Source organism: Nitrospirillum bahiense, assembly GCF_007828025.1.
Lineage (GTDB): Bacteria > Pseudomonadota > Alphaproteobacteria > Azospirillales > Azospirillaceae > Nitrospirillum > Nitrospirillum amazonense.
This window is the reverse complement of record NZ_VITO01000012.1, coordinates 1-113,119: the sequence shown is the minus strand read 5'-3', so window position 1 is coordinate 113,119 and position 113,119 is coordinate 1. Positions and strand designations below refer to the sequence as shown.

Here is a 113,119-nt window from a genome sequence, read left to right as displayed (position 1 = left end):
TCGTCTGGGTGGTGGAGATGTTCACCACCGCCGGCAGCATCTTTTCCACCAGGGGCGCGAAGCTGTGGGGCGGCGGTTCCGCCCGGGCGGGGGCGGGGTCGCCACAGGCCGTGGGCAGCAGCAGGACGCCCAGCACCATCAGCGACCGGCGCAGGGCCGGGAACCGGCGGAGCCCTTCCTTCTTGGCAGAGGAAGCCGTCGGCGAGGATGCTGTGAAGGCGGGGGACGTCACTGTGGGGCCACTCCTGGCAGGGGGACGCCCCGAGAATGGCATCCGCCCGTCATATTCCATATTCCTGTTAGGGCCCCTTTTCGGGTTCCCGTTTCAGGGCCCCACTATAGGGGGGTCATGTCGCGCCTGTTAAGGGGGATGGCTTGTGATATCGCAAGGGGATAGGGCGGGTGGCCACCGATTTGACCCCTTAGCGGCGCAACAGCCACACCAGCCCGACACCAATGCAGACCCCCGCAAGCCCCGCCCAGCGCAGACGCTCCGCCGATGTCTCGGCCATGCGCGCCGCAAGCCGCCGCATGGTCCCGGGCATCAGGGCGTAGCACACGCCCTCCAGCACCAAGGCCAGCGCCGCCCCAGTCATCAAGTCGTTCAAAACCTTAGGCTCCCCGCTCCCTGGCGCATGGCCCGCGCCTTACTTATCCGCGCGCCGGTGATCGCCCGCGCCCAAGTACTTGAAGAAGTCGGCGCCGGGCGACAGCACCAGGGTGGTGTCGTCGGGTTTCAGCGTGTCGCGGTAGGCCTGAAGGCTGCGATAGAAGCTGTAGAATTCGGGGTTGCGGCTGATCGCCTCATTCATGATGCGAATCGCCTGGTTGTCGCCCTCGCCCCGGGTGATCTGGGCTTGGCGCTGGGCCTCGGCCAGCAGCACGGTGCGGTCGCGGTCGGCGCGGCTCTTGATCTGCTGCGACAGTTCCTGGCCCTGGGCGCGGGCCTCCGCCGCCTCGCGCTCGCGTTCCGAGCGCATGCGGGCGAACACCGCCTGGCTGGTCTGTTCCGGCAGGTCGGCGCGGCGCAGGCGCACGTCCACGATCTCGATGCCCAGGCGCTGTGCCTCCTGGTTCACCTGGCCCTTGATGTCGGCCATGACCTTCTCACGCTCCTGCGACAGCACGGCCGGCAGGTTGACGTTGCCCAGGACGCGGCGCATGGCCGAGTTCACGATGACCGACAGGCGCAGGCGGGCCTGCTGCTCATTGCCCAGGGTCTGGAAGAACATCAGCGGGTCGGCGATGCGATAGCGGGCGTAGGCGTCCACCTCCAGCCGCTTCTGGTCGGCCAGGATGGCGCTCTCCACCGGCGGGTCGATGTCCAGCACCCGGCGGTCCAAGATCACCACGTTCTGCACGAAGGGGATCTTGACCCACAAGCCGGGCTCGCGGATGACGCGCTTGGGCTCGCCGAACTGCAGCACCAGGGCCTGCTGCGTCTGATTGAGGGTGAAGAAGCTGCCCTGCAGCAGGATGGCGGCCAGCACCAGCAGGCCCAGGGGAAGGATCCAGCGTTTTTCCATGATGCAGCCCTCCCTTACTTGGCCGACGTGGCCGGGGCGGCCGGCGTGGCAGGGTGCGTGGGCGTCTTCAGCATGTCGTTCAGGGGCAGGTAGGGCACGGCGCCGCCGCCGGCCTTGTCGTCCAGCAGGATCTTGTGGGTACCCTTCAGGATCTGCTCCATAGTCTCGATGTACAGGCGCCGGCTGGCGGCATCAGGGGCCTGGGCGTAGGCCTCCAGCACCTGCTGGAAGCGCTTGGCGTCGCCCTGGGCCAAGTCCACAACCTGGTCGCGGTAGGCCTGCGCTTCCTGGTTCAGGCGCTCCGCGTCGCCCCGGGCGCGGGGGATGATGTCGTTGCGGTAGGTCTCCGCCTCGTTGCGCAGGCGCTCACGGTCCTGGCGGGCGCGCTGCACGTCGTTGAACGCCTCCACCACCGCCGGTGGCGGCTCCACCCGCTGCAACTGCACCTGGGTAATCTCGATACCGGCCTGGTACTGGTCCAGGATGGTCTGCAGCAGCTGGCGGCTGTCGTTCTCGATGCGCTGGCGGGCGTCGGTCAGGGCCGGCTGGATCTCCGTGCGGCCGATGATCTCGCGCATGGCGCTTTCCGCCACCTTCTTCACCGTCTCTTCCGGTTCCCGGATGTTGAACAGGAACTTGGCCGGGTCCTTGATGACCCAGAAGACGGCGAAGTCGATGTCGACGATGTTCTCGTCGCCGGTCAGCATGGTGCTTTCGTCGGCCACGTCGCGGTCGCTGATGCTGCGCCGGCCGTCGCCCTGGCTGCGGTAGCCGATCTCGATGCGGTTCACGCGGGTGACCTGGGGCAGCAGCACCTGCTCGATGGGGGCCGGCAGGTGATAGCGCAGGCCCGGCTGTTCCACCCGCACCGGCTTGCCGAAGCGCAGGACCACGCCCTGCTCATCCGCCGCCACGCGGTAGACGCCCGTGGCCAGCCACAGGGCCGCCACTGCCGCCACACCGACGCCGATGACGCGGCCGGTACCCCAGCCATTCAGGGTGAAGGGGCTGCCGGACGGGCCGGAGGGGCGCGAACGCCCGCCATTGCCCCCGCCGTTGCCGTTCCGCCCGCCGCCGCCCAACAGGACGCGCAGGCGCTCACCGCTCTGGCGCACGGCGTCCTCCAGCCCCGGTTGGGGGCGGGAGCCGGGCTTACCTGCGGGTGATTTGCCGGCAGATGATTGGGACGACGATGAGCCGCTGGCGATGCCCTCGCTCTGGCCCCAGGGATTGTGCGGCGGCGATCCGCCCGAGGCGGGCTTGTCCGAGGGTTTGTCCTTGTCGGGGCCTTTGCCGGGACCATCCCCCGATCCGTTGTTGCCGCCGTTCGACCCTTGATTGGACCAGGGCATGTTCGCCTTTCCCGCTTCCCACAAGATCTGTTTGGAAGATCTGATTATTCGGAAACCGATACCCTATATGAAGGGCACCCTAGACAGAGGGCGCCGGCGGCCTCGCGGCCACCATGGCGGCCATCTCTCCCCCGGGCTTCCCCCCATTTCGGCGGCACCGTATATAGTCGGGCGTTCGCAGGGAAGCCCGACACGGGCGATATGACCCCCCGCCCCCCACTTTACAAGATGAAGGCGTTTGATCATGGCGGTTACCGAGTCCCAGGTGTTGGAGGCCCTCCGGCAGGTGGCGGACCCCGATCGCGGGTCTGACATCGTCAGCCTCAAGATGGTTTCCGGCGTCGCGGTGAAGGACGGCCATGTCCACTTCACCCTGGAGGTCGACCCGGCACGGGGCGCCGCGCTGGAGCCGCTGCGCCAGGCGGCGGAGAAGGCGGTGGACCGCCTGCCCGGCGTGCTGTCGGTGACGGCGGTGCTGACCGCCCACCGCCCCGCACCCAAGGCCGTTTCCGGCGGCGGCGCCCCGGGCACCGGCGCGCCCGGCGCGGGCAAGCCCGCCAAGGCCGGCGTTCCCGGCGTGGCCGCCATCATCGCCGTCGCCTCGGGCAAAGGCGGCGTGGGCAAGTCTACGACATCCACCAACCTGGCGCTGGCCATGGCCGCCAACGGCCTGAAGGTGGGCCTGCTGGACGCCGACATCTACGGCCCCTCCATGCCCCGCATGATGGGCCTCAGCGGCAAGCCGGACAGCGCCGACGGCAAGCGCCTGGACCCGCTGGTCAACTACGGCATCAAGGTCATGTCCATGGGCTTCCTGGTGGCCGAGGACACGCCCATGATCTGGCGCGGCCCCATGGTGATGAGCGCCCTGACCCAGATGTTGCGCGACGTGAACTGGGGTGAGCTGGACGTGCTGGTGGTCGATATGCCGCCGGGCACGGGCGACGCCCAGCTGACCATGGCGCAAAGCGTGCCGCTGGCCGGCGCGGTCATCGTCTCCACCCCGCAGGACATCGCCCTGCTGGACGCGCGCAAGGGCCTGAACATGTTCCGCCGCGTTGACGTGCCCGTCCTCGGCATCATCGAGAACATGAGCTATTTCTGCTGCCCCAACTGCGGCCACCGCAGCGACATCTTCAGCCACGGCGGTGCCAGGGCCGAAGCGGACAAGCTGGGCATCGATTTCCTGGGCGAGGTGCCGCTGGACATCGCCATCCGCGAGACCAGTGACGCCGGCACGCCCATCACCATCCAGCAGCCGGACGGCGTCCACGCCCAGACCTATCGCGCCATCGCCACCCGCGTGGCGGAGAAGATCAAGGCCGGCGGTGGCAGGGCGGCCCCCCGCTTTGTCATCGAATAAATCTATCACCCCATAGGTAAACCCTTGGAAAAACAGCGGGACGCGGGTGCCGCAGGGCGAACGGAATGCGAAAACGACGTTCTGTTGCGTCATTTCTGTGCCTGCTGTTTTTTCCTTTCCAATGTCACGTCCGCATGATACATAAAGTTCCGTTTTGCGAAGCCGAGTGGAAATCATGCGTCGGGTTGACACGGTTCAGGTTGCCTATGCGTTCCGGAACGGGGCCCATTCCTTCCAGGTGGAGGATCCGGCCACGGGTGCCATCGCGGTATCCCACGGCGTCCCGGAAGTGGCGTACGAGCAGGTGACCCGTACCCTGTCCGAACGCGCGACCGGTCTGTCCGGCCGCCGGGTGGTGGCGCGTCCCGCCCTGCCCTTCGATGATTTCTTCAACTGGCTGCGCCAGAACCCCATCGCCAGCGTCGCCGGCGCCCCGGTGAAGGTTGAGTTCGCCTGGGAACTGCGCTGACCGGTCTTAGAGTTCGAACGGCCCCACCGGCCGTTCCAGTGAGAGTGCCGCCTGCAAATCCGGGAAAACACCGGACGGGCGAACAGGGACAGAGGAAACACCAAGCAATGCGCGGCCCTTCGGGGCCGAGGCGAGACGCCCGGAAGGTCATCCTTCCGGGCGTTGTCGTTTTGGCGCAAGGCCTCATGGCCGGCCGATGGCGATCAGCCCAGGGCGCGGTGACCGGCCGCATCCGGCGATCTACCCCAAGGCCCCCCCTCCTGTTACCCAACCGCACCTTCGGCCTTGACGCCGGAGGGCGCAGCGGAGCCGAAACCAGGGATCCTGGACCGGTCATTGGTCGAGGTTTGGGCTTGATGGCCAATGGAACCACGCCCATTCTCCCGGCTAGATCCAGGGCCTGATGGGGAGATGGACGCCGATGTATCTGACCATGGGACTGGAACTGGAGGAAGAAAACGAACGTGCGGCCATGTCGCCGCAGCTGGCCGAGGTGATCGAGACCACGCTGGCGCACGTGACAACGGCGGCGCCAGGTTTGGGTGCTCAAGCCCCCGCGTTCCACTTGGTGGATACCGATGGCCGCGAGGTCGCTCTGGCAGATTTTCGTGGCAGACCGCTGGTGGTCAGCTTCATTCGCGGCGGCTGGTGTTCATTTTGTTCCCTGGAGCTTTCCGAACTTGAGGCGGCGCGCGCCGAGATTGAGGCGACCGGGGCGGCGCTTATCGCCATCACCCCCGAACGTTTCGCCCAGGCCTGCGCCACGCGTCGAAGTAACGGTGTCGGCTTTCCGGTTCTGGTGGACGAGGGGATGGCGGTGGCGCGGGACTGGGGCCTGGTCTTCCGCCTGCCGTCCGAATGGTATGACCTGTATCGGGCGGATGGCCTGGACTTGTCCGAGGTCACCGGGGGTGATGGGCTTGAACTGCCGGTACCCGCGACTTTCGTGCTGGATCGGAACGGGGCCGTCCGCGCGTCCTTCGTTGACGCCAACTACCGCCGGCGACTGGATCCGATGTTGGTCCTTCATACGCTGGAACAGATGCAGGAGGACCAATGACGATCAACTGGCCCGCGCTGACGGCCCTGGTCATCGACGATCAGCCGCTTATCCACCAGTTGATCCGGCCCATGCTCCGCAGCGTCGGCCCAGTCAACGTTCTGCGCGCCATGGACGCGCGGGAGGGATTGGATATCCTGTCCAGCACCAAGGTTGATCTGGCGCTGATCGACTACCTGATGCTACCCGTCGATGGCATGAAATTGGTGCGCCGTATACGGCTGGGCGAAGACATGGCCTCATCGACAATGCCCATCATCATGATGACCGGCGACGCCACCCAGAACACCCTGTCGGCGGCCTTGGCGGCGGGAATCAACGGCTTCCTGTGCAAGCCATTCTCGACCAAGAAGATGATCACTCAGATCGAGCGGCTGCTGTCCGATCCTGTGCCGTTCGTGCGCACCCCAACCTATTTCGGCCCCGACCGCGCCGAAATGGTAAGGCGGGAAAGGACGCGCCGCATGGAGGGCTGACCGAGGACCCCACCACGACGGCAGCTACCGCCGGCCGAACAGCCTCTCGATGTCCGTTAGCTTAAGCTCAACATAGGTGGGACGGCCGTGGTTGCATTGGCCGCTGTGGGGCGTGGCCTCCATCTCGCGCAGCAGGGCGTCCATCTCCCCCACCGTCAGCACCCGGCCGGCACGGACGGAGCCGTGGCAGGCCATGGAGGAGCATACCTCCTCCAGCCTTTCCTTCAGCGCGTGCTGGTCACCCAGTTCCGCCAGCTCATCGGCGATGTCGGTCACCAGGGCCTTGATATCCGCCTTGGCCCCCAGCAGGGCCGGAATCTCGCGCACCACCACGGCGCCAGTGCCGAAGGATTCCAGGCACAGGCCCAGTTCCGCCAGCTCGTCGGAGCGTTCGGCCAGGCGAGTGGCCGCGGCCTCCTCCAGCTCCACCACCTCGGGAATCAGCAGCATCTGCCGCTTCACGCCCTGGGCCACCATGGACTGCTTGATGCGCTCATAAACCAGGCGCTCATGCGCCGCGTGCTGATCGACGATGACCATGCCGTCCCGGGTCTGGGAAACGATGTAGGTCTGGTGCACCTGGGCGCGGGCGATGCCCAGCGGGAAGTCGGGCACGTCGTCGGCGCCGGTCTGTGCCATAGCCGCCACCGCGGCCGCCAGGCCGGGGGGTATCGGGCCGGGCGCGGCGTCGGTGGAAGCGGGCACTTCCGCCAGCGCCGAAGGGGCGTAGGTCAGTGCCGCTGCCGGAGCGGGGCCGTCCCAGGCGGCCACGGGGGCCTGGAAGGCGCGCGCGGCTTCCACCTGTCCGGCCGTGGGCCGGGCGAGGCCGGGCCAGCCGCCGCCCCCGCCGGAATGGGGCTGCGGCTGCCACTGGAAGGCCGTCTGGGGGATGGGCTTGGCGCCGTCAGCGCGGAAGCTGGCCAATGCCGCCTGGCCCACGGTGGTGGAGGCGCGGTGACCGGCGCCGGCGAGCGCATGCTTCAGCGCGCCCACGATCAGGCCGCGCACCAGTCCCTGGTCACGGAAGCGCACTTCGGTCTTGGCCGGGTGGACATTGACGTCCACATCCTCGCACGGGATGTCCAGGAACAGAGCCAGCAGGGGATGGCGGTCGCGGGCCAGGAAGTCGGCGTAGGCGCCGCGCACGGCGCCCAGCAGCAGCTTGTCGCGCACCGGCCGGCCGTTCACGAACAGGTACTGGCCGGCGGCGGTGTTCTTGTTCAGGGTGGGCAGGCCGATATGGCCGTAGAGCCGCACGCCCTCGCGCCGGGCGTCGATGGGCAGGGCGTTCTCCTGGAACTCCCGCCCCATGATGGCGCCCAGGCGGGCCAGCAGCGGGTCCTCACCATTAAGAGTTCCCGTCTGAGCCGGCAGGCGCAGGGGTGTGCGCCCCTCGTCCGCCACGGTGAAGGCGACGTCCGGGTGGGCCATGGCCAGGCGCTGCACCACATCGACGGCGTGGTCCGTCTCCGTCCGCGTTGTCTTCAGGAACTTCAGCCGCGCCGGGGTGGCGTAGAACAGGTCGCGCACCTCGATGCGGGTGCCCACGGGGTGGGCCGCCGGCACCGGCCGGCCCTTGGCCCCCCCCTCCACCGTCAGGGCCCAGGCGCTGTCGCTGCCCGGCTGGCGGCTGGTGATGGTCAGGCGGCTGACGGCGCCGATGGAGGGCAGCGCCTCCCCCCGGAAGCCCAGGGTGTGGATGTTCAGCAGGTCGTCGCCCGGCAGCTTGGAGGTGGCGTGGCGCTCCACCGCCAGCGACAGTTCCTCGGCCGTCATGCCGCCGCCGTCGTCCACCACCTGGATCAGGGCCTTGCCGCCGTCGCGCAGGGTGACGTCGATGCGGCGGGCACCGGCGTCCAGCGCGTTCTCCACCAGTTCCTTCACGGCGGCGGCGGGACGCTCGACCACCTCGCCGGCGGCGATGCGGTTGACCAGGGTCTCAGGGAGAAGGCGGATAGGCATGATGGTGGCATTGTAGCGGGGGGCCGGGCCGGCGGGCAATGCGCGCGGTCACTTGCTCGGTCCCTCAATCGCCGGTGCGCTCACTCATCCGCCACATAGCGCACGTGCCAGGTGCGGGGCAGGCCGCGAGCGCCGGTGAAGTCCACCGCCCGCATCTGTTCCTCCTGCACCAGGGCGCCGCTGAGGTTGGCGCCGCGCAAGTCCGCCTCGCGCAGGTCGGCGCCCCGCAGGTCGGCGTGGCTGAGGTCGGCCTGGGCCAGGCGGATGCGGCGCAGGCGGGCACCGCTGAGATCAGCGTTGCGCAGGATGGCACCGGTCAGGTTGGTGCGCACGTGCCGCTCGGCATCGATCTGCAGGTAATCCAAGGTGGCGTGGCGCAGGTTGGCGGCGTTGAAGTTGGCGCCCTGGAAGCTGCCGCCGCGCAAATCCGCCTCGGCCAGGGTGGCGGTGCGGAAGTCGGCGTTGTCGAACTGGCCCACCTGCATCTGGATGCCGGTCAGGTCCATGCCGTAGAACACGGCGCCGCGCCCCACGCCCCGGGTCAGCATGACCCGCGACAGGATGCCGGACCCGCGCAGGTCGACGCCGCTGAGGTCCAGGGCCATGCCCTCCTTGGCCGCCGTGCACACCCAGGTGGCGTGCAGGTTCAGCAGCTCGGCCATGGAGCGGCCCAGCTCCGCCGCCGGACGGCCCTGCGGCTTTTCCGTCAGCACGCCGGTCATGTCGGCGCCGCCCAGCTCCGTCAGGTTCATGACGGTGCCGATCAGCACGGCACCGCGCAGGCTGGCGCCGCGCACGTCGGCGCCCGACAGATCAGCCCCCTCCAGATTGGTCCCGTCCAGCTTGGCATGGCGCAAATTGGCGCGCACCAGCTTGGCGTTGCGCATGATGGCATCGGTGAAGTCGGTATGCATGGCGACCGAGCCCGACAGCTTGGCATTGGTCAGGTTGGACCCGCGCAGGTTGGCCTCGGCCAGGTCGGCATTGGTGGGGTCCACGCTCATGATCTGCAGGCTGCCGTCGCGGGCGCGGGCGGCCAGGGTGCCGTCGCGCAGGTCGGCATCGAACAGGTCGGCGCCCGACAGGTCGGCCCCACGCAGGCAGGCGCCGCGCAGATCGGCCTTCACCAGCCGCGCGTTGCGCAAGTTGGCGCCGCGCAGGTCGGCGACAAACAGCGTGGCGCATTCCAGCAAGGCGCCGCTGAGGTCGACATCGCGCAGGATGGCGTGGGTGAAGTCGGCATGGCTGAGGTCGCGGCCGGCCATGGTGAGGCCCGACAGGTCCATGCGGGCCAGAACGGCGCGGGCCCCACCCACCTTGGCGTTACGGAACATGGCATGGCGCTTCAGCACCAGGTCCAGCTGTTCCTGGGTCAGGCGCACCGCCCCCGGTCGTTCGGAGGCGGTTCCACCAAGGCCGCGCGTGCCGCTTTCCATGTCATCAACCTTGCCGGCGGACAATACCAGGGAGTCTGGATACGCCGCCGTTCCTCGGCAAGCTTACGCCTGTAGGAAAAAGGCCGTCACGGGAAAAGCCGGCCGCCCCCAGGACGGCCCGGGGAACGTCCGGCCTTCCCAGCGCGGCGGTCAGCGCAGGCCCTCGCGCACCACGCGGATGAGGCCGGCGGTGGAGCAGTCGTGGCCCCGGCGGGCGCCACCCTCCAGTTCCGGCAGGATGGCCTTGGCCAGCTGCTTGCCCAGCTCCACGCCCCACTGGTCGAAGGAGTTCAGATTCCACAGGATGCCCTGCACGAAGATCTTGTGCTCATAGAGGGCGATCAGCGTGCCCAGGGTGTGCGGGTCCAGCTTCTGGAACAGCAGGGTGTTGGTCGGGCGGTTGCCGGTGAACACCTTGTGCGGCACCAGGGCCTCAAGCTCCTCGCCATCCAGGCCCTGGCCGGCCAGCTCGGCCCGCGCCTCATCCTCGGTCTTGCCCAGCAGCAGGGCCTCGGTCTGGGCCAGGAAGTTGGCCAGCAGCAGGGTGTGGTGGCGGCCCACCGGGTTCTGCGTCTCGATGGGCGCCAGGAAGTCGGCCGGGATCAGCGGCGTGCCCTGGTGGATCAGCTGGTAGAAGGCGTGCTGGCCGTTGGTGCCGGGCTCCCCGAACAGCGCCGGGCCGGTGGCATAGTCCACCGGGCGGCCATCGCGGTCCACACCCTTGCCGTTGCTTTCCATGTCGGCCTGCTGCAAGTAGGCCGGCAGGCGGGCCAGGTACTGGTCATAGGGCAGCACGGCGTAGGACTGGGCGTCCCAGAAGTTCACGTACCACAGGCCGATCAGGCCCATCAGCACGGGCATGTTGGCGGCCAGGGGCGCGGTGCGGAAATGCTCGTCCATCGCATGCGCGCCGGCCAGCAGCTCGGCGAAGCGGTCGGGGCCGACCATCAGCATGATCGGCAGGCCGATGGCCGACCACAGGCTGTAGCGGCCGCCCACCCAATCCCAGAAGCCGAACATGTTGTCGGTGTCGATGCCGAAGGCCGCCACCTCCTTGGCGTTGGTCGACACGGCCACGAAATGCTTGGCCACCGCCTCGGCCGGGGCGCCCTGGGCCAGCAGCCAGTCGCGCGCCGTGTGGGCGTTGGCCAGCGTCTCCTGCGTGGTGAAGGTCTTGGAGGCGATGATGAACAGCGTCGTCTCCGCGTCTACCTTCTTCAGCACCTCCGCGATGTGGGTGCCGTCGACGTTGGAAACGAAGTGCGCCTGTAGATGCGGGTGGTGATAGGGGGTCAGCGCCTGGGTCACCATGACGGGGCCCAGGTCGGACCCGCCGATGCCGATGTTGACGATGTCGGTGATGGGCTGGCCGGTCCAGCCGCGCCATTCCCCATCCCGGACGGCGGTCGCAAAGGCGCCCATGCGGTCCAGCACGGCGTGCACGTCCGGCACCACGTTGCGGCCGTCGACCAGCACCGTGGCGCCCTTGGGCTGGCGCAGGGCCGTGTGCAGCACGGCACGGCCTTCAGTCAGGTTGATGGGCGATCCGGCGAACATGGCCTCGCGCCAGCCTTCCAGGTCGCGGGCGCGGGCGAAGTCCAGCAGCAGGGGCAGCGTCTCATCGGTCAGCCGGTTCTTGGAATAATCCAGCAGCAGCGTGCCCAGCTTCAGGGAGTATTTGTCGAACCGCTCCGGATCGGCGGCGAACAGGTCGCGCATGTGCACGCCGTCCATCGCCTGGCGATGCCGGGCCAGCGCCTGCCAGGCGGGTGTCTCAACCAGAGGCGTGTCCACGGGGGTCGCGTCCTGGGTGGGGGTCTGCGGGACGGACATCGTTCTCTCCTGACCTGTGGCCAGGGGCGCCCGGATCCCATTATCCCGCCCCTGGAAAGCCCCTGGGGTGTAACACGGCTGAGGATGGTTAAGCAGCGTTTCGGATGGGGATTTCGTCCATTTGACGCGAATTTGTCTTCGTTTTTGACGTCTGGCGCGGCGGGCCCGGCCGGACCGGATGGGGCCACTTGGCGCGCGTCGGCCGCCCGGACCGGTTCCATCGCCTGCTACGTCCTTGATCGCCACAGCCGCGCGGTGACAATGGGGACAATGCCGCAACCATAGACGAGTCCGGTCCCATGTCCCGTTCCCACCGCATCGCCCTCGCCCTGCCCCTGTCGCTCGCGGCATTCGCTGCCGCGGGCACCGCCTGGGCGGGGGAGCGCAGCTGGGCCTTGGAGGGACAGGTACTGCGGATAACCACGCCCTGCGCCCGCACTGTGGACATCACCGCGTCGTCCAGCGCGCGCGATGTGCGCATCCAGGCCACGGCGGATGATCCCAATGAACTGGACCAGCTGACGGCCAGTGGTGGCCAGACGGCCCAGTTGGGCATCAGCGGCCGCCGCTGCTACCGCGAGGGGGACGATTGGAAGCGCTGGCAGCCGACGCTGCGCATCGCCATCACCGTGCCGGCCGGCGTGCCCCTGGAGGTGCAGGAGGGTGGATCGACCGATTACCAGGCCAGCGGCGGCTTCGGCGCCCTGGCGCTGACGATCGACGGTTCCGGCAATTTCAAGGCCGACCGGGTGGCCGGCGGCGCCCAGGTCCGCATCCACGGGTCGGGCGACACCCAGCTGGACCGTCTGGAGGGTGCGCTAAAAGTGCGGGTGGCGGGCTCCGGCAATGTCGGCATCATCCAGATGGCGGGCCCCTCCACCGACTTGGAGAGCAGCGGCAGCGGCACCATCACCATCGGCGGGGGCAGCGGCGGCACCACCCAGGCCAAGCTCAGCGGGTCGGGCAACGTCACCTTGCCGGCGGTGCAGGATCTGCGCCTGTCCATCGACGGATCGGGCGACCTGGTGGCGGCCAAGGCGCAAGGGGCGCTGTCGGCCCATTTGGGCGGCTCGGGCACGCTGACCATCCACGCCGTGTCGGCCACCACCGCCCAGCTGAAGCAGTCGGGCAATGGCGACATCACCATCGATGGCGGGGAGATCGGCACCCTGTCGTCCATCATCAGCGGCAGCGGCGACCAAGTGCTGCGCGTCAAGGTCACCGACGCCACCCTCTCGCTGAGCGGCAGCGGCGACGTGAAGATCGACCAGGTGACCGGCCGGCTGGACCAGTCGCACAGCGGCAGCGGCAGCGTCCACGTGGGCGGACGCTGATCCGGGCGGACGCTGATCCGCCGGACGCTTTCCTACCGCGCCTGACGGCGGGCGGGCCGCACCATGGTGCGGGACCGGGGCAGGCGCACCGGTTCCGCCTTGGCGGCGGGCTCATCCTCATCCACGTCGAACAGGCTGTCCTTGGCCCCCACCGCCGCTATCTCGGGGGCCGGCGTGGGCGCCCGCAGGGCGTTGGGCATGACGGTCAGGGGCAGGCCGATGGCGCTGCCCAGGGCCTCCGCCATCTCCTTGGGCAGGGGGCCGCCCGCCATCTTGGTCGCCAGGGTGGGGGTGACGCCCTGGGGCAGCATGGCGTCGTCACTGAGGGCGCGGTATTCCCGCACCAGTTCCTGCAGCGTGGCCCACACGGAACGGATTTCCCCCTCCAGCACCTCGCGGCGGCGGTGCAGGGCGGCAGGATCCGCCTTGATGGCGGCGAGGATCGCTGCGATGGGAATGCCGTCGATGTGATCGGGCACATGCGCGGCGCGGGCACCGCCACGGCGCCGATCCAGGCCGTTGGGCACCGGGTTGTCCTGCAAAGCCACGGGCGCCGGGCTTTCCGAAGCGGCGCGGCCCGCCAGGGCGGCGGCCGGGAAGAAGCGTGCCTTGAAATCCTCGAACGTGAACGTCATCGGAAACCCCCAGCTGCCAAGATCGCGGACGGGGATACCTCAGCAACTCCTATGCCAAAGGTTAGCCGGGGAACCGTTGCTCAACGCAGCGGGCCGGTGGCCCCGCCAACCACCACCGTGGCCATGGCATCGGGACGCAACAGCCGCGCCGCCACCCGCCGGATATCGGCCAGCGTCACCCGGCGCAGCAGGGCGTCACGATGATCCAGGAAGCCGGCGGGGTAGCCATCGCGGCGAATATCCAGCAAAAGCGCGGCGATGGCGCGGTCGTTGGTGAATTGCAAGGGAAAGGAGCCGGTCAAATAGGTCTCGGCGTCGCGTAGTTCCCGCGCGGTCACCCCGTGGGCGGCCACCTCCGCCAGGGTGTGGCGCACCAGACCCAAAGCCTGCGCCACCGTGGCGTTGGCGGTGGAGCCGCTAACGATGAACAGGTCGGCAAGGGCATAGGATTGCAAATTGCATTGCACATCGTAAGACAACCCCCGCCGGGTCCGCACCGCCTCCGCCAAACGCGATTCCAGACCCTCACCGCCCAGGATGTGGCTCAGCAGCAGGGCTGCGGGCCAGTCGGGGTCGCCGGGGGGAATTCCCGCGCCCGCCTGCACGAACAGGCTCTGCGGCCCCGGCCAGGACACAGCGACCGGCCGGACGTCAGCAGAGGGACGGGCGTCGGGAATGGCGGCGGGCGCGGGCGCGGCCGGCAGGGCGCCGAAGATCCAGTCCACCGCCGCCCCCAGCTCCGCCGGGTCGATATCGCCCGCCGCCGTCACCAGCAGGCCGTCGCGCGCCAGGCGCCGGGCGGCGAACCCCCGCAAGTCGTCGGTGGTTATGGCGGCCAGTGTGTCGGTCGTGCCGCGCAGGGGGCGGCCATAGGGGTGGTCCGGGAACAGCTGGCGGGCCAGGGCGTGGTAGGCGACCGTGACGGGATCCGCCTCCTCCCGCCGCACCGCCACCTGCAACTGCCCCCGGATGCGGGCGACCGCGTCGGCGTCGAAGCGCGGCGCCGTCAGGGCCAGTCGGGCCAGGGTGAACGCCTCCTGGCGATTCTCCCGCAGGGTCAGCAGTGCGCCGGAGAACCAGTCGCGGCTGGCGTTGAAGGCCAGGCCGATGGAGTGGTCGGCCAAGCGATCCTGGAAGGCGGCGGAGTCCAGGTCGCCCGCCCCCTCGTCCAGCAAACCCGCCGCCATGGCGGCCAAGCCGAGCCGGTCGGCGGGATCGGTGGCGGCCCCGCCGCGAAAGGACCAGTCGAGCGCGATGATGGGGTTCTTGGCGTCGCGCACCAGCCAGACCTCGATGCCGCCGGGGCTGACCACGCGCTCCACCAAAGACGCCTGGGCCGGGGATGCCTGGGCCCCCATGGCGGCCCACACCGGCTGGCCGAGCAACATCAGCGCCAACACCAACGCCCACTGGAACGCCCATCGGAACGCCCACGGGGCCTTCATCGAACGGCCCCTTGCGCCATGCCTTGCGCCGCCGCCACGTCTTCCAACTCCTCCTCCGGCGTCGGCGCGTCGGGGTCGGGCAGCAGCAGGGCGGTGACGGAGCCGCGGCCGCCCAGCACGGTGCGCAGGGTGCGGTTCACATCCTCTACCGTTATGGCGGCGACGCGGTCGGGCCAGGCCTCGACATCCGCCACGCTTTGCCCCGTGGTCAGCGCCACGCCGAATTCCGAGGCGGGGCCCTGCAGGCTATCGCGGGCATAGATGGCGCCGACCTGCAGACGCCGGATGGCGGCCGCCACCTCCGCCGCGCTTACCCCGTCGTGCAGCAGGCGGGCCAGTTCGGCGTTCAGGCCGGCCTCGGCGTCCGCCACCGCCACCTCCGGCCCCGGCACCACGCCCAGGCTGAACTGTCCCGGCCCCAGCGCATCCGCCAGATAATCGACGCTGACCCCCGCCGCCAGGCCCTGGCGCACCACCAGCGCCTGGTAGAGGCGGCCGGTGGCGCCACCGCCCAGGATGGTTTGCAACACCTCCAGCGCGTAGACCTGCGCCGGCTCGGCGGCCCAGCCGTGGGAAGGCGCCACCCATACCCGGCTCAGGGATGGCTGGCGCACCTGGGCGTCCTTCAGTTCAATGCGACGATCCTCGCCGCTGGCCACCGCCGCCCCCCGTGCCATCACCCGGTTGGGCACCGGGCGGGCGGGGATGCGGCCGAAGGTGGCCTCCGCCAGGTGGCGCAAGGTCGCGGCGCTGATGTCGCCCGCCACCACCAGCACGGCGTTGTTGGGGGCGTACCAGGCCATATAATAGGCCCGGGCGTCGGCGGGGGTCAGGGCCGCCACCTCCTCCGGCCGGCCCACCACTGGCCGGGCATAGGGATAGGCCTGGAACAGGGCCGCCTGCACCTGTTCCCGCAGGCGGGCGGCGGGGCTGGCCTCCGTCCGCTGCCGCCGCTCGTTCAGCACCACCGCCAGTTCCGGCGCCGCCGTTGCCGGCCGGATGCGCAGGTTCGCCATGCGGTCAGCCTCCAGCCGCAGGGTCAGGGGCAGCTGGTCGCGGGCGATGGTCTGGAAATAGACCGTCTGGTCCTGGTTGGTGTAGGCGTTCTCCACCCCGCCGTGCGCCGCCACCTCGCGGGAAAAGGCACCGGAGGGGACGGTTGCCGTGCCCCGGAACATCAGGTGCTCCAGGTAATGGGCGACACCGGACTTGCCCGACGGCTCATCCGCGGCACCGGCCTTGTAGAACAGCATCTGGGTGACGACCGGGGCGCGGTGGTTGGGCACCACCACCACCTGCAGGCCATTGGCCAGCGTGAAGGTCTCGGGATCGAAGACCCGGGCCGGGGCCGCCGCCGGCGCCATGAGGGCAAGCGCCAGGGCCGCGAACCGCACCCCCCAGAAAGGCCGCCAAAAGACGCCCAAGCCCCCGCCACTCCCGCTACATGCCGCCCCGTTTCCCAAAGGAATAACATGGGTACGGCGGGGGCCCAAGGGAAGCTGGCCGTTGGGATGGGGCGCGGGCATCGCCTGGCCACCCCGCGCTCACGCCCATGATAAAAGGCCCGGGCGGGAGGGCATCCCGTCCGGGCCTTTGAACCCTGGTCCCTTAGCGGGAACCGGCGGAGCTGCTGTCGCGCTGCACGGTCGGGCCGTTCGCCGCCGGCTTGTCATCGCCCTTCCAGAACATCAGGCCGTCCAGGAAGCCGCGGTCGCCGACCACGGTGCCCGGCCATTCCTTGTCGATGATCTTGCGGATCTGGGGATCGGCCTGGTCGCCGCCGGCCTTGGCCACCAGGGCGGCCTCGCCCTTGCTCTGGTTCGCGGTGGCGGAAGCCACGGCCGTCGCCTCGGTGGTGGCGGCGCCGAACACGGTGCTGGTGGCCCGCGTCTCCTTCACGATTTCCTGCGGGCGCGGGCTGCCCGGCTGCGGCGGACGCAGGTTGAAATCGGGCGGCACCTCCAGCGGCGCGCGCGCCAGCACCCGGAACTCGTCCGGAGTCGGGCGCGACCCGCCGAACAGGTAGTCCAGGCTGTCACACCCCGTCAGGGCTGCCAAACCGGCCGCCGCGAGCATCAGCCGCGCGCTAAACACCTTAGAATTCTCGCCCATATCCTCGTCCGTCGAATGTAGGCCCCGAACCCCGGGACCCCCGTGAACCTGACCCAAAAACGGAACCAACCCCATCGCCGGGCCCCACCGCCCCCCATGGCGGTGTTCCCAATGACGGCGACACCCTACCGCGTCGCGGGCTTGACGAACAGCCCATCCACGACCAGCACCAGCATGCCGACGACGATGCCGCTATCGGCAACGTTGAATGCCGGCCAATGCCACGCCGCGATGTGGAAGTCCAGAAAATCAACGACGGCGCCCAGGCGCAGCCGGTCGATCACGTTCCCCAAAGCCCCGCCGATCACCATGCCGGCGCACACCGCCTCGATCAGGCGGGCCGCGCGGCGCATCCACACCGCCATGGCGGCGGTGATGACCAGGGCTAACACGATCAACAGGGCCGTGCCCGTCGCGCCGCCCTGATTAAACAGGCCGAAGCTGACGCCGTGGTTCCACACCAGCACCAGGTTGAAGAAGGGCAGCAGGGTCACGCCGTCGCCTGCCTCGGCGAAGCGGCCCAGGATGGCGGCCTTGCTGGCCTGGTCGGCGGCCAGGATCACGGCCACCGCCAGTAGGCCTGGAACGCCGAACCGCCCCAACACGCGGGTCAGCATGCTCATGCGTGGTGTCCTACCGCGTCATCGCAGCGATGGCACAGCTGCTCCACGCCCTCCGCCGCCGCAGGGACTTCCGGCAGGATGCGCCAGCAGCGTTCGCATTTCTCGCCCTCGGCCGGGCCGAACACCACGCCCACGCCGGCCACGTCGGCCAGGGCGAAGGCACCCTCGGGGGCCGCACCCACCGTCACGGTGATGCCGGAGGTGATGCTGATTTCCGCCAGGTCCAGGCCGGCCAGGGCCGCGTGGTGGGCCTCCTGCACGTACACCGTGGGGTGCGCCTGCAGGGAAGAGCCGATGGTCTTGTCGGCGCGCTTCAGTTCCAGGGCGCCCGTGACCGCGCGGCGCACATCGCGCACCACGGTCCAGCGGGCGGCCAGGGCATCGTCACGCCAATCCGCCGGGATATCGGGGAACTGGCGCAGGTGGACGCTTTCCGGCCAGGCGGCGCGGCGGGCGTCGTCGCCCTCCGCCAGGAAGGCCAGCCAGGCCTCTTCCGCCGTGAAGCACAGGATGGGGGCCAGCCAGGCGGTCAGCGTCACGAACAGCCGTTCCAGCACCGTGCGCACGGCGCGGCGGCGGGCGCTGGCCGGCGCGTCGCAGTACAGGCTGTCCTTGCGGACGTCGAAGTAGAAGGCCGACAGGTCCACCGCGCAGAAATTATGCAGCTCGGTGATCAGGCGGTGCAGATCGTAGTCCTTGGTGGATTGGCGCACGATGGCGTCCATCTCCGCCAGGCGGTGCAGCACCCAGCGCTCCAGGTCCGGCATGGCGGCCGGTTCCACCCGCTCCGCCTCCGTGAAATCGGCCAGGGCGCCCAGCAGGTAGCGCAGGGTATTGCGCAAGCGGCGGTAGAGATCGGCGTTGCTCTTCAGGATCTCCTTGCCGACCTTCAGGTCTTCCGAATAGTCGGAGCCCACGACCCACAGGCGCAGGATGTCGGCGCCGTATTCTTCCATCACCTGCTGCGGCGCCACCACGTTGCCCAGGGACTTGGACATCTTGCGGCCCTGCTCATCCAGCGCGAAGCCGTGGGTCAGCACCGCCTTGAAGGGCGCGCGGCCCCGGGTGCCGCAGCTTTCCAGCAGCGAGGAATGGAACCAGCCGCGATGCTGGTCCGACCCTTCCAGGTAGAGGTCGGCGGGCGAGGACAGGTCGTTGCGCCGCTCCAGCACGAAGGCGTGGGTGGAGCCCGATTCGAACCAGACATCGACGATGTCGAACACCTGGTCGAAATCGGCCGGATCATAATCCGGACCCAGGAAGTCGGCGGCGGGCCGGTTGTACCAGGCGTCCGCCCCCTCGGTCTCGAAGAAGCTGGCGATGCGGTTCAGCACGCCCTCGTCCTTCAGGGGCTGGCCGTCCGCCTTGGACAGGAACAGGGCGATGGGCACGCCCCAGGCGCGCTGGCGGCTGATGCACCAGTCGGGGCGGCTTTCCACCATGGCGTGGATGCGGTTGCGGCCCTGCGGCGGCACCCACTGCGTCTCATCGATGGCCGCCAGCGCCCGCGCCCGCAGGTCGTTGGTGTCCATGGAGATGAACCACTGCGGCGTGGTGCGGAAGATCAGCGGCGCCTTGGAGCGCCAGCTGTGCGGGTAGCTGTGCTTCAGGTTGCCCTTGGCCAGCAGTGCCCCTTGCGCGATCAGGGCGCTGATGGACTTGCCGTTGGCGTCGCCCGGCTTGCCTTCCGGCGTGTAGACGCGGGCACCGGCGAACAGCGGCACATGGGCGTAGTAGCTGCCGTCCGCGTCAACGGTCTGCGGCACCTCCAGCCCGAACTTGCGGCCCAGGTCGAAGTCCTCGGCACCGTGGCCGGGCGCGGTGTGGACGAAACCGGTGCCGGCGTCGGACGTGACATGGTCGCCCGGCAGCAACGGCACGGGGTAGTCGTAGCCTCCGTTGGCCTCCGGATGCCCACGGAAGGGATGGGCCAGGATGGCGCCGTTGAGGTCGGCGGCGGCAACGTCCGCGCCCTTGGCGAACGTCGCCTTGGCCGACGTCGCCACCCCCTCGGCCAGGGCCTGGGCCAGGATGAGCTTTTCACCCACCTTGGCGAGCGAGCCTTCCTGCGCCTCGGTCACAGTGTAGACCGCGTAGGGGATATCCTCGCCATAGGCCACGGCGCGGTTGCCCGGCATGGTCCAGGGGGTGGTGGTCCAGATGACGACCGCCGCACCATTCAGCACCGGCGTGGGCGCCGTCACCACGGGGAAGCGCACCCAGATCATGGGCGAGGTCACGTCCTGGTATTCGACCTCCGCCTCGGCCAGGGCGGTCTTTTCCACCACCGACCACATGACGGGCTTGGCGCCCTTGTACAGGCCGCCGTTCAGCAGGAACTTGTGGATCTCGCGCACGATGGCGGATTCGGCGTCGAACGCCATGGTCAGGTAGGGGTTCTGCCAGTCGCCTTCCACGCCCAGGCGGCGGAACTCGCCGGCCTGGATGCCCACCCATTCGGCGGCGAAGTTGCGGCACTCGGCCCGGAACTGCAGGACGGGCACCTCGTCCTTGTCCTTGCCGGCCTTGCGGTACTTCTCCTCGATCTTCCATTCGATGGGCAGGCCGTGGCAGTCCCAGCCGGGGACGTAGACGGCATTGCGGCCCTGCATCTGCTGGCTGCGGATGACCACGTCCTTCAGGATCTTGTTGACCGCGTGGCCAATGTGGATGTTGCCGTTGGCATAGGGCGGGCCGTCATGCAGCACGAAGGGCGCGCGCTCCGCCCCATCCTGGCGCAGCTTGCCGTACAGGTCGATGGCCGCCCAGTGGGCCAGCAGCTCCGGCTCCTTCTTCGGCAGGCCGCCGCGCATGGGGAAATCGGTGCGCGGCAGGAAAACGGTGTCTTTAAGATCGCGGGTCATGGCGGGTCAGGAAATCCGGTGTTCGGATGGCGGCCTTGCCCTTGTCCGGAGGCGGATGCGGGCGCCCCGGGGGTAAGGCCGGCGGGATAGTCGGCGGTGGTGGTACGCGGATGAGCGCGCCCTGGTCCCGGCCCCCCTCAGGAGACCGGGTCGATAATTCGCAGGTCCATGACCCTGATCTGGCGCGTTGGCAACATGGGGGCGGATGTTAGCAGCCGGCCCCGGTGGGTCAAGCGAGATGGGATGGTGTCCGGAAGCGTCAAGGCGATGGCCAACTTAAGTGCCGGGCAGAGCCGCCAGCCGGCGGCGGGACTCGTCCGCGTCCCGGGCGATCTGGTCCTTCAGTGCCTGGAAATTCTCGAACTTCATCTCCGGCCGGATGAAGTCCAGCAGCTGCACGCGGACATGGCGGCCGTAGAGGTCGTCGTCGAAGTCGAACAGATGGGCCTCCAGCCGTTCCACCGTGCCCCCCACGGTGGGCCGGCGGCCCAGATTGGCCACACCGTTGTGCCAGATGGTGCCCGCCCCTTCGTCCACGCCGGCGCGCACGGCGTAAACGCCGAAATGAGGGCGAAGATAATCGTGGATTTCGATGTTGGCGGTGGGGAAGCCGATGGTGCGGCCCCGCTTGTCGCCATGCTCCACCCGGCCCTCGATCTCGAAGGGATGCCCCAGGATGGCGGCCGCCTCTTGCGGCCGGCCCTCCTGCAGGTGACGGCGGACGGCGGTGGAGGAATAGGGCTCGCCCGCGCCATTGGCCACCGGCCGCGCTTCGGTCACGCCAAAGCCATGGCGGGCGCCCAGGGCACGCAGCAGCGCCATGTCGCCGCTGCGGTTGTGACCGAACAGGAAGTCGTAGCCGGCCACCACATGGCGCACGCCCAAACCCTGGACCAGCACCGTTTCCACGAACTCCTCCGCCGTCATGCCCGCCAGGGCGGCGTCGAAGTGCAGCACCACCATGGCGTCCATGCCCAACGCCTCGATCAGGTGGGTCTTGATGCGCAGGGGCGTCAGGCGGAAAGGCGGATCGTTGGGCCGGAAGAAGCTGCGCGGGTGCGGCTCGAACGTCACCACGGCGGCCGGGCGACCCAGGTCGTCGGCCAGCGCGCGGGCCTGGCCGATGACGGCGCGGTGGCCCAGATGCACACCATCGAAATTGCCCAGGGCCACGACAGCCCCACGCAACTCGGCAGGCGCATCCTCATAGTGGCGCAGTAACTTCATGACCGGCGGCTTTCCGTCGACTTGAGGTGGGCCGTGAACAGGCGGGTATCCGACGTGTCCGGATATAGGCGCTAACGCCCCGCCGTGCAAAGCCCTTCCCGCGCAAGCCCCCCGCCCTTAGACCGCATGGGCGGGGTCGGAATAAATCTTCAGCCGGGCGTTCAGGGCGGCGCTGGCGAACAGCAGGATGGCGGTGACGAAGAACACCGCGCGCATGCCGACGTGGCCGCCGATGAATCCGCCCAGCAGCGGCCCCGCCACCTGCCCTGCGAACTGGGCGGAGGTGGAATAGCCCAGGATGGCGCCCGCCACCCGGTCGGGCACGGCATGGCGGATCAGGGTGGTGATGGCCGGCAGCAGCCCGGCCAGGGTCAGGCCCATGAAGAAGCGCAAGGCCACCAATTGCCAGGTATGGGTGACGAAGGCCTGCGGGATCATCAGCAGGCCGGTGGCAGCCAGGCAGGCGATGACCACCGTGCGCGGCCCCAGCCGATCGGTCAGCCGCCCCACGCGGGGTGCCGCCAGCATGCTGGCCAGGGCGCCGCCCGCCATCACCAGGCCGGACAGGAAGGCGATGTCGCTGCCGGGGGCGGCGATCTGGCCGACATAGACGGTGATGATGGGCTCGATCGACATGTTGGCCACCATGAGCATGCAGGCGGTCAGCAGCATGGCGTAGACCGGCCGCCGGTCGGGAATCTGGCGCCAGGGGCTGCCGGTGAGGTGGGGACCGGCGGCCCTGGCCCGCGGTTCCTCCCGGATCAGGGTGGCGGTGGCGATGAAGGTCAGGAAGATGACGCCGGCGGCGGCGAAAAAGGTCTGGCGCAAGCCGATGAGGCCGGGCAGCGCCCCGCCGATCAACGGCCCGGCCAGGCTGCCGGCCAGCATGCCGGTGGACAGGATACCCAGCGCCCAACCGGAGCGGGCCTTAGGCGTCTGGGTCGCCACCAGCACGATGGAGCCGGAGGCGTAACCGCCCAGCAGGCCCGCCAGCAGGCGCAGCGCCACCAGCTGATAGACGTCCTGCACCAGGCCAGTCAGGGCGATGGCCACCGTCATGCTCAAACTAGCGCGGATCAGGATGACCTTGCGGCCATAGCGGTCGGCGAACTTGCCCCACAGGGGCGCGGTGGCGCCCGCGCCGAAGAAGGTGGCACCATAGGCGATGCCCGACCACTGCACGATGGCGGTATGCCCCGCCACCCCCAGATGCTCCACATACAGGGGCAGGAAGGGCAGGATGAGGCTGAGGCCCGCAATGGTGGTGAAGGACCCGAACAGGCAGACGTACAGGTTCCGTTGCCAATGCAGGGATTCCATGAAGACCATCCTCAAAAACAACAGTTCGCCCAGGAACGGGCCTACATCGGAAACTGGCGCGGCCGAGGCCAGAGGTCCAATATATGGCACAGGCGAAGGTGATCGCTTTTAGCAATGGCGCTGCCAGGAACCGAGGCCAGGAACATGGAACTGCGCCACATCCGCTATTTCCTGGCGGTGGCCGAGGAAGGCAACTTCACCCGCGCGGCGGCCCGCCTGGGCATCGGCCAGCCGCCGCTGAGCCAGCAGGTCAAGGACCTGGAGCGTGAGGTGGGGGCGGCACTGTTCCACCGCGTGCCCCATGGCGCCGAACTGACGGAGGCGGGCCGCGCCTTCATGGACCGCGTGCGCCCCTTCCCCGCCCTGGCGCAACAGGCGCTGGACAGCGCGCGGCGGGCGGCGCGAGGGGAACTGGGCAGCCTGCGGGCGGGCTTCACCTCCTCCTCCGCCTTCAACCCGGCGGTGGCCGGCGCCATCCGGTCCTTCCGCCGGGCTTACCCCGAGGTGGATTTGGGCCTGGTTGAATCGAATTCCATTCCCTTGCTGGCGGCGTTGGAAGGGGGAGAAGTCGACATCATCTTTCTGCGCACCGATCCGCCCCCGGGCGGCCCGGTGCAGACCCGCCTGCTGGCGGTGGAGCCCATGGTGGCCGTCCTGCCCGCCGGCCATCCGGCGGCGGGCACCCCGGTCCTCGACCTGGGCCGGCTGAGGGACGACCCCTTCATCCTATTCCCCAAGGGTGCCGGCCCCAGCATGTTCGAGACCACCATGGCCGCCTGCCGCGCCGCCGGGTTCGAGCCGCGGTTGTACCAGACGGCGCCGCAGATGAGTTCCATCGTCAACCTGGTGGCGGCCGAATTGGGCGTGTCCATCATGCCGGCGTCGATGTCCCAGGTGCGGGTGGCGGGCGTGGTCTTCCTGCCCCTGGCCCCACTGCCGGGCGTCGCCCAGCCGACGGCCCGGCTGGCGCTGGCCTGGCGTCGGGGTGACACGCGTGTACTGGTGCGCAACTTCATCAACCACGCGGGCCCTGCCGTGGCCGAACCCCAGGGGATGGATGAAACTTTTCCACCCGCCCTGTGAGCACGGGCATAGCGGAAAGCGGCACCCCGCCAATAATCCGATAAAATGTGCAGATGTGGATCGGCGACTTGATCGTGGCCCCGAATCGCGCCGACAATGGGGACAATAACGCCGAGAACTATGCGGGCCGGAACCGTCGCCGTCATGGACAACGCAGTCGAAACAACCCCTGGCGAAATATCCCCGGGCGCCGCGCCGGCGGGATGGACGTACCCGTCGGGCGGCGCCGGATGGGCCTGCATGTATCTGGACCGCCCGGACGGCGCGCGGTTGCGCCTGGGCTGTTGGCAGAGCGCGGGGGAAGAGGGCCGCCGCGGCACTTGCCTGCTGGTCAACGGCCGCAGCGAATTCCTGGAAAAGTATGCGGAGCAGGCGTCGGAGTGGGCCGTCAGGGGCTGGCGCGTCGTGTCCTTCGACTGGCGCGGCCAAGGCCTGTCCACCCGGCCCCTGTCCAACCGCCAGCTGGGGCACATTGACGACTTCTCCACCTACCTGGAGGATCTGGAGGCCGTCATGGCCGCCCTGTGCCCACCCACCGGGCCGGTCGTCGCCTTCGCCCATAGCATGGGCGGCCACCTGATGCTGCGTCATGTGCTGGACTGCGACACGGCGATGGAGGTGCCGCGGCTGAAGGCCCTGATCCTGTCGGCCGCCATGGTGCGGATCAACACCGCCCCGCTGCCCGGCCGCGTCGCCGCCCTGATCGCCAATCTGGCCTGCCGCCAAGGCAAGGCTGAGGCCTATGCCCCCGGCCAGCGCGATTTCGACCCCGACGCACAACGGTTCGAGGGCAATCCCCTGACCAGCGATCCGCGCCGCTTCACGGTGGCGTTGGATGCCTGCCGCCAGCAGCAGGACCTTTGCCTGGGCGGCGTCACCTATGGCTGGCTGGCAGCCGCCTACCGCTCCACCGATTATCTCGCCCACGCCACGATGTCGGGCCTGGATCTGCCCATCCAGATCCTGGCGGCTGGCGCCGACCGGATCGTCAGTTCCCCAGCCCTGCGCGCCCTGGCCCGCCGCCTGCCCGACGCCCGCTTCCATCAGTATCCCGGCGCCAGGCATGAGCTGATGATGGAGAACGACACCATCCGCCGCGCGGTGTGGGAGGATGTGGACCACTTCCTGGAGGAAACGGGGTTGTAGTTACCCCTGGTCCGGCGGCATCAGCATCAGGGGCTGCAGCGCCGGGGCCAGCACGCGCAACAGCTGGGCCGGCAGGGCGCTGGTGAAGTGGTAGTTGGCGGCCTGGGCCCCATGGACATGGGCGGTGATGACGCCGAAGAAGCGGTCGCCCGCATAGAAGACGAACGTGGCGGTGCGGTTCACCACCCGTGATTCCAGCAGCACCCCGCCGGGCCCGAAGCGGTCGAAGCGCTGGTCGCCCGTGCCGGTCTTCCCGCCCAGGGGCAGCGGGTTGCCGTCGGCGTCGTGGAAGGCGCCCTTGGCGCGCTGGGCCGTGCCATTCTGCACCACGTCCAGCAGGTGGGCCCTCACCACCTCAACCAAGTCATGGGACAGCACGCGCTCCCCCTTCATCTGGTCGTCCAGGCCCACCACCGTCTCATAGGGCGTTCCGGCGGCGAAATGCAGGCGGGTGACGCGGGCGGTGGGCAGGCGGATGCCGTCATTGACGATGATGCCCATCAGGTCGGCCAGCGCCCCCGGCCGGTCGCCGGAACTGCCGATGGAGGTGGCGTAGGACGGCACCAGCGCCTCGAAGGGATAGCCCAGGCGCTTCCAGTCGGCATGGATGCGGGCGAAGGCCTCCTCCTCCAGCACGATGCCGATGCGGGTGTCCTGCGCGTGCTTGTAGCGGGTGGAGAACAGCCACTGGTAGCTTTCCTGGCGCGAGGTGCTGCTCTCCTTCAGCATCTGACGCTTGGGCGCCTTCGGGCTTTCCTGCAGGTAGGCCACCAGCCACAGCTCCAGCGGATGGACGCCGGCCATGTAGCCGCGGTCGTTCAGGCTCCACTTTTCCGGATCGGCCTTCTCGAACAGGGCGGCTACCGTGGCGGGTTTCAGCGGCTGCCGCTTCGCACCGGGCCGGGTGTCGTTTTCCACCGCGCCATGGGCGGCCAGGAAGCGGGCCAGATCCTCCGGCGTCGAGTTCGGCCGGACGGAGCGGTAGATGACGGACAGCCGCTCCTCCCGCGTGCCGGCCTTGGCCGCCAGCTTCTCCAGCGCCTTGTCGGGGCTGAGGCCGCCGTACTCATCCCAGAAATGGTTCAGGAAGGTGCTCCCTTCCCGGTCCGCGAACTGGGCCAGATAGGTCTGGCGGGCCGGGTGGTGCGGGTCGTCCAGCACGTCGTCCTTCCGCGCCGGCCCCTCCGCGATATAGTGGTTCACCACGTCGCGCATCAGGCGGATGAACACCAGGTTCACCGAGCGGCGCAGCGCCTCGGACACCGTCAGGATACGGTGGTCGTCCGACTTTTCGAAATTGTTGAAGCTGTGCAGGCCGCCGCCGGTGAAGAAACGCTCGCCCGTGCCGGCGGAATAGGTGCGCTCCATGGCCGCGTTCAGCATGGCCGGCAGGCCCTGGTCGCCCGTCTGCGCCAGCGTGTCGGTCACCCACCGCGTCAGGTTGTCGTCCGCCGCCGCCGAGATGTCGCGCAGGGAGGCGGCGTCGCGCTGGTGATAGTCGCGGTACAGCTTCTCGATGATCTCCAGGTAGGAGATCAGCGTGCGCAGCTTGGCGGTGGATCCCAAATCCAGCCGCGCGCCCTCGTTCAGGTCCAGCGGCTGGTCCAGGGTGTCGACCTGCACCCGCACCAGGTTGGCGTGCGGCGCGCGCTCATACAAGGTGACGGAATAGACCACCTTGGCCGGGTCGGCGCCGGTCAGCAGCCGGTCGCCGGTCAGGCCCAGTTCCGCCGTCGCCGCCGGGTCCGCCAGGCGCTTCAGCACCCCGGTCACCCGCTCCTGCGCCGCCTGGTCCAGCGTCGTCTCGGTGGTCAGGTCCAGCCGGTCCAGCTGGTACAGCGTATGGGCGCCCAGCATGGTGGTCAGGCGGTTGCGGATGGCGTTGACCGCCTTCTGCTCCACGTACGAGACGTCGGGCGGGTCCGGCGTCTCCTCCCGGAAGCGCAGTTTGAAGTTCTGCGCCGCGTCGGCCAGCGCCGGCGGGATGACGCCCGCCTTCTCCAGCACCCGCAGATGCTCGTTGCACAGGGCGTCCAGCGCCGTGCGGTTGGTGGTGAGGTAGAAGGATGGCCGCCGCTGGGCCAGCAGCAGGCTCAGCACCTGTTTGTAGACCACCGCCTGGGTCGCCAGATCCTCTTCCGTCCGGGGCGTGTCCCGCAGGATCTGGTTGGCGGCGGCGAAGTCGGTGCCATACCAGGCCCACAGGCCGTCGCCCAGGCCGTTGATCTCGCCGATGCCGGGCCGGGCCGACAGGGGCGTGGAGTTCAGATAATCCACCAGGATGCGGTAGCGGGTCTGCGTGGTGTCGGCACCGTCCATATAGGCGCGCATGCTGGCCGACGCCATCTGGCGCAGCTTCTCCACCCCATCCGCCGTCTGACCGCCGGCGGAATGGCGGTACTTCTCCGTCTGGGTCGCCAGGGTGCTGCCACCAATGCGCTGGGCGCCGGGGTTGATGACCTGCAACGGGATCTGCAGCAGGGCCAGGCCGAAGCGGTCCCAATCCACCGCCGGGTTGCGGTAGGGATGGGCAGGGTCCAGCAGCTGGCGATTCTCGATGAACAGCAGGGTCTGCGCCACCAGCGGCGGAACGGAGGCGTAGCTGGTGAACACCCGCTCCGGATAGCTGGCGCCGTAGAGCAGCGTGCCGCCCCGGTCCAGCACCTGCAGCCCGGCCGAGGTCTTCTCCGCATAGGGCGGATAGAAACTGAGGTCCAGGTAGTCCAGCAGCGTGGGCGACATGCGCGCCTGGGCGGTGACGCGATAGGGCCCGGCCGTCAGCCGCTCCAGGAAGCTGGGCATCTGGGCATAGCCCAGCCGCTCGTCATACGGCCCCGCCGTGGGATAGCGCACAGCCGTGGTGGGGCCGGGGTAGACGGAATAGCGCAGGTCACGCCCGACCCGGGCCAGCAGCACGGACTCGAAGCCAGATGTCTCCGTCTCCAGCCAGGCGGCCCCGCCGATGCAGCCCAGAATGGCCAGGCTGGTGGTCCAGCCCAGGACACGCACCCACAGCGGCGTGCCCCGCCGGCGGACCTTCGGCGGCTTGGGGGCGGCGTCGGCTGTCCCAGCGCCCGGCGCCAGGCGGGAGACGGGCGGACGCAAGGCGGCCAAGGTATCGGCCCGCCCACTAACCCCCGTTAGGGGAGCCCCGCCCAAGCTGTTGTCGGTGCTGGTCGTCATCGCCCGCGTACGCGGTACCCCCCTCAGCGCAGACCCGTCATGGGCCACCGGGCAGAGGCTCACCCCCCGTCTCAACTAAGCGGCCTATCCTGCCCGCGATCAAGCGATATCAGGGTCAGCCCCCTGTTGGGGGTAGGTTTTGCCGCCGGTGTGGCCAAACACGGCCCTTTAACGCAAGGTCCGTGCCGGTTCCGGTGATCTCAGCGGGCGCGGCCGAACGCCGCCAGCAGATGGCCGGCCAGGTCGGCACGGGCCACGGTCGCCTGCTCGCCGCTGGCCAGGCGCTTCACCGTGACGGTACCGGCGGCGGCCTCGTCCGGGCCCATCATCAGCACCATGGGGATGCCGGCGCGGTCGGCATATTTCATCTGCTTGGCGATTTTTGCCGGTTCCAGATGCACCTCGACGTTCAGGCCGGCGCTGCGCAGCTCACCCGCCAGGGTCAGGTAATCGGGCAGCAGCTCGGGCGCGAACTGGGTGACCAGCACGTCGATGGTGCTGGTCTGGTCCTTCACCAGGCCGGCCTGGTCCAGCACGTAGAACAGGCGGGTGGCGCCGATGGAGATCCCCACGCCCGGCAGCTTGCTCTTGGTGTACTGGCTGGCCAGGTTGTCATAGCGCCCGCCGGAGCAGACGCTGCCCATCTGCGGGAAGTCGGTCAGGAAGGTCTCATACACCGTACCCGTGTAGTAATCGAGGCCGCGGGTGATGGAGAAATTGACCCGGAAGTGGGTGTCCGGCACGCCCAGGGCGCGCAGCCCCGCCACCACCTGGGTCAGCTCGCCCAGGCCTTCTTGGGCCAGGGCGCTGGCGCTGCCCAGATCCTTGGCCTTGGCCAGCATCTCATCCGTGGTGCCATCGATGCCGACAAAGGCCAGAATGGCATCGGCCATCTCGGCCGACAGTGCCTGCTCCCCCGTCAGGGTGGTGCGCACGGCATCCACGCCCACCTTGGGCAGCTTGTCGATCTCGCGCAGCACGGCGGCCTGAGCCTCGCCCTCGCTCAGGTTCAGCCCTTCCAGGAAGCCGCGCAGGATCTTGCGGTTGGAGAGGTTGATCTGGAAGGGGCCGACATCGATGCCCACCTGGGCCAGATCCCGGAACACGGTGTAGATGACGGCCGGCATCTCCGCGTCATAGGCGACGGACAGGCTATCCTTGCCGATGACGTCAATGTCGCACTGGTAGAATTCGCGATAGCGTCCCTTCTGCGCCCGCTCCCCGCGATAGACGCGCTGGATTTGATAACGGCGGAAGGGGAAGCTCAGGTCATGCTCATGCTCCGCCACATAGCGGGCGGTGGGCACGGTCAGGTCGAAGCGCAAGGCGATATCGGGCCGCTTGGCCTGTTCCAGGGCACCGGTGGACTGCACGAAATAAATCTGCTTTTCCGTCTCGCCGCCCGACTTGGTCAGCAGGACGTCCACGGTCTCGAACACTGGGGTTTCGATCTGCAGGAAGCCGAAACGCTCATAGCCCCGCCGGATGGTGTCCAGCATGCGCTGGAAGGCGATCTGCTTGGACGGCAGCAGTTCCATCGTGCCGGGCGGCGTGCGGGGGGCGATCAGGGCCATGGGATCGAACTCGGAATCTAAGAGACGGACAAGACGGGCTTCATACCCGATTTGCCCGGTGGCGCGCCACAGGCATGGGCAACCTCAAACCCACGGGGGTTGAGCCCGCGCGCCTGAGCGCGTACCACTGGCGCCCGGACATCATAAGCCGGACCCATGCCCCATGAGCGCGACCCCCGCCGCCCGCCTGACCCTGCGACGCCCCGACGACTGGCACCTGCACGTCCGCACCGGCGCCATGCTGCGCGCGGTGCTGCCGCATTCCGCCCGCCAGATGGGCCGGGCCATCATCATGCCCAACCTGGTGCCGCCGGTGACCGACCGCGCCGCCGCCCGGCGCTACAAGGCGGAGATCGAGGAAGTCCTGGCCACCTTGCCGGAGAATGGGGGTGCCCGCTTCCAGCCGCTGATGACCGCCTACCTGACGGACGGCAGCAGCGCCGATGAGATCGCCGCCGGCTATAAGGAAGGCCTGTTCCGGGCGGTGAAGCTGTACCCCGCCCACGCCACCACCAATTCCGCCCACGGTGTCACCGACCTCGCCAATGTGGCCGGCGTGCTGGCGCGCATGCAGGACATTGGCATGCCCCTGCTGGTCCATGGCGAGGTGACCGACCCCGCCATCGACATCTTCGACCGCGAGGCCGTGTTCATCGAACGCGTGCTGCTGCCGCTGATGGACCGCTACCCGACCCTGAAGATCGTGCTGGAACACGCCACGACTGAAGAGGCGGTGGCCGTGGTGGAGGCGCACGGGGGCAGCGGGCGCCTCGCCTGCACCATCACCGCCCATCACCTGATGATCAACCGCTCCTCCATCTTCGCGGGCGGCATCCGGCCCCATCTCTACTGCCTGCCCATCGCCAAGCGGGAAAAGCACCGGCTGGCCCTGCGCCGCGCCGCCACCAGCGGGCAGCCCTGGTTCTTCCTGGGCACCGACAGCGCGCCGCACCCCACCAGCGCCAAGGAATCGGGCTGTGGCTGCGCCGGCATCTACACGGCGGCCAGCGCCATCGAACTCTACGCCCAGGTCTTCGATGAGGAAGGCAGGCTGGACGCGCTGGAGGCCTTCGCCAGCCTGAACGGCCCGCGCTTCCATGGCCTGGCCCCCAATGAGGACACCATCACCCTGGTGCGCGACGGCTATACCGTTCCCGACCTGGTGGACGCCGGCGGCAGCAACGCTGTCCTGCCCTTCCGCGCCGGCGAACGGCTGGACTGGCGCCTGCTGCAGGACTAATACCTCCACCAATTTATCTTCCGCCCGAGGTCCCCCATGATCGACGCCCAGACCGCCGCCAGCCTGACCGCCCGCATCCTGCTGGACATCAAGGCGATCCACTTCAACGCCGCCCAGCCCTTCATCCTGACCTCGGGCAAGGCCAGCCCGGTCTATATCGACTGCCGCAAGGTCATCAGCTTCCCCCGCGCCCGCTCGGCCATCATCGATTACGCCGTGCAGACGGTGATGCGCGACGCCGGGTTCGAGGCGTTCGACGGTGTCGCCGGCGGTGAGACGGCCGGCATCTCCTACGCCGCCTGGATGGCCGACCGCATGGGCCTGCCCATGCAGTACGTGCGCAAGAAGCCCAAGGGCTTCGGCCGCAACGCCCAGATCGAGGGCCAATTCGCCGAGGGCGACCGCATCCTGCTGGTGGAGGATCTGACCACCGATGGCGGCAGCAAGGTGGGCTTCGTCAACGCCCTGCGCCAAGCGGGTGCAGTGTGCGAGCACGCCTTCGTCGTCTTCCACTACGGCATCTTCCCCAAGAGCGTGGAGACGATGCGCGAGATCGGCGTGACCCTGCATGCCCTGACCACCTGGTGGGACGTGCTGAAAGTGGCCCGCGACCACAACTATTTCGATACCGCAACGATGTTGGAAGTGGAGAAGTTCCTGCACGCCCCGGCCGAATGGTCGGCCGCCAACGGCGGCAAGGTGGAAGGATAAGCCTTCCACCAGGCGCAACGTCTACCGCAGCGGCATGGGGCGACCCATGCCGCTGTTTGTTTATCAGGCGGACCCAGCCGCCAGCGCCTTGCACCGCTCCGCCGTGCGCTCATCGGCCGGGAACATGCACTCGATGCGCAGTTCCTCCACCGTCACGTCGCGGGCGGTGCCGAAGGTGGTGATGGTCGAGAAGAAGCGCAGGGGGTGGCCCTCGCCGTCCAAGGCACCACCGGCGAACACCGTGGTGCACAGCGGCAGGGGATAGGCGTCGGGGTCGCGCGACCGCCAGCGGGCGGGCACGCCGGGATAGGCCAGCACGTCATCCAGCAGGGTGCGCAGCCCCTGGTCCAGCGGGGTGGCCGCCACCTCGTTATGCAGATGACGGATCAGGTCGCCGGCCAGGCTTTCCCAGTTGCCCATGACGGGCCGCATGTCCTCCGGATCGAACACCTGGCGCAGGATGTTGTTGTGCCGGGGCATGCCACCGCGCGCCAGGCTGACGATGCGGGCGGTGGCGCGGTTGATGCGCACCACGTCCCAGCGGCGGTTCATCACCACGGCCGGGTAGGGTTCCTGCTGGCCGATGATGAAGTCGATGGCCTGGCGCACCGGTGCCATGGCCGGGGTGGCCAGAGTCGCCTCGCTGTAACGCGGGGCGTAGCCGGCGGCCACCAGCAGGGCGTTGCGCTCGCGCAGGGGCATGTCCAGCGTATCGGCCAGCCGGGCCAGCAGCTCGCGGCTGGGCTGGGCCTTGCCGGTTTCCACACAGCTAAGGTGCCGGGTGGAGACGCCGGCCTCCAGCGCCAGATCCATCTGGCTCATGCGCCGTGCCGCCCGCCATTCGCGCAGCAGCAGGCCCAGCGGCGTCGGCTGGGAGGGAATGGGGGTCACGGTCGCGGCGGCGGCATGGGTCATGGTGGGGGAATGATACGGCGGCCATGGACAAAAGCCATGACCTCGGAGGTCAAGAAACCATGACCTGGCGGGTTATCGACCGCGTGTAGCACCCGGGCGTATCCCTGGGGCATCCGAACAACCTTCCCTTGAGGGATGAGAGATGCTTTCCGCACCGTTCGACCGCCGTCATTTCCTGCAAGGCCTGGCCGGGATCGGCGCCACCGTGGCGCTCGGGACTCCCGGTGCCGGCGCCGCCGCCCTGTCCGGCACCGGGCCGCTGGATGCTGCCGCCTACCGCAGCTTGCGCCGCTATGCCGGCACCCCCTTCGGCCATGTCGCCTACATGGACCAGGGCAACGGCCCCGACGCCCTGTTCCTGCATGGCTTTCCCCTGAGCAGCTTCCAGTGGCGCGGCGCCATCGACCGGCTGTCGGCCCACCGCCGTTGCCTGGCACCGGACTTCCTGGGCCTGGGCTACAGCCGGGTGCCGGACGGCCAGGCGGTGACTCCCATGGTCCAGGTGCGCATGTTGGCCGCTTTCCTGGACAGCGTGGGCGCCAACACGGTGGACATCGTGGCCAACGACAGCGGCGGAGCGGTGGCCCAGCTGTTCGTCACTCAATACCCCAAGCGGGTGCGCAGCCTGCTGCTGACCAATTGCGATACCGAGCCCGATAGCCCGCCCCCGGCCCTGCAGCCGGTGCTGGAGATGGCGCGGGCCGGCACCTTCGCCGACCGCTGGCTGGCGCGCTGGGTGGCGGACAAGGACTTGGCGCGCAGCCCGACAGGCTTGGGCGGCCAGACCTTCAGCGACCCCACCCGCCCCACGGATGAGGCCATCGACTATTACCTGGGTCCGCTGGTCAGCAGCCCCCGGCGCAAGGATCTGGTGCATGCCTACACCCTGGGCCTGGATCCCAACCCCCTGGCCGGCATCGAGAAGGAATTGCGCCGGGTGGCCGTGCCGGCCCGCATCGTCTGGGGCACGGCCGACACCATCTTCGACCGTGCTGGCGGCGATTATCTGGCCGGCATCCTGCCCAACTGCCAGGGCGTGCGCCACCTGCCCCAGGCCAAGCTGTTCTTCCCCGAGGAATATCCGGACATCATCGCGGAGGAGGCCCGAAAGCTGTGGGGGGTGACAGCCTGAGAACTTGCCGCGCCCTTTCAGCAAAAAACCCCGCAGGATCGCTCCTGCGGGGTTTTTGATGCACCAGACCGACTTAGGCGGCGCGGACCTGCTGCAGGAAGCGGTCCACCTGGCCGGCCAGGGTGTCGGACTGCTGGGCCAAGCCGGTGGCGGCACCCAGAACCTGGGTGGCCGACTTGCCGGTGTCCTCGGCGGCGTGCTGCAGCGAGCCGATGTTGCGCGACACTTCCATAGTGCCCATGGAGGCCTGCTGGACGTTGCGGGCGATTTCCTTGGTCGCCGCGTCCTGCTCTTCCACGGCGCCCGCGACCATGTCGGAGATGTCGTTGATCTCGGCGATGGTCCTGGAAATCGTGATGATGGCGTCGACCGCGTCGCGGGTGGCGTCCTGCATGGTGGAGATCTGGGCGGAGATTTCCTCCGTCGCCTTGGCCGTCTGGTTGGCCAGGCTCTTCACCTCGCTGGCCACAACCGCGAAGCCCTTGCCGGCTTCACCGGCGCGGGCCGCCTCGATGGTGGCGTTCAGCGCCAGCAGGTTGGTCTGGCTGGCGATGTCGGAGATCAGCTTCACCACGTCGCCGATGCTCTGGGCGCGCGAGGCCAGCGACTGCACGGTCTCGTTCGTCTTCTCGGCGGTGGAGGCGGCCGCCTTGGCGATGCGGGCCGAGGTGTTGACCTGGTTGGAAATCTCGGCCAGCGAGCCGGCCAGTTCCTCGGTGGCGCTGGCCACCGACTGCACGTTGGCCGAGGCCTGCTGCGTGGCGGCGGCGACGGCGCCGGCCTGGCTGCGGCTCTCATCGGCCGAACCGGACAGCGTCTGCGCGCTGGACTGCATGCGGGTGGCGGCCTCGGACACCTGGGCCACGACGCCCTTCACGGTGCTCTCGAACTCGTCGGCCAGGCGGTTCATGGTGCGGCGCTTTTCTTCCGCCGACTCCCGCTCCGCCTGCTCCTGCACCTTCTTCAGGCGCTCCACTTCCAGGGCGTTGTCCTTGAACACCTGGACGGAGGCGGCCATGGCGCCGATCTCGTCGCCACGCTCCGTGCCGGTGATGTCCACGGTCAGGTCGCCGCTGGCCAGACGGCCCATGGCGGTCTGCAAGGTGGTCAGCGGACGGCTGACCAGGAAGTGCAGCAGCACGGCCAGGCCGCCGACCAGGATCGCCAGCACGATGATGGCGGTCAGCAGCGAGCCCTTGACGGTGGAGGAGATGGCCTCGTTCAGGCCCTGGCGGCTCCACGCCACGATCAGGGTGCCGACCTGGTCGTGGTTGGCGCCGGCCTTCACCGGCGACATGACGATCAGGTGGTCGCCGCGATCGAAGGCCTTGGTCTCGGTGACCTTCTTGGGCAGGTCCTTGTCCTTGTCGATGGCGTAGGTCGGCAGGGTCTTGCTGTCGAAGCTGTCCAGGGATTCGCCATCGCCGTCGTTCACGCGCACGCCCGCCAGGCTGCCGCCCGCGCGGGTGCTGAGGTCGGCATAGGCGTCTGCGATCGAGTCCTGCTGCTTGAAGCGGACCGCGGCGCTCATCTGCTGCGCCAGCATTTCCGTTTCCTGGCGCTCTGACGCCACGGACTGGGCCAGCATGGCCTTATGCATCTGATTGGCGCTGAGCCAGATGACAGCACCCAGGCCGATAATCGTGGGAATGGCGACCGCAGGGGCGATCTTGCGCCCAATGGTAAACCAGCTTCTCGAATTTTCCGGCTTCTTCACCAGGCCACTGACACGCCCCAAAAACCCATCCGCCTCATACGACATTATTAACTACCCCTGCTTTGTTCGTTGCCCCGCGCCGCTGTCGTCGCCAAGACCGACAACCACCCTATCAAACCGGTGCGCGCCCCCGAACCCCTCGCCCACAGTGCGATAGTGGCTCGGCCCGGGCCCTGGGCTAATACCTAGACATGCTTTCGCAGACCTGTAAACTGACTTATAACCTCAACTACAGTTAACGCCGCCGAGGACCATGACGACTGAAATTTATCTTTCGCAATGCGGAAAGGATTTCAGCCTGGATCCATTAGCGTCAGACTCTGGTTAAAACCCCGGAATCCAAGGCGCTAACGGGGTGAGATAAACGAAACGGGGGGAAAGGGGCTGGACCCCGGAGTTCTTCTTAGCATTTTAAGTAATAAAAATTCAGCAGAGGTGACAAAAAACGTCACCACTCCGTCATATCGGATCACGCCCCGGCAGAGGCTGGGCGGCCGGGACGGTGGCTGATCGTGAACAGGGCGCGGACCCGCAACGGACGGGCCGAAGTGAAGACAAACGTAGGTAACAATCCGTAAACCTTTGACGGATAGTCTTTTTTAGACCGTGTACTTACTGGACTCTGGGAGGTTGGTGCAGATGAAGAAGCGGGTGGCAGCCATCGTCCTGATGGCTGGATTGGGGGTTGCGGGCGTGGCGCGGGCGGAGTGCTCGCTGGGCACGCCCCCCGCCGTGCCGGACGGCAGCAAGGCGGCGGAAGCGGAGATGCAGGCGGCATCCGCAGCGGTGAAGAAGTTCATGGCGGAGACCCAGGACTACATGAGCTGCGTCGAGTTCGAAGGCAAAAACGGCAACGGCAACTGGCAGAAGAAGTACAACGACGCGGTCGACCAGATGCAGAAGCTCGCGAGCGAATTCAACAAACAGTTGAAAGCCTTCAAATCCAAATAAAGCTTAACGCCCGCCCTTCCGCCGCGCCCCTCCCGGGGCCGGCGGACAGACGACAGGGATTCCACACCCGAGCACGACTTTCAGTGGCGGATAATGGTTAAGACGCATCACCGCCGGTGCGGCGTTTTGTCCGCCGGCGGCGATCCTGCGTTCGACTGGCCGGGAGTGCCTCCCGGCACGGCGGGGGCGACGGGCAAGGCCGGCTGGGCATCCTTTCCGCGGGAAGGGACCGCGTCCAGCGGCACCGTCACCACCGTCGGCGGCTTGCGCGGCGTGACGATGGGCGGCATGGCCAGCCCTTGCGGCTGCACGGCGATGGAAGAATACGGCGTGCGCTTAGGCTCCGGCGGACGTTCCAGGTGGCGCGTCACCAAGTTCACCAGGGTGGCGTCATCCCAGGGCTCGACCGCGCGGCCCAGGCGCAGGATCACCAGATCGGCCGCTTTCGACACATAAAGCCGCTGGCCACCGGCGCCAGCCATGAAAACGGTGTCGGGCTCGGCGAAGGCCTCGGCCGCCTTGACGGGGCCGCCCTTTTCCCGCGGCCAGGCCAGGCGCACCCGCATGCCCTCGTTACGGGCGAACAGCGTGGGACGCTGCATCTCCTCCACCCAGGGCATGGGCAGGACGGGGCGGTTTTCCACCTGGCCGCCATCCTTCAGCAGCAAGCCCAGGCGCAGCCAGTCGCGCGCCGTCGCCTTGACACAGCAGCCCACCAGAGTGGCGCGGCCGCTGTCATCCAACAGCATCTCCGCCGGGCGGGCGCCGATCGAGGCCCACAGCGCCTGCGACAAATAGGCCGCCAGCGGCTGCCGGGTCGCCTTTTCCAGCACCAGGGCCAGAACCTGCAGCTCACCTTCCGCCGGCTTGTAGCGGGTGCCGGGTTCCGCCTCCAGCGCCAGGCCCTTCAGCCAGGCGCCGGCATCGGCCGCCGCCGGGCCGCCCGGGGTGCCGTTATCGGGCGTGAAGCCAAGGCCGCTGCTGCCCACCAGCAGGTCGCGCACGGTGATCCGGCCCCGCGGATCGTCCTTCCAGTCCGGGAAGATCTGGCCCAGCGCCTGATCCGCGGAGGTGAGGAAACCATCCTGGATGGCCTTGCCGGTCAGGAAGGTCAGCAGGCCCGCCTGCAGACCGGCACCGTCCATCAGGTCCGCCGGGCGGGTACCGGGACCGTAGTCCTCCACCTGCAGGGCACCGCGATACCAGACCAGCAGGGCCGTGGTGCCGGTGTTGGACTCGAAAGTGTGCAGGGCCTTCAGGCCCTCATCCGAAATCTGGCGGTCATCGGGCGAAGCCACCGTCAGGATCGGACCGTCGCCGCCCGCCACCTCCACCGTCACCGGACCGCGGGGGGCGGGGGGCTCCGCCACCGCCGGCGGCGGGGGTGGCGGCGTTTCCACACGCCTGCCCCAGTGGGCCAGCAGCAGGCCGCCGCCGATGGCCACCGCCGCCACCGGCACCAGCAGCAGGGCCACCCGAAGGTAGCCGCTCCGGGGCTCACCAGGCCTGGAGGGGCCGGGCTTGGAGGCGCCGGGCTTGGGCGGGGTGGCCCCCGATTTCGGTGACTGGGACATCAGTACGCAACGCTCCCCGAAGGCGGACGGGTCCGCCCGGGCGCCGGCCCGGCACGAACTCGGGCATAAGCCTTGGCCGTGACTGTGGCACGGCCAAGGCAGCGAGAGTCGGCGGGGGCCGCCTTACTTGCGTTCGCGGACCGGGTAGTCGACGCCGTCGACCACTTCCCAGCTGCCGTCGGGCTGGCGGCAGATGAAACCGGTCTGGTGGCGGAACAGCTGGCCCTGGAACACCACCGAGTGGAATTCGCGGCACGGGCGGTTTTTGGCATCGAAGCCGTCGCGCAGCATCTTCACGGTACCCTGGCGGCCCGTCTGCGGGTTCGTCCAGGTCACGGTTTCCTGGATGGGCTTGCCCGTGGCCTCCTTCAGCGCCGTCTGCAGCGCGGTCAGATCGCTGGCATCCAGCGTGATGTCCGTGGGTGGCGGCTTGGGCGCCTCGACGGGCGGCGGCTCGGCCGGCGCCGCGGGCTTCTCCTCGGGCTTGGCGGCGCAACCCGCCAGCGCCAGCAGCATCAGTCCTGCGACCGACAGCTTCATCTTCATCCCTTTGGCTCCTGCATCCCCTGGTAAACGCCCCCCAATATCGACGGCGCCCCGATTGAGCGCCCCTTTTGCCAAAGGTGACGCCCGCCGCGCAATCCCCGCCGAAGCCCGACCCCCGAAAGCCAGAGCCCGAAAGGCGGTATCCCGCCGAAGGGCCGAGCCGGGCGGGGTGCGACGGATCGTCCGTGAAACCGCTCCCCTTCACGGACGCAACTGGCATAATGCCGCCCATTATTCGTGCCAGTACCGAAAGCCTGCATCGTATGACCGACATGAAAACCGGCGTAAATCCCCTGTTCCTGCGGGAGGAGGAGCTGCGGCAGGCGATGGAGATGCTGTTCTACGCCTACCGCGACTTCACCGCCGAACCCGACACCATGCTGGAGAAGATCGGCCTGGGCCGGGCGCACCACCGCGTCATCTACTTCGTGGGACGCCATCCCCACATCACGGTGACCGACCTGCTGGGCATCCTGCGCATCACCAAGCAGAGCCTGTCGCGCGTCCTGCAGGATCTGGTGCGTGAGGAGTATATCGTGCAGCGCCAGGGCACCCGCGACCGGCGCCAGCGCCTGCTGGACCTGACGCCCAAGGGCCAGGAACTCGAACGCCAGCTGTCCGAGCCCCAGCGCCAGCTGATCGCCCGCGCCTACCGCCGGGCCGGGGCGGAAGCGGTGGAGGGCTTCCGCAAGGTCATGGTCGGCATCATGGACGACAGCGATCGGGACACGTTCGCCCAGGCCCGGCCCGCCGTGGCGGCGCTGGCGAAGCGCTGAGCCCGCATTGTGCTATGCTGCCGCCCCGCGACCGTTAGGGAGAGCATTCGGCCATGACGATGACGCAGCAGGCCCTGCCCGAGGAGCAGCCCCACATCCTGGTGGTGGATGACGACGACCGCCTGCGCGAGGCGCTGCGGCGCTATTTGTCGCAGAACGGCTTTATCGTCTCGGCCGCGGCGGATGCGGCGGCGGCCCGGCGCATGCTGGCCTCCCTGCACTTCGATCTCATGGTGCTGGATGTGCGCATGCCCGGCGAGTCGGGGCTGCAGCTGACCCGCAGCTTGCGCGCCGATGGCGGCCTGCCCATCCTGCTGCTGACGGCCAACGGCCAGCCGGACGACCGCATCGCCGGCCTGGAGGCTGGGGCCGACGACTACCTGCCCAAGCCCTTCGAGCCGCGCGAGCTGGTGCTGCGCATCACCTCCATCCTGCGCCGCCTGCCCAAGCCGGCGTCGGCCGCGGCGGAGGTGCGCCTGGGCCGTTGGGTGTTCGACGCCGAACGGGAAGAACTGCGGTCGGGCGATGAGACCGTGCGCCTGACCAGCGGCGAGGCCAGCCTGCTGCGCACCCTGGCCGCCCAGCCGGGGGTGGTGTTCACGCGGGAGGATCTGGGGCGCGCCGGCATCGACAGCAACGCCCGCGCCATCGACGTGCAGGTCACGCGCCTGCGCCGCAAGATCGAGACCGACCCGCGCCAGCCGCGCTATCTGCAGACGGTGCGTGGCGAAGGTTATGTGCTGCGGCCCGACTGAGGCCCCTTTTTAGTCGCTGAAGGACGCCCCATGAGCATGACGCGTGAACAGGCGGCCCGGCGCCAGGGTTTGGGGGCGCCCCCGGTGATCAATCCTTCCGGCGTCGTGAAGCGGCTGCTGCCGCGCACGCTGTTCGGCCGGTCGCTATTGATCATCACCACACCGGTGATCCTGGCGCAAGCCATCGCCACCTTCTACTTCTACGACCAGCATTGGGAACGGGTGACCAACAACCAGGCCTTCGGCGTGGCGGGCGAGATCGCCATGGTCATCGAGCAGCTGGGCCGCGACCAGACGGAGGAGGACCAGGCCGCGACCCTGGACATGGTGACCCGCACCACCGACCTGATGGTGACCTTCCGCCCGGGCGAACGGCTGCCCAACTGGCACCGCCAGCACCTGTTCGGCATCCTGGAGCACACGCTGGGCCGGGCCCTGGACGAGAAGGTTGGCCGCCCCTGGACCATAGACACCCACGTCGCCCACGAATGGTACGGCATCAACGTGCAGCTGCCCGACGGCGTGCTGCACGTCCTGTCGCCGGAGCGGCGGCTGTTCAGCTTCACCAGCTGGGTGTTCATCCTGTGGATGGCCGGCAGCTCGCTGCTGCTGTTCACCATCGCCATCATGTTCATGCGCAACCAGATCCGGCCCATCCGCCGCCTGGCCATCGCGGCGGAGGCCTTCGGCAAGGGCCGCGACACCCCCTTGTTCAAGCCGGAGGGCGCGTCGGAGGTGCGGCAGGCCGCCACGGCCTTCCTGCAGATGCGGGAACGCATCCAGCGCCAGATCAGCCAGCGCACGGAGATGCTGGCCGGGGTCAGCCACGATCTGCGCACCCCCCTGACCCGCATGCGCCTGCAGCTGGCCATGCTGCCCGAGGCCCAGGAGGTGGAGGAGCTGAAGGCCGACGTGGCCGAGATGGAGGGAATGATCGAGGCCTACCTGGCCTTCGCCCGGGGCGAGGGCGCCGAACCGCCCGCCCCCACCGATGTGGGCGCCCTGCTGAGCGACGTGGCGGCCAACGCCCGGCGCGAGGGCCGGTCGGTGGAATTGAGCCTGCCGGACGCCACCATCATCGTGCCGCTGCGCGCCAACGACTTCCGCCGCTGTGTCGCCAACCTGGTGGGCAACGCCGTGCGCTACGCTGGCCGTGCCTGGGTGACCCTGCAGCGCCAGGGCGGCCACCTCTATGTCCTGGTTGACGACAATGGGCCCGGCATCCCGGCGGAGATGCGGGAGGAGGTTTTCCGCCCCTTCCACCGCCTGGACAGCTCCCGCAACCAGGCCACGGGCGGCGTCGGCCTGGGCCTGGGCATCGCCCGCGACATCGCCAACCGTCACGGCGGCAACGTCCTGCTGGAAGACAGCCCCCGGGGCGGCCTGCGGGCGGTGATCAGGCTGCCTGTGTAAGCAGCGGGACAGCGGAAATGAAAACGGGCGGCACCCGGTGGGGTACCGCCCGTCTGTCATTCAGCGCGAGGCTGGAACCAGGCTTAGTGCTTGGTCTGGGCCTTGGCGATGGCGGCCTTCACTTCCTCGATGCTTTCCTTCACGCGGTTGGACAGCACGTCGGCGGCTTCGCTATTGGACTTGGCGATCAGCTCGGCCAGTTCCTTGACGTTGGCCAGGGCCTTCTCGAAAGCGGTCTTCACCAGCTCGGCCTGCTTGGCGACCTTGTCTTCCGGGGTGCCGGTGGACAGGAAGTCGGAAACCACGGAGGAGGTCTCCTCCAGGCTCTGGCGCAGGATTTCAGCCTGGCGACGCAGGACGGCCTGGATGCCTTCCACGGCCAGCTGGTTGGCGGCCGTCACGGCCTCGATGTTCTTGCGCTGGGCGGCGACGAAGGCGTCGACGTCGATGCCCGGCACCTTGTAGTCAGCCAGCGTCTTGGTGAAGTCCACCTTGGTGAACTCAGCGAACTTGGACGGGTCGAAGAACTTCGTCATGTCGAAGTCGAGGAACGGATTGGTCGCCATAGTGTTCAGATCCCTATACGGCTTGCGCCGCTGCGGTGCGGCAATTCCGGGGGGATAATGCTTGGGGTAAGCCAGCCGGTCAATCGTTTTTGTGCACCGCACAATAAACTCTTTTGGTTAGTATAGGCCGGCCGAGCACCGCCATAGGTCGAACCGGCTAAGACACCGGTGGCAACCCGGTCCTTCCGCCTAGGCGACGTCCACCACCCGGGCGCCGCTCAGCCGGGCCAGCACGTCGGGGGCGATGGCGAACACGGCATTGGGGGTGCCGGCCGCCGCCCAGACCGTGGGAAATGACAGCAAACGGCGGTCGAACAATGTGACAGGCGTCACCGCGTGGCCCAGCGGCGGAACGCCGCCGATGGGAAAACCCGTGGTCAGCCGCACATACTCCGGATCGGCGCGCAGCAGTCGGTCGCCGTTCAGCATGTCGGCCAGGGCCTTGGCCACCAGGGCCTCATTGATGCGGGTGGCGCCCGACGCCACCACCAGGACGGAGGCGCTTTTTTCGCGTGTGCGAAAAACGATTGACTTGGCGATTTGTGCCGCATCGCAACCAATCACCGCCGCGGCTTCCGCCGCCGTGCGGGTGGTGGCGGCGAATTCCACGACGTGGATGGGCTGGCCCAGGTCGTTCAGCAGGTTCTGGATCTTCTGTGCGCTGGGGCTGAGGGGTCCGGCCATGACGCGTCAGCCCGCCAGTTCCCGCGACCGCCGATTGGCGGCGGCGACCGCGCGGGTCATGAGCGGCGCCAGGCCCTGCCCCTCGTCCATCAACACGTCCAGCGCCGCCTGGGTGGTGCCCTTGGGGCTGGTGACGTTGATGCGCAGCTGGGTGGCCGTGGTATCCGGATTGCGGTACAGCAGCTCGCCCGCCCCCGTCACGGTGGCCCGCGCCAGACGCAGCGCCAAGTCCGGCGGCAGTCCCACGGCCGCGCCGGCGGCGGCCATGGCCTCCACCAGATGGAAGACATAGGCGGGGCCGCTGCCCGACACGGCGGTCACCGCGTCGATCAGCCCCTCATCCTCCACCCACACCACCTCGCCCACGGCGCTCAGCAGCCGCTGGCACAGGTCGCGCTGGCCGGCCGAGACGGCCGGCGTGGCATAGGCGCCGGAGATGCCCCGGCCCACGGCGGCCGGCGTGTTGGGCATGGCCCGCACCAGGGCGGCGCCCCCGCCCAGCACCTTCTGGAAATAGGCGATGGTCTTGCCGGCGGCAATGGACAGGAAGACGGCGCCGCCGGCATACGCGGTGTATGCCGGCAGCGCCTGGTCCATCATCTGGGGCTTCACGGCCAGCACGACGGCGGTGGGACTGAAATCCGCCGGGATGGCGGCGGGGTCAGACACCAGGACCGTCCCCTCCGGCGCGGACGCGGCGGGGGCCACGGGATCGACGATGACCACACTACGGACGGTACCCGCCGCCTGCCAGCCGGCCAGCATGGCGCCGCCCATCTTACCGAAGCCCACCAACAACAAATCCACAGCCGTCATCCCCGCACCCAATTTATGACATGCCAACGGAGGTCCCGGGGTGTGGGCTGTATCAAGCTTCGCCGAGCGTGTCCAGAATGGCGGCGGAAACGGCGTCCGCGGCACTTTTGCCGCCCCAGATGACGAACTGGAACGCGGGGTAGTAGCGCTCGCACTCCGCCACCGCGATTTCGACCAGATCCTCGATCTGTTCCACGCTGGCGGCCCGCGTGCCCCGCAGCAGCAGCGTCTGGCGGAACATGGGCGTGTGCTCTTCGCTGCACACGTCGAAGTGGCCCAGCCACATCTTTCCGTTCACCTCGGCCAACAGCTCGGTGACGGCCAGCTTGCGGGCGGGCGGCACCTTCATGTCGAACTGACATGAGAACTGCATGGCGCTGACTTCATTCTGCCAAACGAAAAACAGCCGGTAGTCGCACCACCGGCCGTTGATCTCGACGATCATCTCGTCTTCGCTGGCGCGCTCGAACGGCCATTCGTTGGCCGAGACGATCTCCTCGACGATATCAAGGGGATTGTGTGTGGTGCTGCTAGTCTCGACGGCAAGTGCCGACATGATACGCCCTCCTGTCGCGCGCGATGGCAAGGGACGACCCATCCCACCCGGCGCCGGACCGGAAACGTCCGATCCGCTCAAAAACAAAATCTGGTGCTGCCGGGCGTGGGAGCTACCAGGGGTACGGTGCCAGAGGATAACCGCCCCCGCAACCGTCTTCTACCCCGCCGCCGGGCCCGTTCGACGCCCAACCCTTGTGGGCGGGACCGGAAGCCCGGGATCCCTTGGGTTTCCGGTCCAAGGCACCCCTTTCGGCCAGGGGGTGCGCGCTCAGGCCGGCTTGTCCGCCTCGGCCGCGGCCTTGGCCACAACCGACTCAAGATGGGTGACGCGGTCCAGCAGCGCCTGCTGCAGCGCCATCAGCCGGTTGATCTCATCCTCCTGCGCGCGGGCGCGGGCGGCCATTTCCTTCACGGCCTCGAACTCATCCCGGCGGACCATGTCCAGGCCGCTGAGCACGCGTTCCAAACGCTGGCGCACATGGCCCTCGACCTCGTTCTTCAGCCCGGCCACGGCACCGACGGCGCCCCCGGCCACACGGGCCAAATCGTCCAGCACCTTGTTGTCCACCTGCATCGCCTCAATCCTCAAAGCAGTACCGCCGACGCCCCGGTACCGATGCGGCGGGACCCGGAAAGCGAACGGCCATCAAGCCGCCATTATCGCGCCCCACGTTCGCACGTGCAACAGCACCTTCGAGGCGCCCCCCCGGGGGAGCGTCGCTTGGGCGCGTCGCTTGGGAGCGTCCCTGCGCGTACGGATTCCGGCCGCTGGTTGCGACCGGGGCCTGGGGCCCCTATAAAGCGGAACAGCCGAGTCCATTTCTTTCCACGGCCGGCCATGTGGGGGCGGACGCCCGCCGGGACAAGGGTGCGCCGATGTGCCCGGCACCCACCGCATGACAGGCTGGAAGAAGACGTCCACGGGGATATCCGCAGCATCATGGCCCTCGCCTTTCCCAACATCAGCCCGACGATCGTCGAGATCGGCCCCTTCGCCCTGCGCTGGTACGCGCTGGCCTACATCGTGGGCGTCACCCTGGGCTATCGCCTGGCGCTGGGCATGGCCCGGCGCATGAACGGCCGCCCCACCCCGGCGGAGCTGGACGACTTCCTGGTCTGGGCCGTGGTCGGTGTGCTGGCCGGCGGCCGCCTCGGCTTCATCCTGTTCTACAACCTGGATTTCTACCTGCAACACCCGCTGGACATGCTGAAGGTCTGGAACGGCGGCATGTCCTTCCACGGTGGCATGACGGGCGTGGCGCTGGCCGTGCTGCTGTTCGCACGGCGGCGCGGCTTCAACCCGCTGTCCCTGGGGGACCTGGCCGCCGTCGCCGCCCCCATCGGCCTGTTCCTGGGCCGCTTGGCCAATTTCGTGAACGGGGAACTGTGGGGCCGTCCCACCGACGTGCCCTGGGGCATGGTCTTCCCCCATGCCGACGACCTGCCCCGCCACCCCAGCCAGCTGTATGAGGCGGGGCTGGAGGGCATCGTGCTGTTCACCGCGCTGTTCCTGCTGTCACGCGTCCCATCGGTGCGCGACCGCACCGGCACGCTGACGGGCGCCTTCCTCATCGGCTACGCCCTGTGCCGCATCACCGCCGAGTTCTTTCGCGAGCCCGACGTGCAGGTGGGCTTCCTGCTGGGCGGCGGCGTCACCATGGGCCAGATCCTGTCGGTGCCCATGCTGCTGATCGGCGTGGCCCTGGTGGCCCTGGCCCGCCGCCGCGTGCCGGCGGCGGCCTGATGCCGGGCCTGACGCCGGAAACGACTCCGGCCCCGGAAACCCTGGCCGGCCACCTTATCCGCCGTATCCGTGACGAGGGGCCCCTGCGCCTGTCCACCTTCATGGCCGAGGCGCTGGGCCATCCCACGCTGGGCTATTACACCACCCGCGACCCGCTGGGCGCCGCTGGCGACTTCACCACCGCGCCTGAGATCAGCCAGATGTTCGGGGAACTGCTGGGCCTGTGGTGCGCGCAAGCGTGGCTGACGCTGGGCTCCCCCACGCCTCTGCATCTGGTGGAGCTGGGCCCCGGGCGCGGCACGCTGATGGCCGATGCGCTGCGCGCCATGGCCCGGGTTCCCGGCCTGACCCAGGCCCTGCGCGTCCACATGGTGGAGACCAGCCCGTCCTTGCGCGCCCGCCAGCACGCCACCCTGGCGGCCCTGCCCACCGCCGCACAGCCGCCCCTTCCCGTCGCCTGGACCGACAGCCTGGAGGCGGTGCCCGATGGGCCGATGCTGGTGCTGGCCAACGAATTCTTCGACGCCCTGCCCATCCGCCAAATGCAGAGGACGGCGCGCGGCTGGGCCGAACGCTGCGTCACCTGGCTTGAGCCGGAAAACCGTTTCGCCTGGACGCTGGACGCCGGCGGCGGCGCCGAACTGCTGGTGCCGCCCGGTCTTCGGGACGCGCCCGAGGGCGCGGTGGTGGAGCTGTGCCCCGCCGCGCTGACCGTGGCGGGGGAGATCGGGCGCCGCCTGGCCGCCCATCCGGGCGCCGCCCTGGTGGTCGATTATGGCTATGACTCGCCCCCCCTGGGCGACACGTTGCAAGCGGTGCGCCGCCACGCCTACGCCCCCGTGCTGGACGACCCCGGCCAGGCCGACCTGACGGCCCACGTCGATTTCCGTACCCTGGCCGCGACAGCGGTGGCAGCGGGCGCCCAGTGCCACGGCATTGTCGAGCAGGGGGCCTTGCTACGCCGTCTGGGCATCCAGCAGCGCGCCGCCACCTTGAAACGGGGCGCCATGCCCCCGCAGGCCCGTGTCATCGACCTGGCGCTGGACCGCCTGACCGCCCCCGACCAGATGGGCCGCCTGTTCAAGGCCCTGGCCCTGACCAGCCCGGGCGCGCCGCCGCCCGCCGGCTTCGAACCCAGCGAAGGCTGACCCATGACCATGTCACCCCCCGCCGCCCCGATCCCTGAAGACCGCCCCTACCTGACCTTGGACGCCCTGGACCTGCCCGGCGTGCGCCACGGCTATTTCACCCGGCGGGGCGGTGTCTCCACCGGGCTCTATGCCGGGCGCAACGTCGGCTTCGGCTCCAACGACGCGCCGGCCGCGGTGGCGGAAAATCGGGCGCGCTGCGCCGCCGACCTGGGCCTGCCGGCGGATAGCCTGGTCACCGTCTATCAAGTGCACAGCCCCACGGTGGTGACGGTGGAGCACCCCTGGGCGCGGGAGGACGCGCCCCAGGCCGATGCCATGGTCACCCGCCGGCGAGGCGTCGCGCTGGGCATCCTGACGGCCGACTGCGTGCCGGTGCTGTTCGCCGACTCGCAAGCCGGCGTCATCGGCGCCACCCATGCCGGCTGGAAGGGCGCCTTCACCGGCGTGCTGGAGGCCACGGTGCGCGCCATGGCGGATCTGGGCGCCGATCCCGCCCGCATCGTCGCCGGCGTCGGCCCGCATATCGGCGCCGCCTCCTATGAAGTGGGGCCTGAGTTCGAGGCCCGCTTCCTGGAGGACGACGCCGGCAACGCCCGCTTCTTCCATCCCGGCCAGCGGGCGGATCATCCGCTGTTCGACATCGGGGCTTACGTCGGCCACCGGCTTTCCGGATGCGGCTTGGCCAGGGTGGTGCATACCGGCCACGATACGGTTGAGCGGGAGGATCTGTTCTTCAGCTACCGGCGGTCCACTTTGCGGCGCGAGGGCGATTATGGCCGCCATATCAGCATGATAGCCCTGAAACCTTCCCCGTGAGACGGTCCCCGGCGGGGGGCCGGCCACCTTTTGTCGGCGCATGCCCCCCGTGCCCAGACAGCGGGGGGCGGCGGTTTACAGCCTAGGCCTTGCTTGATATGGTCCGCGCGCCTTTATGAAGGTATGAAGACGCTCCGGCGTCGCCCACTTCCTATTATTAAGAGCGACCCCATGAAGCTCATCGCCGGCAACAGCAATCGCCCGCTTGCCGAGGCCATCTCGGTCTGCCTGAAGGTTCCGCTGACGAAGGCCAGCATCCGGCGCTTCAGCGACATGGAAGTCTTCGTGGAAATCCTGGAGAACGTCCGCGGCGAGGACGTGTTCGTCATCCAGTCCACCTCTTATCCCGCCAACGACAACCTGATGGAACTGCTGGTCACCATCGACGCCCTGCGTCGCGGCTCGGCCCGGCGCATCACGGCTGTGCTGCCCTATTACGGCTATGCCCGCCAGGACCGCAAGACGGGTCCCCGCACCCCCATCTCGGCCAAGCTGGTCGCCAACCTGATCACCACCGCCGGTGCCAACCGCGTGCTGACCATGGATTTGCACGCCGGCCAGATCCAGGGCTTCTTCGACATCCCCACCGACAACCTGGTGGCTGCCCCGGTGTTCGTGCAGGACATCGAGGCCACCATGGGCCGTGACAACCTGATGATCGTGTCGCCGGACGTGGGCGGCGTGGTGCGTGCCCGCGCCATCGCCAAGCGCCTGGACGCGGATCTCGCCATCATCGACAAGCGGCGTGAGCGCGCCGGCGTGTCGGAGGTGATGAACGTCATCGGTGACGTCACCGGCCGCGACTGCATCCTGGTGGACGACATCGTCGACAGCGCCGGCACCCTGTGCAACGCCGCCGTGGCCCTGAAGGAGCGGGGCGCCAAGTCGGTGCGCGCCTACGTCACCCATGGCGTGCTGTCGGGCGGCGCCGTCGCCCGCGTGGCCCAGTCCCCGCTGGAAGCGCTGATCACCACCGACAGCATCCAGGCGACCGAGGCCGTCCGCGTCTCGCGCAATGTCCGCCACCTGACCGTCGCCCCCCTGATCGCCGAGGCCATCGAGCGCATCAGCAACGAGAAGTCGGTGTCTTCCCTGTTCGACTGAACCTACGGTCAGCCGCGCCATCGACAGTGCCAAGTACCTCGAAGGCGGCCTCATGGCCGCCTTCCTGACTCTATGGCTTGACTCCGGGCCGTCGCGCGCATACACCCGCGCATTCCGACCGCGTCAGCACCCCTGGAGGCTGGCGCATTTTCTTAAGGAGAGTACCAATGACCCAGATTATCGCGCTCGCCGCCGAGGCGCGGAACGGGGCAGGCAAGGGGACCGCCCGTCAGACCCGCCGCGATGGCCGCATCCCTGCCGTGATCTACGGCAACAAGGAAAAGCCGGTGACGATCTCCCTGGAGGCCGTCAACTTCACCCGCGTGCTGCACAAGCCGGGCTTCTTCACGCACCTGTACGACGTGACCGTCGATGGCGTGACCACCCGCACCCTGCCGCGCGACGTCCAGTTCGACCCGGTGACCGACCGTCCCCTGCACGTCGACTTCCTGCGCGTCAGCGACACCACCGAGATCGTGGTGAAGGTCCCGGTGGAGTTCACCGGCCATGACGCCAGCCCTGGCCTGAAGCGCGGTGGCGTGCTGAACATCGTCCGCCACGAGGTGGAGATGCACGTCCGCGCCAACAACATTCCGGAGCACCTGACGGTGAACCTGGATGGCGTTGACGTCGGCGCCTCCATCCACATCAGCAGCGTGAAGCTGCCGGAAGGTGCCCGTCCGGTCATCGACCGCGACTTCACCATCGCCACCGTTGCCGCTCCCTCGGGCCTGAAGTCCGAAGAGAACGCCGCGGCGGCTGCCGAGGCCTGATAGACGATGCGGCTGGTGGTCGGTCTGGGCAACCCTGGCCCGGAATATGCGCACCACCGGCACAACGTCGGCTTCATGGCGGTGGACGAGATCGCCCAGCGCCATCGGTTCGGCCCCTGGAAGAAACGCTTCCAGGGGCTGATCACCGAGGGGCAGATCGGCCCCGAAAAGATCTACCTCCTGAAACCGCAGACTTTCATGAACCTGTCCGGCCAATCGGTCGGGGAGGCGATGCGGTTCTACAAGATGACGCCCGACCAGGTCATCGTCCTGCATGACGAACTGGACCTGCCCCCGGGCAAGCTGCGCGCCAAGAAGGGCGGCGGCCACGGCGGGCACAACGGCCTGCGCTCCATCGACGACCATATCGGCAAGGATTACTGGCGCGTGCGCCTGGGCATCGGCCATCCGGGGGACAAGAACCTGGTGCACGGCTGGGTGCTGTCCAACTTCGCCAAGGCCGAGCAGACCTGGCTGGTTCCCTTCCTGGACGCGGTCGTGAGCGATTTCAACCTGATGGCCGAGGGTGAGCCCGAGAAGTTCCAGAGCCGCGTCGCCCTGGTCACGCAGCCGCCCAAGCCGGCCAAGGCCCCCGCCGCCGACAAGGCGCCCAAGGCCTGAGCAAAGGGACCCCGGCCCCGCTAAGCGCCGCCGTCACCCCTGATTTCCGAACAAGCCGCCTCAGGCGAAAATGTCCAGCAGGCGCTGGCTGTTCTGGTCCACCGTCTGGGCGACCTTGGTCAGGGCCTTGAAGGTCAGGGCGTCGCTGCTGAGACTGACCACGTCGGTGGGATTGATGTCCCCGCCCTTGGACGCCGCGATGGCCGTGGCGTCCCGGTCCACGCGCGCGCTGCTGGACTGCAGGCCGGTGGCCACGGTGGCGTAGGGGTTGGGGGCGGAGATGCTGGTCATGCCCCGGAATATAGCATCGCCGCCGGCCCTGGCACAGGGGGCCGCGTCGGAAAGGCGCGGGGTTCAGCTTTGCGGCGACACCACCAGCACGGTGACGATGGCCGCCGGGCTGTTGGACAGCTGCAGCTGATAGGTGCCGGCGGCCAGACCGAAATCCACCACCTTGTGAATGCCGGAGCAGTTGGGGCCGTGCTTGTGGCTGGTGCTGTCCAGCGACTTGCCGTCCGCCACCACATCGATCCAGGCTGCCCCATCGACGGCGATGCGGTAGGGACCGGCGGCGGGCACGGTGAAGGCCACGGTGCCGGCGTAGGTCTTCTCCCCTGCCGGCTTGGGTGGGGTGACGGCCAGGGTCACGCCTTCCTTGGCCGCCAGGGTCACCCGTGCCGGCGTGCCGGGCGTCAGGGCGGGGGCGCCGCCCGGGGCGGTCGCCGCCGTCACCGGCACCGCCGCCAGCCCCCAAGCCTTGAGGTCGGCCGGCCATTCCACGGCGACACCTTTGCAGGAGGGGTCGGCCATCTGGGCCCAGGCCGGCGCCGTCAGCGCCATCATCACCGCCACCACTCCTGTCGCAGTTCTCCGCAGCATGACCGATCCCTTCCCTGTCGCGGCGCTATATTCAGTCTGATATAGCGCTCATCTGTCCCCGCCTGATAAGGAAATCGCGCGGCGGCCCGCAGCGGCAAGTCGGCGCGACCACTAAAATTGACCGCCAACCGGCCCTATACTCGCCCCAATCACAACCCTTAGTAAGAGGGCGGCCGATGGGGGCCAGTGATGGACAGGATGGGGATATCCTTGAAAGCCATACTTTACGGGCGGGCGGCGCTGATCGCCCTGGTCTTGGGCTGTGCCAGCCCAGCCGATGCCCAAACGACGGGGCAACTGACGACGGAACAGCCAGCGGCGGATCAAGCAGCGACAGCGCAGGCCGAACCACCGGCGGAAGCGGTGCCGGAAATGGTGGTCACCTCGCGGGAGCAGTTCGGCAAGACCTCTTACCGGAAGCTGGCGGAAGCCCTGAAGGTGCTGGACCGCATGGAGGGCGCCAGCGGCCGGCACCTGCGCATGATCTTCAAGGTCGAATTGGACAAGGACAAGTCCGGCCCCCTGCCCATCCAGCTATGGGCCGTCTACAACGGCAAGGAGGAGACCATCGAATCCACGCCCGACGGCTATTTCTACATTCCCTACCGCGCCGACTGGGAAGCCGCCGACGCCAAGCTGGTCAGCAATCAGGCCAAGGGCGCGTTGCGCGCCACGGTGATGCTGGAGGTGCTGTCCGACGGGAGGCAGCCCGTCGCCTACAGCGAGTTGCGCCAAGGCGCCAAGGTGCTGGACCAGGCGATCGAGGAATTCGTGGGGCCGGTCATGGGTTTCTTCGTCCCTAGCATCGACGAACTGGACTTCAGTTGCGAGCCGGACGCCCACTGCCACGTCCATGCCGCTCTCGATACGGGGGAAGCGCTGGAAGCCGACGACAAGGGACGGCCCATTCTGGAATTCGGCCGTAAGCTGGACCGGCGCAACCCGACCCTGCAGCTCAGCGCCACGGCGGAGGATGGCACCCCCACCCGTCTCTACGCCCTGCCCCAGCTGCATGTGTTCTGACGGCAAAAAAAGCGGGGCCAGCGGCATCACAGCCGGCCCCGCCCCCTTTTAGGCGGCACGCACGCGGCTGATGAAGCTGCCCACCTCCGTGCGCAGGATGTCGGAGCTGCGGCCCAGGCCGCTGGCCGCCGCCAGCACCAGGGACGCGGCCTGTCCCGCCTCGGCGGACGCCACGGTGACACCGGCGATGCTGCGCGACACGTCCTGGGTGCCATGGGCCGCCTGGTCGACGTTGCGGGCGATCTCCTGCGTCGCGGCGCTCTGCTCCTCCACCGCCGAGGCGATGGCGCTGGAGATCTGGCTCAACTCGTCGATCACCGCGCCGATGCCCTCGATCGCGCCCACCGCCTGCCGGGTGGAGGCCTGGACCTCCGCGATCTGGGCGACGATTTCGTCAGTGGCCTTGGCGGTCTGGGTCGCCAGGGTCTTGACCTCGCCCGCCACGACCGCGAAGCCCCGGCCGGCGTCACCCGCCCGCGCCGCCTCGATGGTGGCGTTGAGGGCCAGCAGGTTGGTCTGGCTGGCGATATTGCTGATCAGTTCGATGACCCGGCCGATGCGTTCGGCGTTGGAGGCCAGGCCGCGCACCATGTCGTTGGCCAGCCGCGCCCGCTCCACGGCGCTGCTGGATACCTCGCTGGAGTGCCCCACCCGCTGGCTGATCTCGCCGATGGAGGAGGAAAGCTGGTCGGCGGCCGCGGACACCGTCTGGACATTGGCTGTGGTCTGGTCCGCCGCCGCCGCCACGGTGGTGGCCTGGCGATTGGTCTCCTCGGCGATGGACGACATGGCGCTGGCGGTGGACGACAGTTGCTCGGCGGCGGAAGAAACCGCCTGGACCACTCCGGCCACCTTGGCGTCGAACAGGTCGGCCAACTCGTCCATGGCCTTCTTCTTTTCCGCGGCGACGCGCTGCTCCTGTTCCTTGGCCGCGGCCTCCATCTCCCGCGTGCGCAGGATGTTGGTCTTGAAGACCTGCATGGTCTCCGCCACCGCCCCCAGTTCATCCTTGCGGCCGATGCCGAAGACGGTGAAGCCAACATCACCGGCCGCCAGGCGCTGCAGGCAATCCACGGTGGCGGCGATGGGACGGGCCACGCCGACATGACCGATGAACAGGCCCAGGGCGATGCCCAAAAGGGTGCCGGCGGCCGTGCCGATCAGCATGGTGCGCTTGGCGCCGTCCGCCATGACCTGGCCCCGGTGCGCCATGTCCGTCCCCGCCTTGTCATAATGTTCCGCCAGCGCCCGGATCCGCTGCTGCAGCTGATCGACCAGGGTCCGGCCTTCCTTGACTGAGGTGATAAGGGCCATCTGGTCCGCCGTCGGCGCGACCGCGCCCAGGGCGCGCGCCTTCTGCATCGTCGTTTCCAGGCTGGTCATGAAGGCGGCGTAACCGTCGGCGACCCCGCGCAGCATTTCCTGTTCCTGGGGATCGGCGCTGGACCGCAGGTCATCCAGGCTGCGTTCGAAAAGGGCGCGGCTTTCAGCCACCGACTTTTCCACCGTCGCCATCGATTCCTGCGACGCGTCCAGGCCCACCCGGTATTGAGAGCGGTTGAGCGCCAACAGGGTATTGTTCATGCGAGAGGCCCGCAGCGCCTGGCCATCCGCATCGTCGATGTCCTGCCCCGCCATGCCCAGGGTGACGGCGCTGTGGTATCCGGCATAACCGACATAAATCAAGATGGCGGACAACAAGCCAACGATTATCAATATCTTACGGACAATACGAATGTTCGATAAAGACATGAAATCCCCCTCGGATCACGAGTGCGACACGAAATGTCAACGCTGGGGGATTTTCTGTCCTTACTCACTTAAGATAAGATTAATACCGGAGAATAATTCGATATTTAATACATCTGTAGTCAAATGAGTGCATTTACATCCGATTAATACTCAATTTTATTGATTAACTCTGGGACCATTTATTTGGAATCACCTCCAAATCGCGCACAAGAGCGGACGGGGCGCGGAGCCCCGTCCACGGCAATCAGAAACCGTTGTTCTTGGCGACCTTGGCGTACCAAAGACCGCTGTCCTTGATGGTCCGCTTCTGGTCATTCTTGTAATCGACGTAAGTCAGGCCGAAACGCTGGGTATAGCCCTGGGCCCATTCGAAATTGTCCATCAGGCTCCAGGCGTGATAGGCGCGCACCGGCGCACCGTCCTGGATGGCGCGGGACAGGGCCGCGAAATAAGCCTTCATGTACGCGATGCGCTTTTCATCCTTCACATGGCCATCGACCAGCGGCGTGTTGTAAGCGGCACCGCTTTCCGTGATCTCGATGGGGCGGTTGCCGATGGCCTTGGCCATGCGCACCAGCGTGTCGTGGAAGCCGTCCGGGTCGATGTCCCAGCCGATGTCCGTCTTGGCGTGCGGGCCCTCGCCCCACTCGTGGGACGTGTTCAGGCCGGGGACGCCGTTGCCCTCGGGCTTATCCGCCACCACCCAGCGGGTGTAGTAGTTCAGGCCCACCATGTCATAGTCGGCGCGCATGACCTTCTCGTCGCCCGGCTGGAAGCCCAGCAGGGCGTCGCGCTGATCGGCCGGCAGCACGTCGGGGTAGGTTCCGTCCAGCACCGGCTGCAGGAACCACAGGTTCAGGAAGCGGTGGTAGCGCTCGGCGGCAGCCTTGTCGGCCTCGCTGTCCGTGCGCGGCACCATGTTGGCCACGTCGCAGACGCTGCCCACCTGGAACTTGGGGTTGATGGCCTTCATGGCGCGGAAGGCCTTGCCCTGGCTGAGGTTCACCACGTGGGTGGCCTTCAGCATCTGCAGCGGGTCCTTATGGCCCGGGGCGAAGATGCCCTCCCAATAGCCGAGGTGGGTGAAGGTCTTGGGCTCGTTCAGGATGGCCCAATGGTTGATGCGGTCGCCCAAGGCGCGGCCGACGATGTCGGCGTATTCCGCCAGCCGGTCGGACGTGTCGCGGTTGGTCCAACCGCCTTCATCGTCCAGGGCCTGCGGCAGATCCCAGTGATACAGCGTGACCAGGGGGCGGGCCCCCGCCTCCAGCACCGCGTCGGTCAGGCGCTTGTAATAGTCCAGGCCGGCCTGGTTGACCGCCCCCTTGCCCAGCGGCTGCACCCGCGACCAGGCGATGGAATAGCGATAGCTCTTCAGGTTCAGCTGGCGGATGAGGGCCGCGTCTTCCTTGTACTTGTGATAGCTGTCGCAGGCCACGTCGCCAGTGTCGTCATTCTTGATGCGGCCCAGGCCCTTCTGGTGGGTGAACGTGTCCCAGATGGACGGCCCCTTGCCGTCGGCGTTCCAGCCACCCTCGACCTGATAGGCGGCGGTGGCCGCACCCCACAGGAAGTCCTTCGGGAACACCACCTGGCCCGCCTTCGTGGCGGCCAGCGCGGACCGCCAGGTCGCGGCCGTCCCCCCCAGGGCGCCCACACCAGCCAGGGCGGCGGCGCCCTGCAAAAGGGTGCGACGATTCATCATGCTTTCAACACTCCGTTCCTTGGTGGCGCCTCATCCCCACGGGGGCCCGCCGCGAACGCTCATCCCACGGCAGGTTCCGGTATCGGCTGTACGGCAAGGCCAGGGCGCGCGCCGGCGTGATCGATCCGGCCCGATACGTCGGCCTGGAAACAGTGCCAGCTTGGTTTTTGTCATGCCCTTCCTCCCCGGACGACTTTTACCCTATCCCGGACAACGCTGTCACACGTCATGTAACCGCTACCGCGGTGGATTCTCGTCCCACCCGCACGCCTACCCAATAGAATCAAATTTCACACTTTTGTGATGGTGATTTATTGGAAGATGCATGGCACCGTTGTGAAAGACGTGCCTGCACCCCACGGCGTGAAGGTTGTACACGCTCCGGGGCTTATGCATTAATCTCGCGTCTCGAATTTGGGGAAAGGCCGCTCATGACCCGACCGGGTTCGTCTCACGTCGACTTATCCCTTTCGGGCGGGCCCTTTGTGGGTGGGAACGCCTCGTGACGGCCGCCACGTCGACCACGGCGACCAAGCCGCCCAGGCGAGGGTGGGCCTTTCTGGCCCCCACCATCCTGCCCGGCTTCGGCACCGCCTTCGGCTTCACCCTGGCCTATCTCTGCCTGATCGTCCTGATCCCCCTGGGCCACATGGCCCTGCGGGCGGCGGACGTGGGTTGGGACCGGTTCTGGGCCATCACCCTGGCCCCCCGGGTGCTGCACGCCTTCCTCGTCAGCTTCGGCTGCGCCCTGGCGGCCGCCCTGATCAACGCCGTGTTCGGCCTGGTGGTGGCGTGGGTGCTGGTGCGGTACCGCTTTCCCGGCCGGCGCATCATCGACGCCATGGTCGATCTGCCCTTCGCCCTGCCCACCTCCGTCGCCGGCATCGCGCTGACGGCCATCTACGCCCCCAACGGCTGGATCGGTGCCCTGGCCAAGGCGGCCGGGTTCAAGATCGCCTTCACCCCGCTGGGCATCGTCATCGCCCTGGTGTTCGTGGGCATGCCCTTCATCGTGCGCACGGTGGAACCGGTGCTGCAGGATTTGGACGCCGAGGTGGAAGAGGCCGCGGCCTCTCTGGGCGCCACGCGCTGGCAGACCTTCACCAGGGTGCTGCTGCCCGCCATCCTGCCGGCACTGATCACCGGCGTGGCCTTGGCCTTCGCCCGCGGCGTGGGGGAGTATGGCTCCGTCATCTTCATCGCCGGCAACATCCCGGCGGTGTCGGAGATCGTGCCCCTGCTGATCGTCGCCCGGCTGGAGCAATACGACTATGCCGGCGCCACCGTCATCGCCACGGCCATGATGGGGCTTTCCTTCCTCATGTTGCTGGGCATCAATTTCCTGCAGCGTTGGACCCGGTCGCGCCATGCCCGCTGATCCGCATTCCCGTCGCCCCGCCGTGGGCGAAGGCCCGATAATGCGCCTGGCGCTTATCGGCATCGCCATCCTGTTCCTGGCGGCCTTCCTGGCTCTGCCGCTCGCGGCCGTGTTCAGCCAGGCCCTGGCCAAGGGTGTCGGCGCCTTCTTCAAGGGTCTGGCCGATCCCGACGCCCTGTCGGCCATCCGGCTGACCCTGACGGTGGCCGCCATCGCCGTGCCGCTGAACCTGGTGTTCGGCGTGGCCGCCAGCTGGGCCATCGCCAAATTCAATTTCCGGGGCAAGAGCCTGCTGCTGGCCCTGATCGACCTGCCCTTCTCCGTCTCGCCCGTCATTTCCGGCCTGGTCTACGTGCTGCTGTTCGGCCTGCACGGCAGCTTCGGCCCGTGGCTGCGCGACCACGGGGTGCAGATCATCTTCGCCGTGCCGGGCGTGGTCATGGCCACCGTCTTCGTCACCTTTCCCTTCGTGGCGCGCGAGCTGATCCCCCTGATGCAGGAGCAGGGCGTGGAGGACGAGGAGGCCGCCATCGTGCTGGGCGCCAGCGGCTGGCAGACCTTCCGCCTGGTGACCCTGCCCAACATCCGTTGGGGCCTGCTGTACGGCGTGCTGCTGTGCAACGCCCGCGCGATGGGGGAGTTCGGGGCGGTGTCCGTCGTTTCCGGCCACATCCGGGGCAAGACCAACACCATGCCCCTGCATGTCGAGATTCTGTACAACGAATACAACTTCGTGGCCGCCTTCGCGGTGGCCTCGCTGCTGGCGCTGCTGGCGCTGGTGACCCTGGCGGCCAAGGCGGCCCTGGAATGGCGTTTCGCCGACCAGATCGCCGCCGCCAAACGGTGAGACCAGACCGGTGAGAGAAGCAGCGACGATGACGATCAAGCAAACGGGCGGCGCGCATGGCCATTGAAATCCGCAACGTGGAAAAGACCTTCGGCGCCTTCACCGCCTTGGGCGGCGTCAGCCTGGACGTCCGCTCGGGCGAGCTTCTGGCCCTGCTGGGGCCCAGCGGTTCCGGCAAGACCACCCTGCTGCGCATCATCGCGGGGCTGGACCACGCCGACGCCGGCGAGGTCAGCTTCGACGGGCAGGACACCCGCGACCGCGCGGCGCGGGACCGCAAGGTGGGCTTCGTCTTCCAGCATTACGCCCTGTTCCGGCACATGACCGTCTTCGACAACGTGGCCTTCGGCCTGCGCGTCAAGAAGAAGGCGGAGCGGCCGGCGGAGATGGACATCCGCCGCCGCGTGGACCAGCTGCTGACCATGGTGCAGCTGTCACACCTGGCCACCCGCTACCCCAGCCAGCTGTCCGGCGGCCAGCGCCAGCGCGTGGCCCTGGCCCGGGCGCTGGCCATCGAGCCTAAGGTGCTGCTGCTGGATGAGCCCTTCGGCGCGCTGGACGCCAAGGTGCGCAAGGATCTGCGCAAGTGGCTGCGCCACCTGCACGACGACATGAACATCACCTCCATCTTCGTGACCCACGACCAGGAAGAGGCGCTGGAGCTGGCTGACCGCGTGGTGGTCATGAATCAAGGCCAGATCATCCAGGTGGGCACCCCGGCGGAGGTGTACGACCATCCGGCCGACAGCTTCGTCTTCGACTTCCTGGGCGGGGTGAACCGCCTGAACGGCGTCACCGAGGCGGGCGTGGCGCGCCTGGACGGCAAGGCCGTGCGGGTGGATGGCGCCGTCGGCGCCGACGGCCCGGCCGTCATCTATGTCCGCCCCCACCAGGTGGAACTGGGCGTGGCCCCGGCCGACGGCGTGCCGGAGGGCAAGTGGAGCGCCCGGGTCAGCAGCCTGCACGCCGCCGGCCCCGTCGCCCGGCTGGAACTGGATCTGGCCGGCCGCGCGCTGGAAGCACAGCTGTCCCGCGACCGGTTGAGCGATCTGGCGCTGGAGGTGGGCAGCTGGTGTACTGTGGACTTCCGTCACGCCCGGGTGTTTCCCGCTAAGAGCTAGGGGCTGGGGCGTGACGGCGTAACGGATATCAGGGCGTTGGGATCATGGACGGGCAGACGGTCGACCTTACGGCATTGATGCAGGACATCGGGCAGCGCGCGCGCGCTGCCAGCGCCCGGTTGGCCGTGACCACGCCGGAGCAGCGCGTGGCGGGCCTGCGCGCCGCTGCATTCGCCCTGCGCGCCGACGCCGCCACCATCCTGGACGCCAATGCCCGCGACATGGCGGCCGGCCAGGCCAAAGGCCTGACACCCGCCCTGCTGGACCGCCTGCGCCTGGACGAAGGCCGGTTGGAGGCCATCGCCAAGGGCCTGGAGGACGTGGCCGACCTGCCCGACCCCCTGGGCGCCGTCATGGCCGACTGGACCCGGCCCAACGGCCTGCGCATCCAGCGCGTGCGGGTCCCCCTGGGCGTCATCGGTATCATCTACGAAAGCCGGCCCAACGTGACGGCGGATGCCGGCGGCCTGTGCGTGAAGTCCGGTAACGCCGCCATCCTGCGCGGCGGCTCGGAAAGCCTGCATTCCTCGTCCACCATCGTCGCGGCCATGCGCCGGGGCCTGGTGGAAGGCGGCCTGCCCGCCGACGCCGTGCAGCTTGTGCCCACCACCGACCGCGCCGCCGTGGGCATCCTGCTGACCATGACCGACTTCGTCGACGTCATCATCCCCCGGGGCGGCAAGTCCCTGACGGCGCGGGTGGCGGCGGAATCGCGCGTGCCGGTCATCAAGCACCTGGACGGCATCTGCCATGTCTACCTGGACCGGGCGGCCGATCCGGCCAAGGGCCGCGCCATCGCCCTCAACGCCAAGATGCGTCGCACCGGCATTTGCGGCGCCATGGAGACGCTGCTGGTCCACCGCGACGTGGCGGCGGCCCAGCTGCCCGCCCTGATCGAGGATCTGATCGGCGCCGGGTGCGAGGTGCGGGGGGACGCCACGGTGCAGTCCCTGGACGCCCGGGTCCTGCCCGCCGACGATTCCGACTGGGACACCGAATACCTGGACGCCATCCTGTCGGTGAAGGTGGTGGACGGCGTGGATGAGGCCATCGCCCACATCGAGCGCCACGGCAGCCACCATACCGACAGCATCGTGACCGAGGATGCCGCCACGGCCGAGCGCTTCCTGGCCCGGGTCGACAGCGGCATCGTGCTGTGGAACGCTTCCACCCAGTTCGCCGATGGCGGGGAGTTCGGCTTTGGCGCCGAGATCGGCATTTCCACCGGCAAGCTGCACGCCCGCGGCCCCGTGGGTGCCGAACAGCTGACCAGCTACAAATACGTCGTGCGCGGCGACGGCCAGACGCGCCCGTAAGCGACCGGCCGGCGTCCCCCCATGTCAACCTCCCACCACGGCCGCTATTGGATTCGACCGCGGCCGCTGACCGGGGCCAGTTGGGCCGGCCGGCGCATCGGCATCCTGGGCGGGTCCTTCAACCCCGCCCACGCCGGCCACCGCCACGTCAGCCAATGGATGCTGCGCCGCCTGAACCTGGACCAGGTGTGGTGGCTGGTCAGCCCGCAGAACCCGCTGAAGCAGACGCGGGGCATGGCCACGCTGGACGCGCGCCTGGACGCCGCCCGCGCCGCCGCCCGCGATCCGCGCATCCTGGTGACGGACCTGGAGACGCAGCTGGGCACCCGCTACACCGTGGACACGCTGGAGGCCTTGCGCCGCCGGTATCCCCGCACCCGCTTCGTCTGGATCATGGGCGCCGACAATCTGCTGCAGATTCCGCGCTGGCGGGGATGGACGCGCATCCTGGGTCACATGCCGGTTGCCGTGTTTCCGCGCCGCCCCTATTCCCTAAAGGCGCTTGTCGGCAAGGCCGCGCGGCGTTATCTCCGCAATCGGGTTCCTCCACGGGACGCGGGCGGGCTGCCGGCACGATCGGCACCGGCCTGGACCTTCCTGGACGGGCCGCTGCATCCCGCCTCCGCCACCGAAATCCGGCGGAAGGGGTGGTGGGCCGGCCGGTGACGGGAAAAGCGGACTGCAAGGACTAATCCCGTAGGCAAGCGCGCCCCGTGCGGCTTGCCCACGAACATCATCGGACTATCATCAGGGTGCGGGCCGGCCATGCCGGATCCTCAGCGCCCTTTTTTGCTTAGAGGTAACGATCATTTCCACCATCGCCCATTTCCCGACGCCGACCGCTGGGCGGACGGCGCCCCAGCCGCTTCCGGACATGGCGGCCCCCGATTTCCCCGAGCAGCTGCGCGACCTGATCGTCGCCAGTGTGGAGGATGACAAGGCCGAAGGCACCGTGGTGCTCGACCTCAAGGGCAAGTCCACCTTGGCCGACTACATCGTCATCACCTCGGGCCGTTCCGCCCGGCAGGTGGATGCCATGGCCGGCCATCTGCTGTCCAAGCTGAAGGAAGTCGGCCTCATCGGCCTGGACGCCGAAGGCACGCCCCAGTGTGACTGGGTGCTGATCGACGCCGGCGACGTGCTGGTCCACCTGTTCCGTCCCGAGGTCCGCGCCTTCTACAACCTGGAAAAGATGTGGGGCGTGGAACTGCCGCCCGACTTCGCCGGATTCGGCGCGCCCGCCGGCGACTTTTTGTCCGTTTAAGTAAGAACGTCGGCGGGACCGGGCCCATGCGCGTTTGGCTGATCGCCGTCGGCCGCAGCCGGCCGGGCCCCGCCCGCGACCTGTTCGAAGAGTACAAGGGCCGCATCACCTGGCCCTTCACCCTGCGCGAGGTCGAGTGCCGCAAGCGGGTGGAGGGGGATGAGCTGAAGCGGCTGGAGGCCCAGCTGCTGCTGGAAGCCATTCCCCCGGGCGCCACCCTGGTGGCCCTGGACGAACGCGGCAAGGCCCTACCCAGCGAGGCCTTCGCCCGCCAGGTCGGTACCTGGCGCGACGGCGGCGTGGCCGACCTCGCCTTCATCATCGGCGGCGCCGACGGCCTGGCCGAAGAGGTGCGCCGCCGCGCCAGCCTGCTCATCGCCTTCGGCCCCATGACCTGGCCGCACATGATGGTGCGCGGCATGCTGGCCGAACAGCTCTACCGCGCCCAGCAGATCCTGGCGGGGCATCCCTACCACCGGGTGTGAGGCCGGGTGTGACACGCGACGCGCTTGCGGTGCGTCAATGCGCGCGCCGTCCCCTTTGGCCATTCTTCCCCCAGCGTGTGCGACCGCCCGGTGAGGGCGACCGGAAATGGAGGGGACCATGGCCGTGCTGATCGCCTTTTACTCGCTGACCGGAACGACCCGCACCGTGGTGACGGAGTTGGCCCCGCACCTGCAGGCCGACATCGAGGAAATCCGCTGCGCGCGTTACGGCGTCAGCTTCAGGGGCTGGTGGCGGGCGGCGGCGGACAGCTGGCGCGGGCGGCTGCCCGGCATCGCCCCGGCGACCCATACGGCCCGCAACTATGACCTGGTGGTGCTGGCTGGCCCCATCTGGGCCTGGCATCCCTGTCCGCCCCTGCGCGCCTATGTGCGGCGCGAGCGGGCGGACCTGCTGGAGACCGCCCTGCTGCTGACCCATGGCGGGTCCGCGGGCCAGCAGTCGCTGGACGCGCTGCAGGCCTGGGTGGGCAAGCCGCCCAAGGCGCGCGTGACCATCACCGCCGCCGAGATGAAAAGCGGCACCTACGCCGAGACCGTGGCCCATTTCGCCCAGACCATCCGACCGCGGCCGCCCCTGGCCCCCGTACCGCCCGCCCATGTGCCCGAGGTCCTGCCGTGAGCACCAAGACCCGCATAGTCGATCTGCTGGGCGAACGGGCGTTGGTGGTGCCGGCTCTGATCGCCACGGCCCTGACGGCCAATGAGCAAGCGAAGTACCTGCTTTCCCTGCTACAGATGGCGGCCGCCCAGGCGGAGAGTCCGCAAATCCCCGCTCCCACGCTGAAGGACGATCGCGAGGCCTGCGGCATCGACGAGCCCAGCCTGGACCGGACCATCGCCCTGACCGAAAACGACGGCGACGGCCATTACCATATTCCCGGGTCGGGCCGTATCCTGGCACGCCTACAGGAAGCGCTGCGGGCCATGATCGCCCCGCTGGACAAGGCGGGGCAGCCGGCGGCGGTGGAATATGCGCACCGTCTGGACCGGCTGACCGCGACCTGGGCGAGCATCGGTGGTGACATGATGGAGGGGGCGGCCATCGCCGCCATGACCTCGGGCCGGCCGGCCACCGGGGATGGTCTGCATGTGCTGATCATGGACCTGCACCGGGACCTCAACCACCTGCAAGCAACCATCGCCTGTGAGGAGGTCGCGGGCGCCAAGGCTTACGGGCTCGGGGATGCGGACCGCGCCACCGTCGCTGCCTTCATGGCCGGACTGAACCGTACGGCGCCCCTGAAATTCGACCATCCGGGCCTGGACACGGTCGCCGTTCGCAACGGCGACACCCTCCTGATTCAAAACGACATCGGCACCACCGAAGCCCACGTCCTGGTGGTCAAGGTGGTCGGCCGCTCGGTGACGGTCATCTATACCGACGTCCACCTGTCGCGCCTGCGCTTCCTGCAGACGCTGAGCGGGGACAGCGGCCTGGCCTGGCAGGAGGTGCGGGCGCGCGAGGCAACGGCGCTGGAGAAAGAGGACCTGTTCTACACGACCCACGGCACCGCCACCTTGGAGAGCGACGAGGACCTGCACTTTGCACTGAACCGGTTGGCATCGCGCATCGTCTTCCTGATCGACTGGAACAAGGCCCGCAAGCGCCTGGGGTTGCTGGTCCCCAACGAGGTGGCGGTGGAGATCCTGGCGTGGGCCGCGTCGCACGACTTCGGCCATCGCGCCTTCCTGTCGCTGGGCGGCGAACGCCTGATCTACGACGCCTTGGAGCAGGCGGTGAAAACGCCCCTGCGCTATGGCGAACCCTTGCATGAGATGATGGGCGTCGATGTCGCGCGGGGCTACCTATGCTTCGTCCTGCAAACCACCGCCATCGGCTTGCTGCAGGGCCGATCGGACGCCCTGATCCGTGATCAGGTCCGGGCGGAGTTGTTCACCCATTTCCGCACCGCCGACCAACGGCTGCTGTCCATCTGCGCCGACCACGCCGCCGCGATATCGCGCCTGGCCGAGGGCCTGAGGTCCATGCTTCGGGAGTCCCTTTCGGATAAGCCCCTGACACCGGGCCAGAACGCCACCCAGGCCAAGCTCTGGGAGAGCCAGGCGGATGAATCGGTGAAAGCGCTGCGCGTCATGGCGCGCCGCCTCCCCGGGACGGAGGTGTTCTGCCGGGTGATCGAGGAGGCGGACGACGCGGCCGACCACCTGGAAGAAGCCGCGTTCCAGGCACGGCTGCTGTTCGAGGCCGTGCCGCCCGAAACGCTTCCCAAACCCCTGTTGGACCTCGCCGACCTCATCGTGGCCTGCGCGCAGGCCTATCGCCGCGCTGTCGACCTTGCCCAGCATGTCCAGCACGGCGCCGCCCAGGACACCGTGCAGCATTTCCTGGAGGCCTCCGACGGCATTGTGACCCTGGAACACCAGGCGGATGAACGCCACCGCGCCGTGGTCGCCCTGTTGATGGCGGTGCCGGACGACCCGCGCCGGCTGCAGCTGTTGAGCGGCCTGTCGCAGGGAATGGAGCAGGCCACCGACGCCCTGCAGCGGGCCGCGCTGATCCTGCGCGACCACATGCTGGCACACGTCACCTTCGCGTAAGGCCCGGCGACGCGCCGTTGCGATGGATCAATGCGCCGGGTGAACGGTTGGGGCCGACTGGGCGGGTCAAACCCTTTCCAGGACCGCCTTCATGGACGACCCCACCACCCTGCTCAGCCGCCTGGCGGTTTCCCTGGCGATCGGGCTGCTGGTGGGGCTGGAACGGGGGTGGCATAGCCGCAGCGGCCAGGAATACCAGCGGGCGGTGGGGCTGCGCACCTTCGCCTTGTCCGGCCTGCTGGGGGGCATCGCCGGCACGCTGACCTTGGCGCAGCAGCCCTACATCCTGGGCTTGGTATTCCTGGGCTATGCCGCCGCCTTCACCGCCTTCCACTGGCTGGAGGCCAAGGCCGACATCGATCCCAACCCGGAGCGCGATCTCAGCATCACGTCCGTCGTGGCGGGATTGGTGACCTTTCTGCTGGGGGCGCTGGCCATCCTGGCCGACGTGCGCGTCGCCATCGCCGCCGGCGTGGCCGTGACCGGCCTGCTGGCCTTGCGCGACCCCTTGCACCGCTGGGTGGCGGCGCTGAGCGGGGATGAGGTGCGGGCCATCCTGACGCTGCTGGCCATGTCCTTCCTGCTGTTGCCCGTGTTGCCCAACCACGCGGTGGATCCTTGGGGTGCGCTGAACCCCCATTCCATCTGGCTGCTGGCGGTCATGGTCGCCGCCATCTCCTTCGGGGGCTATGTCGCCGTCCGTGGCCTGGGCGACCGGTTGGGGGTGTTGATGGCGGCGCTGGCCGGCGGCCTCGCCTCCTCCACCGCCACCACGCTGACGCTGGCGCGACTGGGGCGGATGCATCCCGCCTCATCCCGGCTGCTGGGCGCCGGGGTGCTGCTGGCCGGGGCCGTGATGATGGCGCGGGTGGGTGTGCTGGCCATGGTGCTGAACCCCGATCTGCTGCGGCCGCTAGCACCCCCCTTGGCCGGCGCCGCGCTGGTCCAGGTGGCCGGCGCCGCCGCCCTGATCGTGCGCAACCGGCACTACCATGTGCCCAAGCTGAACATCGCCAACCCGCTGGAGGTGGGTATGGCCCTGAAGATGGCCGCCTTCATCGCCGCCGTGGCACTGGCCAGCCAAGTGCTGGCCCAGACCATAGGCGCCCCCGGGGTGCTGGTCATGGCCGCGCTGTCCGGCGTGGCCGACGTGGACGCCGTCACCCTGTCCATGGCCCATCTGGGCGGACACGGCCTGACCCTCAGGGTGGCGATGGAAGGCGTGCTGATCGTGACCGCCGTCAACACGGTGACCAAGGCAGCGATGGCGGCATGGGTGGGGGGGACCCGCCTCGGCCTGGTGGTGGGTGGCGTCAGCGCCCTGGCCCTGGGTGCCGGCGCGCTGGCCACGGGCTGGTGAATAGAAATGGGGCGGCCCCCGTGAGGACCGCCCCTTCCCTCAGAACCTCAGGCCTTACCAGGTGGTGGGCTTGGGATTGCGGTGGTTGAAGTCCTTCTGGTGCCAATAGGGATAGATGGGCTCCTTCTGGCTGGCCTGTTCCAGGCGCGTCACCTGGTCCGGCGTCAGCGACCAGCCGACGGCGCCCAGGTTCTGCTTCAACTGGTCCTCGTTGCGGGCACCGATGACCAGGTTGGCCACACCGGGCCGGGCCAGCAGCCAGTTCAGCGCCACCTGCGGCACGGTCTTGCCCGTCTCCGCCGCCACGGCATCGAGGGCATCGACCACCGTATATAGGTATTCATCGTCCACCTTGGGCCCGCCGGCGGCGCCACCGCTGGCGATGCGGCCGGCCTGTGCCGGCTGGCCGCGCCGGATCTTGCCGGTCAGGCGGCCCCAGCCCAGGGGGCTCCACACCATCAGACCCACGCCCTGGTCCAGGCCCAGGGGCATCAGCTCCCACTCATACTCGCGTCCTACCAGGGAGTAATAGCCCTGGTAGGCGACATAGCGGGCCAGGCCGTACTTCTCCGACGTCGCCAGCGCCTTCATCAGATGCCAGCCGGAGAAGTTGGAGGCGCCGATGTAGCCGATCTTGCCGGCGGTGATCAGGTCGTCCAGGGCGCGCAGGGTCTCATCCACCGGGGTGGTGGCGTCGAAGCCGTGCATGAAATAGAGGTCGATATGATCGGTGCCCAGCCGCTTCAGGCTGGCCTCGCATGCGCGTATCAGGTGATAGCGTGACGAGCCGACGTCATTGGGGCCATCGCCCATGGTGAAGGTGGCCTTGGTGGAGATCAGCACCTTGTCCCGCCGGCCCTTGACGGCCTGGCCCAGGATTTCCTCCGACGCGCCCCGGGAATAGACGTCGGCAGTGTCGAAGAAATTGACACCCGCCTCCAGGCACAAATCCACCAGCCGCGTGGCCTCGGCCACGTCGGTGCTGCCCCAGCGGTTGAAGAACTCACCCGCCCCACCGAAGGTGCCGGTGCCGAAACTGAGGACCGGAACCTTCAGGCCCGATCGTCCAAGTTGCCGATATTCCATGGTATTTTCCTCATGGGTCCATATGGCGCGCCGTAAACGGCCCCCTGCCTGGGGCCGCCGGTGCCGGCAGTTGAGCGCATGAGGATGGTTGGGGGAAAGCGTTTTTGTTGGGACAAGGCCCAGAGGATGTCCCTGCGCCCTGTCTGGACAGGGGACCACCCAGCCGCCATATTTTTAAGATGTTGAATGCCCCTCCGGGACAAAAGCGATGACCATACTGCCCTTCGACCATCTGACACCCGAGGAGCGGCTGACGCTTATCGGTGAGTTATGGGATAGCCTGGACCAGCGGGACATTCCCCTGAGCGACGCGCAAAGAGTGGAGCTGGAACGGCGGATCGCCGAAGTTGATGCTGGCACGGTCGAAATGATCCCCTGGGAAGTAGTCCAGGCCAAACTGCGAGCGAGGCGCCGTTGATCCGCCAGCTGTCTTTCAGTCCGGACGCGCTGACGGAGATTGAAAACGCCCAAGATTGGTATGAGAGTTTCTCCGGCAATGTCGGCGCACGTTTTATAACGGCTTACGAGAAACTACTGACCAGAATTGCCTCTCACCCACAACATTTCCCTATTCTGTATTCCAATATACACCGAGCCCGCATACACGGCTTCCCTTATTTCTTTCTCTTTAGGCCAACCGACCATATCATTCAGATCCTTGCCTTCTTTCATACCAGTCAAGACCCAGCAAGGTGGCACGGGCCTCGGTTCGGTTCCAGCTAGTTATCCTCCTCCTCGAACACCGGATACGTCCCGAAATCCCGGATGGGGCGCAGCACCACGTTGCTGACGACACGGGCGACACCCATCTCGGCATCGTCGATCCAGCTGTCGGTCAGTTCCTGGTAGGTCTCCAGATCGCGGCAGACCAGCTTGGCGATATAGTCGTAGGGACCGCTGACCTCGAAGCACTCGATGACCTCGGGCACCTCGCGCAGGCGGCGCTCGAAGGCGCTGGTGCGGGCACGCCCCTGTTTTTCCAGGGAGATCTGGGCCAGGACGAAGACGCAGGACTGGATGCGACGCACATCCACCTGGGCCTGGTAGCGCACGATGACGCCCTCGCGCTCCAGCCGGCGCACCCGTTCCAGACAGGGGCGGGCGGACAGGCCCACCCGTTCCGACAGGGCCTGGTTGGTGACGCGGCCATCGGCCTGCAGTTCCGTCAGGATCTTGATGTCGATGGCGTCGAGCTTGCGCGGCTTCAAGGCGGGGTCCGAAAAGGCCAAAGCGAGGACGCCAGCTTAAGCGCCCTCGCCTCCACACCCAAAGGCTTTACTTGCCCAAAGGCTTTACTTGGAGGTGCGATCCAACTTCAGGATCAGGCAGAAGGCCGAACCGCCGGACAGGCCGAAGTCGCTGACCGGGGTTTCATGCACGCGATAGCCGCGCTCCGTCAGCATGCCGCGCAGGGCCGGGCTGGCGGTGGCCAGCACGATGTCACGGCCCAGGTTCACGGCGTTGACCGCCAGGGTGCAGGCGTCGGGCTCCGGCGCCACGATCAGGTTTTCGGCGCCGAAGCGCTCCAGAATGCGGGCGTTGCCCTCGGCGGAAAAGGCGCCGGGGAAGTACAGCACCTCACCCCCCGTCAGGGGGCAGAGGCAGGTGTCCATGTGATAAAAGCGCGGGTCAACCAGTTCCAGCGCCTCGACCTCGACACCGAACAGGTCGCGCACCACGGGGGCGGCCGCCTTGTCGGAGCGTTGGCCATAGCCCAGCCAGAAGGTCCGTCGCACGGGGTCCCACACGCAGTCGCCCGCCCCCTCCAGCACCACGCCCTCCGGCATGTCGTGCACCTCGGTCAGCAGGCCCCGGTCCTTCAGCGCGTCGAAGGTGCGGCGGAACACCGGCGTCTCGCCCTGGCGCTGGGGATGGCGGAAGGTGGCGACCAGCGCCTTGCCGTCCAGCACCACGGCGGCGTTGGCGGTGAACACCATGTCAGGCAGCCCCGCATGAGGCACCGCGAACTCCAGCTCCACACCCAGGCCGCGCAGGGTCGCCACCAACCGCTCCCAGCCGCTGGATGAGCGGGCGCCCAGCAGGGCGCCCTCCTGCTGCCAGCGATCGGGCCGCATCCACGGATTGATGGCGTAGCTGACCTCGAAATGCTCAGGAGCGCACATCAGGATGCGGCCGCCGGGAAGGGCGTCGGCCACGGCGGAAGCGGCGGCGGTCAGGCGGGTATCGGGCATGGATGGGATTCCCCGGGATGTTGTTGTCGGTTGATGTCAGGCCAAATGGGTGTCAGGCCAGCGCCGCCAGGGTCTCGGCCAGGCGATCCACCGCCCAGTCCAGATCCTCCGGCGCGATCATCAGCGGCGGCGCGAGGCGCACCACCGTGTCGTGGGTTTCCTTGGACAGGACGCCGCGGCGCATCCAGTCCTCCACCACCTGGCGGGCGGTGGCGCGGGCGGGATCGATCTCCAGCCCCACCCACAGGCCCAGGCCGCGAATGTCGCGGATGAGCGGGCTGTTCAGCCCGCGCAGGCGGTCCATCAGATGGGCGCCCAGCTCCGCGCTGCGCTGGACCAGGCCTTCCTCCTCGATCACCGCCAGGGCCTCCAGACCCACGGCGGCGGCCAGCGGGTTGCCGCCGAAGGTGGAGCCGTGGCTGCCGGGATCGAACACGTCGATGACGTCGCGGCGGGCGACGAAGGCGGAGACGGGCAGCACGCCGCCGCCCAGCGCCTTGCCCAGGCACAGGCCATCCGGCTTGATGCCTTCATGCTGGTGGGCGAACCAGCGGCCGGTACGGCCCAGGCCGGACTGGATCTCATCCAGGATCATCAGGATGCCGGTGCGGTCGCAGGCCTCACGCACGCCCTTGAGATAGCCGGCCGGCGGCAGGACGATACCGGCCTCCCCCTGGATGGGCTCCAGCAGAACGGCCGCCGTGTTGGGCCCGATGGCCGCCGCCAGGGCGTCCAGGTCACCGAAGGGCACGACGCGGAAGCCGGGGGTGTAGGGGCCGAAGCCCTCACGATAGGCCTCTTCGGAGGAGAAGCTGATGATGGTGGTGGTGCGGCCGTGGAAATTGCCGCTGGCCACGATGATCTCCGCCTGGTTGGCGGGAATGCCGCGATGGCGGTAGCCCCAGCGGCGGGCGGCCTTCACCGCCGTCTCCACCGCCTCCGCCCCGCTGTTCATGGGGCAGGCGCCATCCAGGCCGGTCAGGGCGCACAGGCGCTCCAGGAAGGGCCCCAGCCTGTCGGTGTGGAAGGCGCGGGAGACGACCGCCACCTTGGACGCCTGCTCGGTCAGGGCCGTCAGGATGCGGGGGTGGCTGTGGCCGACGTTGACGGCGGAATAGGCGCTCATCATGTCCAGGTAGCGGCGGCCGGCGTCGTCGTGCACCCAAGCGCCCTGGGCACGGGTGATGACCACGGGCAGCGGCTTGTAGGTATGGGCGCACCACCGGTCCTCCAGGGCGATCGCCCCCGGGGACGAGGCATTGGCGATGTCGCCGTTCAGCCGCTGGTCCATGATGTCCTCCACCTTATCCCGGTCTCGTTGCCTGAATGGTGGCATGGGCGCCGCAGCCGAAACGGTCGAAGTTCGCGAGTGGCTCGACAGAACCGGGCGGCGGGTGGTGCGCCCGGCACACCGTTTCTGTCCTGCCGCCTTTGCGCCGGAGGCATGGGAAAGGGGCGGGACGGGCGAACCACCGGCGCCTATAACGGTTTATCAGGTCGGAAATTCGGATGCGCCGCTTGCCATCGCGCGCGGAAATCCCGATTTTCCCAATAGGTTCGCATCTCCTACCCCCCACCAGGATCAGGGAACAGACAGCCATGGCCGCCACCGACAAGACCAGCAAAGCCCCCCGCCCCGTGGTGCTGTGCATCATGGACGGTTGGGGCTATCGGGAAGAGGTGGCGGACAACGCCGTCGCCCAGGGCAACACCCCCAACTACGACCGCCTGTGGCAGGAGAGCCCGCACGGCCTGCTGTCCGCCAGCGAGGAGGATGTGGGCCTGCCCGCCGGCCAGATGGGCAATTCCGAGGTGGGCCACATGAACCTGGGCGCCGGCCGCGTGGTGTTCCAGGATCTGCCCATGATCGACCGCGCCATCGCCCAGGGCGAGTTCGAAACCAACGGGGCGCTGAGCGCCTTCAAGGCCGCCCTGAAGAAGTCCGGCGGCACCGCCCACATCCTGGGCCTGGCCTCCCCCGGCGGGGTGCACAGCCACCAGGACCATATGGTCGCCCTGGCCCGCACCCTGGCCCAGGCCGGCATCCCCGTCGCCCTGCACGCCTTCACCGACGGCCGCGACGTGCCGCCGCAGAGCGCCCTGGAGCAGCTGGCGGCCATCGAGGCCGGCCTCAAAGATGCACCGGGCGCCAGGATTGCCACGGTGGACGGCCGCTACTACGCCATGGACCGCGACAAGCGCTGGGACCGGGTGGAAAAGGCCTACCGCGCCCTGGTGTCGGCCGTGGGCGAGAGGGCCGACAGCGCCGAGGCGGCGGTCAAGCAGAGCTATGACGCCGACAAGCATGACGAATTCATCCTGCCCACCGTCATCGGCGACTATGCCGGCATGAAGGACGGCGACGGCGTGCTGATGGCCAATTTCCGCGCCGACCGCGCCCGCGAAATCCTGTCCGCCCTGGTAGAGCCAGAGTTCAGCGGATTCGATCGCGGCACGCCGGTGAAATTCGCCGCCCAGCTGGGCATGGTGGAATACTCCTCCACCCTGGCGAAATACCTGCCAGCCATCTTCCCGCCCAAGGAGATCCGCCATACCCTGGGCGAGATCGTGTCGCAGAAGGGCCTGAAGCAGCTGCGCATCGCCGAGACGGAGAAGTACCCGCACGTCACCTTCTTCTTCAACGGCGGCGAGGAAAAGGTCTACGAGGGGGAGGAGCGCATCCTGATCCCCTCGCCCAAGGTGGCCACCTACGACCTGCAGCCGGAAATGTCGGCCGATGAGCTGACGGACAAGCTGGTGGCGGCGGTGGACAGCGGCGCCTTCGACCTGGTGGTGGTCAACTACGCCAACCCGGACATGGTCGGCCATTCCGGCATCCTGGCCGCCGCCGTCAAGGCGGTGGAGGCGGTGGACCGCAGCATCGGCCGGCTGGAGGCCGCGGTGAAGCGCCAGGGCGGCGCCCTGCTGATCACCGCCGACCACGGCAATTGCGAGCTGATGAAGGACCCGGAGACGGGCGGCCCGCACACCGCCCACACCCTGGACCTGGTGCCCGCCATCCTGGTGAACGCCCCGGCGGACGTGGTGCGGCTGGAGCGGGGCAAGCTGGCCGACGTGGCCCCCACCCTGCTGGAGCTGATGGGCCTGCCCCAGCCGGAGGAGATGACGGGCCATTCCCTGCTGGTCCGCGACGCGGCGCGCGCGGCGGCTGAGTAAGCCGACACCCGAGTGAGCGCAGCCCCGGCGTGATCCCGCACAAGGCCCCGTTCCGACTGTTCCCCCTGGCGCTGGCCCTGCTGGCGCCGGGATCGGTGTGGGCTGAGCACGCCCCGCCGGTGGTGCTGACGCCCGTGGCGCAGACGGCCCCCCAAGGCGGCGCTGTCCCCCGGGACGCCCAGCGCCAACTGGATAAGGTGGAAAAGGACCTGAAGGCCGATCAGGCCCGCAAGGCCGAGCTGGATGCCAAGAACGACGCTCTGGAACGCGAGCTGGCCGACCTGCGCGCCAAGTCCGTGGCGGTGGCGGAGGACCAGCGCCGCCAGGACGACGCCCTGCGCGCGGTGGAGCAGTCGCTGGCCGGACTGGCGGCCAACGAGCAGGAGCAGGTGGCCCGTATAGACGCCGACCGCGCGGCGCTGGCCGACCTGCTGGGCGCCCTGCAGCGCCTGTCCCGCCTGCCGCCGGAGGCCATGGTGGCCCGGCCGGAGGCACCGGGCGAGATGGTGAAGAGCGCCCTGCTGTTGCGCGAGGCCATTCCCCAGCTGAAGAAACGGGCGGACGCCCTGGCCGTACAGTTGCGCGACCTGGCCGCCCTGCGCCAGAAGCTGGCGGACAAGCGCGCCCAGGCCCTGGCGGCGAAGAAGGACCTGGAAAAGCGCGAGGGGGAGTTGCGCGACCTGGTGTCGCGCCGCGAGGCCCTGTCGCAGGCCAACGACGCCGAGCTGCAGGACGTGGCCGGCCACATGGCCGTGCTGTCGGCCCAGGCCGGCGACCTGCGCGACCTGGTGGAAAAGCTGGAGGCGGAGCGCAAGGCCGCCGCCGAACGCGCCCGCCAGGCGGAGGCGCAGAAGCGCCAGCTGGCCGAGGACGCGCGGCAGAAAAAGGCACAGGAGCGGCTGGCCGCCATGGGCCGCACGCCCAAGGACGTGCCGGGCGGCACGGCGCTGGGTGGCATGACCCTGCCGGTGGCCGGCCCGGTGGCCCAGCGTTATGGCGAGCAGGACGCCGTGGGCACCACCAGCCGCGGGGTGCGCATCAGCGCCCGCGCCGGGTCGCCGGTGGTGGCGCCGTATGAGGGATCGGTGGTCTTCGCCGGACCCTTCAAGGGATATGGCCTTATCTTGATCGTCGAGCACCCCAATGGCTATCATAGCCTGATCGCGGGATTGGGTCGGATCGATACGCGGGTGGGACAACGTGTGTTGACCGGCGAGCCCATGGGCGCCATGGCCAGCGACGGAACCCCCACATTGTATTTCGAGTTGCGGCGGGGTGGTCAGCCGATCAATCCCCTGCGCGGCTTCGCGGGCACCGAGGGTAAAGGACAAGGGTGAGATGAAGAAACTGCTGACCTCCGTGGCCGTCGTGGCCCTGGTCTATCTGGCAAGCCCCCTGTCCCGGCCGCTGGACGCCAAGCCGCCGATCAAGGCGGAAACCTACAAGCAGCTGGAACTGTTCACCGAAGCGTTCGAGCGGGTGAAGTCCGACTATGTCGAGGAGGTGCCGGACGACCAGTTGGTCGAGGCCGCCATCAACGGCATGCTGGCCTCCCTCGACCCGCACTCGAACTTCATGAACAAGAAGAATTGGGAGGACATGCAGGTCCAGACCAAGGGCGAGTTCGGCGGCCTGGGCCTGGAGGTCACGGAAGAGAACGGCGTGGTCAAGGTGATCTCGCCCATCGACGACACCCCCGCCTCCCGCGCCGGCGTGCAGCCTGGCGACTACATCACCCACCTGAACGACGAGGCCATCGTCGGCCTGGGCCTGAACGAGGCGGTGGAGAAGATGCGCGGCGCCCCGGGCACCGACATCAAGGTGACCATCCACCGCAACAACGTGCCCCAGCCGCTGAATTTCACCCTGACCCGCGCGGTCATCAAGGTGCAGTCGGTGCGGTGGCGGGTCGAGGGCAATGTCGGCTACATCCGCCTGTCCGGCTTCACCGAGCAGACCCAGGTGGGCCTGGACAAGGCCCTGGCCGGCATCCAGAAGGAGCTGGGCGACAAGGTCGTGGGCTATGTGCTGGACCTGCGCAACAACCCCGGCGGCCTGCTGGACCAGGCCATCTCGGTCAGCGACACCTTCCTGGAGCGGGGGGAGATCGTCTCCACCCGCGGCCGCCGCCCGGACCAGGGCGAGCGCTACAACGCCAAGCCGGGCGACGCCATCCATGGCCTGCCCCTGGTGGTGCTGATCAACGGCGGTTCCGCCTCGGCCTCGGAAATCGTGGCCGGCGCACTGCAGGACCACAAGCGCGCCATCCTCATGGGCACGCAGAGCTTCGGCAAGGGCTCGGTCCAGACCCTCATGCCCATGCCGGGCGGCAACGCCATGAAGCTGACCACGGCGCGCTACTATACGCCCTCCGGCCGGTCCATCCAGCAGCTGGGCATCACCCCGGACATCGAGGTCCAGCAGGCCAAGGTGGAAGAGGTGGCCGCGCCCGCCGGCATCATCCGCCGGCGCGAGGCCGACCTGCCGCACGCCCTGCGCAACACCGATCCGGGCGCCAAGCAGCCCGCCAAGCCGGACGACGCCAAGGACAAGACCTCGGAAAAGGCCCCGGACGCGAAGGCGCCCGACAACAAGGGGGCCGGCGCCGACAAGGCCAAGGTCGATTCCAAGACCCAGGATCCGAAGGCGGGCACCAAGGGCCAGGACGCGCCCGGGGGCACCCCGGTGCCGCCGGCCGCCACCGGCGATGCCACGCCCCAGGATTACCAGCTGACCCGCGCCCTGGACCTGCTGCGCGGCCTGTCGCTGTTGCAGCAGTCCAAGGCCACCAACTGACGACGCCTCGAGCGGATCGCGGAAGAGCGGAATCGCTTTGCAGCGTGAATCCGCTCGTTGAACAAGCATTTGGGGCCGAGTGCGTTTCTGATTGAACGCACTCGGCTCCAGCCAACCGACGGGGACCCCTTGGCCGCCCTACCCACCCGCCTGAAGGCCTTGGTTTCGCGCTCGAACACACCGCGCAAGACCAAGCCCGCCAAGGCGGCAAAGACAACAAAACGCAAGAAGGGCGGCGATGACGACGCCTTCGAGGCGCTGCTGGCCGGCGCGGACGAGGACGCGTCCGCCGATGTGCTGGCGGCGCGCCTGGGCGTGCCCAAGCGCGCCGGCCGTGCCGGGGCGGCCGCCACTGGACCGGCCGGGGACGACCCTGAAAAGCCCCGCCGCCGGCTGAACCTGTTCGCCGTGGCCGTCGCCCTGACGGTGCTGGCCGTGGCGGGCACGGTCGCCTGGCTGGCCGCCACGGCGGAGGAGACGGCCGCCGCGCGGCGCAAAGCCACGATGCTGGCCGACATCCCCGTCACCCTGCCCCAGGGCGGCGCGCGGCCGGTGGAGGCCCCGCACCCGGCCGCCCCGGCGGAGGGCGCCGCCAAGCCCGCGGCCCCGCACGATCCCGACCCCATGGACGTGGCCGTCAAGCTGGCGCCCAGCCGCAACGAAGACCTATTGGAAAAGACCCGCGCCGGCTATCTGCCGCGCATGCCGGCCAAGGGGCCCGCGCCCTGGCAGGCCTACAGCCGCCCCTTCCCCCAGGATGACAAGCGCCCGCGCATCGCCCTGGTGATGGCCGACCTGGGCTGGTCGCCCAGCGCCCTGGACAAGGTGCTGGCCCGCATGCCGGCCGCCGTCACCCTGGCGTTCGCCGCCGGCGCCCCCAACCTGCAGAAGGCGGTGGACCAGGCGCGCGGCGATGGACACGAGGTGCTGCTGCAGGTGCCGATGGAGCCGCAGGGCTTCCCCCAGAACGATCCCGGCCCCGGCACCCTGCTGACCAGCCTGCCGGACGAGAAGAATGTGGACCGGCTGGAAACGGCCATGGCCAGCGCCACCGGCTATGTCGGCCTGACCAACCTGACCGGCACCAAGTTCCTGGCCAGCCACGACAGCCTGCAGACCGTGCTGCGCCAGGTGCAGCGGCGCGGCCTGATCTATGTCGACAGCTGGCCCACCACCGCCAGCCAGGCCACCCGCATCGCCACCCAGCTGGGCCTGCCCCGGGCGGTGTCGGACGTGCAGGTGGACCGGGCGCCGTCCGACGCCGGCGTCGCCGCCCAGTTGGCGGAACTGGAACGGCTGGCCAAGCTCAACGGCGTCGCCGTGGGCTATGCCCAGCCCTATCCCGTCACGCTGGATGGCATCGCCCGCTGGGCCGTGGGCCTGCGCGACCGGGGTATCGTGCTGGCGCCCGTCACGGCGGTGGTGAACCGCCAGGCGGATCGGTGATCCCTTGTCGACCGACAGGGCCAATGCTTTCTCCCGGTTCGATCGTGGGCGCCTTGCGTTCGGCGCGGCGATGCTGTGCTATCTGTTCCTCACCCTCATCCTGTTCCTCCTACTGCTCATCTCAGGTCGTTGGTTGCAGCTTCAGCTCGCCGGCGGTCATGCCCTGTTCTGTGGCAGCGCTACCAGTGGTGCCGACACCGGCCTGACGGCAATGGCGTTCGGGCTGGCCCTCGTCGGCGCGGCCCTGATTCAGAACGCCATAGGGTCACGCCGGGCGACCGGGGCGTTCTTCAGCCCCGCCGTGGTTCGGGGACTGCTGGGCCTGATGGCTGGCGTCGTCATTGGTTTCCTGTACCTGCTGACCGTCCAGACCTGCCTGACCGACGGGGGCCTGACGGTCAGGCGCAAGGGCCTTCTTTCAACCACCGAAACTTACGCCTTGGCCAACGTGGAACGGATTTCCCCCATCTGCTCGCATGATAAGTACGGATGGGGTGTCCGCTACACCGTCCTGCATCTGGAGGATGGACGCGCCCTTTATCTGGATAACCTGTGGCTATACGCCTTGCCAGGACGGACATCCGTGGTGGCCGCCACCTGGCCCCACACACCCGTGGACTGGGGTACCGCACCGCCCGAATGCCTGACCAGCCTTGGGCGCAGTGGCTTTATTCTTCCCTAGAGGGCGCTTGGCAAGAAACGCTGCCTCTTACCCCCTGCTTCTTCTTCGTCAACGGAAGCCGGACGCCTAGTAATAGGCAGCGTTTATGAGGAGGTCGACTACCCGTGTGCGCGTGGCGACAACGACAGCAGCGCATCCGGCCAGCCCTGACCTTTCGAGGCTGGCCGCTTCCTCCTTAAGGCCCATGGGCATTCCGGGTCGCCATCGGCATCCTGGTCGAACCCTCAACCGGCCCGATGGAGGAACCCGCATGCCCCCCAAACGCATCCTGATGATCGTCGGCGATTTCGCCGAGGACTATGAGACCATGGTGCCCTTCCAGGCCCTGTCCATGGTGGGCTACCAGGTCGACGCCGTGGCGCCGGGCAAGCGGCCGGGCGACAAGATCGCCACCGCCATCCATGATTTCGAGGGCCACCAGACCTATACCGAGAAGCGCGGCCACGACTTCACGCTGAACGCCGATTTCGAGAGCGTGAAGGCCGACGATTACGTGGCCCTGGTTATCCCCGGCGGCCGCGCGCCGGAGTTCCTGCGCCTGGACAGCCGCGTGCTGGCCCTGGTGAAGGCCTTCGCCGCCCAGGACAAGGCCATCGCCGCCGTCTGCCACGGCCCGCAGATCCTGGCAGCCGCCGGCGTGCTGTCCGGCCGCAAGGTCTCCGCCTACCCTGCCTGCCGGCCGGAGGTGACCTTGGCCGGCGGCGAGTACGCCGACATCCCGGTGGATGGCGCCGTCACCGACGGCAAGCTGGTGACCGCCCCCGCCTGGCCCGCCCACGCCGCCTGGCTGGCCCAATTGCTGAAGGTGCTGGGCGCCGAAATCAGGGTGTAGGAAAAGCAAAGCCCCCGCGCCGGGGTCACCGGGGCGGGGGCTTGACCTTCAGGAGTGTGCTGAAACCGACTTACAGCTTCACCAGCGCCTTGCCCAGGTTCTTGCCCTGCAGCAGGCCCAGGAAAGCCGGAACGGCGTTTTCCAGGCCCTCGGTCACGTCTTCGCGATAGCGCAGCTGGCCACTCTTCACCAGGGCGCCGACCTCTTCCAGGAAGGCGTCGTTGCGGTGCCAGTGGTCGGAAACGATGAAGCCCTGCACATGCAGCCGGCGGGTCAGGATGGCCGACAGCAAGGCCGGCGTCCGGTCCGGGCCGGCTGGCAGGGCGGTGTCGTTCAGGTTGCCGATACGGCCGCACAGCGGCACGCGGGCGAAGGTGTTCAGCAGATCGAACACGGCCTCGGCCACCCGGCCGCCGACATTGTCGAAATAGACATCGACACCGTTGGGGCAGGCGGCGGCCAGCGCTTCCTTGAAATTCTCCGCCTTGTAGTCGACGCAGGCGTCGAAGCCCAGCTCCTCCACCACGAAGGCGCACTTCTCCGGACCGCCGGCGATGCCGACGGCGCGGGCCCCCTTCAGCTTGGCCAGCTGGCCGACCACGGAACCCACGGCACCGGCGGCGGCGGAGACCACCACCGTCTCACCCGCCTTGGGCTGGCCGATATCGTAGAGGCCGACGTAGGCGGTCAGGCCCGGCATGCCCAGCACGCCCAGGGCCGTCGTCACCGGCAGGCCATCGGTGTCCAGCTTGTGCACCGACTTCGGCCCTGCGACGGCGTACTCCTGCCAGCCGGAATTGGACAGCACCAGATCACCCGCCTGGAAGCCGGGGACGTTGCTCTCCACCACCTCGGCGATGGTGCCGCCCACCATCAGGCCACCCACCTCGATGGGCGGGGTGTAGGACTTGGCGGCGCTCATGCGGGCGCGCATGTAGGGGTCGAGGGAGAGCCACCGCGTCTTCAGCAGCATCTGGCCGGGGCCCGCCACGGGGATGGACGCTTGCTCCATCCCGAAGTTCTGTTCCGTCGGGAGCCCTTCGGGGCGCGAGGCCAGAACAATCCTGCGGTTCAGCGGCATGTCTTTCCTCTTTTTCCTTCAGAAGGGGCGTCACCCTCTGCCGGGTGGTCCCCGTTTATTCGCTTGGAACCGGGCCTGTCGTCCGGGGCGCAAACCTTAGCCCAGGGTCCGGCACCCCGTGAAATGCCGTTGGCGCAACCCCCAACCCCACCACCGGGGCCGGGTGGCGCGCCACCTGCGGCTGTCTTCCCCCGGGCGAATGCTGAAGGCTGCTTTATCGCAAGCGCACAAAAAATCCCGGCCGCGACGGGGCGGACCGGGACTTTTCTGGCATGCGCCTAAGCTTTGAGTCGCCTCAAGCCGGATCAGGATCAGTCCGGCTTGCGGGTCAGGCTGGTGAGGGAAACCAGCTGCTGCTGCAGCTCGTCCAGCCGCTTCTGCAGTTCGTCGAACTGGCCGCCGCCGCTGGCAGGCTTGGCCTTGGGCGCCTCTGCCCCCTCCGGCTTGCCGCCTTCAGCACCGGCCAGAGGGGAGAACATGCGCATGGCCCGTTCGAACATGGCCATGTTCTGCTTGCCCACTTCCTCGAACGAGCCGAAGGGGAACATGCCGCCCAGCGTGCCCTGGAAGTAATCCCGCATCTTTTCGTGATTACGGGTGAAGGACTGCATGCTGTATTCCAGGTACTTCGGCACCATCCACTGCATGTTGTCGCCATAGAGGCTGATCAACTGCCGCAGGAAGCCGATGGGCAACAGGTTCTGCCCGCCCTTGGATTCTTCTTCCACGATGATCTGGGTCAGCACCGAGCGCGTGATGTCGTCACCCGTCTTGGCGTCGTAGACGACGAAGTCGGTGCCGTCCTTCACCATCTGGCACAGATGGTCCAGGGTCACGTAGGAGCTGGTAGCCGTATTGTAGAGACGCCGGTTGGCGTACTTCTTGATGGTGATCGGCGCGGGCTTGGGATCTTCTTTGTCGACCATAGGCGGCGTTTCCCGGCGATGTTTATCACCCGCACAACGGGTGCACTGCACATAGCTAATCCATGCAGTGCGGAACGTGCAAGCATCCTGCCAAGAACCAATGCGCGTATGTCGTTCCGCCACCGCTTTGCCAGGCGGCGGCAGGGGGTGTAGATTGAGGCCCATGCCCCGCGAAACCGACGCCCCACCGCCGCCGTCCGGCGCCCCGGAAGACGAGGCCGCCCCCACCCCCGGCGAGCCGCCGAGCGTGGAGTCGCTGGCCCGCCGCTACCTGGACTTGTGGCAGGACCAGTGGGCCGCCATGGCCGCCGACCCCGACATGACCGGCGCGTTCGCCCGCCTGGTGCGCACGCTGGGCCAAGCCGCCGCCTGGACGGGCGGTGGGGGCCAGGCCACCTGGCCGGGTGGCAATCCTTTCGCCGCCAGCGGCACGAATCCTGGGGCCGGCGCCTGGATGGGCGCGCCCTTCTTCACCCCCGCCGCCTTCCCCTGGGGGCCCCATGCCAGCACACCAAGCACCGCCGACCGGACCGGCCACGACACCCCCGCCGAAGCCCCGCCAGGGCCCCCGGCCGTTGGCGACGCATCTGACGGCGGCGATGGCCGTCTTGCTGAACTCGCAGGCCGGATTGCCGCTCTTGAACGGCAGCTCGCCGATCTGGCGCAAGGAGCTGGAACCGAGGTGCCGCCAACTGCGCGCCGATCTCGCCGGCGCCGACCCGGAAGCGGTGAAAGCGGCGGTTGAGCGTGAGACCCGGCGCCGACTCGACACACTGCTGACCGGGCTGGAACGCTACCGCCGCAACCCCTACCAGCGCGACGTCACCGACCCGCCCCCGGTGTGGACGGAGGGCAACAGCCGCCTGCTGGATTACAGCCTGCCCGGTGCCAGGGGCCCCGTGCTGCTGTTCGTGCCCTCGCTGGTCAACCGTGGCTATGTGCTGGACCTGTCGGCGCGCAAGAGCCTGGTGCGCTGGCTGGCCGCCCAGGACTTCCGCCCCCTGCTGCTGGACTGGGGTACCGTGGGCGCGGTGGAGCGGGGGTTCGACCTCACCGACTATGTCGCCGGCCGCCTGGCCCGCGCGGTGGACGCAACGCGCGACCTGATGGGCCAGGCGCCGGCCCTGGTGGGCTATTGCATGGGCGGCACGCTGGCCGCGGCGGCGGCCGTGCTGCGGCCCGAGGCGATCTCATCCCTGGTGCTGCTGGCCGCCCCCTGGGACTTCCACGCCGACGACCCGGCCGCCGCCCTGCGCACGGCCGCCGTCCTGCCTCTGGTGGAGCCGGCGCTGACCTGGCTGGGCGAACTGCCGGTGGACATGATCCAGTTCCTGTTCGCCGGGCTGGATCCGCTGCTGGCCCTGCGCAAGTTCAGCCGCTACGCCACCCTGGACCCGGAAAGCCAGGACGCCCAGGACTTCGTGGCGCTGGAGGATTGGCTGAACGACGGCGTGCCGCTGGCGGCGGCCGTGGCCAGGGAATGCCTGGGCGGCTGGTACGGCCGCAACGACCCGGCGGAGGGCACCTGGCGGGTGGGCGGCCAAGCCATCGACGCCCGCGCCATCCGCCTGCCCACCCTGGCCATCATCCCCGCCCGCGACCGCATCGTGCCGCCGGGCGCCGCCCGCGCCCTGATCGACGCCATCCCCGGCGGCGACCGGCTGGAGCCCCACCTGGGCCATATCGGCATGGTGGTCAGCGCCGGCGCGCCGGACCAGGTGTGGGCGCCCCTGTCCGATTGGCTGAGGGCGCGCCTGTAGGACGCGACCGCGTCCGCCGCAGCTTTCCGGGGAGCGTCAGCGGACTGGAAAGCGAGGAAGGCAAGGGCCCGGATGGGCCCACCCGCCGCTTGAGGGCATGCTTAAGTCACCCCCGGTCATAGCGGTAGGGCCCGCCCTTCTTCACGGCCGCGCGATAGGCCGGACGCGTCTGGATGCGGGTCACGAAGGCGGCTAGGTGGGCGAAGTGCTGGCCGGTGCCGGGCATCATCATGGCCGCCTCGATGGGGAAGCTCATCTGGATGTCGGCGGCGGTGAACTGGTCGCCCATGAACCAGGGCCCCTGGGCCAGCTCGGCGTTCATATAGCCCAGGTGGTTGGCGGTTTCGCTGGCGATGCGGGGCTGCAGGGGCGCGGCCGCCTCGCCCAGGCGGCTGGTGTAGAGATGCAGCAGCAGGGGCAGCATGGCCGACCCCTCGGCGAAGTGCATCCAGTGCAGGTAGCGCGCCTGGGCGGCCCGGTCGCCCGGTGCCGGGGCCAGGCGCCCCTCGCCATAGGTGCGCACCAGATACTCGATGATGGCGCCCGATTCCGCCAGCACCAGGCCGTCATCCTCGATCACCGGCGACTTGCCCAGCGGATGGACGGTCTTCAGCGCCGGCGGCGCCAGCTGGGTGGCGGGGTCGCGCTCATAGCGTACCACCTGGTAGGGCAGCCCCAGTTCCTCCAGCGCCCACAGCACGCGCTGGGAGCGGGAGTTGTTCAGGTGATGGACGATGATCATGGAAGCGCCCTCCGGCTTTCTGGTTATGAAGTACCCTTTACGGCCCGCTTACAGGCCCAGATCAACCGCCAGCCGCCGGGCCAGCGCCTCGGCCTCGCCGGCGGCGTAGGCCCGCTCATGGCCCGAGCCCCAGATGGGCCCCGGCCACGCGGCATCCTCGCGCTTGCGGGCCACCACGTGGACATGCAGTTGCGGCACCATGTTGCCGATGGCGGCGACGTTCAGCTTGTCGGGCGCGAACGCCGCCTCCATGGCCTGCGAGGCCTGGGTGATCTCGGCCATCAGCTGGACCTGGTCGACCGTGGCCAGCCTATGGATCTCGACGGCGCCGACACGGCGCGGCACCAGGATCAGCCAGGGCCAGGAGGCGTTGCGGGACAGCAGTGCGCGGCAGAGGGCCAGGTCGCCCACCGCCACGGTGTCGGCGGCCAGGCGGGGGTGCAGCGTGAAGTCGTCGGCGCTTGTCATTTCAGGGAAATCCACTCCTGGACCAGTGGCTGGGGCTCGGCGTCGCGATGCGGACGACCGTGTCCGCAATACCGCTGGACGCCGCCGCCGGGATGGCTATGTACTACTGCCCGACGCCGCCCGTCCAAAGGGTTCGGCTGTGGGGTGGATGACGGGGCCTGACCTGGTGGCCTGGCTGATGGCCTGGTTTAGGGGGCCGGATTGACGCCGGACTGCCGGACGGCGGTCTTTCGTCCACAAAATTGCCCCATAGTCGTGCCCCCATAGTCGTGCCATTGGAAGGGGCGGGTCGCGCGGGGGGTGCCCTAGGGCGGGGAACCGCCCTGTTTGTTCATATGTTTCCGGTCCGCCGTTTTGCTATTCCGTCGCCATCATCCCGTTCATCGTTCTCCCGTTCCAGGGGCAGGGGTCGTTCACAATGCGTAAGATTTTGAGGATGCAGAAATCCGCCTGGGCGGTCCTGCTTCTTCTGGTGCTGGGCAACATCGGCGCGTGGGCGATCGTCAATCGCCCGGCCGTGGAGCGCCCGTGGGCCGGCACCATCGCCGGCGTGGCCTTCGTGCCCTTCCAGGCCAACCAGACCCCGCAGAACGGCGACAGCCCCACCGCCGATGACATCAAGCGCGACCTGGACGTGGTGGCACCGCATGTGCAGTCCATCCGCACCTACCAGGTGGGCAACGGCATCGACCAGGTGGCGCCCATCGCCCTGGAGCGCTACCCCAACCTGACCATCACCCAGGGCGCCTGGCTGTCCAAGGACATGGCCGCCAACGAGGCGGAACTGGCGGGCCTGGTGCGCGTTGCGCGCGCCAACGCCAACGTGAAGCGGGTCATGGTCGGCAACGAGGTGCTGTTCCGCGACGACTTCAGCGTCGCCCAGCTGATCGACTACATCCAGCGCGTGAAGCGCCAAGTCAACGTGCCGGTGTCCACGGCCGAGCCGTCCTACGTCTGGCTGAACCACCCGGAACTGGCCGACGCCTGCGACTTCATCACCATCCACCTGCTGCCCTACTGGAATAAGGTGTCGGTGGACCACGCGGTGGACGACGCCATGGCGGCCTACCGCCAGGTGCAGGAACGCTTCCCCAACAAGCACATCCTGATCGGCGAGACCGGCTGGCCATCCGACGGCGCCTATCGCGGGGCGGCCGAGGCCGGGTTGGTGAACGAGGCCAAGTACATCCGCAGCTTCCTGAACATCGCGGGCCAGCAGCGCCTGGATTTCTACATCATGGAGGCCTTCGACCAGCCGTGGAAGCGCACGCTGGGCGGCACGGCGGAGACGGCCTGGGGCATCTGGGACGCCCACCGCCACCAGAAGTTCCCCATGGTGGGCGGCATCCTGGAGGTGCCGTCGTGGCGGGTGCTGTGCGCCATCGCCACCGCCCTCGCCTTCCTGCCCATGTTCTTCTTCGTCCTGGCCCGCGACGACCTGAAATGGCGCGGCCAGCTGTTCTACGGCTTCCTGATCCAGACGGTGGCCTCGGTCCTGGTATGGACGGGCACCCAGGCCCTGACCGTGGGCATGGGCACCCTGTCCTTCACCGCCTTCATGGTGCTGATCCTCGCCCAGCTGATCCTGTTCGCCGTCATGCTGATCGACGGCCTGGAACTGACGGAGGTGGTGTGGACCCAGCGCTGGAAGCGGCGCTACACGCCGGTGCGGGAGCCGCTGGGCGACTACACGCCCAAGGTTTCCATCCACGTGCCCTGCTACAACGAGCCGGCGCACATGGTGATCGAGACCCTGGACGCGCTGGCGGCCATGGACTACCCCAATTTCGAAGTCCTGGTGATCGACAACAACACCAAGGACGAGGCGGTGTGGCGCCCGCTGGAGGAATATTGCGCCAAGTTGGGGCCGCGCTTCCGCTTCTTCCATCTGCCGCGCTGGCCGGGTTTCAAGGGCGGCGCCCTGAACTTCGGCCTGTCCGTCACCGCCCCGGACGTGGAGGTGGTGGGCGTCATCGACAGCGACTACCAGGTCACGCCCGACTGGCTGTCGGCCACCATCCCCTATTTCAAGCGGCCGGAGGTGGGCTTCGTCCAGTCGCCGCAGGACTACCGCGACTGGTCCGACGACGCCTTCAAGTCGATGATCAACTGGGAATACCAGGGCTTTTTCCACATCGGCATGATCCAGCGCAACGAGCGCAACGCCATCATCCAGCACGGCACCATGACCCTGGTGCGCAAAAGCGCCCTGGACGGCGTGGGCCGCTGGGCCGAATGGTGCATCTGCGAGGATTCGGAACTGGGCCTGCGCCTGTTCGAGGAGAAGCTGGAGGCGGTCTACATGCCCGACAGCTTCGGCCAGGGCCTGGTCCCCGACAGCTTCGCCGGCTACAAGACCCAACGCTTCCGCTGGGCCTACGGCGCCGTGCAGATCCTGAAGCGCCACTGGCGCGAGATGATGCCGGGCGGCACCAAGCTGACCGCCGGGCAGAAGTACCACTTCATCACCGGCTGGCTGCCCTGGTTCGCCGACGCCGCCCACATGGGCTTCGTCATCGGCGGCATCATCTGGTCGCTGGGCCTGCTGCTGCTGCCGCAGTGGATCGAGTTCCCGCCCACCGTCTTCATCCTGCCCACCCTCAGCGTCTTCTTCTTCAAGGTGCTGTGCGGCCTGTGGCTGTATGGGGAGCGGGTGAAGTGCCGCTTCATCGACAAGCTGGGGGCCGCCATCGCCGGCATGGCGCTGACCCACACCGTGGGGCGGGCCGTATGGGTGGGCCTGTTCACCAGCGGCCGCCCCTTCGTGCGCACGCCGAAGTGCGAGGATCAGCCCGCCCTGATCCAGGGCTTCCTGCACGCGCGGGAAGAGGTGGTGCTGATGCTGGGCCTGTGGCTGGCCGCCGCCGCCATCGCCCTGCTGAAGGGCAGCGACAACCGCGACGCCTACGTCTGGGCCACCATGCTGGTCGTCCAGTCCTTCCCCTACATCGCGGCCCTGTTCCTCAGCACCCTGAACGCCCTGCCCAAGGGCGGCGGGGCCGAGGCCACCGCCCCGGCGGAATGAGGCGGCCGCCAGGCACTGGTATCCAAGCGCTTGGATAAGGCCGGGGCGGCGGGGCAACCTGCCGCCCCTTCCTTTTCGGGCACAATTCCGTGACCAAGGCCCCCGAGTCGGGGACACGCGACGCTTGGCCACGCTAACCTGACGGCGGATCGGCGCTGAGAGAGCCGGCCGGAATGCCGCCAACAGGGGACGCAATGGTGAAGACCCACGCGCTTTCATCCCAGGCACCGGAAACCGAAACGGCGGAGGGTGAAACCCATCAACACGAACACGGCGACACGGACGTGCAGGATGTGCTGGCCGCCAACCGCCGCTTCTACCGGGCCTTCGCCGACCGCGACGTCGCCGGCATGGAGGCCTTGTGGGCGCAGGACCGTGACGTGCGCTGCGTCCATCCCGGCTGGCCGGTGCTGTCGGGTCGCGAACCCGTGATGCGCAGCTGGCGCGAGTTGCTGGGCAATCCCCGGTCGCCGGGTGTGCGCCACCAGAGCGAACAGGCCACGGTGTGCGGCGACATCGGCTGGGTGGTGTGCGAGGAGTTCGTGGCGAACACGGCACTGGTGGTCACCAACCTGTTCGCCCGTTCCGGCGGCGGCTGGCAGATGATTCATCACCAGGCCACGCCCATCTCCTCCATCGCCGCGTTCGAGGACGCCAGCGGCTATGAGGATCTGAACGGTCGGCCGCCGACGCTGCATTAGTACGACTAATCCGATCTGCGTCCTTGCGGCCGCCCCGCTTTTCCGTACTGTTATCGCTAACAATATGGAAGAGGGAGAGGACCCCATGCGGCGTTGGCTGCGCATCGCGAGCTTGTTACCGACCTTATTGGCCGCCGGCACGGCGTTGGCCGCGCCGGCCAAGTCACCCGCCCCCACGCCCCCCATGGGGTGGAACAGCTGGGACGCCTACGGCTTCACCATCGACGAGGCCGACTTCAAGGCCAACGCCGGCGTCCTGGCGACGCTGAAGCCCTATGGCTGGACCTACGCCGTGGTGGATGAAGGCTGGTATATGGCCGACCCCTTCGGCAAGTCTCTGGCGGAGCGGCAATACCTGCTGGACGGCAACGGCCTGTTGGTCCCGGTACCTGCCCGCTTCCCCTCCGCCGCTGGCGGCCAGGGCTTCAAGCCGCTGGCCGACTGGCTGCATGCCCAGGGCCTGAAGTTCGGTTTGCACATCGTGCGCGGCATCCCCAAGCAGGCCGTGGAGCGGAACACGCCGGTGGCGGGGTCGTCCTTCCACGCCGCCGACGCGGCGGACACCGCCGACACCTGCCCCTGGGACGATGGCAACTACGGGGTGCGCGACACCGCCGCCGGCCAGGCCTACTATGATTCGATGATGGCCCAGTACGCGCGGTGGGGGCTGGATTTCCTGAAGGTCGACTGCATCGCCGACCATCCCTACAAGGTCAGTGAAATCCGGCAGATCAGCAGCGCCATCGCCAAGACCGGCCGGCCCATCGTGCTGAGCCTGTCCCCCGGCCCCACCAACCTGTCCCACGCGGATGAGATCAGCCGCTATGGCCAGATGTGGCGCATCACCAACGACGTCTGGGACGGCTGGACCTTCCCGCATGACAAGCCCACGGACGGCTTCCCCTATGGCCTGCGCGACCTGTTCGACGTCCTGCCGGGCTGGGCGCCCCATGCCAAGCATGGCCGCTGGCCCGACGCCGACATGCTGCCCATCGGTGTGCTGGAACCCAATCCCGGCTGGGGCGACCCGCGCACGTCGCGACTGACGGCCGATGAGCAGCGCACCCAGGTGACCCTGTGGGCCATCGCCCGGTCGCCCCTGATCCTGGGCGCCAACCTCACCAAGCTGGACGAGGCCACGCGCGCCCTGATCACCAATCGCGCCGTCATCCAGGTGGACCAGACGGCCACGGAAAGCCACCCCGTGACGGACCTGCCGGCCGGCTTCGATAACGCGCGCGTCTGGCTGGCCACGGGCGCCAAGGGCCAGCACTACCTGGCCCTGTTCAACCTGGACGACAAGCCGTCGACGCTGGCGGCGTCCTGGGGAAAGCTGGGCCTGGCCGGCGGCAACCTCACCGCCCACGACCTGTGGACGGGCAAGGCCCTGCCGGCGGCGGACAGCCTGAGCGTCACGCTGCCCGCGCATGGCAGCGCGCTTTATGAAGTGAAGTAAATGAAGTGAAGTAAGCCGGGAAAAAGCTGGGGCTGGCGCCGGGGTCACTCCCGGCGCAGCACCTTGTCCGCCAGTACGCTGGCCCACCAGCGCGTCATGAACGTCTTCTTGAACTCGGGCGGGTCATAGACGTCGTCCACCCAGCTGTAGAAGGCGTCGACGTTGGGCTCGATCCCCTGGGCCTGGGCGTAGGCCAGGAAGGTCTCGAAGAAGTGGTCCAGGATGCCGGTCTTGGCATGGCGCAGGTGGCCGTACTTGGGGCTGAGCTGACCCAGCGCCGTTTTCAGCGGTACCCCCTCATGCACGAACTGGTACAGCACGCTCATGAAGCCGACGCGGTCGGACCCGGCCTTGCAGTGCATCAGCACGGGATACTGGGCGTCGCGCCAAATCTGCCGCGCCTGGTGCAGGATGTGCTTCTTGGGCGCGTCGCGGGAATTGACGGCGAAGTTCACTAGGGTCAGGCCGTGGCGGGTGCAGGCCTCATCCTCCAGCACCCAGGACCCGCAATTGTCGCGGCGGCCGCGCAGGTTGATGACGGTGCGCACGCCCAAGCGGGCGGCCTGGGCGATGTGGCGCGGCGTCGGCTGGCTGGACCGGTACAGCCGCGGTGAAATCTTGAACATGTTCTTGTAGATCATGCGGATGAACGCGTGATCCTTGAAGAAGCTGTTCAGATAGCGCTTGAAACCGCGAATCTGGTTCGGCGGCACGGCGGCGTGGGAGGGGGTGGGCTGCCCCCCGGGCGCGGTGTGGGAGGGCGGCGCCCCGGGGCCGGCCGCCGGCATCTTGTCCACCGTCGCGGCCTGCAGCCGATAGTCCGTCATCGCGTGCACTTATCCTAAAGCAAAGGCAGGAAACCACCGGCCCGCCATCCCAGGGGATCCGTCAGGCATACGGCCCCTATATAGGGTGTTTGCCCGCCGGGGGCGAGGGCCTCGCGCGCATGGGCGCATCGACCGCAGGCCCGCGCGGGCGGATATAATGGATTGAGCGCCGCCGGTCAGCGCGCCCCGGGTCAGCGCCCCATGGGACGGACATGGCTGGCGTCCAGCCGATCCAGCCGCTCGAAGAAGGGGGCCACCACCGACCGGTCCTGCTTGGTTTCCTGTTCCAGGGCGGCTCGGTCCTGCTCGGTCCAGCGGACCAGGGTGGCCATCTCCTGCCGCTCGAAGGCGCTGAGACTGGAGGCGGACGCCAGCTTCTGCGCCGCCGCCCCTCTTTCCACCGGTTCCTCCGCCGCGCGGGCCGCCTGCCGGGCGGCCAGCACGCGCTGGGTCACCTGGCGCCAGCGCCGCTCATCAAAGCCATACTTGGCCAGCAGGGACTTCGCCTCCGGCCCCGGGTGGGCCAGCAGGACGAAAGCGGGCTGCCCATCGTCCGGCGCGGACGCGACCAGGGCCTCCGCCGCGGTGACGTAGCGGCCGACCTCGGCGGCGTCCAGACGCTCATGCGCCAACATCGGCGCGGATACCATCAGAACCACTAACGCGGCTGCGAAACGCATCGTTTGCCCCCAAACGTTCGCGCGCCAAATGTGATCGTTTCTTATATCGGGCACGCAACGACATTTCCAGCGGAAAGCCTGTAAGTGGAGAGTAGAATTGAAGAATTATGGCGGGGGTATGGCTGACGCAGCGCTTGGCGCGAACTCTTCCGGAGAGCACGCAAGGACAGGCCTGCGGCGGAGGCGCGCATGCCCCTTGAATGATGCCATGACGTGCCCTAGGGTCCCGTCGCACCCATGGGTTTCATTTAGGATAAGACGTAGCCCCGTGTCCCGCTTCACCGCCCGTCTTCTTGCCGCCGGCACCGCTCTGGTCCTGGCCGGTTCCGCCCTTGCCCAGACCACGCCCCAGCCGGATCAAGCCTCGGGGGGCCAAGCGCCGGCCGGCGGTGGCGACAGCGGCGGCCTGATCCTGCCGGGCGCCATTTCCTCCGGTTCCAGCGTGGCCGCCCCGCAGCAGGCGCCTGTGCCGTCCGGTCCGGCCATGGGTCCGGCCTCCGGCCCCGCTATGGGCCCCAGCGCCGGTCCGCGCCAGGCCCCGGCCGCGCAGGCCCCGATCGCCGGTCCCGCCACCGGCCCGGCGGCGCCCGCTGGCGCGCCGGCCGCGTCAAAGGTCGGCACCGTCACCGGCAACTGGCAGGTGGGTCCCCAGGTCTACACCGACGGCAGCTTCAAGCTGTGCGAGGCGCAGGCCAGCTTCGACAACGGCCTGGCGCTGGTCTTCCTGGCCCTGCCCGTGCCGCAGGCCGAGCAGCAGGCGAAGAAGCTGCCGCCCAAGATCATCAACCTGGTGATCGGCGTGCCCGGCGCCAACATGCCGCCGGGCCAGGGCCCGGCCATCAAGCTGAAGCTCGACGGCAAGCTGGAGCAGACGCGCGGCTCGCAGGTCATCCAGCCGAACGCCATCATGACCGGCTTCGACCCGATGGACGCCAACTTCATGAAGGCGCTGCCGGCGGCCAACAAGCTGGAGATCACCAGCCCCAACGACACCGCCACCTTCGTGCTGAAGGGCGGCACCAAGGCGTTCAAGGACCTCAACGCCTGCTTCGACCAGGCCATGGCCGGCAAGCTGCAGTTGCCCGCCCCGCCGCCCGCCATCCCGCCGGCTTTCGCCGCCCTGCTGATGGATGCCGGCCTGAAGGACGCCCATCCCCTGCCCGTCGACAAGATGTCGCCGCAGGAGCGGCCGGGTGACTTCGCCTGGGCCATTCAGAAGGACGTCATCGGTTCCTTGCGGTCCGTCGGACTGAAGCCCGAGGCCGGCGATCTGGAAAAGATCATGCAGAACTACCTGGACAGCCTGTCCAAGGGCTGCCAGGGCACCTACACCCCGACCAAGGGCAAGCTGGAGAAGCTGCTGCAGATCGACATGCAGACGGGTTCCGCCAGCTGCAAGACGGACAAGGGTGAGTTCTACGCCAACCTGATCCTGTACCTGACCAAGGACCGGCAGCTGTTCATCATCTCGCACGAGGCGCCGGTGGCGTCCAAGGCCGTGGCCGACAACGCCGGCAACGCCATCGCCGGCGTGCTGCGCAAGAAGGCCAACGAGCCGCCGCCCGCCCAGGGCGCGCAGCAGCAGCCGGCCCAGGGCCCCCGCCCGGCCGCTGGCCCGCGCAAGCAGCAGTAAGGACCAGCGATCCGGCTGAAATTGAGAACGGGAGGGGCCAACACCCCTCCCGTTTTCTTTTGGGCCCCGGCCCTTCGCCTGGGCGGTCGCCCAAAAACCTACACCACTTCCCGCACCAGCTTGGACAGGAAGGCGTCGGCGAAAGCATGGCGGTTGGCGGCGGTGATGACGAAGGCGTCCTCCCCCGCGACCACGTTCTCGCGGTAGTAGGGTTCCAGCCAGTCGTATTCGTCCAGGATGACCAGGCCGTTCACGCCCACGCCGGCGGCCTGGGCGTGCGCTCGGGCGGAGCGGGGATCGATGCCGCCGTTGTTGAAGCCGTTGCTGACCAGGTCGATGGTCCGTCGGTCGGCGCTGTAGGGGCAGGCGTCCAGCTGGCGCACGGCCTGGACGATGCAATCGCCCAGCGCCGTGTTGCCGCCCATGGCGACACCGGGCGCCTCATCGATGCGGTCGGCCAGGGCCAACGCGTCCTGGGGCCCGGCCAGCAGGGTCCAGGGCACTAGCGTTGTCAGGGTGCCGGGGCCGGAGAACAGGGCCAGTTGCACCGCCACCTTGCCCTTCGGTCCGCCGGCCAAGGCCTGGTGCACGGCCTTGTCGCGGAAGGCGGCGGCGTGGCCGCGCAGCTGGAAGTCCAGCATCACCTTGGAAATGCTGGCAGAGCTGTCAACCGCCATCACCAGGGCCAGGTCCACCGGCGTGCCGCCTCCGCGCGCCCAGGCCCGGCCCGTCAGGGCAGGGGCGGCCAGAGCCGCCCCCATGCCGGCCAGCAGCGCGCGCCGCGTCGGCTCGGCCATTCCTTGACCACCCTCACTCACGTCTCGTCCCATCTACCCGTAGTCCTATGGAGAAACGCGGCAGCACCCGGGCGGGATTAATCCTTGCCCCCGCCCCGCGCCCAGGCGACGACCTTGCGCATGACGGTGGGCAGGGCCTGGTCATGGAAATCGGCGGGGGTGCACCACACGCCCTCCACCGCCGCCCCATCGTCGTCCAGGTGGCCGCGAACGACGGTAAGTTCCAGGTGAAAATGGGTGAATGTATGGCGGACGACACCGGGCAGGCGCTGCCAGTCGGCGGCCGCCGGTGCCCAGCCCAGGGCCCGGGTATAGGCGAGGTCCACGCCAGGTTCCCACGCGCTGGACGGCACCTCCATCATCCCGCCCAGCAGGCCCGATTCGGGGCGGCGGCGCAGCAGCACCTGACCCCGGGCGTTGGTCAGCCAGAAGGCCACCCCCCGGCGGGTGGGCTTGGCGGCCTTCTCCGCCTTCAGCGGCAGCAGTTCGGCCAGGCCGTCGCGCCGGCCCCGGCAGGCCGCCATCCACGGGCACAGCACGCAGCGGGGGCTGCGCGGGCTGCACAAGGTGGCGCCCAGGTCGAACAGGGCCTGGGTGTAGTCGCCCGGCCGCTTTTCCGGCACCAGGGCGGCGGCCAGCGCCTTCAGCCTGGGCTTGGAGCCTGGCAGCGGGTCGGTCACGGCATAGATACGGGACATCACCCGTTCCACATTGCCGTCCATCGCCGTGGCGGGCCGGTCGAAGGCAATGGCCGCGATGGCGGCGGCGGTGTAGGCGCCAATGCCGGGCAAGTCCAGCAACGCCGCCTCATCCACCGGGAAGCGGCCGCCGTGCCGCGCCACCACCGCCTTGGCGCAGGCGTGCAGGTTGCGGGCCCGGGCGTAATAGCCAAGGCCGGCCCATTCCTTCAGCACCTCATCCAGGTCCACCGCCGCCAGGTCCGCGACCGTGGACCAGCGGGCCAGGAAGCGCTGGAAATAGGGGCCGACCGTCGCCACCGTCGTCTGCTGCAGCATGATCTCCGACAGCCAGACATGGTAGGGGTCGGCCTTGCCACCCGGGGCGGCACGCCAAGGCAGCACCCGGCGGTGGGCGTCGTACCAGGCCAGCAGGTCGGCGGGCCGGGGGGCGGGCAAATCGTTGCCGAGGGGAAGAGAGTCGCCTGCGACGATCATTGTGTGGTCAAAGCCCCTTGCGCCATGGTTCAACTGCCCCCAAACACTGTCCCAGACAAAGGGGTCGGCGTTAGCGGATACGCCGCCCCCGCAACCGTTTCAAGGTCCACCACCACCCATGCCCGGCCCCCGCCCCATCGGCCGCCACCTGAACGCCATCGCCGGCAAGGCGCTGGGTCCCCATGGCCCGGCCTTCGCCACCCTGCTGGCCGAGTGGGACGCCATCGTGGGCCCCCGCCTGGCCAGCGTGGCCCTGCCGCTGAAGCTGCAGTTCCCCAAGGGCCGGCAGGACGACGCCGTGCTGCACCTGGGCGTGGCCGGACCCGCCGCTTTGTTCATCCAGCATGAGGAGCCGCAGATCCTGCAACGGTTGAACGGCTTCTTCGGCTTTCGCGCCGTGGCGCGGCTGAAGCTGCTGCAGGCACCCCCCGCCACCAACCGGCGGCGCGACCGGCCGGCGCCGATTCCCCGCCGCCTGTCGGCGGGCGAGGCGGCGGCGCTGGAAACCCAGACGGCGGCCGTGGAAGACGGGGATTTGCGGGAGGCGCTGACCAGCCTGGGCCGCGCCATCCTGGCCACCGAAAAGCCGGCCGGGTCCCCGAAGCGATAGCCCCTCGGACGCGGCTTGCCGGCCCCCGGCGCCGCCCCCTATAGTCACTACAGTTGGTATCGGAGGAACTAAGGTGAACCTACATCTGCGTAATTCGCTGGCTGCCGCCCTGGTGGCTGCCGGTGCCCTGGCTGGTGTCCTGGCGGCCGGCGCGGCCCACGCCCAGGCGGCGGACGCCCCGGTCACCATCGACGTCGCCAGCGCCACCAGCCCGCGCGTGCTGGGCGATGTCAAGGCGCCCATCGTGCTGGAGGAATACGCCTCGTTCACCTGCCCGCACTGCGCCCATTTCGAGGAAGCGTTCCTGCCGCAGCTGAAGGCCGACTTCATCGACACCGGCCAGGTGCAGCTGGTGTTCCACGACTTCCCGCTGGACCAGCTGGCCTTCGCCGCCGAAATGGCCGCCCGCTGCCTGCCGCCCGACCGCTACACCGCCGCCAAGGGCCTGATCTTCAAGACGCAAGCGCAGTGGGAACACGCCGACGACCCGCTGAAGGCCTTGCAGCAGACCCTGCGCCTGGGCGGCATGTCCGACGCCACCTTCACCGCCTGCCTGAGCAACAAGCCGCTGCAGGACTTCATCACCCAGAGCCGGCTGGACGCGTCGGAAAAGCTGGGCGTGGACGGCACCCCGACCTTCTTCATCAAGAAGGGCGACGCCATGGTGGAGAAGATCGACAACCTGCGTGAATACAGCCAGCTGTCGGAAGCGCTGGTGAAGGCGGGTGCCAAGGCCCCGGCCAATCCGGCCCCGGCGCCGGCCACCAATGGCGCGCCCGCCGACCAGGCGGCCACCCCGGCCAGCACGACCCCGGCCAGCACCCCGGCCACCAGCACTCCGGCGGCCCCCGCCGCCGCGCCGTCCGCGGCCGGCGGCCCCAGCACCGGCCTGATCGTCGGCGGCATCGTCGCCGCCCTGGTCGTGCTGGGCGGCATCTTCATGCTGACCCGCCGCAAGAAGTGAGACCGGCGGCGTCCTGGGGACGGGGATCCCAAGGGCGCCGTCTTCGTGCCCGTGGCGTTTGAACCCGTCGCGTTTGAACCAGTCGCGTTTTGGAAGTCGGGATGGAGGGGGATATGGCAGGACGTTGGATGCGCGATCGGGCCGGCATGGTCCAGAGCCTGGTCATGGCGATGGCGGCGATTGCCGTCCCGCTGGCCCTGCCCGCGCCCGCCGTGGCCCAGACAGCGGTTGCCCCCGCGCCGTCCACGGGGGGCGGCATCGACATCGCCGCCGCCACCAGCACCCGCGCCCTGGGCAGCGGCAATGCCCCGGTGGTGATCGAGGAATACGCCTCCCTCTCCTGCCCGCACTGCGCCCATTTCGAGGAGACGATGCTGCCTCGCCTGAAGGCGGACTTCATCAATCCCGGGCAGGTGCGCTTCATCTTCCACGACACGCCCACCAACCGTGTGGGTTATCTGGCCCACATGGCCACGCGCTGCCTGCCCGTCGGCAGCTATAATGACGCCCGGAGCCTGCTGTTCAGCACCCAGGGCCAATGGCTGGGCGCCAAGGACCCGGAGGCGGGCCTCAAGGAGATGATGGGCATGGCCGGCCTGCCGGCGCCCGCCTATGACGCCTGCGTCGCCAGCAAGCCCATCCAGGACTACATCGCCGCCAGCAGCCAGGAGGCCACCGAGGCGAAGGTCGAACAGACACCCACGCTGATCATCCGCAAGGGCGGCAAGGAAGTGGACCGCATCGCCGGCCCCAACGACTATGACAAGCTGGCCGCCGCCCTGATCAAGGCGGGCGCCAAGGCACCGAAGAAGTAACCCCCCGTGCAATTCACCAAGCTTCGCATCTCCGGCTTCAAGTCCTTCGTGGACCACACCGAGCTTCTGATCGAGCCCGGGATGACCGGCATCGTCGGCCCCAACGGTTGCGGCAAATCCAACCTGGTGGAGGCGTTGCGCTGGGCCATGGGCGAGACCTCGGCCAAGAAGATGCGTGGCGAGGACATGGACGACGTCATCTTCGGCGGCACGGCCACGCGGCCGGCCCGCAATTTGTGCGAAGTCGTCCTGCACCTGGACAGCCCCAACCTGACCGCCGGCACGCCGGGCGTCAAAGCGGACGCGGTCCAGACGGAAATGGAGATCAGCCGCAAGCTGGAACGCGGCGCCGGCTCCGACTATCGCATCAACGGCCGGCCCGCGCGCGCGCGCGACGTGCAGCTGCTGCTGGCCGACAACGCCTCGGGCGCTCATTCCCCCGCGCTGGTCAGCCAGGGCCGGGTGGGCGCCCTGATCAACGCCAAGCCGGGCGACCGCCGCCAGTTGCTGGAGGAGGCGGCGGGCATCACCGGCCTGCATTCCCGCCGGCATGAGGCGGAATTGAAGCTGAAGGCGGCGGAAACCAACCTGACGCGCCTGGACGACGTGGTCGTCACCATGGACGCGCAGTTGCAGAACCTGCGCAAGCAAGCCCGCCAGGCCGCCCGCTACCGCAACATCTCCGACCACATCCGCCGGGCGGAGGCGCTGCTGCTGCACCTGCGGTGGACCACCGCCACCGCCCAGGTCATGCAGGCCCGCGCCGGCTTCGACAAGGCGGAGGAGGCGGTGCGCGGCCTGATGCTGGCCGTCACGCAGGCCACCACCAAGCGCACGGATCTCGCCGCCAGCCTGCCGCCCAAGCGCCAGGCGGAAGCCGAGGCCGCCGCCGCCCTGCAGCGCCTGCTGGTGGCGCGGGAGCAACTGGACGCGGAGGAGCGGCGCGCGACCGAGGCGCTGGCCACCCTGCAGCGCCGCCTGGCCCAGATTGAGGGCGACCTGGCGCGCGAAAAGGACCTGGCGGCCGACGCCGACCGGGCGCTGTCCCGCCTGGCGGAGGAACGCCAAGCCATCATCGATGCGCAAGAGGACGAGGCCGAAAGCCAGGAACTGGCCAAGGCCCGCCTGGAGGAAATCCGCGACACGGTGGCAACCCTGGACGCCGAGCTGGCCGCCGCCACGGAGCGGCTGGCCGCCGATGAGGCCAAGCGCGCCCAGATCCAGCGCCAGGCGCAGGACCTGGAGCAGCGCGTCGCCACCCTGCGCCGCCGTGTCGAGGAGACGCAGGCGCAGAAGGCGGAGCTGGAGCGCCAGCAGGCCGCCCGCGACGACGTGGCCGAGGCGGAAGAGGCCATCCACCTGGCCGAGGAACGGCTGGAATTGGCCAAGGGCACGGCGGAGGAGGCGGAAGCCGCCAAGGCCGGGGCCGAGCAGGCTGCCAACGCCGCCCGCGCCCTGGGCACCCAGGAACAGGCCGCCGCCCGCGACGCCTTGCAGCGGGCCGAGGGCGACCGCGCCCGCCTGACGGCGGAAGCCGACGCCATCACCCGCCTGCTGAAGGCCGGCGCCGGCGACCTGTTCCCGCCCCTGGTGGACGCGCTGACCGTGGCCAAGGGCTATGAGCAGGCCCTGGCCGCCGCCCTGGGCGACGCCCTGACGGCCCCGCTGGATGAGGCGGCGCCGGTGCACTGGCGCGCCTTCCCGGCGCTGAGCCAGGTAACGCCCCTGCCCACAGGCGCGGAACCGCTGGCCACCAGAGTCAAGGCGCCGGGCGCGCTGGACCGTTGCCTGGCCCACATCGGCATCGTCGCCGATACCGCCACCGGCACGCGCCTGGCGGCCGGTTTGGCGGCCGGCCAGATCCTGGTGACTCGCGACGGCGCCGCCTGGCGCTGGGACGGGCACTGCATCGCCGCCGGCGCGCCCACCGCCGCCGCCGAGCGCCTGCGCCAGCGCAACCGCCTGACCGAGCTGACGCAGGAGATCGCGGAGGCCGACGCCGTGGTGGCCGAGGGCCGCGCCGCCTATGAGACGGTGAAGGACGCGGCGGAGGAGCGCGTGGCCCTGGCGTTGCGAGCGGTGGACCAGGCCTCCGCCAAGGACCGCGCGGCCCGCGACGCCGTCAGCGCCGCCTTCCGCGCCGTGGCCGACGCCCGCGCCACCCACGCCCGCGTGGCCCAGGCCGCCGCCGCCCTGGCCAGCCGCCTGGCCGCCCTGTCCGAGACCCTGGACCAGATGACGGCGGACGAGGAGGACCTGCGGGAACGCTGGGCCGAGGCCCGCGCCACGCTGGAGGAGTTGCCGCCCCCGGGCGAGGGCCGCGAGCAGATCGCGGAGGCCCGCCTGCGCCTGACCGAGGCGCGCGGCACCCAGGCGGAGGCGCAGAACGCCCTGGACCGCCTGCTGCGCGAGGCGGAGGACCGCCGCCGCCGGCTGGACGCCATCGCCGCCGAGGAAACTTCGTGGCGCCAGCGCCGCGACGGCACCGGCGGCCGCCTGGCCGAGCTGACCGAACGCGCCGAGGAGACGCGGGAGGAGCAGGAGCGCCTGGCCGAACGCCCGGCCCAGATCGAGGAAGAGCGCCTGACCCTGGCCGACCTGATCCATGAGGCGGAGCGGGTGCGCAGCCGTGCCGGCGACGACCTGGCGGAAGCCGAGGGCGCGCTCACCACGGCCGAGCGCACCCTGAAGGAGGCGGAGAACGGCCTGGCCGACGCGCGCGAGGCCCGCGCCCATGCCGAGGCGGCCGTCGGCTCCGCCCACCAGCATCTGGACACGGTCAAGGAGCGCATCGCCGAACGGCTGGATTGCCCGCCGGAACAGGTGCTGGCCCTGGCCGGCCTGGACGAGGGCGAGCCCCTGCCCGAGGCCCATGCCGTGGAGCAGCGCCTGGGCCGTCTGGAGGCCGAGCGCGACAACATGGGCCCCGTCAACCTGCGCGCCGAGCAGGAGGTGCAGGAACTGGATGAGCAGATCGGCGTCATGAAGACGGAGCGGGAGGACCTGGTGTCCGCCATCGCCCGCCTGCGCCAAGGCATCTCGGGCCTGAACAAGGAGGCGCGCGAGCGGCTGCTGGCCGCCTTCCACAAGGTGGACACCCACTTCCAGGAGATGTTCACCCAGCTGTTCGGCGGCGGCCGCGCCCAGCTGAAGCTGACCGACACCGAGGATCCGCTGGACGCCGGCCTGGAGATTTACGCCAGCCCGCCGGGCAAGAAGCTGCAGATCCTGTCGCTGCTGTCGGGCGGCGAGCAGGCCTTGACCGCCATCGCCCTGCTGTTCGCCGTCTTCCTGTGCAACCCGGCCCCCATCTGCGTGCTGGACGAGGTGGATGCCCCCCTGGACGAGGCCAACGTGGGCCGCTTCTGCGACCTGGTGGAGGAGATGGCGCGGGCGGGCCATACCCGCTTCCTCATCATCAGCCACCACCGCCTGACCATGTCGCGCATGGACCGCCTGTTCGGCGTCACCATGGCCGAACGGGGTGTGTCGCAGCTGGTGTCCGTGGACCTCGCCACCGCCGAGGAACTGCAAGCCGCCGAATAAGCGCAAAAGTGCACGTGAATCCGGGCGGTTAACGTTGTTACCCCGCGACAACTGGCGCGCTGGCCCGCAACAGTCCGGCCCTGGCGGGAAAGCGCGCGCTGCACTATCTTAACTAAGAAGGGCCCTGGGGCAGGGTCCGGGCGGTTGGGGCTTGTTTCATCCGGCGGCAGCGGCCGAACCGGACGTGTGAGGGAGACTGAAATGCGGTACCGTTCCTTGGCACTCGCGGCGGTGGGCCTGTTGGCCGTTGCCGGTTGCGCCACCAACCCCGACGCCGACCAGGCGGCGTACGCCCAGCGCGCGCTGATCGGCATGCCGAAGCAGACCCTGCTGTCCTGCGCCGGCGTGCCCACCCGCCAGACGGCGGTCGACAATGTGGAATACTTCACCTACTCCAGCGACAGCCTGCAGACCCGCGTGGGCCCGTCCTACTGGGGTGGTTTCGGCGGCGGCCCGTGGCATCGCGGGTATTGGGGTGGTGCTGATTTCGGCCCCACCGAGGTGTCGGCCCGCAACTGCAACGCCACCTTCACCCTGAAGAACGGCGCCGTGCAGCAGCTGGTGTATGGCAGCTCCACCGATAGTCCCGCTGGCCGCCTGTCCCAATGCTACGCCATCGTGCAGAATTGCCTGCCGCTGGTGCCGCAGCAGCCGGGCCCGGCGGCCTCCGCCGCGACCGGCGCCGGCAGCCGCGCCCGTTAAGGGACCGAATATTGCCCTGCCGAAACAATCCCTGGGGCGCCAGGGGTTGTTGGGCACGGCGCGGTGCACGGGGTGCCCATATCCCTCGACCTATGCTTAAGGCCCGGCCCTCGGCCGGGCCTGTCGCCGTTTGGCCCATTGCGGACGCGGCGCAACATGACGTTTCATAGTCCCCTGGAAGGAGGGGCCGCCGGTTGCGGCCCGCTTCCGGAGGGGGCCGTTACCGGTCGACAGAAACCGGCGCTGGTTTCCTTGGCATGAATCCACTGGGCACGCGGAAGACCGGCCCTTGGGAAGGCCGGACCACCGGGCGTAAGACCGCCCCTGCCCGCGTTCCCCGTGATGAACGGGAGAAGCGCCTATGCATGTTTCCGGTATCCTGAAGCATAAGGACAGCAGCAGCATCATCAGCGCCAAGCCGGGCGACACCATAGAAACGGTGGCGGCCCTGCTGGCGGCCCATCGCATCGGCGCCGTGCTGGTGCTGGACCCCGGCGGCGGCGTGGCCGGCATCATTTCGGAACGCGACATTGTGCGCGGCCTGGCGACCCATGGCCCCGCCGTGCTGAACCAGAGCGTGTCGGAACTGATGACCCGCAAAGTCGTGGCCTGCGCCCCGGGCGACAGCGTCTCCTCCATCATGACCCGCATGACGGAAGGACGCTTCCGCCACATGCCGGTGATGGACGGCGGCCGGCTGGTGGGGTTCATCAGCATCGGCGACGTGGTGAAGCACCGCCTTGCCGAGGCCACCAGCGAGGTGGAGAGCATGCGCGTCTACGTGGCCGGCGGTTTCTGAGCGGCACGTCCTCCGCCCCGCGCCACCCCGGTGCCACGCGCCGGGGAACGAAGCCGGCTGTGCCGGTTGAAAATATCGTCCGCAAGGGATGGGCGGGCCGCTGTGATGACCATCGCAGCGGCCCGTCACCCGTTCCGGGAGGCTGCCGTCCCCGCCCCTTCAGCGAAAGCCGCCGCCCCATGGTGACCGACCCCAAAGCCATCGCGCTATACGCTTGGCCCACGCCCAACGGCCACAAGATCTCCATCGCCCTGGAGGAAATGGGCCTGCCCTATGCCGTGCACCCGGTGGACATCGGCGCCGGCGACCAGTTCAAGCCGGACTTCCTGGCCATCTCACCAAACAATCGCATGCCGGCCATTGTCGATCCCGACGGCCCTAACGGCCAGCCGCTGTCGCTGTTCGAGTCCGGCGCCATCCTGATTTACCTGGCGGAGAAGACCGGCCAGTTCCGCCCTGCGGACGCCGCGGTATGGTATGGCCATGTGCAATGGCTGATGTGGCAGATGGGCGGCGTCGGCCCCATGTTCGGCCAAGCCGGCCATTTCCGTAATTATGCGCCCGAGCGCATCCAATACGGCATCGATCGCTACACCAACGAGGCGCGCCGACTGATCCGTGTCGCCAACACCCAGTTGGCCAAGACGGAATTCCTGGCCGGCGACTACGGCATCGCCGACATGGCGACATTCCCGTGGCTGCGCCTGCATGAACGCTACGAGATCGACCTGGCCGACTTCCCCCATGTGAAACGCTGGATCGACACCGTGGCCGCCCGCCCCGCCGTGCAGCGCGGGCTGGAGCTGCTGAAGGACAAGAGCCGCCCCGCCGGCCAGGCCTTGGATGAGAAGACGCGGGAGAACCTGTTCGGCGCCCGGCAGCGCTGAAACCCAGCGTCGGCGGCGCCTTCTTCCGGACCATCTTCCGGATAGTGGCGCCTTGACCACGCCGCCGCCGCCGCCATCTACCCCCGCGCCATCGCCCGTGCGGCGGGGTGCGGCATGGGGATGGTCCCCGGCGCAGGTATGGTCAAGGGATGGGCATGCTGGGGTGGTTTTCGGACGTGCGGCGTCAGCGCCGAGTCGCGGCGCGGGCCGGCGCATTCTTGCTCGCCGCGGGGTTGCCCGTCGCCCTGCCGGCCGCCGGCGCCACCGTCAGCCGGCCGGAGGACATGACCGTCAGCGGCAAGCTGATCGCCACCGGCGGCGTCACTCAGGTGGAGGGGGCGGCCGGCGGTGGCCTGACACCCTGGGCCGTCATCGGCGGCGGCGGGACGCGGGAGGAGATGGGTGCCACCGCCTTTTTCACCGCCGTGCGCACCCATGATTACGGCATGAACGCCTATGGCGCCCTGATCGGCCTGTGGGACCGGGTGGAGCTGTCGGTGGCCCAGGACAGGTTCGACACCCAGGCCATCGGCGGCGCCCTGGGGCTGGGCGACGGCTACGCCTTCACCAACACCATCGCCGGCGTCAAGGTGCGGGTGGCGGGCGACGCTGTCTATGCCCAGGACAGCTGGCTGCCCCAGCTGGCCCTAGGCGCGCAGTACAAGTCCAACGACCGCGGCAGCCTGGTGAAGGCCCTGGGTGCGCGCAGCGGCGACGGCGTCGACCTCTACGCCAGCGCCACCAAGGTGCTGCTGGCGCAAAGCCTGCTGCTGAGCGGCACGGTGCGCCTGACCAAGGCCAACCAGACCGGCCTGCTCGGCTTCGGCGGCGCCGACGACGACTACCATGCGGAACTGGAGGGCAGCGCCGCGCTGTTGCTGGACCGCAACCTTGTCGCTGGCGTGGAATACCGCATGAAACCCAACACCCTCGCCCGCGCCAACCCCGGCCTGGCGCCGGAGGACGACTGGTACGACGCTTTCATCGCCTGGCTGCCCGGCAAGAATTTGGCCTTCACCCTGGCCTATGTGAATTTGGGGCGGGTGGTGACGCCCACGCGGCAGAACGCCGTCTATTTGTCCCTGCAAGCGGGGTTCTGAGCCATGTCGCGCCGCACCGCCGCCGCCCTGCTGACAATCGCCCTGGCCGGCGCGATCGCCGGTTGCGCCTCCGGCCCCTCGCCCGACCTTTACCAGACCTTCGGCGGCCAGCCGGGCCTGGTGTCCCTGGTGGACGACTTCATGGACGGCATGATGCGCGATCCCGACCTGCATCCGTATTTCGTCAACGCCAACCGTCCCCACATCAAGGCCGAACTGGTGGCGCAGTTCTGCGCCACCCTGGGCGGCCCCTGCGCGTACAAAGGCATGGACATGAAGATGGCACACGCCCGTTATGGCATCGGCGACCATGAGTTCAACGCCCTGGTCCAGGATCTGCAGGACGCCATGGACCTGCATCGCATTCCCTATCGCGCGCAAAACCGCTTCCTGGCCATGCTGGCACCCTATCGCGACGACGTCGTCCACCCGGCCCCGCCGCCCCGCGCCCGGCCGCCCCTGACCATCGCGCCCGACGCCGTGGTCGTGCCGGAGACGGTGCCGGCGGATGGGCCGCAAAATAAGCCGCCACCTCGCTGACGCTGCCCTTTTTAGGGCAGATGCCCAAGCGGCGGGCAACCGCCGTCCTTTGGACAGCATGACTCAAAATCCTCCACCTGATGGACAGAGGGACTAGCGCTAGGCCCGGATCGTGGTTTAGCATCTACCTATAGCCGGTCCTTCGCTCTACCAAGGTATTGCAAGGGCTTTTCAGGGCTGGCCAGGACCTGCCGAGCGGTCCCCCACAGATGGGCCGCAGCGGCCAAAAACATGTATCCCAGGGCACATCGTTAACATTTTGGTGAGGCCTTGGAGCTCACCCTGCCCATAGGGAATACGCATGAAATGCCGCCGGCGCGGTGGTCGCGGGAACAGCCCGGGCCTAGGCCATTTGGCGGAGGGACGCGTGCCACGGGGCGCCGCTGCATGGGCCCGATTATAAACGGACAAGGTTGACCGGATCGCTTATCCGGCGCCCGGGGATGGCCTCCGGGATAGGTGGAATGGATGAGGTCGGCGCCGGGCGGGTCGTCACAACGTTTGGTTTTCGCTGAAAAATTCCCCGATCTGCCTCTACTCCGTCGCAATCGTCCACCAATATCTAAATCAAGACCCAAGGCATCCGGGTACAGGGAGAACGAAGGACGGCAGGTGAGTGTTTACAAGTGGAGTCCAAGGGTCCGGTCCACCGGGACGGACCATCTGGTACGGAACTTGCCTCTCCTGAAACGTCAGTCACGAGGTTGGTACCCCGTTGGAACGGGGGAGAGTGAAGCCGTCGCGGTCTCGCGTGTTGGGACCGCCCGTCGAGTTGCCTGATAGGCGTGATCCTTCTGAAAGGGTGAACCCATGCCGAAGTCGACCGATTTGTTCACTACCTTCGCCCAAAGCTATGAGGCGCGCCGCGAAGTGGCGATGTCGTTGCAGGAATACCTGGAAGGGTGCCGCGACGACCCGATGATGTACGCCAGCGCACCGGAGCGTCTGCTGGCCGCCATCGGCGAGCCGGAGGTGGTGGACACCGCCAAGGACAGCCGCCTGTCCCGCGTTTTCATGAACCGTACCATCAAGATCTATCCCGCCTTTGCCGAGTTCTACGGCATGGAGGAGACGATAGAGCGCATCGTGGGCTTCTTCCGCCACGCCGCCCAGGGCCTGGAGGAGCGCAAGCAAATCCTCTACCTGCTGGGCCCGGTGGGCGGCGGCAAATCCTCGCTTGCCGAGCGTCTGAAGGCGCTCATGGAAGAGCAGCCCATCTACGTCCTGAAGGCCGGCGACCAGCTGAGCCCGGTGTTCGAGAGCCCGCTGGGCTTGTTCGACCCCGGCACCATGGGCGAGGCGCTGGAGGAACGCTACGGCATTCCCCGCCGCCGCCTGACCGGCCTGGTCAGCCCCTGGGCCATCAAGCGCCTGGATGAATTCGGCGGCGACATCACCCGGTTCCGGGTGGTGAAGCTACGCCCGTCGCGCCTGCGCCAGATCGCCGTGTCGAAGACCGAGCCGGGCGACGAGAACAACCAGGACATCTCCTCCCTGGTGGGCAAGGTCGACATCCGCAAGCTGGAGATGTTCCAGCAGAACGATCCGGACGCCTACAGCTATTCCGGCGGCCTGAACCGGGCGAACCAGGGCCTGCTGGAATTCGTCGAGATGTTCAAGGCGCCCATCAAGATGTTGCACCCCCTGCTGACCGCCACGCAGGAAGGCAACTACATCGGCACGGAGAACATCGGCGCCCTGCCCTTCACCGGCGTCATCATGGCGCACTCCAACGAGGCGGAGTGGCAGAGCTTCAAGAACAATAAGAACAACGAGGCCTTCATCGACCGCATCTGCGTGGTCAAGGTCCCGTACAGCCTGCGCGTCACCGAGGAACAGCGCATCTATGAGAAGCTGATCGGCGGGTCGGAACTGGCCAAATCCCCCTGCGCCCCCGGCACCATGGAGATGCTGGCCCGGTTCACGGTGCTGTCCCGCCTGCGGGAGCACGAGAACTCCAACCTCTTCTCCAAGATGCGCGTCTATGACGGCGAAAGCCTGAAGGAGACGGACCCCAAGGCCCGCACCCTGCAGGAATACAAGGACGCCGCCGGCATGGACGAGGGCATGAACGGCATCTCCACCCGTTTCGCCTTCAAGGTGCTGGCCAGCACCTTCAACTACGACACGGTGGAGGTGGCGGCCGACCCGGTGCACCTGATGTATGTGCTGGAGCAGGCCATCCGCCGCGAGCAGTTCCCGGATGAGACGGAAAAGCGCTATCTGGAATTCATCAAGGCCGAGCTGGCGCCACGCTACGCGGAGTTCATCGGCTATGAAATCCAAAAGGCCTACCTCGAGTCCTACCACGATTACGGCCAGAACCTGTTCGACCGGTATGTCGACTACGCCGACGCCTGGATCGAGGATCAGGACTTCAAGGATCCCGATACCGGCCAGCTGATGAACCGGGACCTGCTGAATCAGGAGCTGACCAAGATCGAGAAGCCGGCGGGCATCGCCAACCCGAAAGACTTCCGCAACGAGGTCGTGAAGTTCGTGCTGCGGACGCGGGCGGCCAACGCCGGCCGCAACCCCAGTTGGACATCTTATGAGAAGCTGCGGTTGGTCATCGAACGGCGTATGTTCAGCCAGGTGGAAGAGCTGCTGCCGGTCATCAGCTTCGGCAGCAAGAAGGATGGCGAGACGGAGAAGAAGCACCACGAGTTCGTCGAGCGCATGGTGGATCGCGGCTATACCGAGCGCCAGGTGCGCCGGCTGGTCGAGTGGTACATGCGGGTGAAGCAGGCGGGCTGAGCGGGACCTTCCCACAGGAAAGGGCCCGGCCTCACCAGCCGGGTCCCATCCCGCGATCCCCTGCGCTTACACGCGAAACCGACACCACCCCCACCCGGCTGACCCCCGGTGGCGCTCTCCCGCCCGGCCCCTTCATGGGTGCCGGGGCGCCGGCGCCGCCGGTACGGTTCCCGGGGCCGGGGTACCGGGGAGTAATGCCTTGTCGTCGATGATCATTGTCGATCGCCGCAGCAATCCCAAGGGCAAGAGCCTGGCCAACCGCCAGCGCTTCATCCGGCGTGCCAAGGAACAGATCCTGCGCGCCGTGAACGGCGCCTCCAGCAACCGCCGCATCAAGGACGTGGAAAGCGGCGCCGACATCTCCATCCCCACCGGCGGCATTTCCGAACCCACCTTCCACCGCTCCGGCCAAGGCGGCATCCGCGACCATGTGGTGCCCGGCAACAAGGAATTCATGGAGGGGGACACCATCGCCAAGCCGCCCAGCGGCCAGAGCGGCGGCCGAGGCACGGATGGCAGCCCCGATGGCGGGGGCGAGGACGAGTTCCGCTTCGTCCTGACGCGGGAGGAGTTCATGGACCTCTTCATGGAGGATCTGGAATTGCCCGACCTCGCCAAGCGCAAGCTGAAGGCGGCCGACGCCGTGCTGTGGCAGCGCGCGGGCTATTCCTCCTCCGGTTCGCCCACCAACCTCAACCTGGTGCGCACCATGCGCAACAGCCTGTCGCGCCGCATCGCGCTGAAGCGCCCCAAGTCGGAGGAGATGCTGGCGCTGGAGGCGGAGATCGCGGAACTGGAGGCCCAGCCGGGCAAGGACCCGGACCGGCTGATGGAGCTGCGCGGCCTGCTGGAACGCCAGGTGATGCGGTCCAAGCGCATTCCCTACATCGACCCCATCGACGTCCGCTACAACCGCTTCACGCCCATTCCCAAGCCGGCGGCCCAGGCGGTGATGTTCTGCCTGATGGACGTCTCGGGCTCGATGACCGAGCATATGAAGGACTTGGCCAAGCGCTTCTTCATGCTGCTCTACCTCTTCCTCACCCGCCGGTACAAGCAGGTGGAGGTGGTCTTCATCCGCCACACCCATGAGGCGGAGGAGGTGGACGAGGACACCTTCTTCCACTCCACCGAGACCGGCGGCACCATGGTGTCGACGGCGCTGGAGGAGATGAAGCGCATCATCAAGGAGCGCTACCCCGTCGCCGACTGGAACATCTACGGTGCCCAGGCCTCGGACGGCGACAACACCACCAGCGATGGCGGCCGCACGGCGGCCCTGCTGGAGCATGACCTGCTGCCCGCCTGCCAGTACTACGCCTATGTCGAGGTCGGGTCCGACCCCGACGCCATGCCCGCGGGCTTCGCCACCCACGCCCGCGAAACCGACCTGTGGCGCACCTACAAGCAGGTCACCGGCACCGAGACGCCCTTCGTCATGAAGAAGGTCCGCCATCGGCGGGAAATCTACCCGGTATTCCGTGAACTGTTCGCCCGCGATGGCGCGAAACAGTCGGAGGAGGCGACACCTTGACCTTAGCCCCCGTTGAACGCCTGAAGCCTGTCAAGAGATCGGAACCCGGGGAGAAGGTGCCGCCGCCGGACGATGCCAACCTGCTCTACACCGGTGCCGACTGGGACTACGACACCATCAAGCGCTGCCACGACGCCATCCAGGAGATCGCGCTGGGCGAGCTGGGACTGGACGTCTACCCCAACCAGATCGAGGTCATCACGTCCGAGCAGATGCTGGACGCCTATGCCTCCATCGGCATGCCCCTGCTGTACCGCCACTGGTCCTTCGGCAAGCATTTCGCCCGGGACGAGGCCATGTACCGCCGCGGCATGCGCGGCCTGGCCTATGAGATCGTCATCAACTCCAGCCCCTGCATCAGCTACATCATGGAGGAGAACTCCATCACCATGCAGGCGCTGGTCATTGCCCACGCGGCGTTCGGCCACAACCACTTCTTCAAGAACAACTACCTGTTCCAGCAGTGGACGGATGCCGAGGGCATCCTGGGCTATCTGGACTTCGCCAAGGCCTACATCGCCCGCTGCGAGGAGCGCTATGGCCAGCAACTGGTGGAACGCACCCTGGATGCCGCCCACGCCCTGATGAACCAGGGCATCCACCGCTACCCCCGCCGCCGCCTGGACCTGCAGTCCGAAGCGCGGCGGGAGCAGGAGCGGCAGGAGATGCAGCGCCAGCTGTACAACGACCTGTGGCGCACGGTGCCCACCAAGAAGGGCCAGAAGGCGCCATCGGACGAGGAACGGCGCCGGGCCCTGCTGGACCTGCCGGAGGAGAACATCCTCTATTTCCTGGAGAAGAAGGCGCCGCGCCTGGCCAATTGGCAGCGCGAGGTGCTGCGCATCGTCCGCCATGTGGCGCAGTACTTCTCCCCCCAGCGGCAGACCAAGGTGATGAACGAGGGGTGCGCCACCTACACGCACTACCGCATCATGACCCGTCTGCACGAAACGGGGCGCATCAGCGACGGCGCCTATATGGAGTTCCTGCACTCCCACACCGCCGTGGTGTTCCAGCCGGCCTTCGACGACCCGCGCTATTCCGGCATCAACCCCTATGCCCTGGGGTTCGCCATGATGCAGGACATCGAGCGCATCGCGACCAATCCCACGGAGGAGGACCGCGCCTGGTTCCCCGGCTATGCCGGCAGCGGCGACGCCATGGCAGCACTCCGCGACGCCTGGGCCAACTATCGCGACGAGAGTTTCATCCTGCAGTATTTGAGCCCGCACCTGATGCGCAAGATGCGGATGTTCCACCTGCACGACAACAGTGATGAGAACGTCTACCGCGTCGCCGCCATCCATGACGAACGCGGCTATCGCCGGGTGCGCCAGCAGCTGGCGGCGCAGTACGACTTCTCCTCCCTGGACCCGGACGTCCAGATCACCGACGTGGACCTGGCCGGCGACCGCCGGTTGATCCTGGAGCACAAGGTGCAGAACGGCGTGCTGCTGGCGGAAGAGGACGCCAAGTCCGTGCTGCAGCACGTCGCCAACCTCTGGGGCTACGACGTGCTGCTGTTCGAGAACGACGACGCCGGCAATACGCTGCGCAAGCTGACCGTGCCCGCCCGCACGATCCTGCTGGCGGAGTGATCAAGGCCCCCAAGGAGGCCAGCGTCAGAGGCAGCCTTCGATATAGTCCACGGCCGGGGGCAAACCCGCGCGGAAGCGGGTGACCCGGCCGGCGGCCGTCTCGAACAACAGGACCCGGCCCCGCTCCTCAATGCGGAGATAGTGCCCGTCCTCATAGGCGTGGGGCTGCACCACCATCGTGGGGCCATAGGCCTTCAGCACCGCCGCCTCCGTGGCGCCGACACCGATCCCCTGGGCCGTCCGGATGGTCGCCTCCCCTCCCGATGGGGCGAAGACGTCGATGCGGGTGATCCGGCCCTTTTCCACCATATAGCTGATCTGCCTGTCCTTGCCGTCGCCGCGGCCGGTCAGCCAGCAGTCCGCCGACTGGGCTTGGCCCATGGGACGAAAGGAAACGTCCAGCGCCGACTCCGCCTGGACGACCGTCATGCCCAGGCGGACAGACCCCAGGCCGTCGAAGGTCAGGGGCGGCGGTGACGGCTGGCAGGCGGCGGGAAGGATGGCCATCACGGCCAGGAAGGGGTGGACCCAGGACCTCATCGGAACCTTCTCCCGCGCGGCGGCTTGTTCCTGCGCGCCGGCCACCGATTTGTCATGCCGCAGATGCGAAATCGCCCTAGTTAAGCCATGTTGCATCGCGATATTATGAGCGTACCCCAAGCGGGTACCCAACCGCCAACCTCCTAGAGAGCAATTCCGATGTCCACCCTGGAACTGGATCCCGCCTTCGTCGCCGCGTGCGAAGCGCACGGGCTGGACCCGCAGAAGACCAACATGTTCCTGCTGGAATGCGCCGTTCAGGGCCGCGAGCCGTCCAAGGTCTCCATGTTCGAGCTGGACCGCCAGCCGTCCGACCTGTGGGCCAAGGTGCGCAAGCTGAACCGCGCCGCCTGATCCCAGGCCCTGCTGGCCAAGCTTTGCTGAACTGAACGAAGCCGCCGGGCCGTTGAGGCCCGGGCGGCTTTTTTCATGCCGGTGAGCACCATTCGTCCAGGGATGCCGCCACCCTCGCCAGCACGCCATACCAGTCGCCGGGCATCTCCTGCCGGAACTGGCGCAGGGTGGGATACCAGGGGCTGTCGTCACGGTCGCGCAACCAGCGCCAGTCGGAATCGAAGCGGTTCAGCAGCCACACCGGCCGGCCCAGGGCCCCCGCCAGATGGACGACGGAGGTATCGACGCTGATCACCAAGTCCATCGCCTGGACCAGCGCCGCGGTATCGGCGAAGTCGGCAACGTTCCCCATGCGGTCGACGACACCATCGGGCAGACCACCCGCCGCGTCCGGATCCTTCTGCAGGCTGTGGAATTCCACCTCCGGGCAGGCGGCGACCAGGGACTCGACCTGGGCCCGCGTCAGGGAGCGGCGGCGGTCCACCTTGTAGGTGGGGTTGCCGGACCAGGCGATGCCGACACGGGGACGATCCCTGGCCGCGATCGGGGCGGCCACCGCCGCCGTCAGGTAGGGCGTGGCCGCCGGCACCGTCCCCAGCCGCGTGTCCAGCGCCAGCGGCAGGCTCATCAGGGGGCAGTGCAGATCAAAATCCGGCAGGGGCGTGCCCCGGGCGATGAAGCGCACCTCCCCGACCGCCACCAGGGCGGGGGAGGTCCGCAACAGGCGCAGCAGGGGCCGCGGCACCTCCACCACCACCCGGCGGCAGCGGGCAGCCACCAGGGGGATGTAGCGGCAGAACTGCAGGGTATCGCCATAGCCCTGCTCGGCATGCAGCAGCAGCGTTCCCCCGGCCATGTCCTCCCCCCGCCAGGTCTTCTGGGCGAAAGGGCGCCGGTGGGGACGGAAATCGGGACTGGCCCAGCGCCATTCATACGCCGCCCAGCCCCGGGGGTAGTCGCCCAGGCCCAGCCAGGCGAGGCCCAGGTTGTAGCGGGCCTCGGCATAGCGGGGGTCGATCGCCAGGGCCGCCTGGTAGCAGGCGATGGCGCCGTCCATGTCGCCCAGCGCCTTCAACCCGCTCCCCAGGTTGTTGTGTGCCTCCACCAGGCGCGGGTTGAAGGCCAGGGCGGCGCGGTAGCACGCGATGGCCTCCTCGGTCCGGCCCCGTTCCAGCAGCACGTTGCCCAGGTTGTAGTGGCCCTCGGGGTAGGCGGGGCGCAGGGCCAGGGCCTGGCGGTAGGCGGCCTCCGCCCCATCCAGATCTTCGCGCTGACGCAAGGCGTTGCCCAGGTTGCTGTGCGCCTCGGCGAAGGTCGGCCTCAAGGACAGCGCCTGCCGGTACTCGGCTTCCGCCTCATCCCAGCGGCCATGGTGGCGCAGGACGTTGCCCAGGTTGCTGTGGGCGTCGGCATTGTCGGGCCGCAGGGCGATCGCCCGCCGGTAGGCGCCCTCGGCAGCGTCCAGCCGGCCCAGCTTGGCGAGCGCGATACCGAGGTTGCCGTGCATGGCGCTGTCGTCCGGCCTCAACGCCACGGCCTCGCCGATCAGTTCTGCGGCGATGGCGGACTGGCCACGCGCCTGGGCCACCAGCCCCAGCACGTGCAGGAAGGCCGGCTGGCGTGGGTTTTGGGCCAAGATGCGCCGGCAGGCGCTTTCCACCCCGGCCAGGTCGCCGGCATGGAAGCGGGCCACCACTTGGTTGTAATCGGCCTGGTTGGGGCTGGCCGGAGCGTGAGCGGTCGCGGTGATTTTGAAAGCCCTCTTTCCCACTGTCCCTCAGCTTTACACGGGGGGGCAGGTGGAAAGCGGGCGGCAAAAAGAGCGGGCCCTTCAGGGCTCGCCCCAATAATCGCCGAAGATCCAGACGTGGCCCTCCAGGTCGCGGGCCACATACTCGCGGGTGCCATGGCCGGTGTCGTGCGGGTCGGTCAGGATGTCGGCGCCGGCGGCGCGCGCCCGGGCATGGTGGGCATCGACACCATCCAGCGCCACCCACACCCCTTGGTTCAGACCGTTCAGCACACGGGGGCTGTGCATGCCGTAACGGTCGACCGGGTTGTCAGGCCCCAGCATCAGCAAGGCGTCCCCCAGCTTCAGCTGGGCGTGGACCACCCGTCCGCGCTCATCCGTGACCACGTGGTGACGGGTGAGGCCAAAGGCGGCGCAAAGCCAGTCAACGGCGGCGGCGGGGTCTTCATAACGCAGCAGGGGAAAGAATTTCGGGCTCCGCGGGCCAGTATCAGGCCCGCCATCAGGCGCCAAGGTCATGTAACCGTCCTTGCAGCGGCAGGACGGATGCCGGTCCCGCGACAAGGGCCATGGTAGCCCGGCTTCAAGGCCGCCGGAACAGGACCAAGGTTCATCATACCATAGCAATAAGGCCGCCCCCGAGCGGGAGCGGCCTTACTTGCATTTGTGATGAGGTCTTGAATAACCCGTGTATCGCACCGGGCGTCAGCGCACGGGATTACCGTTGCGCGCGGCGCCGTTAAGGAGTGATCAAGCCGGACGAGCGATTAGTATGGCTTAGCTTCACGCGTTGCCGCGCTTCCACATGCCACCTATTGACGTGCTGGTCTAGCACGGCTCTTCAG

The 113,119-nt window shown here is 68.4% G+C and carries 103 protein-coding genes and 1 rRNA gene (1 of these 104 cut by a window edge); 58 read left to right on the top strand and 46 right to left on the bottom strand.

The window, feature by feature from the left end:
* From FBZ88_RS18005 to hflK, 4 genes are all read right to left on the bottom strand, one after another.
* Positions 1 to 232, bottom strand: partial view of a DegQ family serine endoprotease gene (locus FBZ88_RS18005; RefSeq protein ID WP_145618573.1) — the beginning only. Its footprint begins 1,325 nt before the window's first position; the window shows 232 of its 1,557 coding nt (coding positions 1-232); it begins with the start codon at positions 230 to 232; the stop codon falls past the left edge of the window.
* Between the two features lie 190 nt (positions 233 to 422).
* Complete coding sequence (locus FBZ88_RS18000; protein WP_145618572.1) at positions 423 to 608, bottom strand: DUF2065 domain-containing protein; 186 nt, start codon at positions 606 to 608, stop codon at positions 423 to 425.
* A gap of 39 nt (positions 609 to 647) precedes the next feature.
* Positions 648 to 1,526: a protease modulator HflC gene (gene hflC / locus FBZ88_RS17995; protein ID WP_145618571.1), complete on the bottom strand. Its 879-nt coding sequence runs from the start codon at positions 1,524 to 1,526 to the stop codon at positions 648 to 650.
* Between the two features lie 14 nt (positions 1,527 to 1,540).
* Entirely contained in the window at positions 1,541 to 2,878 is a 1,338-nt protein-coding gene (hflK, locus tag FBZ88_RS17990) for an FtsH protease activity modulator HflK (protein WP_246138725.1), read from the bottom strand.
* 241 nt (positions 2,879 to 3,119) lie between these two features.
* On the opposite strand from hflK, the gene apbC reads away from it, so the two are divergent.
* The 4 genes from apbC to FBZ88_RS17970 all read left to right on the top strand — a co-directional run bounded on the left by apbC (position 3,120) and on the right by FBZ88_RS17970 (position 6,246).
* Entirely contained in the window at positions 3,120 to 4,241 is a 1,122-nt protein-coding gene (gene apbC / locus FBZ88_RS17985) for an iron-sulfur cluster carrier protein ApbC (RefSeq protein ID WP_145618662.1), read from the top strand.
* Between the two features lie 175 nt (positions 4,242 to 4,416).
* Positions 4,417 to 4,710 carry a hypothetical protein gene (locus FBZ88_RS17980; RefSeq protein ID WP_145613266.1) on the top strand — a complete coding sequence of 98 codons (294 nt, stop codon included), beginning with the start codon at positions 4,417 to 4,419 and terminating at the stop codon, positions 4,708 to 4,710.
* Positions 4,711 to 5,131: 421 nt separating this feature from the next.
* Positions 5,132 to 5,770: a peroxiredoxin-like family protein gene (locus tag FBZ88_RS17975; RefSeq protein WP_186464472.1), complete on the top strand. Its 639-nt coding sequence runs from the start codon at positions 5,132 to 5,134 to the stop codon at positions 5,768 to 5,770.
* Complete coding sequence (locus FBZ88_RS17970) at positions 5,767 to 6,246, top strand: response regulator (protein ID WP_145618569.1); 480 nt, start codon at positions 5,767 to 5,769, stop codon at positions 6,244 to 6,246. The genes FBZ88_RS17975 and FBZ88_RS17970 overlap by 4 nt, the downstream gene beginning before the upstream one ends.
* Before the next feature lie 24 nt (positions 6,247 to 6,270).
* Here FBZ88_RS17970 and mutL read toward each other — a convergent pair whose 3' ends face one another.
* The 3 genes from mutL to pgi form a co-directional block, all read right to left on the bottom strand.
* Positions 6,271 to 8,208 (bottom strand): DNA mismatch repair endonuclease MutL, encoded by a 1,938-nt coding sequence (gene mutL, locus FBZ88_RS17965; protein ID WP_145618568.1) that lies wholly within the window; start codon positions 8,206 to 8,208, stop codon positions 6,271 to 6,273.
* 80 nt (positions 8,209 to 8,288) lie between these two features.
* A complete protein-coding gene (locus FBZ88_RS17960; RefSeq protein WP_145618567.1) occupies positions 8,289 to 9,644 on the bottom strand; it encodes a pentapeptide repeat-containing protein in 1,356 nt (451 codons plus the stop codon).
* A gap of 150 nt (positions 9,645 to 9,794) precedes the next feature.
* Entirely contained in the window at positions 9,795 to 11,477 is a 1,683-nt protein-coding gene (pgi, locus tag FBZ88_RS17955; RefSeq protein WP_186464471.1) for a glucose-6-phosphate isomerase, read from the bottom strand.
* 299 nt (positions 11,478 to 11,776) lie between these two features.
* On the opposite strand from pgi, the gene FBZ88_RS17950 reads away from it, so the two are divergent.
* Positions 11,777 to 12,811, top strand: coding sequence for a GIN domain-containing protein (locus tag FBZ88_RS17950; RefSeq protein ID WP_145618566.1), 1,035 nt, complete (start codon positions 11,777 to 11,779; stop codon positions 12,809 to 12,811).
* Positions 12,812 to 12,843: 32 nt separating this feature from the next.
* Here the strand turns inward: FBZ88_RS17950 and FBZ88_RS17945 are convergent, their stop codons facing one another.
* From FBZ88_RS17945 to FBZ88_RS17910, 8 genes are all read right to left on the bottom strand, one after another.
* Positions 12,844 to 13,446 carry a hypothetical protein gene (locus FBZ88_RS17945; protein WP_145618565.1) on the bottom strand — a complete coding sequence of 201 codons (603 nt, stop codon included), beginning with the start codon at positions 13,444 to 13,446 and terminating at the stop codon, positions 12,844 to 12,846.
* Positions 13,447 to 13,526: 80 nt separating this feature from the next.
* Positions 13,527 to 14,834 carry a M16 family metallopeptidase gene (locus FBZ88_RS17940; protein WP_145618660.1) on the bottom strand — a complete coding sequence of 436 codons (1,308 nt, stop codon included), beginning with the start codon at positions 14,832 to 14,834 and terminating at the stop codon, positions 13,527 to 13,529.
* Positions 14,835 to 14,887: 53 nt separating this feature from the next.
* Positions 14,888 to 16,315, bottom strand: coding sequence for a M16 family metallopeptidase (locus FBZ88_RS17935; RefSeq protein ID WP_186464470.1), 1,428 nt, complete (start codon positions 16,313 to 16,315; stop codon positions 14,888 to 14,890).
* A 184-nt stretch (positions 16,316 to 16,499) separates the two neighbouring features.
* A complete protein-coding gene (locus tag FBZ88_RS17930) occupies positions 16,500 to 17,003 on the bottom strand; it encodes a DUF3035 domain-containing protein (protein ID WP_050898290.1) in 504 nt (167 codons plus the stop codon).
* 125 nt (positions 17,004 to 17,128) lie between these two features.
* The gene (lspA, locus tag FBZ88_RS17925) at positions 17,129 to 17,626 is read right to left on the bottom strand and encodes a signal peptidase II (RefSeq protein WP_145613273.1); all 498 of its coding nucleotides are present in this window, start codon (positions 17,624 to 17,626) and stop codon (positions 17,129 to 17,131) included.
* Positions 17,623 to 20,490, bottom strand: coding sequence for an isoleucine--tRNA ligase (gene ileS, locus FBZ88_RS17920; RefSeq protein WP_145618563.1), 2,868 nt, complete (start codon positions 20,488 to 20,490; stop codon positions 17,623 to 17,625). Before ileS ends, lspA begins: the two co-directional genes overlap by 4 nt.
* Before the next feature lie 276 nt (positions 20,491 to 20,766).
* Positions 20,767 to 21,717, bottom strand: a complete 951-nt coding sequence (locus FBZ88_RS17915) for a bifunctional riboflavin kinase/FAD synthetase (protein WP_145618562.1) — start codon at positions 21,715 to 21,717, stop codon at positions 20,767 to 20,769.
* Positions 21,718 to 21,834: 117 nt separating this feature from the next.
* Positions 21,835 to 23,037: an MFS transporter gene (locus FBZ88_RS17910; protein ID WP_211102713.1), complete on the bottom strand. Its 1,203-nt coding sequence runs from the start codon at positions 23,035 to 23,037 to the stop codon at positions 21,835 to 21,837.
* A gap of 114 nt (positions 23,038 to 23,151) precedes the next feature.
* Between FBZ88_RS17910 and FBZ88_RS17905 the strand changes: the two genes are divergently transcribed.
* Entirely contained in the window at positions 23,152 to 24,120 is a 969-nt protein-coding gene (locus tag FBZ88_RS17905; protein WP_281290150.1) for a LysR family transcriptional regulator, read from the top strand.
* Positions 24,121 to 24,360: 240 nt separating this feature from the next.
* Complete coding sequence (locus FBZ88_RS17900) at positions 24,361 to 25,266, top strand: alpha/beta fold hydrolase (protein ID WP_186464469.1); 906 nt, start codon at positions 24,361 to 24,363, stop codon at positions 25,264 to 25,266.
* On the opposite strand, the gene FBZ88_RS17895 is transcribed toward FBZ88_RS17900, so the two are convergent.
* Positions 25,267 to 28,380 (bottom strand): transglycosylase domain-containing protein, encoded by a 3,114-nt coding sequence (locus FBZ88_RS17895; RefSeq protein ID WP_246138724.1) that lies wholly within the window; start codon positions 28,378 to 28,380, stop codon positions 25,267 to 25,269.
* A gap of 269 nt (positions 28,381 to 28,649) precedes the next feature.
* Positions 28,650 to 30,023 (bottom strand): histidine--tRNA ligase, encoded by a 1,374-nt coding sequence (hisS, locus tag FBZ88_RS17890; protein ID WP_145618559.1) that lies wholly within the window; start codon positions 30,021 to 30,023, stop codon positions 28,650 to 28,652.
* Positions 30,024 to 30,186: 163 nt separating this feature from the next.
* On the opposite strand from hisS, the gene pyrC reads away from it, so the two are divergent.
* Positions 30,187 to 31,263 carry a dihydroorotase gene (gene pyrC, locus FBZ88_RS17885; RefSeq protein ID WP_145618558.1) on the top strand — a complete coding sequence of 359 codons (1,077 nt, stop codon included), beginning with the start codon at positions 30,187 to 30,189 and terminating at the stop codon, positions 31,261 to 31,263.
* 36 nt (positions 31,264 to 31,299) lie between these two features.
* Entirely contained in the window at positions 31,300 to 31,974 is a 675-nt protein-coding gene (locus tag FBZ88_RS17880; RefSeq protein WP_145618557.1) for an orotate phosphoribosyltransferase, read from the top strand.
* Positions 31,975 to 32,037: 63 nt separating this feature from the next.
* Here FBZ88_RS17880 and FBZ88_RS17875 read toward each other — a convergent pair whose 3' ends face one another.
* Positions 32,038 to 32,889 (bottom strand): helix-turn-helix domain-containing protein, encoded by an 852-nt coding sequence (locus tag FBZ88_RS17875; protein ID WP_145618556.1) that lies wholly within the window; start codon positions 32,887 to 32,889, stop codon positions 32,038 to 32,040.
* A gap of 142 nt (positions 32,890 to 33,031) precedes the next feature.
* Here FBZ88_RS17875 and FBZ88_RS17870 point away from each other — a divergent pair, with 142 nt between their 5' ends.
* Positions 33,032 to 34,021 carry an alpha/beta fold hydrolase gene (locus FBZ88_RS17870; protein ID WP_145618555.1) on the top strand — a complete coding sequence of 330 codons (990 nt, stop codon included), beginning with the start codon at positions 33,032 to 33,034 and terminating at the stop codon, positions 34,019 to 34,021.
* Positions 34,022 to 34,094: 73 nt separating this feature from the next.
* Here the strand turns inward: FBZ88_RS17870 and FBZ88_RS31375 are convergent, their stop codons facing one another.
* Entirely contained in the window at positions 34,095 to 35,759 is a 1,665-nt protein-coding gene (locus FBZ88_RS31375; RefSeq protein ID WP_281289006.1) for a methyl-accepting chemotaxis protein, read from the bottom strand.
* A gap of 618 nt (positions 35,760 to 36,377) precedes the next feature.
* Between FBZ88_RS31375 and FBZ88_RS17860 the strand changes: the two genes are divergently transcribed.
* On the top strand, positions 36,378 to 36,689 hold the full coding sequence (locus tag FBZ88_RS17860; RefSeq protein ID WP_145613285.1) for a hypothetical protein: 312 nt from the start codon (positions 36,378 to 36,380) through the stop codon (positions 36,687 to 36,689).
* 107 nt (positions 36,690 to 36,796) lie between these two features.
* Here FBZ88_RS17860 and FBZ88_RS17855 read toward each other — a convergent pair whose 3' ends face one another.
* Together FBZ88_RS17855 and FBZ88_RS17850 are read right to left on the bottom strand one after the other, a co-directional pair.
* The gene (locus FBZ88_RS17855) at positions 36,797 to 38,263 is read right to left on the bottom strand and encodes a serine hydrolase domain-containing protein (RefSeq protein ID WP_145618554.1); all 1,467 of its coding nucleotides are present in this window, start codon (positions 38,261 to 38,263) and stop codon (positions 36,797 to 36,799) included.
* A 123-nt stretch (positions 38,264 to 38,386) separates the two neighbouring features.
* Positions 38,387 to 38,809: an RT0821/Lpp0805 family surface protein gene (locus FBZ88_RS17850; RefSeq protein WP_050898079.1), complete on the bottom strand. Its 423-nt coding sequence runs from the start codon at positions 38,807 to 38,809 to the stop codon at positions 38,387 to 38,389.
* Positions 38,810 to 39,072: 263 nt separating this feature from the next.
* Between FBZ88_RS17850 and FBZ88_RS17845 the strand changes: the two genes are divergently transcribed.
* Genes FBZ88_RS17845 through FBZ88_RS17835 form a run of 3 tightly spaced genes read left to right on the top strand, consistent with a single transcriptional unit; the run spans position 39,073 to position 41,753 of the window.
* Entirely contained in the window at positions 39,073 to 39,585 is a 513-nt protein-coding gene (locus FBZ88_RS17845; protein WP_145613288.1) for a MarR family winged helix-turn-helix transcriptional regulator, read from the top strand.
* 53 nt (positions 39,586 to 39,638) lie between these two features.
* Entirely contained in the window at positions 39,639 to 40,340 is a 702-nt protein-coding gene (locus FBZ88_RS17840) for a response regulator (RefSeq protein WP_145618553.1), read from the top strand.
* Between the two features lie 30 nt (positions 40,341 to 40,370).
* The gene (locus tag FBZ88_RS17835; protein WP_145618552.1) at positions 40,371 to 41,753 is read left to right on the top strand and encodes an ATP-binding protein; all 1,383 of its coding nucleotides are present in this window, start codon (positions 40,371 to 40,373) and stop codon (positions 41,751 to 41,753) included.
* An 83-nt stretch (positions 41,754 to 41,836) separates the two neighbouring features.
* Here FBZ88_RS17835 and FBZ88_RS17830 read toward each other — a convergent pair whose 3' ends face one another.
* The 5 genes from FBZ88_RS17830 to FBZ88_RS17810 form a co-directional block, all read right to left on the bottom strand.
* Positions 41,837 to 42,319, bottom strand: a complete 483-nt coding sequence (locus FBZ88_RS17830; RefSeq protein ID WP_145618551.1) for a phasin family protein — start codon at positions 42,317 to 42,319, stop codon at positions 41,837 to 41,839.
* A 189-nt stretch (positions 42,320 to 42,508) separates the two neighbouring features.
* Positions 42,509 to 43,003, bottom strand: coding sequence for a YbaK/EbsC family protein (locus tag FBZ88_RS17825; RefSeq protein ID WP_145618550.1), 495 nt, complete (start codon positions 43,001 to 43,003; stop codon positions 42,509 to 42,511).
* Positions 43,004 to 43,009: 6 nt separating this feature from the next.
* The gene (gene proC / locus FBZ88_RS17820) at positions 43,010 to 43,819 is read right to left on the bottom strand and encodes a pyrroline-5-carboxylate reductase (RefSeq protein ID WP_145618549.1); all 810 of its coding nucleotides are present in this window, start codon (positions 43,817 to 43,819) and stop codon (positions 43,010 to 43,012) included.
* Positions 43,820 to 43,871: 52 nt separating this feature from the next.
* Entirely contained in the window at positions 43,872 to 44,375 is a 504-nt protein-coding gene (locus FBZ88_RS17815) for a type III secretion system chaperone family protein (protein WP_088870881.1), read from the bottom strand.
* Between the two features lie 270 nt (positions 44,376 to 44,645).
* On the bottom strand, positions 44,646 to 44,951 hold the full coding sequence (locus FBZ88_RS17810; protein WP_088870880.1) for an accessory factor UbiK family protein: 306 nt from the start codon (positions 44,949 to 44,951) through the stop codon (positions 44,646 to 44,648).
* A gap of 366 nt (positions 44,952 to 45,317) precedes the next feature.
* Between FBZ88_RS17810 and lgt the strand changes: the two genes are divergently transcribed.
* From lgt to pth, 6 genes are all read left to right on the top strand, one after another.
* On the top strand, positions 45,318 to 46,121 hold the full coding sequence (gene lgt / locus FBZ88_RS17805; protein ID WP_186457499.1) for a prolipoprotein diacylglyceryl transferase: 804 nt from the start codon (positions 45,318 to 45,320) through the stop codon (positions 46,119 to 46,121).
* Complete coding sequence (locus tag FBZ88_RS17800; protein ID WP_145618548.1) at positions 46,121 to 47,269, top strand: class I SAM-dependent methyltransferase; 1,149 nt, start codon at positions 46,121 to 46,123, stop codon at positions 47,267 to 47,269. The genes lgt and FBZ88_RS17800 overlap by 1 nt, the downstream gene beginning before the upstream one ends.
* 3 nt (positions 47,270 to 47,272) lie before the next feature.
* Positions 47,273 to 48,088 (top strand): peptidoglycan editing factor PgeF, encoded by an 816-nt coding sequence (pgeF, locus tag FBZ88_RS17795; RefSeq protein ID WP_246138723.1) that lies wholly within the window; start codon positions 47,273 to 47,275, stop codon positions 48,086 to 48,088.
* Positions 48,089 to 48,259: 171 nt separating this feature from the next.
* On the top strand, positions 48,260 to 49,192 hold the full coding sequence (locus FBZ88_RS17790) for a ribose-phosphate pyrophosphokinase (protein WP_145618547.1): 933 nt from the start codon (positions 48,260 to 48,262) through the stop codon (positions 49,190 to 49,192).
* Between the two features lie 167 nt (positions 49,193 to 49,359).
* A complete protein-coding gene (locus FBZ88_RS17785; RefSeq protein ID WP_145618546.1) occupies positions 49,360 to 49,965 on the top strand; it encodes a 50S ribosomal protein L25/general stress protein Ctc in 606 nt (201 codons plus the stop codon).
* A gap of 6 nt (positions 49,966 to 49,971) precedes the next feature.
* Complete coding sequence (pth, locus tag FBZ88_RS17780) at positions 49,972 to 50,586, top strand: aminoacyl-tRNA hydrolase (protein WP_145618545.1); 615 nt, start codon at positions 49,972 to 49,974, stop codon at positions 50,584 to 50,586.
* Between the two features lie 60 nt (positions 50,587 to 50,646).
* Here pth and FBZ88_RS17775 read toward each other — a convergent pair whose 3' ends face one another.
* Positions 50,647 to 50,877 (bottom strand): hypothetical protein, encoded by a 231-nt coding sequence (locus tag FBZ88_RS17775; RefSeq protein WP_145618544.1) that lies wholly within the window; start codon positions 50,875 to 50,877, stop codon positions 50,647 to 50,649.
* Positions 50,878 to 50,940: 63 nt separating this feature from the next.
* The gene (locus FBZ88_RS17770; protein WP_145618543.1) at positions 50,941 to 51,465 is read right to left on the bottom strand and encodes a hypothetical protein; all 525 of its coding nucleotides are present in this window, start codon (positions 51,463 to 51,465) and stop codon (positions 50,941 to 50,943) included.
* A 210-nt stretch (positions 51,466 to 51,675) separates the two neighbouring features.
* Between FBZ88_RS17770 and FBZ88_RS17765 the strand changes: the two genes are divergently transcribed.
* On the top strand, positions 51,676 to 52,488 hold the full coding sequence (locus FBZ88_RS17765; RefSeq protein ID WP_145618542.1) for a hypothetical protein: 813 nt from the start codon (positions 51,676 to 51,678) through the stop codon (positions 52,486 to 52,488).
* A gap of 48 nt (positions 52,489 to 52,536) precedes the next feature.
* On the opposite strand, the gene FBZ88_RS17760 is transcribed toward FBZ88_RS17765, so the two are convergent.
* Positions 52,537 to 54,240: a methyl-accepting chemotaxis protein gene (locus FBZ88_RS17760; RefSeq protein ID WP_145618541.1), complete on the bottom strand. Its 1,704-nt coding sequence runs from the start codon at positions 54,238 to 54,240 to the stop codon at positions 52,537 to 52,539.
* 244 nt (positions 54,241 to 54,484) lie between these two features.
* The gene (locus tag FBZ88_RS17755; protein ID WP_246138722.1) at positions 54,485 to 55,945 is read right to left on the bottom strand and encodes a GH1 family beta-glucosidase; all 1,461 of its coding nucleotides are present in this window, start codon (positions 55,943 to 55,945) and stop codon (positions 54,485 to 54,487) included.
* A gap of 502 nt (positions 55,946 to 56,447) precedes the next feature.
* Here FBZ88_RS17755 and cysT point away from each other — a divergent pair.
* The 10 genes from cysT (at position 56,448) to FBZ88_RS17705 (ending at position 66,296) form a co-directional block, all read left to right on the top strand.
* Positions 56,448 to 57,323 carry a sulfate ABC transporter permease subunit CysT gene (gene cysT / locus FBZ88_RS17750; RefSeq protein WP_145618540.1) on the top strand — a complete coding sequence of 292 codons (876 nt, stop codon included), beginning with the start codon at positions 56,448 to 56,450 and terminating at the stop codon, positions 57,321 to 57,323.
* A gap of 40 nt (positions 57,324 to 57,363) precedes the next feature.
* A complete protein-coding gene (gene cysW, locus FBZ88_RS17745; RefSeq protein WP_211102712.1) occupies positions 57,364 to 58,170 on the top strand; it encodes a sulfate ABC transporter permease subunit CysW in 807 nt (268 codons plus the stop codon).
* Positions 58,171 to 58,226: 56 nt separating this feature from the next.
* Positions 58,227 to 59,291 carry a sulfate/molybdate ABC transporter ATP-binding protein gene (locus FBZ88_RS17740; protein WP_145618538.1) on the top strand — a complete coding sequence of 355 codons (1,065 nt, stop codon included), beginning with the start codon at positions 58,227 to 58,229 and terminating at the stop codon, positions 59,289 to 59,291.
* Between the two features lie 44 nt (positions 59,292 to 59,335).
* Positions 59,336 to 60,607 carry a glutamate-5-semialdehyde dehydrogenase gene (locus FBZ88_RS17735; protein WP_145618537.1) on the top strand — a complete coding sequence of 424 codons (1,272 nt, stop codon included), beginning with the start codon at positions 59,336 to 59,338 and terminating at the stop codon, positions 60,605 to 60,607.
* A 21-nt stretch (positions 60,608 to 60,628) separates the two neighbouring features.
* Entirely contained in the window at positions 60,629 to 61,273 is a 645-nt protein-coding gene (locus FBZ88_RS17730) for a nicotinate-nucleotide adenylyltransferase (protein ID WP_145618536.1), read from the top strand.
* Between the two features lie 208 nt (positions 61,274 to 61,481).
* The gene (gene rsfS / locus FBZ88_RS17725) at positions 61,482 to 61,871 is read left to right on the top strand and encodes a ribosome silencing factor (protein WP_081486582.1); all 390 of its coding nucleotides are present in this window, start codon (positions 61,482 to 61,484) and stop codon (positions 61,869 to 61,871) included.
* Between the two features lie 26 nt (positions 61,872 to 61,897).
* Complete coding sequence (gene rlmH / locus FBZ88_RS17720; protein ID WP_145618535.1) at positions 61,898 to 62,356, top strand: 23S rRNA (pseudouridine(1915)-N(3))-methyltransferase RlmH; 459 nt, start codon at positions 61,898 to 61,900, stop codon at positions 62,354 to 62,356.
* A gap of 118 nt (positions 62,357 to 62,474) precedes the next feature.
* Complete coding sequence (locus FBZ88_RS17715; RefSeq protein WP_145618534.1) at positions 62,475 to 62,996, top strand: flavodoxin family protein; 522 nt, start codon at positions 62,475 to 62,477, stop codon at positions 62,994 to 62,996.
* Positions 62,993 to 64,936 (top strand): DUF47 domain-containing protein, encoded by a 1,944-nt coding sequence (locus FBZ88_RS17710; protein WP_145618533.1) that lies wholly within the window; start codon positions 62,993 to 62,995, stop codon positions 64,934 to 64,936. Before FBZ88_RS17715 ends, FBZ88_RS17710 begins: the two co-directional genes overlap by 4 nt.
* 91 nt (positions 64,937 to 65,027) lie before the next feature.
* Complete coding sequence (locus FBZ88_RS17705; protein WP_145618532.1) at positions 65,028 to 66,296, top strand: MgtC/SapB family protein; 1,269 nt, start codon at positions 65,028 to 65,030, stop codon at positions 66,294 to 66,296.
* Positions 66,297 to 66,350: 54 nt separating this feature from the next.
* Here FBZ88_RS17705 and FBZ88_RS17700 read toward each other — a convergent pair whose 3' ends face one another.
* Positions 66,351 to 67,382, bottom strand: a complete 1,032-nt coding sequence (locus FBZ88_RS17700; protein ID WP_145618531.1) for an aldo/keto reductase — start codon at positions 67,380 to 67,382, stop codon at positions 66,351 to 66,353.
* Positions 67,383 to 67,590: 208 nt separating this feature from the next.
* Here FBZ88_RS17700 and FBZ88_RS17695 point away from each other — a divergent pair, with 208 nt between their 5' ends.
* Positions 67,591 to 67,800, top strand: a complete 210-nt coding sequence (locus tag FBZ88_RS17695; RefSeq protein ID WP_145618530.1) for an addiction module protein — start codon at positions 67,591 to 67,593, stop codon at positions 67,798 to 67,800.
* The gene (locus FBZ88_RS31585) at positions 67,797 to 68,105 is read left to right on the top strand and encodes a type II toxin-antitoxin system RelE/ParE family toxin (RefSeq protein ID WP_186464467.1); all 309 of its coding nucleotides are present in this window, start codon (positions 67,797 to 67,799) and stop codon (positions 68,103 to 68,105) included. The genes FBZ88_RS17695 and FBZ88_RS31585 overlap by 4 nt, the downstream gene beginning before the upstream one ends.
* Here the strand turns inward: FBZ88_RS31585 and FBZ88_RS17685 are convergent.
* From FBZ88_RS17685 to rocD, 3 genes are all read right to left on the bottom strand, one after another.
* Positions 68,102 to 68,590, bottom strand: coding sequence for an Lrp/AsnC family transcriptional regulator (locus tag FBZ88_RS17685; protein WP_145618529.1), 489 nt, complete (start codon positions 68,588 to 68,590; stop codon positions 68,102 to 68,104). The genes FBZ88_RS31585 and FBZ88_RS17685 overlap by 4 nt on opposite strands.
* 84 nt (positions 68,591 to 68,674) lie before the next feature.
* On the bottom strand, positions 68,675 to 69,574 hold the full coding sequence (locus FBZ88_RS17680) for a dimethylarginine dimethylaminohydrolase family protein (RefSeq protein WP_145618528.1): 900 nt from the start codon (positions 69,572 to 69,574) through the stop codon (positions 68,675 to 68,677).
* 52 nt (positions 69,575 to 69,626) lie between these two features.
* Positions 69,627 to 70,865: an ornithine--oxo-acid transaminase gene (gene rocD, locus FBZ88_RS17675; RefSeq protein ID WP_145618527.1), complete on the bottom strand. Its 1,239-nt coding sequence runs from the start codon at positions 70,863 to 70,865 to the stop codon at positions 69,627 to 69,629.
* 308 nt (positions 70,866 to 71,173) lie between these two features.
* On the opposite strand from rocD, the gene gpmI reads away from it, so the two are divergent.
* From gpmI to FBZ88_RS17645, 6 genes are all read left to right on the top strand, one after another.
* Entirely contained in the window at positions 71,174 to 72,751 is a 1,578-nt protein-coding gene (gene gpmI, locus FBZ88_RS17670) for a 2,3-bisphosphoglycerate-independent phosphoglycerate mutase (protein ID WP_145618526.1), read from the top strand.
* 29 nt (positions 72,752 to 72,780) lie between these two features.
* Positions 72,781 to 74,088 (top strand): murein hydrolase activator EnvC family protein, encoded by a 1,308-nt coding sequence (locus FBZ88_RS17665; protein ID WP_145618525.1) that lies wholly within the window; start codon positions 72,781 to 72,783, stop codon positions 74,086 to 74,088.
* A gap of 1 nt (position 74,089) precedes the next feature.
* The gene (locus FBZ88_RS17660; RefSeq protein WP_145618524.1) at positions 74,090 to 75,547 is read left to right on the top strand and encodes a S41 family peptidase; all 1,458 of its coding nucleotides are present in this window, start codon (positions 74,090 to 74,092) and stop codon (positions 75,545 to 75,547) included.
* A 129-nt stretch (positions 75,548 to 75,676) separates the two neighbouring features.
* The gene (locus tag FBZ88_RS17655; RefSeq protein ID WP_145618523.1) at positions 75,677 to 76,993 is read left to right on the top strand and encodes a divergent polysaccharide deacetylase family protein; all 1,317 of its coding nucleotides are present in this window, start codon (positions 75,677 to 75,679) and stop codon (positions 76,991 to 76,993) included.
* 4 nt (positions 76,994 to 76,997) lie between these two features.
* Positions 76,998 to 77,675: a hypothetical protein gene (locus FBZ88_RS17650; protein WP_145618522.1), complete on the top strand. Its 678-nt coding sequence runs from the start codon at positions 76,998 to 77,000 to the stop codon at positions 77,673 to 77,675.
* A gap of 250 nt (positions 77,676 to 77,925) precedes the next feature.
* Positions 77,926 to 78,507, top strand: a complete 582-nt coding sequence (locus tag FBZ88_RS17645; RefSeq protein ID WP_145613324.1) for a DJ-1/PfpI family protein — start codon at positions 77,926 to 77,928, stop codon at positions 78,505 to 78,507.
* Positions 78,508 to 78,577: 70 nt separating this feature from the next.
* On the opposite strand, the gene FBZ88_RS17640 is transcribed toward FBZ88_RS17645, so the two are convergent.
* A complete protein-coding gene (locus tag FBZ88_RS17640) occupies positions 78,578 to 79,588 on the bottom strand; it encodes an NADP-dependent oxidoreductase (protein ID WP_145618521.1) in 1,011 nt (336 codons plus the stop codon).
* A gap of 311 nt (positions 79,589 to 79,899) precedes the next feature.
* Positions 79,900 to 80,514 (bottom strand): polyhydroxyalkanoate synthesis repressor PhaR, encoded by a 615-nt coding sequence (gene phaR / locus FBZ88_RS17635; RefSeq protein ID WP_145618520.1) that lies wholly within the window; start codon positions 80,512 to 80,514, stop codon positions 79,900 to 79,902.
* A 163-nt stretch (positions 80,515 to 80,677) separates the two neighbouring features.
* Here phaR and FBZ88_RS30970 point away from each other — a divergent pair, with 163 nt between their 5' ends.
* Positions 80,678 to 81,259 (top strand): hypothetical protein, encoded by a 582-nt coding sequence (locus FBZ88_RS30970; protein WP_246138721.1) that lies wholly within the window; start codon positions 80,678 to 80,680, stop codon positions 81,257 to 81,259.
* On the top strand, positions 81,243 to 82,274 hold the full coding sequence (locus FBZ88_RS17630; protein WP_246138720.1) for an alpha/beta fold hydrolase: 1,032 nt from the start codon (positions 81,243 to 81,245) through the stop codon (positions 82,272 to 82,274). Before FBZ88_RS30970 ends, FBZ88_RS17630 begins: the two co-directional genes overlap by 17 nt.
* A 106-nt stretch (positions 82,275 to 82,380) precedes the next feature.
* Here FBZ88_RS17630 and FBZ88_RS17625 read toward each other — a convergent pair whose 3' ends face one another.
* Positions 82,381 to 83,016 carry a glutathione S-transferase family protein gene (locus FBZ88_RS17625; protein WP_088870853.1) on the bottom strand — a complete coding sequence of 212 codons (636 nt, stop codon included), beginning with the start codon at positions 83,014 to 83,016 and terminating at the stop codon, positions 82,381 to 82,383.
* A gap of 48 nt (positions 83,017 to 83,064) precedes the next feature.
* Positions 83,065 to 83,484, bottom strand: coding sequence for an HIT domain-containing protein (locus FBZ88_RS17620; protein WP_145618519.1), 420 nt, complete (start codon positions 83,482 to 83,484; stop codon positions 83,065 to 83,067).
* A 436-nt stretch (positions 83,485 to 83,920) separates the two neighbouring features.
* On the opposite strand from FBZ88_RS17620, the gene FBZ88_RS17615 reads away from it, so the two are divergent.
* From FBZ88_RS17615 to FBZ88_RS17605, 3 genes are all read left to right on the top strand, one after another.
* Positions 83,921 to 86,509: a glycosyltransferase gene (locus FBZ88_RS17615; protein ID WP_246138719.1), complete on the top strand. Its 2,589-nt coding sequence runs from the start codon at positions 83,921 to 83,923 to the stop codon at positions 86,507 to 86,509.
* 194 nt (positions 86,510 to 86,703) lie between these two features.
* On the top strand, positions 86,704 to 87,210 hold the full coding sequence (locus FBZ88_RS17610; protein WP_145618517.1) for a nuclear transport factor 2 family protein: 507 nt from the start codon (positions 86,704 to 86,706) through the stop codon (positions 87,208 to 87,210).
* A gap of 85 nt (positions 87,211 to 87,295) precedes the next feature.
* Complete coding sequence (locus FBZ88_RS17605) at positions 87,296 to 88,666, top strand: glycoside hydrolase family 27 protein (protein WP_246138718.1); 1,371 nt, start codon at positions 87,296 to 87,298, stop codon at positions 88,664 to 88,666.
* A gap of 44 nt (positions 88,667 to 88,710) precedes the next feature.
* Here the strand turns inward: FBZ88_RS17605 and FBZ88_RS17600 are convergent, their stop codons facing one another.
* Positions 88,711 to 89,493 carry a protein tyrosine phosphatase family protein gene (locus tag FBZ88_RS17600; protein WP_246138717.1) on the bottom strand — a complete coding sequence of 261 codons (783 nt, stop codon included), beginning with the start codon at positions 89,491 to 89,493 and terminating at the stop codon, positions 88,711 to 88,713.
* A gap of 191 nt (positions 89,494 to 89,684) precedes the next feature.
* On the bottom strand, positions 89,685 to 90,143 hold the full coding sequence (locus tag FBZ88_RS17595; RefSeq protein WP_145618516.1) for a hypothetical protein: 459 nt from the start codon (positions 90,141 to 90,143) through the stop codon (positions 89,685 to 89,687).
* Between the two features lie 298 nt (positions 90,144 to 90,441).
* On the opposite strand from FBZ88_RS17595, the gene FBZ88_RS17590 reads away from it, so the two are divergent.
* A complete protein-coding gene (locus FBZ88_RS17590) occupies positions 90,442 to 91,806 on the top strand; it encodes a hypothetical protein (RefSeq protein ID WP_145618515.1) in 1,365 nt (454 codons plus the stop codon).
* A gap of 98 nt (positions 91,807 to 91,904) precedes the next feature.
* On the opposite strand, the gene FBZ88_RS17585 is transcribed toward FBZ88_RS17590, so the two are convergent.
* Together FBZ88_RS17585 and mutY are read right to left on the bottom strand one after the other, a co-directional pair.
* Positions 91,905 to 92,603, bottom strand: coding sequence for a DUF1194 domain-containing protein (locus tag FBZ88_RS17585; RefSeq protein WP_186464465.1), 699 nt, complete (start codon positions 92,601 to 92,603; stop codon positions 91,905 to 91,907).
* 77 nt (positions 92,604 to 92,680) lie between these two features.
* Positions 92,681 to 93,778, bottom strand: a complete 1,098-nt coding sequence (mutY, locus tag FBZ88_RS17580) for an A/G-specific adenine glycosylase (protein ID WP_145618513.1) — start codon at positions 93,776 to 93,778, stop codon at positions 92,681 to 92,683.
* A 118-nt stretch (positions 93,779 to 93,896) separates the two neighbouring features.
* On the opposite strand from mutY, the gene FBZ88_RS17575 reads away from it, so the two are divergent.
* From FBZ88_RS17575 to FBZ88_RS17520, 12 genes are all read left to right on the top strand, one after another.
* Positions 93,897 to 94,388 (top strand): DUF721 domain-containing protein, encoded by a 492-nt coding sequence (locus FBZ88_RS17575; RefSeq protein ID WP_088870846.1) that lies wholly within the window; start codon positions 93,897 to 93,899, stop codon positions 94,386 to 94,388.
* 73 nt (positions 94,389 to 94,461) lie between these two features.
* Positions 94,462 to 95,352 carry a thioredoxin domain-containing protein gene (locus tag FBZ88_RS17570; RefSeq protein ID WP_145618512.1) on the top strand — a complete coding sequence of 297 codons (891 nt, stop codon included), beginning with the start codon at positions 94,462 to 94,464 and terminating at the stop codon, positions 95,350 to 95,352.
* A gap of 128 nt (positions 95,353 to 95,480) precedes the next feature.
* Positions 95,481 to 96,167: a thioredoxin domain-containing protein gene (locus FBZ88_RS17565; protein ID WP_186464464.1), complete on the top strand. Its 687-nt coding sequence runs from the start codon at positions 95,481 to 95,483 to the stop codon at positions 96,165 to 96,167.
* 6 nt (positions 96,168 to 96,173) lie between these two features.
* Positions 96,174 to 99,713, top strand: coding sequence for a chromosome segregation protein SMC (smc, locus tag FBZ88_RS17560; RefSeq protein ID WP_145618510.1), 3,540 nt, complete (start codon positions 96,174 to 96,176; stop codon positions 99,711 to 99,713).
* A gap of 201 nt (positions 99,714 to 99,914) precedes the next feature.
* Positions 99,915 to 100,415 (top strand): hypothetical protein, encoded by a 501-nt coding sequence (locus tag FBZ88_RS17555; protein WP_145618509.1) that lies wholly within the window; start codon positions 99,915 to 99,917, stop codon positions 100,413 to 100,415.
* A 361-nt stretch (positions 100,416 to 100,776) separates the two neighbouring features.
* On the top strand, positions 100,777 to 101,214 hold the full coding sequence (locus FBZ88_RS17550) for a CBS domain-containing protein (RefSeq protein WP_088870841.1): 438 nt from the start codon (positions 100,777 to 100,779) through the stop codon (positions 101,212 to 101,214).
* Positions 101,215 to 101,393: 179 nt separating this feature from the next.
* Positions 101,394 to 102,101: a glutathione S-transferase N-terminal domain-containing protein gene (locus FBZ88_RS17545; protein ID WP_145618508.1), complete on the top strand. Its 708-nt coding sequence runs from the start codon at positions 101,394 to 101,396 to the stop codon at positions 102,099 to 102,101.
* 218 nt (positions 102,102 to 102,319) lie between these two features.
* Positions 102,320 to 103,201: a DUF3034 family protein gene (locus FBZ88_RS17540; protein ID WP_211102711.1), complete on the top strand. Its 882-nt coding sequence runs from the start codon at positions 102,320 to 102,322 to the stop codon at positions 103,199 to 103,201.
* 3 nt (positions 103,202 to 103,204) lie between these two features.
* Entirely contained in the window at positions 103,205 to 103,741 is a 537-nt protein-coding gene (locus FBZ88_RS17535) for a group I truncated hemoglobin (protein WP_145618506.1), read from the top strand.
* Positions 103,742 to 104,551: 810 nt separating this feature from the next.
* A complete protein-coding gene (locus tag FBZ88_RS17530; protein WP_088870837.1) occupies positions 104,552 to 106,498 on the top strand; it encodes a PrkA family serine protein kinase in 1,947 nt (648 codons plus the stop codon).
* Between the two features lie 208 nt (positions 106,499 to 106,706).
* The gene (locus FBZ88_RS17525; RefSeq protein ID WP_145618650.1) at positions 106,707 to 108,032 is read left to right on the top strand and encodes a YeaH/YhbH family protein; all 1,326 of its coding nucleotides are present in this window, start codon (positions 106,707 to 106,709) and stop codon (positions 108,030 to 108,032) included.
* A gap of 56 nt (positions 108,033 to 108,088) precedes the next feature.
* Positions 108,089 to 109,630 (top strand): SpoVR family protein, encoded by a 1,542-nt coding sequence (locus FBZ88_RS17520; RefSeq protein WP_145618649.1) that lies wholly within the window; start codon positions 108,089 to 108,091, stop codon positions 109,628 to 109,630.
* A 24-nt stretch (positions 109,631 to 109,654) separates the two neighbouring features.
* Here the strand turns inward: FBZ88_RS17520 and FBZ88_RS17515 are convergent, their stop codons facing one another.
* Entirely contained in the window at positions 109,655 to 110,170 is a 516-nt protein-coding gene (locus FBZ88_RS17515) for a hypothetical protein (protein ID WP_145618505.1), read from the bottom strand.
* Between the two features lie 159 nt (positions 110,171 to 110,329).
* Between FBZ88_RS17515 and FBZ88_RS17510 the strand changes: the two genes are divergently transcribed.
* Positions 110,330 to 110,524 (top strand): hypothetical protein, encoded by a 195-nt coding sequence (locus FBZ88_RS17510; RefSeq protein WP_040842430.1) that lies wholly within the window; start codon positions 110,330 to 110,332, stop codon positions 110,522 to 110,524.
* Between the two features lie 73 nt (positions 110,525 to 110,597).
* On the opposite strand, the gene FBZ88_RS31370 is transcribed toward FBZ88_RS17510, so the two are convergent.
* From FBZ88_RS31370 to FBZ88_RS17495, 3 genes are all read right to left on the bottom strand, one after another.
* Positions 110,598 to 112,295, bottom strand: a complete 1,698-nt coding sequence (locus FBZ88_RS31370; RefSeq protein ID WP_145618504.1) for a tetratricopeptide repeat protein — start codon at positions 112,293 to 112,295, stop codon at positions 110,598 to 110,600.
* Positions 112,296 to 112,355: 60 nt separating this feature from the next.
* Entirely contained in the window at positions 112,356 to 112,793 is a 438-nt protein-coding gene (locus FBZ88_RS17500; RefSeq protein WP_145618503.1) for a VOC family protein, read from the bottom strand.
* A gap of 227 nt (positions 112,794 to 113,020) precedes the next feature.
* A 23S ribosomal RNA gene (locus tag FBZ88_RS17495) occupies positions 113,021 to 113,119 on the bottom strand; the annotation flags it as partial.

What these genes read in the sequence shown, in the direction of transcription:
- hflC (WP_145618571.1), bottom strand. Translation starts at nt 1,526, where the DNA reads ATGGAAAAACGCTGGATCCTTCCCCTGGGCCTGCTGGTGCTGGCCGCC.
- hflK (WP_246138725.1), bottom strand. Translation starts at nt 2,878, where the DNA reads ATGCCCTGGTCCAATCAAGGGTCGAACGGCGGCAACAACGGATCGGGG.
- FBZ88_RS17980 (WP_145613266.1), top strand. Translation starts at nt 4,417, where the DNA reads ATGCGTCGGGTTGACACGGTTCAGGTTGCCTATGCGTTCCGGAACGGG.
- FBZ88_RS17975 (WP_186464472.1), top strand. Translation starts at nt 5,132, where the DNA reads ATGTATCTGACCATGGGACTGGAACTGGAGGAAGAAAACGAACGTGCG.
- FBZ88_RS17970 (WP_145618569.1), top strand. Translation starts at nt 5,767, where the DNA reads ATGACGATCAACTGGCCCGCGCTGACGGCCCTGGTCATCGACGATCAG.
- mutL (WP_145618568.1), bottom strand. Translation starts at nt 8,208, where the DNA reads ATGCCTATCCGCCTTCTCCCTGAGACCCTGGTCAACCGCATCGCCGCC.
- FBZ88_RS17960 (WP_145618567.1), bottom strand. Translation starts at nt 9,644, where the DNA reads ATGGAAAGCGGCACGCGCGGCCTTGGTGGAACCGCCTCCGAACGACCG.
- pgi (WP_186464471.1), bottom strand. Translation starts at nt 11,477, where the DNA reads ATGTCCGTCCCGCAGACCCCCACCCAGGACGCGACCCCCGTGGACACG.
- FBZ88_RS17950 (WP_145618566.1), top strand. Translation starts at nt 11,777, where the DNA reads ATGTCCCGTTCCCACCGCATCGCCCTCGCCCTGCCCCTGTCGCTCGCG.
- FBZ88_RS17945 (WP_145618565.1), bottom strand. Translation starts at nt 13,446, where the DNA reads ATGACGTTCACGTTCGAGGATTTCAAGGCACGCTTCTTCCCGGCCGCC.
- FBZ88_RS17940 (WP_145618660.1), bottom strand. Translation starts at nt 14,834, where the DNA reads ATGTTGCTCGGCCAGCCGGTGTGGGCCGCCATGGGGGCCCAGGCATCC.
- FBZ88_RS17930 (WP_050898290.1), bottom strand. Translation starts at nt 17,003, where the DNA reads ATGGGCGAGAATTCTAAGGTGTTTAGCGCGCGGCTGATGCTCGCGGCG.
- lspA (WP_145613273.1), bottom strand. Translation starts at nt 17,626, where the DNA reads ATGAGCATGCTGACCCGCGTGTTGGGGCGGTTCGGCGTTCCAGGCCTA.
- ileS (WP_145618563.1), bottom strand. Translation starts at nt 20,490, where the DNA reads ATGACCCGCGATCTTAAAGACACCGTTTTCCTGCCGCGCACCGATTTC.
- FBZ88_RS17915 (WP_145618562.1), bottom strand. Translation starts at nt 21,717, where the DNA reads ATGAAGTTACTGCGCCACTATGAGGATGCGCCTGCCGAGTTGCGTGGG.
- FBZ88_RS17910 (WP_211102713.1), bottom strand. Translation starts at nt 23,037, where the DNA reads ATGGAATCCCTGCATTGGCAACGGAACCTGTACGTCTGCCTGTTCGGG.
- FBZ88_RS17905 (WP_281290150.1), top strand. Translation starts at nt 23,152, where the DNA reads ATGGCGCTGCCAGGAACCGAGGCCAGGAACATGGAACTGCGCCACATC.
- FBZ88_RS17900 (WP_186464469.1), top strand. Translation starts at nt 24,361, where the DNA reads ATGTATCTGGACCGCCCGGACGGCGCGCGGTTGCGCCTGGGCTGTTGG.
- hisS (WP_145618559.1), bottom strand. Translation starts at nt 30,023, where the DNA reads ATGGCCCTGATCGCCCCCCGCACGCCGCCCGGCACGATGGAACTGCTG.
- pyrC (WP_145618558.1), top strand. Translation starts at nt 30,187, where the DNA reads ATGAGCGCGACCCCCGCCGCCCGCCTGACCCTGCGACGCCCCGACGAC.
- FBZ88_RS17880 (WP_145618557.1), top strand. Translation starts at nt 31,300, where the DNA reads ATGATCGACGCCCAGACCGCCGCCAGCCTGACCGCCCGCATCCTGCTG.
- FBZ88_RS17875 (WP_145618556.1), bottom strand. Translation starts at nt 32,889, where the DNA reads ATGACCCATGCCGCCGCCGCGACCGTGACCCCCATTCCCTCCCAGCCG.
- FBZ88_RS17870 (WP_145618555.1), top strand. Translation starts at nt 33,032, where the DNA reads ATGCTTTCCGCACCGTTCGACCGCCGTCATTTCCTGCAAGGCCTGGCC.
- FBZ88_RS17860 (WP_145613285.1), top strand. Translation starts at nt 36,378, where the DNA reads ATGAAGAAGCGGGTGGCAGCCATCGTCCTGATGGCTGGATTGGGGGTT.
- FBZ88_RS17855 (WP_145618554.1), bottom strand. Translation starts at nt 38,263, where the DNA reads ATGTCCCAGTCACCGAAATCGGGGGCCACCCCGCCCAAGCCCGGCGCC.
- FBZ88_RS17850 (WP_050898079.1), bottom strand. Translation starts at nt 38,809, where the DNA reads ATGAAGATGAAGCTGTCGGTCGCAGGACTGATGCTGCTGGCGCTGGCG.
- FBZ88_RS17845 (WP_145613288.1), top strand. Translation starts at nt 39,073, where the DNA reads ATGACCGACATGAAAACCGGCGTAAATCCCCTGTTCCTGCGGGAGGAG.
- FBZ88_RS17840 (WP_145618553.1), top strand. Translation starts at nt 39,639, where the DNA reads ATGACGATGACGCAGCAGGCCCTGCCCGAGGAGCAGCCCCACATCCTG.
- FBZ88_RS17835 (WP_145618552.1), top strand. Translation starts at nt 40,371, where the DNA reads ATGAGCATGACGCGTGAACAGGCGGCCCGGCGCCAGGGTTTGGGGGCG.
- FBZ88_RS17830 (WP_145618551.1), bottom strand. Translation starts at nt 42,319, where the DNA reads ATGGCGACCAATCCGTTCCTCGACTTCGACATGACGAAGTTCTTCGAC.
- FBZ88_RS17825 (WP_145618550.1), bottom strand. Translation starts at nt 43,003, where the DNA reads ATGGCCGGACCCCTCAGCCCCAGCGCACAGAAGATCCAGAACCTGCTG.
- proC (WP_145618549.1), bottom strand. Translation starts at nt 43,819, where the DNA reads ATGACGGCTGTGGATTTGTTGTTGGTGGGCTTCGGTAAGATGGGCGGC.
- FBZ88_RS17815 (WP_088870881.1), bottom strand. Translation starts at nt 44,375, where the DNA reads ATGTCGGCACTTGCCGTCGAGACTAGCAGCACCACACACAATCCCCTT.
- FBZ88_RS17810 (WP_088870880.1), bottom strand. Translation starts at nt 44,951, where the DNA reads ATGCAGGTGGACAACAAGGTGCTGGACGATTTGGCCCGTGTGGCCGGG.
- lgt (WP_186457499.1), top strand. Translation starts at nt 45,318, where the DNA reads ATGGCCCTCGCCTTTCCCAACATCAGCCCGACGATCGTCGAGATCGGC.
- FBZ88_RS17800 (WP_145618548.1), top strand. Translation starts at nt 46,121, where the DNA reads ATGCCGGGCCTGACGCCGGAAACGACTCCGGCCCCGGAAACCCTGGCC.
- pgeF (WP_246138723.1), top strand. Translation starts at nt 47,273, where the DNA reads ATGACCATGTCACCCCCCGCCGCCCCGATCCCTGAAGACCGCCCCTAC.
- FBZ88_RS17790 (WP_145618547.1), top strand. Translation starts at nt 48,260, where the DNA reads ATGAAGCTCATCGCCGGCAACAGCAATCGCCCGCTTGCCGAGGCCATC.
- FBZ88_RS17785 (WP_145618546.1), top strand. Translation starts at nt 49,360, where the DNA reads ATGACCCAGATTATCGCGCTCGCCGCCGAGGCGCGGAACGGGGCAGGC.
- pth (WP_145618545.1), top strand. Translation starts at nt 49,972, where the DNA reads ATGCGGCTGGTGGTCGGTCTGGGCAACCCTGGCCCGGAATATGCGCAC.
- FBZ88_RS17775 (WP_145618544.1), bottom strand. Translation starts at nt 50,877, where the DNA reads ATGACCAGCATCTCCGCCCCCAACCCCTACGCCACCGTGGCCACCGGC.
- FBZ88_RS17770 (WP_145618543.1), bottom strand. Translation starts at nt 51,465, where the DNA reads ATGCTGCGGAGAACTGCGACAGGAGTGGTGGCGGTGATGATGGCGCTG.
- FBZ88_RS17760 (WP_145618541.1), bottom strand. Translation starts at nt 54,240, where the DNA reads ATGTCTTTATCGAACATTCGTATTGTCCGTAAGATATTGATAATCGTT.
- FBZ88_RS17755 (WP_246138722.1), bottom strand. Translation starts at nt 55,945, where the DNA reads ATGATGAATCGTCGCACCCTTTTGCAGGGCGCCGCCGCCCTGGCTGGT.
- cysW (WP_211102712.1), top strand. Translation starts at nt 57,364, where the DNA reads ATGCGCCTGGCGCTTATCGGCATCGCCATCCTGTTCCTGGCGGCCTTC.
- FBZ88_RS17740 (WP_145618538.1), top strand. Translation starts at nt 58,227, where the DNA reads ATGGCCATTGAAATCCGCAACGTGGAAAAGACCTTCGGCGCCTTCACC.
- FBZ88_RS17735 (WP_145618537.1), top strand. Translation starts at nt 59,336, where the DNA reads ATGGACGGGCAGACGGTCGACCTTACGGCATTGATGCAGGACATCGGG.
- FBZ88_RS17730 (WP_145618536.1), top strand. Translation starts at nt 60,629, where the DNA reads ATGTCAACCTCCCACCACGGCCGCTATTGGATTCGACCGCGGCCGCTG.
- rsfS (WP_081486582.1), top strand. Translation starts at nt 61,482, where the DNA reads ATGGCGGCCCCCGATTTCCCCGAGCAGCTGCGCGACCTGATCGTCGCC.
- rlmH (WP_145618535.1), top strand. Translation starts at nt 61,898, where the DNA reads ATGCGCGTTTGGCTGATCGCCGTCGGCCGCAGCCGGCCGGGCCCCGCC.
- FBZ88_RS17715 (WP_145618534.1), top strand. Translation starts at nt 62,475, where the DNA reads ATGGCCGTGCTGATCGCCTTTTACTCGCTGACCGGAACGACCCGCACC.
- FBZ88_RS17705 (WP_145618532.1), top strand. Translation starts at nt 65,028, where the DNA reads ATGGACGACCCCACCACCCTGCTCAGCCGCCTGGCGGTTTCCCTGGCG.
- FBZ88_RS17700 (WP_145618531.1), bottom strand. Translation starts at nt 67,382, where the DNA reads ATGGAATATCGGCAACTTGGACGATCGGGCCTGAAGGTTCCGGTCCTC.
- FBZ88_RS17695 (WP_145618530.1), top strand. Translation starts at nt 67,591, where the DNA reads ATGACCATACTGCCCTTCGACCATCTGACACCCGAGGAGCGGCTGACG.
- FBZ88_RS17680 (WP_145618528.1), bottom strand. Translation starts at nt 69,574, where the DNA reads ATGCCCGATACCCGCCTGACCGCCGCCGCTTCCGCCGTGGCCGACGCC.
- rocD (WP_145618527.1), bottom strand. Translation starts at nt 70,865, where the DNA reads ATGGACCAGCGGCTGAACGGCGACATCGCCAATGCCTCGTCCCCGGGG.
- gpmI (WP_145618526.1), top strand. Translation starts at nt 71,174, where the DNA reads ATGGCCGCCACCGACAAGACCAGCAAAGCCCCCCGCCCCGTGGTGCTG.
- FBZ88_RS17660 (WP_145618524.1), top strand. Translation starts at nt 74,090, where the DNA reads ATGAAGAAACTGCTGACCTCCGTGGCCGTCGTGGCCCTGGTCTATCTG.
- FBZ88_RS17645 (WP_145613324.1), top strand. Translation starts at nt 77,926, where the DNA reads ATGCCCCCCAAACGCATCCTGATGATCGTCGGCGATTTCGCCGAGGAC.
- FBZ88_RS17640 (WP_145618521.1), bottom strand. Translation starts at nt 79,588, where the DNA reads ATGCCGCTGAACCGCAGGATTGTTCTGGCCTCGCGCCCCGAAGGGCTC.
- phaR (WP_145618520.1), bottom strand. Translation starts at nt 80,514, where the DNA reads ATGGTCGACAAAGAAGATCCCAAGCCCGCGCCGATCACCATCAAGAAG.
- FBZ88_RS30970 (WP_246138721.1), top strand. Translation starts at nt 80,678, where the DNA reads ATGCCCCGCGAAACCGACGCCCCACCGCCGCCGTCCGGCGCCCCGGAA.
- FBZ88_RS17625 (WP_088870853.1), bottom strand. Translation starts at nt 83,016, where the DNA reads ATGATCATCGTCCATCACCTGAACAACTCCCGCTCCCAGCGCGTGCTG.
- FBZ88_RS17620 (WP_145618519.1), bottom strand. Translation starts at nt 83,484, where the DNA reads ATGACAAGCGCCGACGACTTCACGCTGCACCCCCGCCTGGCCGCCGAC.
- FBZ88_RS17615 (WP_246138719.1), top strand. Translation starts at nt 83,921, where the DNA reads ATGCAGAAATCCGCCTGGGCGGTCCTGCTTCTTCTGGTGCTGGGCAAC.
- FBZ88_RS17610 (WP_145618517.1), top strand. Translation starts at nt 86,704, where the DNA reads ATGGTGAAGACCCACGCGCTTTCATCCCAGGCACCGGAAACCGAAACG.
- FBZ88_RS17605 (WP_246138718.1), top strand. Translation starts at nt 87,296, where the DNA reads ATGCGGCGTTGGCTGCGCATCGCGAGCTTGTTACCGACCTTATTGGCC.
- FBZ88_RS17600 (WP_246138717.1), bottom strand. Translation starts at nt 89,493, where the DNA reads ATGACGGACTATCGGCTGCAGGCCGCGACGGTGGACAAGATGCCGGCG.
- FBZ88_RS17595 (WP_145618516.1), bottom strand. Translation starts at nt 90,143, where the DNA reads ATGGTATCCGCGCCGATGTTGGCGCATGAGCGTCTGGACGCCGCCGAG.
- FBZ88_RS17585 (WP_186464465.1), bottom strand. Translation starts at nt 92,603, where the DNA reads ATGGCCGAGCCGACGCGGCGCGCGCTGCTGGCCGGCATGGGGGCGGCT.
- mutY (WP_145618513.1), bottom strand. Translation starts at nt 93,778, where the DNA reads ATGATCGTCGCAGGCGACTCTCTTCCCCTCGGCAACGATTTGCCCGCC.
- FBZ88_RS17575 (WP_088870846.1), top strand. Translation starts at nt 93,897, where the DNA reads ATGCCCGGCCCCCGCCCCATCGGCCGCCACCTGAACGCCATCGCCGGC.
- FBZ88_RS17565 (WP_186464464.1), top strand. Translation starts at nt 95,481, where the DNA reads ATGCGCGATCGGGCCGGCATGGTCCAGAGCCTGGTCATGGCGATGGCG.
- FBZ88_RS17555 (WP_145618509.1), top strand. Translation starts at nt 99,915, where the DNA reads ATGCGGTACCGTTCCTTGGCACTCGCGGCGGTGGGCCTGTTGGCCGTT.
- FBZ88_RS17550 (WP_088870841.1), top strand. Translation starts at nt 100,777, where the DNA reads ATGCATGTTTCCGGTATCCTGAAGCATAAGGACAGCAGCAGCATCATC.
- FBZ88_RS17545 (WP_145618508.1), top strand. Translation starts at nt 101,394, where the DNA reads ATGGTGACCGACCCCAAAGCCATCGCGCTATACGCTTGGCCCACGCCC.
- FBZ88_RS17535 (WP_145618506.1), top strand. Translation starts at nt 103,205, where the DNA reads ATGTCGCGCCGCACCGCCGCCGCCCTGCTGACAATCGCCCTGGCCGGC.
- FBZ88_RS17530 (WP_088870837.1), top strand. Translation starts at nt 104,552, where the DNA reads ATGCCGAAGTCGACCGATTTGTTCACTACCTTCGCCCAAAGCTATGAG.
- FBZ88_RS17525 (WP_145618650.1), top strand. Translation starts at nt 106,707, where the DNA reads ATGATCATTGTCGATCGCCGCAGCAATCCCAAGGGCAAGAGCCTGGCC.
- FBZ88_RS17515 (WP_145618505.1), bottom strand. Translation starts at nt 110,170, where the DNA reads ATGAGGTCCTGGGTCCACCCCTTCCTGGCCGTGATGGCCATCCTTCCC.
- FBZ88_RS17510 (WP_040842430.1), top strand. Translation starts at nt 110,330, where the DNA reads ATGTCCACCCTGGAACTGGATCCCGCCTTCGTCGCCGCGTGCGAAGCG.
- FBZ88_RS17500 (WP_145618503.1), bottom strand. Translation starts at nt 112,793, where the DNA reads ATGACCTTGGCGCCTGATGGCGGGCCTGATACTGGCCCGCGGAGCCCG.